Origin of the sequence: Yersinia aldovae 670-83 (assembly GCF_000834395.1) — a bacterium.
Classification (GTDB): domain Bacteria; phylum Pseudomonadota; class Gammaproteobacteria; order Enterobacterales; family Enterobacteriaceae; genus Yersinia; species Yersinia aldovae.
Window position 1 is genome coordinate 1,092,391 of sequence record NZ_CP009781.1, and the last position, 115,343, is coordinate 1,207,733.

The window sequence follows — 115,343 nt, forward strand, 5'->3', positions numbered from 1 at the left end:
GTGGAACTTATTCGGTGAAAGTATCGCAACAGGAATGAAGCGCCTTTATCATTTCAGCTTTGCACTACCGATCAGCAAAGGATGGGTACGAGGCTGATATCTGCATGTAACTTATTTCACATTGCCGATGGCGTCTAAAAGTCGGCAATAGACTTCTTTCTCTCCCCCACATTTTAAAATCAAACAATTAACCAACATTATTTTTATAAATCACCGTCTCACTCACTGAGAATGTCATAATAATAACAAAACAAGCCATCAAAAGTGTAATTTCGTGCGCGTTAATGTTGTAATATTCACTTAATGTTACCATCATAACAACATTACTGACTGACAGATAAACTAAAGGATAGCCATCATGACGATTAATTACGCGAGCTATATTGACCACACCCTACTGGCAATGGACGCCACGGAAGCGCAAATAATCAAGCTGTGTGAAGAAGCAAAGCAAAACCATTTTTACGCCGTATGTGTTAACTCTGGCTATGTTCCGGTTGCCGCTCAACAGTTAGCAGACAGTCAGGTTAAAGTGTGTTCTGTTATTGGTTTCCCTCTGGGCGCGAGCCTGACTGAAGCAAAAGTTTTTGAAGCTCAGGCGGCCATCAACGCAGGCGCGCAAGAAATCGATATGGTGATTAATGTAGGCTGGTTGAAAAGCGGTAAAATCGCCGACGTTAAGGCAGATATTAAGGCAGTACGCGACAATTGCGCCGCTACCCCGCTGAAAGTAATATTAGAAACATGCCTACTCAGCGATGAGCAGATTGTACAAGTGTGTGAAATGTGTCGTGAGCTTGATGTGGCTTTTGTTAAAACATCAACTGGTTTCAGCACTGGCGGCGCGAAAGAAGAACATGTCAAACTGATGCGTGCCACAGTTGGCCCGGTAATGGGCGTTAAAGCCTCAGGTGCGGTACGTGATAGAACCACGGCCGAGACAATGATTAAAGCCGGGGCCACACGAATCGGTACCAGCTCAGGCGTCGCTATCGTTTCAGGCCAACAGGCAACAGCTTCAAGCTACTAACGTCGTGATCGTTTACTGATGATTTTGTAGCCCGGTAACCACCGGGCTTATTTATTGCAATACATTGTATTTTAATAAATTATACGGCATCGTGTTGAAAACAATTTGTCAGGAATCGCTTATGGAAACCCGCCGCGCAGAACGAATCAATAAACTTACTCAGGCTTTGAAGCGTGCCGATAAAATCCACCTGAAAGATGCCGCAAATCTGTTGCGTATCTCTGAAATGACTATCAGACGGGATCTCAGCGCCGAACCCAGTTCGGTTATTTTGTTGGGGGGCTACGTTGTAATGGACCCTAAAAGCAACAATGCCAATAACTATTTTGTTTCCGATCAACAGGCCAAACAGGTTGAAGAAAAGCGGCGTATCGGGCAACTGGCAGCACAACTTATTGCCGAAAATGACACGGTTTTTTTTGATTGTGGTACCACTATCCCCTTGATTATCGAAGAGATAGATGAAGAACTGACATTTACTGCTATTTGTTACTCCCTTAACACTTTTCTGTCTTTACAAGATAAGCCTAACTGCAAAGTTATCTTGTGCGGTGGGGAATTCAAGCCCAATAACTATATCTTTACCCCACTTAGCCAGCACTCTGAATTGGACAACGCCTGTCCGAACATAGCTTTTATCTCAGCAGCGGGCGTCTCCCTGGAATATGGTGCTACCTGTTTTAATTTCGATGAAATATTGCTCAAGCACCGCGCCATTACTCAATCTCAGCATAAGGTTCTGGTCGCTGATCACAGCAAATTTGGCAAAGTCAAACCAGCCAGTATCGGTGTATTGACACTATTTGATACCTTAATCACTGACCGTCAGCCGGATAATGCGTTCACCCATTTCTTTTCGCAACATGGCATAAAAGTAAACTACTGACCCTGCCAGTAGCCGATCAGACTTGGCTGAACGCTACAAAAGTGTGCGTATTTGCAGCGTTCAGTGGACTCCCGACACTACGTTAGGCTTATTGTATTTTATCCCTTCCATACTCTTCACCCTTGATACAAATACTAAAAATCCTAGATGAAGACACTGAAAAGATAAATTTTCGCCCTTATTCCTTCGTGAATTATGGATTATATTTATGCAGCGGTTATCATCAATAAATGACCATAACTAAATTATGGTTAAATATTATTCCTAACATTTAAATTTCAAAATACCATTTCATTGATTAATTAGCACACAGAAAACCCATTATTTAAGCGAAATTAATTTAACATTTAGCATTATCTTAACGGATTCGAGTAAGCAGATGCGGCAACTTTAATTATCATACAAAATGTATGTAGCAAGAATTCATATGATAAATAAACTAGCTCATGTCATAAGTCACGTATTAGAATATAATATCAGGTCATACCACTGCCGGTTATTTATTATTCTTTCCATTAACTCCAATAGCAAAAGATAACCCAAAACCCCCAACAAAACCATTAAAAATCAATTAATTGGCATATATCACCGTTGTTTTGTTTATGATTTTCATCAATAAATTGACGAATAAAAATATTTTCACTAGATCCCATGACTCAGTTAAAATATATTGCCATACCAGAAGTCAGGAGCAACAAATCGTCTGTTTATTTATTCATCAGACATACGGAACTCCTTTTAATTATGTTTGCTATTAGAAATAGATAAAAACATTTACGTAACAAATAGCCATAAATTCGCAACAAGAGATGACAAACGAGTTTATCAAGCATTTGAGAGCAGGATCACGGTAGTTTTCACTACAAATAGCTATCTTGCCGCCAGCAAAAACTAATGCTCGTATTAGAACGACGAAAATATCCGATGCAGAGATTTCACTCTCGAAATATCGGTTAAATTTTGCACTTTAAATTTCAAGTATGAATTTTAAGCGTTAGACAGAAAACTTGGACTTTAGACATAGCAGTATGACTACCGTATTAAAGTAATAACCAGGGCACCATTTTAAAGAATCGTTTTGACTGAATTTTTTACCTGATCGCGCAACTCAATAATGTGTGGCAGGTTTCTAACTTTCGGCTCTTAATTTCAAATTAACGTGTTCACAATGGAGATCTTTATGGACACTACTCAAACTGCGGGCACAGTTGCCTCCACGGGAAAAACCTCAGCAAGTGCATGGCGTAAAAGTGACACCATGTGGATGTTGGGTCTGTACGGTACAGCAATCGGCGCAGGGGTTCTCTTCCTGCCGATCAACGCCGGTATCGGTGGCCTGCTGCCACTGATTGTTATGGCTATCATTGCTTTTCCAATGACCTTTTATGCTCACCGTGGCCTGTGCCGCTTTGTGCTGTCTGGTAAAAATGCCGGTGAAGACATTACCGAAGTGGTTGAAGAACACTTTGGTGTCGGCGCGGGTAAACTGATTACTCTGCTTTACTTCTTCGCAATCTACCCGATTCTATTGGTTTATAGTGTCGCTATTACCAATACCGTTGATAGTTTCATTACTCACCAGATGCATCTGCCATCACCACCACGCGCTATTTTGTCCCTGATCCTGATTGTGGGCTTGATGACCATCGTGCGTTTTGGTGAACATGCTATCGTTAAGGCGATGAGTATCCTGGTCTTCCCGTTTGTTGCGGTACTGATGCTGTTGGCTGTGTACCTGATTCCAAACTGGTCTGGCGCAATCTTCGAACACGTATCACTGGATGGTAACGGTACAGGCAGCGGCTTGTGGATGACACTGTGGCTGGTTATTCCGGTAATGGTGTTCTCATTCAACCACTCCCCTATCATCTCCGCCTTCGCTGTTGCAAAACGTGAAGAATACGGTGTGGATGCTGAGAAAAAATGTTCCCGCATTTTATCTTTCGCTCATATCATGATGGTTGTAACCGTTATGTTCTTCGTTTTCAGTTGCGTACTGAGCTTGTCTCCTGCGGATCTGATGGAAGCGAAAAACCAGAACATCTCTATTCTGTCTTATCTGGCTAACCACTTTAATACCCCGATGATTGCCTACATGGCACCGGTTATTGCCTTTATCGCTATCACCAAATCTTTCCTGGGCCACTACCTGGGTGCGCGTGAAGGCTTCAATGGCATGATGATCAAATCTCTGCGCAGCAAAGGCAAAGAGATCAATCATGATAAACTGAACCGCATTACTGCGCTGTTCATGCTGGTGACCACCTGGATTGTTGCGACAATGAACCCAAGCATTCTGGGGATGATCGAAACATTGGGTGGCCCAATCATCGCGATGCTGTTGTTCCTGATGCCAATGTATGCAATCCACAAAGTCCCTGCGATGCGCAAATACAGCGGGCATGTCAGTAACGTATTCGTCGTAATCATGGGCCTGATTGCCATCTCTGCAATCTTGTTCAGCCTGTTCGGAAAATAATTTTCTGGCTGATGTTATATCCCTAAATAATTCGAGTTGCAGGAAGGCGACAAGCGAGAGACAAATGGGTTGTAACCATGTTGAACCCCGCTTGCACTGATCCACAGAGGTGAGGCCCAAGGATGGGCTGAGTAGTCAACCCACATGCAGCTTGAAGGATGGCGGGTCTAAATCGTTTCAAAAGCCGGTGCGTTCGCTCCGGCTTCCTATCTACGGCAATGTAAGCAATTTTAATAATTAGAACCGTTACGAGGCTAATATATGGTCAGCGTCTTTGACATTTTCAAGATTGGTATTGGTCCTTCCAGCTCTCATACTGTTGGCCCGATGAAGGCCGGTAAGCTGTTTACCGATGATTTAATCGAACAAGGGCATCTTCCTGCCGTCACCCGAATCACTGTGGATGTTTATGGTTCTTTATCCCTCACCGGTAAAGGCCACCATACTGATATTGCTATCATTATGGGCCTGGCGGGGAACCTGCCCGACACCGTTGATATCGACACAATACCTGCGTTTATCCGTGATGTTGAGCTGCGGGAACGTCTGTTACTGGCTAACGGTCAACACGAAGTTGATTTCCCCGCTCAAGGGGGAATGAACTTCCACACCACCAATCTGCCGCTGCACGAAAATGGCATGACCATCAGTGCACACGCTGGTGATGAATGTATTTTCAGCAAAACCTACTACTCCATCGGCGGCGGGTTTATTGTTGATGAAGAGCACTTTGGTCAGCAGGACAACCAGGCGATTGCCGTTCCTTACCCATTCAGCTTTGCACGAGATTTGCAAAAGCACTGTAAAGACACCGGGTTATCTTTATCCGGTTTAGTGATGCAAAATGAACTGGCGCTGCACAGCAAAGCCGAGATTAGCGCACATTTTGCCGCAATCTGGGCGGTTATGCAGGCCGGCATTGAGCGTGGTATTAACACTGAAGGGCTATTACCTGGCCCGATGAAAGTGCCGCGCCGCGCTGCGGCGTTACGTCGTATGCTGGTTAGTACAGATAAAAATAATTCCGATCCAATGATGGTCGTTGACTGGATCAATATGTATGCCCTGGCAGTTAACGAAGAAAATGCGGCCGGAGGGCGGGTTGTGACCGCGCCGACGAACGGCGCATGTGGCATTATTCCGGCGGTTTTATCTTACTACGACAAATTCATTCGTCCGGTAAATGAGAACTCTTACAGCCGCTATTTCCTGGTCGCTGGTGTCATTGGCGCGCTGTATAAGATGAATGCATCTATTTCAGGCGCTGAAGTCGGTTGCCAAGGGGAAGTGGGTGTTGCCTGTTCTATGGCCGCTGCTGGTTTGGCAGAATTGATGGGGGGCAGCCCGGCACAGGTTTGCATCGCAGCAGAAATCGCGATGGAACATAATTTAGGGCTGACTTGCGACCCGGTTGCCGGACAGGTTCAGGTGCCGTGTATCGAACGTAACGCTATTTCTGCGGTACAGGCGGTCAACTCTGCTCGTATGGCACTGCGCCGCACCAGTGAGCCGAGTGTTTGTCTGGATAAAGTCATTGAAACGATGTATGAAACTGGCAAAGACATGAACTCAAAATACCGCGAAACGTCCCGTGGTGGTTTGGCGATCAAGGTCGTTGCCTGTAACTGATTCTCTTTAGTAATCAAATGATAAAAGGGCTACGGTGAAGTAGCCCTTTTAACGTTATTGACAAAGTACCCGCGACGAAGAAAACAGGCAGGCTGTAACGACGCCATAACCCCTTACCTGGGGCTAGAGCCGCGCCATTCCTGGCACGGACGTTTTACTCTTCTGCCTATCCTCACCGTTCAAGATCGAGTCATCGGGGTTTGTCAGCAGCCTTTTGTTTTATTAATCTAGCTAAATAACTGACTGATTTTCATCATCAAAAAATCCCAGATGCGGCTGAAGAACCCACCCTCTTTGACTTCGTTTAATACCACCAAAGGGCGCTGATCAATGGTTTTCCCGTTCAGTTGAAAATCGATAGTCCCGACCACCTGATGCTTCGCCAGCGGCGCACGTAACTCCGCTTGATCCAGCTTATAACTGGCTTTCAGGTTTTTCATCTGCCCTTTCGGGATGGTGATAGCCGCATCTTCAGCCACACCTAAATCAACCTGACCGGTATCACCCAACCAGACTTTTTGTGTGATAAATGGTTTCGTGGTTTTAATCGGCACTACCGTCTCATAGAAACGGAAACCCCAGGTCAGCAGTTTTTCGCTTTCATTGAAACGAATCCGGTCACTCGGCGCACCTAACACCACAGAGATAAGGCGCATCGGCCCATCGGTTGCCGATGCTACCAGATTATGCCCCGCACCAGTGGTAAAGCCGGTTTTCATGCCATCAACGTTGAGATTTGTGCTCCACAACAAGCGGTTACGGTTGATCTGGCGAATTTTGTTAAAGGTAAATTCTTTCTCTTTATGCAGTGCATATTCGTCCGGCACATCACGTATCAGCGCCTGCCCCAACACGGCCATATCGCGCGCAGTGCTGTACTGCCCTGGCGCATCAAGGCCGTGTACCGTCATAAAATGGGTATTCGCCAAACCTAATGCTTTAGCGTAATTATTCATCAAACCAACAAAGCTATCTTGGCTGCCCGCGATATAGTCGGCTAATGCGATGCTGGCATCATTGCCCGACTGAATAACAATACCTTTATTTAAATCAGACAATCGCACCTGATCACCGGGTTTCAAAAACATGAGCGATGAGCCGCGCAGCGCAGGATTACCTGTGGCCCACGCATCCTTACCCACCGTCACTAAATCATCCGGATGCACTTTACCGGCTTTGAGGGCTTGCCCAATAACATAACTTGACATGATTTTCGTCAAACTGGCCGGATCAAGGCGCTGGTCACTATTGCCCTCAGCCAATATTTTTCCGCTGTTGTAATCCATCAGCACATAGGCTTTGGCATCCACCGGAGGGGCTGTCGGGGCGTCAGCCGCGTGTACCGCAGGCAGTGCTAACAGGAGTAAACCCGCACTGAACGTTAAATTTTTAATCCTGAAAGGGAAGGTATATTTCATCATGAGGTCGCCAGAGTATCCTTGCAAATAATCGGAAATGAGTGGTATTCCCACAACTAGCCACTGTCCAATTAGCGAAAAAGTAACGTTTTTTCACTGATACTGAAGTATTAGCTTAGCCATATTTATGTACCTTTTCTAAATTTATCCCATTGGCGCGGCAATTGGGCAATGTTTTACGTTTTGTTTTGTAAAGAGTGGCAATCTGATTAGTTTTAATGGCTAAGCGGCTAAACGTCTTACCATTTAAACATCCTTACATCTAAGTCCCTAAACGTCTAAAAGAGATTAACATATTCCAAAAAGTAATATACACAGAGTATTTGTTCTTTTTAGAGTCTAAGTCAGCGGCGTTATTATCCCACTAAGTCTTCGTTAACCAATTAATGCTGCTAAATAATTGCTGGAGAAAATAATGGCTATTCCCCGTTCGGTGCTGGAACTTATCGGCCACACTCCTTTGTTGGAATTGACCCGCTTTGACACCGGCCCATGCCGGTTGTTTGTTAAGCTGGAGAACCAAAACCCCGGCGGTTCGATTAAAGACCGCGTTGCGCTCTCAATGATTGAACAGGCGGAAAAAGAGGGTTTGCTGCAACCCGGCGGCACCATTATTGAAGCCACCGCCGGGAATACCGGGCTTGGGTTGGCGCTGGTTGCCGCACTAAAAGGCTATAAGCTGATATTGGTGGTGCCGGATAAAATGAGCCAGGAGAAAATTTTCCATCTGCGCGCATTGGGTGCGCAAGTGCTGCTAACCCGCTCTGATGTAGGTAAAGGGCATCCGGCTTATTATCAGGACTATGCTCTGCGGTTGGCGCAGGAGACTCCGGGTTCTTTCTATATTGATCAGTTCAATAACCCGGCTAACCCCGCAGCTCACCGTACCTCAACCGGCCCGGAACTGTGGCAGCAGATGAGCGAACACATCGATGCCATCGTAGTGGGTGTGGGTTCCAGCGGTACGCTGAGTGGCCTGAGTCACTATTTCTCCGAAGTTTCACCGACAACTGAATTTGTACTGGCCGATCCCGCCGGTTCCATTTTGGCGGATTTCGTCGACAGCAACCACATTGGCGATGCCGGTAGCTGGCTGGTCGAAGGGATTGGTGAGGATTTTATCCCACCGCTGAGTAACTTCTCACAAGTCAAAAAGACCTATCGAATTGATGATACTGAGGCTTTCAGCACCGCTCGCACCTTACTGCGGGAAGAAGGTATGCTGGCCGGGTCATCGACCGGCACCTTGCTGGCTGCGGCATTGCGCTATTGCCGTGAGCAAACTGAGCCTAAACGCGTGGTCACTTTTGTTTGTGACAGCGGTAATAAATATCTGTCGAAAATGTTCAATGACTACTGGCTGTTAGAGCAAGGTTTGCTAAGTAAACCGCAACAGGGCGATTTGCGTGATTACATCACCTATAGCCATGAGAATGGCGCGACTATTTCAGTTTCTCCACAGGATACGCTGGCCACCGCTCATGCCCGAATGCGCCTGTATGACATCTCCCAATTGCCGGTACTGGATGGCGAGAGGATCGTTGGATTAATCGATGAATGGGATCTCCTGAACGCAGTGCAAGCCGATGCTTCCCATTTCAAACACCCCGTCAGCCGCGCGATGACACCTCAGGTCAATACATTACAAAAAGAGGCCGATTACTGCTCTCTGCTGGCCACCTTTAATGAGGGGCATGTGGCGGTGGTGCTCGATGGCGAGCGATTCCTCGGCCTGATTACCCGTACTGATGTTTTGAATAGTTGGCGTCAAAAGCTAGCTTAACCTTCTCATATTAAGGATTTTTATCATGGCAAAGTTCGATACCTTAACCGTCCATGCCGGTTATACCCCTGATAGCACCGGTGCAGTGATGCCCGCAATTTACGCGACATCCACTTTCGCACAACCGGCCCCCGGCGAACACACCGGGTATGAATATTCCCGCAGTGGTAACCCGACACGTACCGCGTTGGAAAAAGCAGTTGCAGAATTGGAAGGCGGTATTCGTGGTTATGCCTTTGCTTCCGGATTAGCGGCTTGCTCGACCGTTCTGGAACTGCTGGATCAGGGCAGTCATATCATTGCGGTGGATGATTTATACGGTGGAACCTATCGCCTGCTGGAGAAAGTACGCAGCCGCACTGCCGGTTTGCGGGTGACTTATGTCTCCCCTGCGGATACCGCAGCCTTGGAACAGGCCATTTTGCCTGACACCAAAATGATCTGGGTGGAGACGCCAACTAACCCATTGTTAAAATTGGCGGATCTGACGGCGATTGCTGCGATTGCCAAGAAACATCAATTGATTAGTGTGGCAGACAACACCTTTGCCTCGCCGTATATTCAGCGCCCGCTGGACTTAGGATTTGATATCGTGGTGCATTCAGCCACCAAATACCTTAATGGTCACTCCGATGTGGTCGCCGGTGTCGCGGCAGTAGGCAATAACCCTGAACTGGCGGAACAATTAGGCTTTTTGCACAATGCCATTGGTGGGATTTTAGACCCGTTCAGTAGCTTCCTGACATTGCGTGGTTTGCGCACTCTGGCTTTGCGCATGGCACGACATAACCACAGCGCCCAACGCATTGCTGAGTGGCTTGAACAGCAGCCACAAGTGGAAAATGTGTATTATCCGGGGCTGAAAAGTCACCCACAACATGCGCTGGCAGCCAAACAGATGACGGGTTTCGGCGGCATGATTTCAGTACGCTTGAAAGGGGATGATGAGTTTGCTCGCGCAGTCATTAAACGCTCACATTTGTTTACGCTGGCCGAGAGTTTGGGCGGTGTTGAGAGCTTGATTAGTCAGCCCTACAGCATGACTCATGCATCAATCCCGCTGGAAACCCGCTTAAAACACGGCATTACCCCGCAGTTATTGAGGTTATCCGTCGGGATTGAAGATACCGACGACTTGATTGCTGACTTGGCGCAGGCGTTAAACGGCTAAGGTTTAATCAGGCAAGAAAGCATGCGGGCCGGATCTGCCGCCACCCGCAGCGCCTCGACAGCCTGAGCTGTTAAGCTAAAAGAAGAGGCCAAAGCAATCAGCAAAGTCGCACTCCCAGGCCAGAAATACGTACTTTAGTCATTATCGCCATCCTCAAAATAGGTTTTTATGATTTAATATCAACAGGTTGATTAGGAATCTACTGATGGTATAACCACTTCAGGATAAAATTCCGCTGCAACATCCGGATGAGAGCGCAAGCGCCCTTTGAGGTAGTTCAGCCCAACATCGCGGAACAGCGGATTATCAAGGTCGCTCGCCGCGCCACGGGCCGCAGCCGCCAGTTCTGCCGTTAACGGGTACAATGGCACCACCGCATCTAAACGCGCACCGAGGAAGAATGCGATGGATAAGCGGTCAGTCCCCGCCGGTGGGGTTTCAACCCGATGCACCGTTGCGCGCAAATACCCATTACTGGCCAGCTCCAACAATTCACCAATATTGACCACAAAAGTACCGTCCTGCGGAACGGCATCAATCCACTGCCCCTCTTCCACTTCAACCTGTAAACCACGCTGTTTGTCTTGCAGTAAAAAACTGAGAAAGCCTGAATCTTTGTGCGCGCCAACGCCCTGCCCGCTTTGTGTGGTTTCGCGCCCCGGATAACGAATCAGCTTGATATGTTCATTAGGTTTATCGCCATATAACTCATCAAAGGCGTTTTCATCCAGACTCAGCGCTTGAGCAAAAGCACGCAGTAGGCGTAAAGCCATCGCAGTCATTTCAAGCTGCCATTGCAATAATGCGGGTTTTAATTCAGGCAGTGCCTCAGGCCATTGATTCGGGCCTTGCAACCGCGCCCAAATTGGCGTATCCGCCGTTTGTGGTAATGGATGCCTCTCGGCACCGATATCGAACTGTTCACGCCAATCTGGTTGGCCGCGCGTTAATTCGGAAGCGGCACGGTTGTAACCGCGAAAATGTGGAGAATGGATCATCGCTACCGACTGTTTTTCCTCATCGGGTAGCGCAAAGAACTGCCGTGCTAGCGTTTGTATCTGTTGTAACAGTGTCGAGTCGATACCGTGGCCGGTAAGATAAAAAAAGCCGATATCCCGTGCGGCATCACGTAATGCGAGCAGAAATGCCTGACGTTCAGCATCACTGCCATTGAGTTGGGAAAGGTCTAATCGCGGTAACTGATTAATCGGTGCGGGGTTAGCCGCGAATGGCTTGCTTGATATTTGGTGAGTCATTTTTCACTCCAGAATTTTCAGTTGGTTTTTTTTCTCGCTCAGAACCAATGAAAACTGGACAACCATACAAACGGATAATTAGCATAATCAACTCCTGAGCTATGGGGTGAAAGCAGAGCGACGACAACCCCATTACAGCGTGGGTTGTTAAGCGCGTTATCGAGCAGATACTTAACAATCTATATCCAAACGATATAAATAATTAACACCCAAAGAGCACCCGTCACCAATATCAATCCGTTCTATGTTATTTCTTTCATCATTGACAACCACCGCAAACCAATCATTATCAGTGATAATAAATACAACCATCATCACTCTGTCTTATTTCGTGGCTAATCTGAACCCCTTTCATGTTTGATCTGAAAGTATTAGGTTAATGATTGATGCCCTTTATTCTGTCGGGGAATGTACTATGTTCGGCAAATGCATAACGCAGTTTTACCTTAGTCGTCTGGCTTACCAGGAGGGTCTTAATGGATTTGGCCCTATTTGATTTAGATGAAACGCTGATCAGCGACGATTGCTCGGGTTTATGGATGCGTTGGCTGGTTGATGAAGGGTATGCCCCGATCGAGCTGGCAGAACAAGAACAGCGTTTAATGAAGCAGTATTATCGCGGACAACTGTCAATGTCTTGCTATATGGAGTCGACACTATCGCCTCTGGCGGGGAGAGACACGACAGAAGTCGCGGCGTGGGTTGAGCGCTTTATCGAGCGTGATATTCTGCCGCGAATCTATCCGCAAGCCAGAAAGCAACTGGCCTGGCACCGTAAGCGCGGTGATTATATTGTGATCATTTCAGCCTCAGGCGAGCATCTGGTCACCCCGATTGCCAGGCATTTGGCTGCCAATACTGCGTTATCTATCGGTGTCACCGTAAAAGATAACCGTTATACCGGCCAGATCTATGGCACGCTGACCTACCGGGAAGGCAAAGTTGAGCGACTGAAACAGTGGCTATCCGCCTCGCCTCAGTTAGCCTTTCAGCACACCTACGGTTACAGTGATTCCATCAATGATAAACCTTTACTGGAATACGTTGATCACGCGGTGGTGATCAACCCCGGCACTGAATTAGTGGATTTAGCTATTTTGCATGACTGGGACATCTATCATTGGCAAAAAATAGCTAGCCCTAACTCCTAATAAATAGAGAGGCTTACATGTTGACTGTTTGGGGTCGTAATAATTCGACTAATGTCAAAAAAGTGCTTTGGTGTCTGGAAGAGCTGGAAATGGCTTATCAGCGAATTGATGCTGGCGGTCAATACGGGCAGTTAAATGAACCGCATTATCGCGCCTTAAATCCAAACGGCCTGATCCCCTGTCTGCAAGATGACGATTTTATTTTGTGGGAATCCAACACTATCGTGCGTTATCTGGCGGCACAATATGGCCAAAACACGCTTTATCAGGCAGATATACAGCAACGTGCAGGTGCTGAAAAGTGGATGGATTGGGTGACATCAAGTGTCACAGAGCCATTTAAAACAGTGTTTATTGGCTTGGTACGAACCCCGTCAGAGCAGCAGGATAAAACAAAAATCGCGCAGGGCATTGTGCAGTTAAATCGCTTAATGACCATTGCGGATGAGGCGTTAGCCAGCCAGGCTTATCTTTCCGGCGATAAATTTGGTATTGGCGATATTCCGCCAGGGTGCCTGGCCTATGCCTGGTTTAACCTGCCAATAGAACGCCCACACCTGCCACACTTACAACGCTGGTATCACAATTTGAGCCAAAGAGTGGCATTCCAGAAAGTCATTGATATTGGATTGAGTTAATTAAACAGGGGTGAGCAAACGCAGCTAACCCCTGAAGCTTCAAGTACAAACCCTATTCCCAAGGTCATTGGAGTCACAGGTAGGCAGCAAGTGAGCACATCCCGATGAACTTACTCAAGTAAGTGATTCGGGTAAGTGAGTGCAGCTAACACCCCTGTGACTTCAAGGACGAAGGGGATTAGAAATCGTAGCTGGCACCGACCATATAACGACGCCCATCCAGAACTTTGTCGTTAACGTCGATATCCACACGTTTATCTAACACGTTATATACCCCTCCCATCAAGCGAACTTCTTTCGTCAGTTGATAGTTCGCACCTAAATCGACAAAAGTATAAGACGGTGTACTCGCGCCCATACTGGTGCGACTGAGGTACTCCGAGGTTTTACCGCGATAGTTGGCGCGTATCCAGGTAGCCAGCTCTTCACTTGCCTGCCAGTTTACTGTGCCATTTATCATGTGCTTAGGCATCTGATTCAGTGGCTGGCCGGCAAACTGCCCGCTCTTCTGTTCAGATTCAGTAAAGGTATAGTTGGAGGTCAGTGACCAGTCTTTATTGATTTCCCAGCCAAAGGTCGCCTCGACACCACGGGTAATGGCTTTATCGACATTAGTACGATCACTGATAAATCGGTAAGAGGTGCCATTAATCATACATTGGCCGGAGGCATTACCGGTGGTATCAGTACAACGACGTACTTCAGTAATTTTATCTTTGAAATCAGTATTAAACAGCGTCATTCCGGCATTCAGCCCTTCCTGGTCATCCCAAAGGATACCGATCTCTTCGCTGAGACTTCTTTCTGGTTTCAGGTTGGCATTACCGATAATGATGGCCGGGTCACCTCTTCCCCCACCGGTGATTTGCCCCCAGTTTTCCGTGGCCTGACGCAAATCAGGTGAACGATAACCACCGGATACCCCACCTTTTAACGTCCATTGCTCCGCTAAATGCCAAACACCGTATAGCCGTGGCGTCCAGTGCGTACCGTAGTTTTCATCTTGATCCATACGGATGCCGCCGGTCAGGGCGAAATCGTTAGTCATCTGCCATTCGTCTTCAGCAAATAGCGCCCAACTCCAGCGCGTCAGCTTGGTGAGGTCACTGGCTGAGGCTAACTGATTACCTTGGTCATTCAGCTCTTCATAACGATATTGTCCACCCAAACTGAGGGTATGGTTATCCAGCAGGAAAGAAGTTTGCGTATTGAAAATATTGTCGACACTTTTCATTTCACGCGAGGGATTGCGGGTTTCGTCGCGCTGAACATAACTGGTTGAATTACCAAAATCATAATAACCGTGGTGGGTTATCGCATAATTATTACGATCATATTGCACATCACTGCCAGTACGGTTTGGTGCCACTGAACGCCCGGCTGTTGAATTTCTATCTTGCACATAATGGCCAATATCGAAATCAAATTCGTTTTTATCATCCGGTGTCAGAGTAAAGGTTGCCGCACCATTTCTCAGACGCTGTTCATTATAACCATCGACAATTTTGTCTTCGCTACGATGAGAAAGCAGACCGCTGACTTTTAATCCCAATAAACCATCAATTAATGGACCGGAAGCGTAAGCATTGGTCTGGAATATATCGCCGGAATTTGAATCTTCCTGCAAAGTCGCATCCGCACGCACGGTTCCATGCCACATTTTGCCCACTTTGCGGGTAATAACGTTAATTACGCCGCCCATGGCATCCGAGCCATATAACGAGGACATCGGGCCACGCACCACTTCGATGCGTTCTATGGCGGCAAGCGGTGGCAGCCAGCCCTGTTCAATGCCGGAGCCATCGCTGTTCGGGCGAGTGCCACGGGTATCAATCCGTTTGCCATCCACCAGAATCAAGGTATATTTCGCTGACATACCGCGAATACTGATATCGCTGTGGCTACCACCGCCGGTAACCACTACGCCGGGCACATCTTTTAGCGCGTCAGTAATATCGGTATAGGCTTTATTCTCGATTTGCTCGCGAGTCACCACGGAAATAGAGGCGGCGGAATCTTGAATTCGCTGCTGGAAGCCCGATGCGGTGACAACCATAGTATCGGTTGACGTGGTTTTTTTTGTTTCAGTAATATTGGTGTCAGCGGCATAAGCCTGAGATGAGATAATTGCAGCGATGACCCAAGTCGCTGAGTTTGTTTTCCTAAATACCTGATTAACCTTAACCATTACACGTTCTCCATGAGGTGTAAATTTATTCATAACCCTTTGTGCAGCCGATTTTTGCTTGCAGCAATACCGCCTGTCGGGTAGGTGAAAAATTATTATTTATAAATATTGGCAATAGCTCACTACAGCAGAAATATCGCCTTCGGCGCATCCTGCTTTATTATTATTTTATAAAACCTGCTACTTCTAAAAATATATGCCTTACGTTACATCGCTGATATGACACACAGTAAAATAAGGCATTTAAAAAATTCAGATCGACGGTTCTGTAACCAGCCCATCAATTAAAACTTGAGGTGTCCCTTGTGAGCAGTGCTCAATACGCCCTTTGACACCATAGACTTTGGCCAGACTATGCGGCGTAATCACCTCTTCCGGCAAACCGTTGGCAATCAACGCGCCATTTTGCAACATCAACACATGGTCGCCATGCCGTAGCGCAATATTGATATCGTGAACCACCACCACCGTAATAATGTTGCGTTTGCGGGTTTCCTGACGCACCAAATCCATTACGTGAAACTGATAATTCAGATCCAGCGCACTGAGGGGTTCGTCCAGCAGTAACAGTGACGGCTGGCGGATCAAAGACTGCGCTAACCCTACCAGTTGCTTCTGCCCGCCAGAGAGCTGGTCCAGATAACGCAGCGCCAGATGCGCAATGCCCAATTGTTCCAACAACGCCATTACTTCCGCTTCACTGCTGGCATTACTACGCCCACCCGACGCACGCTGTGCCACAATTATCGACTCCAGCACATGCAGATGTACACCAGCAGGAAGTGATTGTGGCAAATACACCACTTTTTCTGCCCGCTGAGCAAATGGCATCAACATCAGATCACGATCATCCAACCACAATTGCCCTTGCGCGCGGTTTAACCCCGCCAGCGAGCGCAACAATGTTGATTTGCCGCTGCCATTGGGCCCAAGTAGCACCGTGATTTTGCCACGAGGCAGCAACGGCACTTGTAAATTCTGAATCACCGGGTGTTTTGGGTAGCCTGCATTAAAATTTTCAATACGTAAGCCTGGAATCATACATTCCCCCGATGGCGCAAAATAATGCTCAGGAAGAATGGCACTCCCACCAGCGAGGTGACGATCCCGACCGGGATAATGATACCGGGAATCAGGTTTTTTGAGGCAATCGAGGCCATAGATAGCACCAACGCGCCAATCAGCGCACTGGCTGGCAGGTAGAAACGGTGGTCTTCGCCAAAAATCATGCGAGCAATATGAGGTGCGACCAGCCCGATAAAACCAATAGGCCCGACAAATGCAACTGCCAGCGCCGATAACATACTGATGCGCAGTAATGTGCCGAGGCGCAAACGGCGCACATCGATACCAAAACTTATCGCACGATCTTCACCAAGACGCAGCGCGGTCAGCTTCCACGAACTCATCATCGACAAGGGTAACATCAGCGCAAAGATGGCCAACATGATGCCCAGCTTGGTCCAGGATGCTCGCGCCAGACTGCCCATCGTCCAGAACACCAAGCCTTGTAACGTGTCTTCACTGGCGATGAATTGCATCATGGAAACCAGCGCATTAAAGGTAAACACCAAAGCAATACCGAACAGCACCACGCCAGAGGTGGCAACCCGCGTCCAGCGAGTGATACCGTCCAGCATCAATGCGGCAAACAAAGCAAAAATGAACGCATTAACCGAGATAAACCATTGGTCTGGCACCCCCGGAATACCTATCCCTGACACAATCGCCAATGCCGCGCCAAAGGCCGCCGCAGAAGAGACACCAAGTGTAAACGGACTGGCCAATGGATTATTCAAGATGGTCTGCATCTCTGCCCCAGCCAGCCCGAGTGATAAACCAATTACCACGGCCATCAGCGCATAGGGTAAACGAATATCCCAAACGATAACCCGGGTTCCGGCATCTGCGCTGACCGGATCAATTAACGTCTGCCACAGCGACGATAACGTTAAACCGGAAGGCCCCATAGTGAAATCCAGCAGCAAGCAGCCAAAGATTGCCAGAACCAATACCCCTAGAATTAACAGGCGGTGGCGCACGATATTTTTATAACGCCCCATGACACTCGCGTCCATTGGCTGCGGGGTGTTGGTCATAGGTTCAGTGGTTATGCTCATTTCTTTGTTACCTGATACCTGTTCATCGCTTACGACGGCTCATGATTGCGGTTTAAAAATCACTATTTCCCGGCTTCAATCCAATAAGTGCCACTGGGTTCCACCGCAAGGAATTGCGCATACAAATCATCCATCGTTTTCTTGGGGTCAAGAGATGCAAATTGTTCTGGATAGAACCATTTGGCAAAGCTTTGAATAGCTAACAGGTTATATGGCGAATTGTAATAATTATGCCAAATCGCATAGCTACGGCCATCTTTGACCGCACTGAGGGTATTGATCCCTTTACGATTGAGAATTTTTTGCAGTGAGGCTTGCGCCTGTTCTGGTGTAACTTGCGCGCCCAATGCCACTCCGGGAGCCTTGCTGTCAGGCGCTTTGCCGCCGCTGGCAATATAGATATCGGGATTCGCTGCCAGTACCTTTTCCAGATTGACGGTGCCTAACGCCCCCGGCAGTAGGTTTTTAGCAATATTATTGCCACCGGCCTGATCGATAAAATCGCCCATATTGCCTTTTCCAGCGCTACCGCAGCACTCTTCCGATGACCCAGCGCGTAATTCAATAAAGACACTCGGCTGGTTATTTTTCGGGATTTTACTTGTAATATCAGTAACCTGACGAACCTGCTCCTGATAGAACTTGATGTAGTTTTCAGCTTGCTGCTCACGATGCAGCACTTTACCCAGCACGCGCATACTTGGCAGGGTATTTTTTAGTGGCGAGGTACGAAAATCGACGAACACTACCGGGACACCCGCTTTTTCAAGTTGATTGACCAACTCGCTATTTTTACCGGGGCCATGACCTGATAAACCGAAGATGGCAATATCCGGGTTTAGCGTCAAAACCTTTTCCGGGCTAATACTGTCGGCAGTCGTGTTACCAATCAGTGGGATATTATCAATCTGCGGGAACTTAGCTTGATAGATTGCGTAGGTTTGCGTATCCAGCTTGCGAAAATCACCCTGCCAGCCAACAATGCGGTCAAATGGCTTTTTACCTTCGAGTAAGGAAACAGCATAAAATAAACGCCCTTCTCCCAGTAAAATTCGATCAACTTTTGCCGGAATCTCTACTGAACGGCCAGCCATATCAGTGACCGTCACCGCCGAAGCACTAAACCCCGCCATCAAGGTGCTGACGAATAACGCGCTAATACTTAGCCATTTCGCCATTTTCCCTGACACCATTGCCCGTAACTTAATTGTCCGTAACACAAGTTGCACACCAAACCCCTTATCTTTCTATATAAGATGGTGCTAACAATAAAGCAAATGATAATACTTATCAATAAGATTGCTATAAGTGATTGGATGTAAATCTATGTAAAAGCTTATTTTATAATATTATTTAAACAGTAGGGCTAAATCCGCCCCATTCTCAGATCAATAATGAACAAGATTTAGCGAAATTATTCGCGCATGACTGCTCAAAAAAACACCAACCCGATGACGTAAAAAAGGGCGATAGCATTATCGCCCTTCTATCACTATAAGGTTACGTTGGCTACGACATCACTTTAGTCAGGAATCTGTACCGACTTTTTCGGTTCCAGGCCATCTTCACTGTCATCACGCCATTTTGGGAATTCCATATCTTTATATTTGATAACCTTAGTGCCACGAGTCAACTTGAAGCCGAACCAAATGATCAGGAACAATGGAATACCAATATAAGTTGCCGTCACACCATACCAATCAATCCTGTCTTGCAGGAAAGCCTGATAGTTCTGCCCCAAGGTAATGATCAAACACAATACAAAGGCAAAAATCGGCCCCACAGGGAAGAAACCAGACTGATAAGGTAAATCATTCAGATCACGGCCCTGCATCATATAGCCACGGCGGAAGCGGTAATGGCTGATGGCAATCCCCAACCAGGCGATAAAGCCGGTCATACCGGAGGTGTTCAGCAACCACAGATAGACAGTTTGGTTACCGAACATTGAACTGAGGAAACACAAACCCGCCACCACGGTGGTCGCATACAATGCATTACGCGGTACGCCCCCCTTCGACAACTTAGCGAAAATACGTGGCGCTTTACCTTCGGACGCCAAAGTAAACAGCATCCGCGTGGAGGCATACATGCCTGAGTTACCCGCTGACAATACTGCGGTCAGAATAACCGCATTCATCACTGCCGCCGCAGATAACAGACCGGCATTCTGGAACACCAGCGTGAACGGGCTAACACTGATATCCTTAACGTCATTGCGTAACAGACTTGGGTCGGTATACGGAATAATCAGGCTGATAATCAGAATGGCGAAGATATAGAACAGCAGAATACGCCAGAAGACCTTGCGCACCGCGCGCGGAATATTTTTGCCCGGATCTTTTGATTCCCCGGCAGCAATACCAATAAGCTCGGTGCCCTGGAAAGAGAAGCCGACAATCATCGCCACGCCTATCATGGCGGAGAAGCCCCCCGCGAACGGCGCATCACCGATAGTCCAGTTGTGCCAACCTGCGGTTTCACCGCCTTTCATGATACCGCTTATCATCATCACACCCACAATGATAAAGATAATCACCGTAGTCACTTTGATCAGTGAGAACCAATATTCCGCTTCACCAAAACCTTTTACTGAAATGTAGTTCAGCAAGAACATCAGGGCGAGGAATAGCGCGCTCCAGATCCAGCCGGGGGCATCCGGGAACCAGTAATTCATTACCAGTTGTGCGGCGACCAGGTCAACGGCAATGGTTACTGCCCAGTTGTACCAGTAGTTCCAGCCGAGGGCGAAGCCGAAGCCTTCCTCAACATATTTGGAACCGTAGGTTGAAAATGAACCGGATACCGGCATAAAGGCCGCCAGCTCACCGAGGCTGGTCATCAGGAAGTAGACCATCAGGCCAATCAATGCATAGGAGAGCAATGCGCCCCCCGGGCCTGCTTGTGATACCGTCGCACCGGAGGCGACAAACAAACCGGTACCAATAGAGCCACCGATGGCAATCATGGCTAAATGCCGCGACTTAAGCTCACGGCGCAAACGCTGTGCGCCCTGCTGCACTGGGATTTTAGTATTCTGCTGAGTCATTCTTACCCTAATCCACCCTTAAAAAAATAAGGCGGGATTGTAACAAATCCCACCGTCCCGGATAGTAACAATGCGCTGATATAAGATACCTTCATGATCCCGACGTAATTATTAGCAAAAACGCCCTATGATCAGTCAAAGCGCAGGGAGGCTAGAGATTCTTCCCGCCATAGCGCACAACGCGGGTATAAAACACCAAAAACAGGAACATCCTCAAGCCTAATACGCTTTTGCTGACACCGCTTAGACCTCTTCCTGACAATAACTGAGAAAACGCTGCAACGCATTGGAGATGTGCTTTTGTCGGTGATGAATCAGATATAGCGTGCGGGTAAGCGGCGGCATGGGGATTTGCAACTCAATCAATTCACCGCTGGCAAGTTGATCGGCAATGACTCTGCGCGACAAGCAACTGATGCCCATCCCATAGCGCACCGCCCGTTTAATGGCCTCAGAGTTACCCAATTCCATCACCAGTTTGAAATGCGGCAGTTGTGTCAGCAGCAGGTGATCTAACACTTCGCGGGTACCGGAACCACGCTCACGCAGAATCCAGTCCGCATCCGCCAGGTCTGTCAGCGTTAGCGCTTTATGGCACAAAGCACTATCAGGGGCGGCAAACACCACCAATTCATCACGCAGCCAGGCTTGGGTGACTAATTCGGGCATATGGCATGGCCCTTCAATCAAGCCCAGGTCGCCACGAAAATCGGCAACGGCTTCAATTACATCCTGACTGTTGCCGATATTCAGCTCCAGTGGCGTGCCGGGGAAATCACGTCGGTATTTGGCAATCATACCCGGCAGCATGTAATTGCCAATCGTGCTACTGGCCGCAATGCGCAGCGCACCCAAATCCTGTTGAAAAAGTTGTTCTATCTCAATGGTCTGCTCAAGGAGCGCCAGCGCTTTGGGGTACAGCAGCCGCCCATGTTCATTAGTGACCAGGCGCTTACCGACTCTATCAAAGAGTTGCACCCCCAATTGCCCTTCCAAATCTGCCAACGCAGCGCTGACTGCCGATTGTGAAAGCGCAAGCACAACCGAGGCTTGGGTCGTAGAGCCACTTTTCAGTACCTCAGTAAAGACTTCAAGTTGACGCAAGGTTATGTGCATAACGGTCTCTATAGTAAAAAATGGAGGACGCTATCATCACTCTGTTCGTCAGTTAGCGAAGGAATGAGCTGACTTATTAGTAGTGAATACAGTGACTGACGAACGAAATGTATAGCTTTACTGACATAAGACTAACACCTTTGAACAAAATCGGGAGGTTATTGGTATGGGAAATTAAGACGTAATAAGGCATCCATCAGTGAATCCAATTACCACTTATATCGATTAATTATAAATATATAATGAATTTATCTATTAGATTAAATGCCGTTAAACTGGACCTAATCTTTACCGGACACAGGAACACATCACATGGCGACTTATCATACAAAAGAACTGCCCCGCCCACAGCAGTTTACTCTGACCCGCTATATTCCGGGCCTGGCGTTAGCTGGCGTGATAACCGGGTTAGCGCTCAAAGTGGGTGACATGCCGTGGTTTATCGATATGGGGTTGGGAGCACTGACGCTGGCGATCATCTTCGGTATTGTCGTTGGTAACACCCTGTATCCGTGGGTAAAACCAGCCTGTTCCGATGGTGTGGTATTGGCTAAACAGCATTTGTTGCGTTTGGGGATCATTTTGTACGGTTTCCGCCTGACCTTCCAGCAAGTGGCGGATGTGGGAGCCACCGGGATGATTATCGACGTATTGACACTCGGTTCTACCTTTATGCTGGCGTGCTGGCTGGGCAAACGGGTGTTTGGCCTCGACCAGCAAACGGTGATGTTAATCGGTGCTGGTAGCAGTATTTGTGGAGCCGCTGCTATTATGGCCACCGAACCGGTGCTGAAAGCCGATGCCAGCAAAGTGGCCGTCGCCGTCGCAACAGTGGTGATTTTCGGGACATTGGCGATTTTTGTTTATCCGTGGCTGTATCAGCTCAACCTGCATTACCAGTGGTTGCCATTTAGTGAAGAAACCTTCGGTATTTTCGCCGGTTCCACTATTCATGAAGTGGCGCAGGTAGTTGCGGCCGGGCATACCATTGGCCCTGACGCCGAGAATGCCGCCGTTATCACCAAAATGATCAGAGTCATGATGCTGGCACCGTTCTTGCTGTTGCTTTCCGCGTATCTGGGCCGCCGCAGCATGAAAACCAGCGGTCAAAAACATGAGAAAAGTGCCATCACTATTCCGTGGTTTGCGGTGATATTTATTCTGATGGCCGGTTTTAACTCACTAAATCTACTGCCGGCCGCATGGGTCAGCCACCTGATTATGCTGGATACTATTTTGTTAGCAATGGCAATGGCGGCGCTGGGGTTAACCACCCACATCGGTTCTATCCGCCAGGCGGGGGTAAAACCACTGTTACTGGCACTGCTCCTGTTCATCTGGTTGCTGGTTGGCGGAACCGGTATCAACTTATTAGTGCAGCATATCGCTGGTTAAAAGATAACTGCATAAACATATCATTCAAGGGCTGCCTCGGCGGCCCTTTTCTTTTCCCACAGTTTATCCCATTCAATCATGCCGCTATCGGTGCCATAATGGCCGGGATATCAAAGGAGAATGGAATGAAATTTGTCGGTGCACATGTCAGCGCAGCAGGTGGAGTTGATCAGGCTGTGATTCGGGCGCACGAACTTGAGGCCACTGCCTTTGCCCTGTTTACCAAGAATCAACGCCAATGGCGCGCCGCGCCATTGGCGCAAGACGTGATCGAAAAGTTTAAGCAAGCTTGTGAACAATATGGTTATACCTCCGCCCAGATCCTGCCACACGATAGTTATCTGATTAACCTCGGCCATCCGGTTACTGACGCGCTGGAGAAATCCCGCGAAGCCTTTCTTGATGAGATAACCCGTTGCCAGCAACTGGGGCTATCGTTACTGAATTTCCATCCCGGCAGTCATTTACTGCAAATTGATGAAGAGAAGTGTCTGGCACGCATCGCAGAATCGATCAATATCGCGCTGGATGCCAGTGAGGGAGTGACCGCTGTCATTGAAAATACTGCCGGCCAAGGCAGCAACCTCGGTTTTAAGTTTGAACATCTGGCCGCTATCATTGCGGGCGTGGAAGATAAAAGCCGCGTCGGTGTCTGCATTGATACCTGCCATGCTTTCGCCGCTGGTTATGATTTGCGCACTGAAGAGGATTGTGAGCATACCTTCAAGCAGCTCGGTGATATCGTCGGTTTCCAGTATTTGCGTGGTATGCATCTTAATGATGCCAAAAGTGAATTCAACAGCCGTGTCGACCGCCACCACAGTCTCGGTGAAGGGAATATCGGCAAAACCGTGTTCAGTTATATTATGCGCGATCCGCGTTTCGATAATATTCCGCTGATTCTGGAAACAGTCAATCCAGATATCTGGGCCGAAGAGATAGCCTGGCTGAAGTCGCAAGCCGAATAAGCATAAAAAAACCGGCACTTAGAGGCCGGTTTTTCTTATTCACTGCGCTATCTGATTCACTCTTATTACGCGGCTTTAGCCACGACTGCATCAGGACGTTTCAGCATCGCGTACAGGCCACCGGCCAGAACAGTACCGGCAATAATTGCCACCAGATACAACAGCACCGGATGAATTGCCCCTGGGATTAACAGCACAAACAGCCCACCGTGTGGTGCCATCAGTTGCGCGCCAAAGGCCATCGACAGAGCACCGGTTAATGCACCACCGGCGATACAGCACGGCAAGACACGCATTGGGTCACGGGCAGCAAATGGAATCGCCCCTTCAGTAATAAAGCACAAGCCCAGAACCAGCGCCGCTTTGCCCCCTTCCTGCTCGCCTTTGCCGAACTTATGACGCGCCAACAGGGTTGCCAGGCCCATTGCCAGCGGTGGAACCATCCCCGCCGCCATAATAGCCGCCATCGGGGCATAAACTGACGAACTCAACAGCGCCACCCCAAAAGCGTAAGCCGCTTTGTTCACCGGCCCGCCCATATCAGTACACATCATCGCACCGAGGATGGCACCCAGCAGTACCGCATTGGCAGTACCCATTGATTGCAGCCAGTTAGTCAGGCCAGTCATGATTTGCGCCACCGGTGTACCGACCACATAAATCATCACTAAACCGACAATTAAGCTGGCCACCAGCGGGATAATCAGTATCGGCTTGAGTGCTTCCATACTCTGCGGCAAACGCAGCTTGGTGCTGATCGCTTTGGCGACATAACCGGCCAGGAAACCGGCGATAATCCCACCAAGGAAGCCCGCACCGGTACTCACCGCTAACATACCGCCAATCAAACCCGGCGTCAGGCCCGGACGGTCAGCGATGGAGAAGGCGATAAAACCGGCCAACACCGGCACCATTAGGGCGAAGGCAGAACCGCCACCAATTTGCATCAAGGCAGCAGCCAGTGTGCCTTTGACTTCAAATGCTTTAATCCCGAACACAAAAGAAAGCGCAATACACAAACCACCGGCAACCACCATTGGCAACATGTAAGACACACCGGTCAACAGGTGACGATAAGGGCCACTGGTTTCAGTTTTTTTCGTGCCGGTGCTGCTGCCCGTTTTTGGCTGATAAACTTCAGCTTCCACCAGTGCTTTATCCAGCTCTTGTACGGTCTTCTTCAGCGCCAGGCCGGTAGTAGTACGATACATCGGCTTGCCAGCGAATTTGTCCAAATCCACTTCAATATCAGCCGCCACAATCACTAAATCTGCCGCAGCCACTTCTTCTGGCGTGATAGCATTGCCCGCGCCAACGGAACCGCGCGTTTCAACTTTTACCCACCACCCACGTTTTTTCGCTTCACTTTCAATGGCTTCAGCCGCCATAAAGGTATGAGCCACACCTGTCGGACACGCAGTAATCGCCACAATACGTTTCGGGCCGGCCGCCGGTGTTACCGTCGCAGCCGGAACCGCCGCCTGATAAGGTTTAGCCTGTGCTATCGCCTGAGCGAGGAAGCCTTCAGGGTCACGCACCGCTTTTTCCACATCACCGATATAAAGATTCTTACCGTTCAACGCACTGTCGGCAGGGGCGGATTGCCCGGCGACAATCACCAGCTCTGCATCGGCTGCATTCTCAACCCAGCTCAGTCCCGCTTTTGCCGCCGCAGCACCCAGCATCAGTGTCGCGAGGTGGCCTCTGGCCTGCCCGAGCGAACTGTCTATTATTAGTAGCGTTTTCATTTCGCCTCCGGAGATTAATTAAAGGGTTTCAAATCAACTTTCGCCATCATGGCTGCCAATTGCGGGCGATCCGTAATACCGACATTGCTCTGGCTGACGGCCAGAGCAGCAACGGCTGTTGCCAAACGCAGCGTGTGTTCGCTGGACTCACGCATCAACAAACCATAAATCAAGCCACCCACCATTGAGTCACCCGCGCCCACCGTGCTTACCACTTCACAGGCGGGCGGTTTGGCGAGCCAGGCTCCGGAGGCATTGACCCACAGCGCCCCTTCAGCTCCGAGAGAAATCACCACATGGGCAATCCCCTGATCCCGCAAGGCATGTGCCGCTTCCACCACATCACCCAGTTCGGGTAACGGACGACCAGCCCAGATCTCCAATTCACGGCGATTGGGTTTAACCAACCACGGCGAGGCTTTCAAGCCCGCAACCAAGGCTTCACGGCTACTGTCGAAAATGATGCATGGGCATTGGCTACGCAGACGCTTCATCCAGTCGGTGAAATCATCAGGATTGACGCCCGATGGCAAGCTGCCACTGACTGCAACCATATCGAATTGCCCCAACCAGCTTAGGGAATCATTGACGAAACGATCCCAGTCGGGTTTGGTGACGTCAAAGCCGGAGAAGTTAAAGTCGGTGACTTCCCCCTCTTTTTCGGTCAATTTGACGTTAATGCGGGTACGGCCCGGCACCACCTGAAAACGGTTGGCGATACCTAATTCGCTGAAAAGCAGTTGGAAGCCATCTTGATTATCTTTACCAAGGAAACCGCCGACAGTGACATCAATTCCTAAGTCTTTCAGCACTTTAGCAACATTAATGCCTTTGCCCGCAGCGTGCAGACCGGCAGTTTTCACCAGATTCACTTCACCACGTTCAATCTCAGGACAAAACCCCACCAGATCGTAAGCCGGGTTCAGCGTGATAGTTGCGACTCTTCTGCTCATGCTGCCCCCTCGCCCAAACCGGCAGCAATTGCTACACCAATCGCATCCAATGCGGCCTGTGCATCTTCACCGCTGGCGGTAAAGCGCAGGCGATTGCCTTTTTTAACCCCTAAAGCCACAACTTTCATCAGACTACGTCCATTAGCGGGTTTACCGGTGCCGTCCAGATTGGTTACGGTGATTTCACTGGTAAACTGTTTGATTGTATTGACTAAAACCGTCCCTGGGCGCGCATGTAACCCGTGCTCGTTGCGAATCGCAAACTCAGCGCTTAATACTTCATTTTGTTCAACATATTCGCAGGTCAGCAGCGCCAGCAGTGCGGCAGCATCGGCGTTCAGCAAGGCGTCAGCTTTTTTCGCCAGCAGCAAGTCGCTTAGATAGTTAAGCACCAACAAGGGTTGGTCATCAGCCACGGACAGCGTCAGCAGCAGGGCAACTTTCTCACCGTGGTGCTCAAAGGCGTTGGCCGGGCGGCTAACGGTTACCGCGCTGACCAAATTGCCTTCGGTGCTATCGCTCAGCCAGATCCCCTGCCCTAAGTTCAGCGGTTGGCGAGTAATCACATCGCTAACAAAACGGGCATCTACAGCGCCTATTTGTTGTAAGCGACCCGCATTCAGTGCTTGCAGCGTGATCAGATTGTCAGCAGCAACATCCAGGGCGATAAGTGAAGTGTCGAAATGGAACTCAGCGGACTTTTTCTCGCCCATCAGCAAACTGCGTAGCTCTTCAGCTGACGTGGTTTTTGCCAACTGCGCGGCAACCGCGTCGTCACTTAATACGTGTGTCAGTTGGCGCAGTAATGCCAGGTGCTCGTCAGAACGTGCGGCAATACCGATAACGATATAAGCAGTTTGACCTTCGCCCCAGGCTATCCCCTGCGGGAATTGGAAAACCTGAACGCCCGTGTTCAGCACCAAGTCGCGGGTATCAGTGGTACCATGTGGGATGGCGATGCCGTTGCCCAGGTAAGTGGACGTCTGTTGCTCACGCGCCAACATGCCATCGACATAAGCTGCGGCCACACAACCGGCTTGAGTCAAAGCCGCCGCCACTTGGGTGATAGCGTCATTCTTGCTGTCTGCCTGTGCAGCCAGATGGATATCTTGCGTAGATAACTGGAACATATATCTCCTCTCTTGCTGAAGTGAATCGTTTCAGCTCTTATGAGAAAAAGGCGCGTTACCCTTTATCATGTAGTGACGAGATAACGCTGAAACGTTTCAATTAGTGTGTTTCTGACTCAAAACTTATGCAAGTTTTCTGCTTTTATTCTTGATGGATCTTTGAGGTTCCGCACATTTTGATGCTAAACAGGCTTTCGTCAGCCGCCAAAAACGTGATTAGCTGATAGTTGCTGACACATATTTAACAGGAGTCAAACGATGTCTGTCGTGGTCGGGGTTGGAGTCATTATTGTTAATTCGCAAGGTGATATATTACTGGGTAAGCGCTGCGGTCAACATGCGCCTTATTGGTCAATTCCCGGTGGTCATCTGGATGCCGGAGAGTCTTTTGAACACGCAGCCCTACGTGAGGTTTTTGAGGAAACAGGCTTAATGATCAATCAAGTAGAGGTTGTCGGGCTGTGCAATAATATCGCCACCTGGCGCGAAGAAGGCAAACATACGGTATCAGTTTGTATGTTGACCCAACACCCCGGAGGGCAGCCAGAGCTGAAAGAGCCGGATAAATGTCAGCAATGGCTGTGGTGTCATCCGCGTGATTTACCTGAACCCCATTTTGAAGCCAGCCGCCACGCGATTGATTTATGGCTAAATCAGCAGTTCTATCGTCCTTACGACTAAAACCCACGCTATATAAATAACTATATAGCCATTGAATTCAGTCAGTTATTTGTGCTGTCGCACGAAAATTTGTTCATTCCTCACATTTATATTCAGCAAATCTGAACTATTATTGCTAAATACCCCTATCGGGTTAGTCATCAGCAGAGAATCTCCCTACAATAGACCCACTTATTTACGGGTAAGACTTATCGCTACCCGATAGTGATATGTTGGCAGATTATCTGGCCTGTAAAGTGTTAGTACATTGAGTTCGTCTGAACTACCAATAATTATTAGATAAATAACAGTGGGTGCAATTATGAGCAATAAACAGACTGGCTTCGTAAAGCGACGCCGGTGGGGATGGTTATGGGTTCTGCTGATTGGCATCATCATTGGTGCTGCGCTGTTGGCGGGAACGGCCACTGTCTTCCATAAAACCAGTGATACTGCGTTCTGCGTTTCCTGTCACACCATGCAACAACCGCTTGCTGAATACCAGGGCAGCGTCCACTTCCAAAACAGTAAAGGTATCCGCGCTGAATGTGCTGACTGCCATGTTCCTCATGAGCCATTAGATTATCTATGGACCAAAATCCGGGCGGTGAAAGATATCTACGGCGAAATGGCCGGCACTATCAATACACCAGAAAAATATGAAGCGCATAAACTGGCAATGGCCCAATCGGTCTGGAAAACGCTGAAAGAGAACGACTCAGCCACCTGCCGCTCGTGCCACAGCTTTGATGCAATGGATATCACCGCGCAAAGTGCTGAGGCCCGAATTCAGCATCCGGTGGCGATTAAAAAAGGTGAAACCTGTATCGATTGCCATAAAGGTGTCGCTCATATTCTGCCGGACATGAGTGAAGTGACTCAGGCCGGTGCTACTGAATTGGCCACCGCCGCTGCACAAACGCCAGCCACTGCCACCACCTTATATACCATCGCCACTGAGCCTTTCTTTATGAATGCAGGTGACAGCCATAACGCCGGTAATCTGATGCCATCGACCGAAGTGGAAGTGGTGAAACAGCAAGGTGACCAAGTGCTGGTGGATGTGAAAGGCTGGCAGCAAGATGGCGTGGCAGAAGTGTTCTATGCCGCCCAAGGGAAACGTATCCTCAGTGTTTTACTGGGCGAAGAAGCACAAAAAGCGCTGAAAACATTGAATACACAAACCGATGCAGAAACCAATCTGGTCTGGCATCAGGTGGCACTTCAGGTTTGGTTACCGAAGAAACAACTGGTGGATGATCAGCAAAAAATCTGGCGCTATGCCTCAGATATGATGTCCGCCAACTGTACCGGTTGCCACGGTTTGACCGCATTGGATCGCTTTAATGCAAACCAATGGATTGGAGTAATCAAAGGCATGGCACCACGTACCTCGCTAACGCAAGAACAGTTACGTGTGATGACACAATATGTCCAAAAACATGCCAGTGATATGCCGGCCAAGCTGTAAATAAGAGGCGAAAATGACTAAATTCGAACAACAACCGTTACAAATGAGCCGCCGCCGCTTCTTAATGGGAACCAGCGCGCTGGCAGCCCTGCCGTTAGTGGCTGGCTTGTGGCCTAAATCTGCACTGGCGCAAGCCATCAGCCAGGCATTACCGCAGTTTCTGGCATTACGTCAGGCACAGAAAGGTATCCTGACCGGCGCACATTGGGGTGCGTTTGAAGCCATCGTCGAAAATGGCCGCATGATAGGTGTGCAGCCAGTAAAAGATGATCCGTGGCCCAATGATCTGATCACTATGGCTCCCTATCAGGTACATGCGGAGAACCGTATTAAATACCCGATGGTACGAAAAAGCTGGTTGGAAGGCGGCCCCGGCAGCCATACCGAATTACGTGGCCGCGATGAATGGGTGCGTGTCAGTTGGGATAAAGCCACAGAACTGGTGTGTAACGAGATTGTGCGCGTACAGAAAGACCACGGCCCACAAGCGCTGTATGCAGGTTCTTATGGCTGGAAAAGTGTTGGGATGCTGCACAACAGCCGCACCCTGCTGCAACGCTTAATGAATCTGACTGGGGGTTTCCTCGGCTATGCCGGTGACTATTCAACCGGTGCGGCGCAGGTCATTATGACCCACGTTATGGGGTCGATGGAGGTTTACGAACAGCAGACTGCCTGGCCAAATGTGGTCGAAAACAGCGAGCTGGTGATTCTATGGGGTTGTAACCCGATGATCACCTTGAAAAATAGCTGGAATATCCCGGATCACGTCGGTCAAACTGGCTTTGAAGCGCTGAAGAACAAAGGCACCAAAGTCATTAGCATTGACCCGGTTCATAATGACAGTGCTAAATTCACTAATGCTCAATGGATTGCGCCGCGCCCATATACTGACAGCGCAATGCTCATTGGGATTGCCCACACCTTATTGACAGAAAAGCTGCACAATCCGGACTTTATCAAAACCTATACCATTGGCTTCGATAAATTCCAGGCTTATCTGTTAGGGGAAACCGACGGTCAGCCTAAAACGGCAGAATGGGCGGCAGATATCAGCGGTGTCGATGCTGATATTATACGCCAACTGGCGCGCGATATGGCGAAACAGCGCACCATGATCATGGGCGGTTGGGGTATTCAGCGTCAGCATCACGGTGAGCAGCAGCACTGGTTGCTGGTGACGGTTGCCTCTATGCTCGGCCAAATTGGTTTGCCGGGGGGCGGTTTCGGTTTCAGCTATCACTACTCATCAGGCGGTAGCCCAACGGCGAAAGGCGGCATTTTACCGGGGATTTCTGCCGGTAACGCGCCGAAGAACTCACCGACCCCCATTCCGGTGGCGCGCATTGCCGAGTGTCTGGCGAATCCGGGTAAAACCATTGATTTCAATGGCACTAAAGTGACCTATCCGGATGTCAAAATGGTCTATGTGGCGGGCGGGAATACCTTCCACCAGCATCAGGATACCAATAATCTGGTGAAAGCCTGGCAGTATCCTGAAACCATTGTGGTGAATGAGCCTTACTGGACTGCCACCGCTAAACACGCTGATATCGTGTTACCGGCGACCACCAGTTATGAGCGTAACGATCTGGAGATGGGCGGCGATTACTCGCAGCTTTATGTCTTCCCGATGCATCAGTGTGTGCCGCCGCAGCATGAATCTCGCAGTGATTTTGATATTTTTGCCGCGATGGCGACCAGGCTTGGGGTAATCGATGCCTTTACCGATGGCAAAGACGAAACCCAGTGGCTGAAATCGATGTATGACGATATGAAGTCGCAGGCACGTACTGCACGCGTCGCCTTGCCGCCATTCGATATGTTCTGGGAATCGAACAACTATATCCGTTTCCCTATCCCGGAAGCGAACAAGCAGTGGGTGCGTTTCGCTGATTACCGTGAAAATCCGTTACTCAATCCGCTGGGAACCCCTTCAGGTAAGATTGAGATCTATTCGGATACTATCGCCAAAATGGAATACGCGGATTGTCAGGGAATTCCCACCTGGATGCCACCGCATGAATGGTATCGTGGGGTGGAAGCGAAGAAATACCCGCTATCCCTGAATACCGCGCATCCGATCAATCGCCTGCATTCGCAATTGGATAACACGCCACTGCGTGAAAAATATGCGGTAGCGGATCGTGAAGCGATTCTGATTAGCCCACAAGATGCCAGTGCGCGTCAGATTGTGAATGGCGATTTAGTGCGAGCATTTAATGATCGCGGGCAGATTTTGGTGGGTGCGGTAGTGACAGAAGATGTGCGCCCAGGGGTGGTACGTATCAGTGAGGGCGCATGGTTTGATCCTGCCGAACCCTCTGTGCCGGGTTCGATTTGCAAGAACGGCAATATTAACTGCCTGACTTTCGATATTGGTTCGTCCAGTTTGGCGCAGGGTAACTGCGGGCAGATGGCGCAACTTGAAATTGAAAAGTACACCGGGCCGATGCTGAAAAATACCGCCCATGCAGTTCCGACTGGGGCATAGTCTTTAGGTGAATAACTCGGTAGTTTAGTGCTAACAGCGAAGAGAACTGACAGATCGTAAAGACGCCAGCCGCGCCTTCCCTGGCGCGGGCGCTTTATTCTTCTGCCAGTTCTCACCGTTTAAGATCGAGTTTGAGAACTTTGCCATTTAAGGCGCAGTATCCACTTCCAGTTTAATCAAATACACCAGCGCCTTTTCGCGCGTGTCAAAACACATTTCCGGCAATGCTTGCAGGCTGGCACATACCGCCGGGCGGGACGGCGAATGGAAAATACCACAGCGCATATTGTCATCTAAATACAGGCAACGGGTATTGGCGGGCTTGCCGAATGGCATACCGGGGATCGGGCTGGAAATCGAAGGAGCAATACAGCAGGCACCGCAATCTGAGCGACAGTCCATCAGCAAGCTCCTGTAGGCTGGTGGAATAACAGCGAACAATAGCATTCCCCCCTGATGAACTACCAGCACTATCCATGTTCAACAGCTCAATAGCAGACCCAACGCACAGCTTTATTTTTTATAACTCATCATATTTAGTTTATTTTTCAACCTAAAAAACCCATTAGTACGATATTCAATCATAACCGAACGCCGAACCAAGACTAACCACTGACCAAACTATCCACATAAGCATATTCATCTGTTTACAGCATCGCCGCCATCGCGTACCATTAAGCTAGTACAAAAGAACTGTTATCATACTATATATTATCTAAATATTTGGTGTTGCAGGTAGGCAGCCAGTGAACTCATTCCGATGAGCTTATTTACTTTAAGGTCAACAACCAGTAAGTAATTCGGGTGAGTGAATACAGCGCCCTCCCTGTCACTTCAAGTACGAAGAGAATTTGGAGCTATAAATGTCGATGGATATATCCCAACCCATTTCACGGCCTTCCATCCTTGGCGGTGCGATGATAGTCGCCGGAACCGCTGTGGGTGCAGGTATGTTCTCAATCCCAATCGTGACGGCAGGGGTGTGGTTTAGCGGTTCAGTGATATTGCTGATTTATACCTGGGCCTGCATGTTACTTTCCGGCCTGATGATTCTGGAGGCGAACCTCAACTACCCGCGCGGAGCCAGCTTCCACACGATGGTACAGGATTTACTTGGCAAAGTATGGAGTTCCATCAACGGGTTATCCATCACCTTTGTGCTCTACATTCTGACTTATGCTTATATCTCTGCGGGCGGTTCAATCATTTCTCATACGTTGCAAAACGTCGCAGGGATAAGTCAGACCAGCGCAGGTTTCATCTTTGCCATTTTAGTGGCATTTATTGTTTGGTTATCCACCCGTGCGGTCGATCGCTTAAGTACGATATTAATCGGTGGCATGGTGATCACCTTTGTTATGTCCGTCGGTGATATGTTCAGCCATGTCGAAGCGCGGGTGCTATTTAACCAGACCGATGGCAATGCCAACTACCTGCCCTATGCGCTCGCCGCATTGCCTTATCTGTTGACGTCATTTGGCTACCACGGCAATGTACCGGGGTTGGTGAAGTACTATCACAAAGACAGCAAAGCGGTGGTGCGCAGCCTGGTATATGGCACACTGATTGCTTTGGCGATTTATGTGCTGTGGCAGTATGCCATTCAGGGCAATATTGCCCGCGATGCATTCAAACAAGTGATTGCTGATGGCGGAAATATTGGCAGCCTGCTGAAACAGATGGATACCGTCTCTGCCAGCAGAGCCACCAGCCAGCTACTGAATGCTTTCTCTTATATGGCACTGGCCAGTTCATTCCTGGGCGTTTCCCTCGGTTTATTCGATTACATTGCTGATTTCTTTAAATTTTCTGATGACCGTAACGGCCGCACCAAATCCGCGTTAGTGACCTTTGTGCCACCGACCATTGGTGCATTACTGTTCCCCAATGGCTTTTTGTATGCCATTGGCTTTGCCGGTCTGGCTGCCACTATCTGGGCGGTTATTGTGCCCGCACTGATGGCGCGGGCCAGCCGTAAACGCTTCCCGCAAGCGACTTATCGGGCACCCGGTGGGCGCTTTATGATTGGCTTTATTATCTTATTCGGCCTGATCAATGCCGTGGCCCATATTGCAGCATTAATGGGCCTGTTACCGGTGTATGCATAAGGCCGATTTTGTCGTGAAAATCTTACGCTTTTTTGCGCTAACATCTTGCCTGAATCACGCGGCGCGAGTAACTTGTCGCAACTTATCTTTAATCCTGATCGGCAGGTTAATAAATGGCAAGAGCTAACGAAATAAAACGTGGTATGGCAGTCAGCCTCAACGGTAAATTGCTGCTGGTGAAAGACATCGACGTGCAAAGTCCCAGCGCCCGTGGCGCGAGCACCTTGTATAAAATGCGTTTTTCTGATGTGCGTACCGGTTTAAAAGTTGAAGAGCGTTTTAAAGGCGATGAGATCCTCGATACCATCACTCTAACCCGGCGCTCAGTCAACTTCTCTTATATTGATGGCGACGAATACGTCTTTATGGATGATGAAGATTTCACGCCATACAACTTCAAAAAAGAGCAGATCGAAGAAGAACTGCTGTTTATTCCTGAAGGTGGGATGCCGGGGATGCAAGTTCTGACAATGGACGGTCAACTGCTGGCGTTGGAATTGCCGCAGACGGTTGATATGGAAATTGTTGATACCGCACCGAGTATTAAAGGTGCCTCTGCCAGTGCGCGTAACAAACCTGCTGTGATGAGTACAGGCTTATCTATTCAAGTGCCAGAATATATCAGTCCAGGCGAGAAAATCCGCATTCATATTGCGGAACGCCGCTATATGGGGCGTGCAGACTAATACCCTTCATCTTTCAAATTGCCGGTGTGTTGGCTGCTCTCAGTAACCCGAATCACTGACTTGTGTAAGCTCATCGGGATTAATGAGCCTCCTCCTTGAGGCTCACCCTATGGGCTAGCATAAATGCTGTTCAAATCGGTTCCCGACCGATTTGTCTCTCGCTTGCCGCCTTCCTGCATCTTGAAATCTATTGGGTATGGTTTGGATATAAAAAGTTAAGGGCCATTTCTGGCCCTTAATATATTGAAAGATGAGGGGCTATTTAAGTTCTGGGAAAAACGCACGCTTTAACGCCAACTCCACACCGCGAACTTCTGCCAACCCTTTCAAGCGGCCAATCGCCGAATAGCCCGGATTAGTTTTCTTATGCAAATCATCCAACATCTGGTGACCGTGGTCAGGGCGCATCGGAATCGGCCGCATATCACCGGCCGCCTGACGGCGCTGCTCTTCGGTCAAAATCGCTTTGACCACAGAGTACATATCGACATCACCTTGCAAGTGAGCACCTTCGTGGAAGGTTTTCGGGTTCCCTTCACGACAGGTTGAACGCAGATGGGTGAAGTGAATGCGGTCACCAAAGGTTTCGATCATCTTCACCAAATCATTGTCAGCACGCACGCCATAAGAACCGGTACACATGGTGAAACCGTTATGAATACTATCGACCGTTTCTTTCAGCCATTGCATATCTTCAATAGTCGAAACGATGCGCGGCAATCCAAGAATAGGCCGCGGTGGATCATCCGGATGCACCGCCATACGCAAACCAACCTGTTCAGCAACCGGAATGATAGCCCGCAGGAAGTAGGCCATATTCTCACGTAACTGCGCTTTATCGATTCCGTCATATTCCGCCAGGCGCGCACGGAATTGATCCAGCGTATAGCCCTCTTCTGCTCCTGGCAGACCAGCAATAATATTACCGGTTAGCTTGGCAATCTCTGCCTCAGACATAGCATCGAAATAATCTGCCGCCTGCGCTTGTTCTACGGCGGTATAATCATTCACAGCACCTGGGCGTTTTAGAATATGCAGTTCAAAAGTGGCGAAGGCTATTTGATCAAAACGCAGTGCTTTGGAACCATCTGGCAGTTGATACTCCAGATCAGTACGTGTCCAGTCCAGCACCGGCATGAAGTTGTAGCACACAGTGTCAATACCGCAGGCTGCAAGATTACGCAGGGTGTGTTTATATCTTTCAATGTGCTGCTGGTAGTTACCGCTATGAGTTTTAATCTCCTCATGAATCGGCACACTTTCCACAACCGACCATACCAACCCTTTAGCCGCTAATTCAGCCTGACGCTGTTCTATCTCGCTGACCGGCCATACTTCGCCATTCGGAATATGGTGTAATGCAGTCACTACTCCGGTCGCTCCGGCCTGACGAACATCATCCAAGGACACCGGATCATTCGGGCCATACCAACGCCATGTTTGTTCCATTTATCTTTACCTTCTGCGTAAACTGTTCATGTGCCAGAAATGTTGTTATACCGATTTATAAGAGATATCACTCAGCTTCATCCTTACTCTTTACATGCTGTCTGTCAAAAAGCAAAACTTGATTGGTTGATCCAACTCACGAATATAACCAATATTGGACTTACCAATTTTATTTTCTGTCATATCGCTTTACACTGCAAGCCGATATTCATGGCAACGAACAAAAGAAAATGGTCAGTATTGTGTGGCTCGTTTCCGACAAACAGCCACACAAAACTGGTCTAACAACTTTTTATTTGCCACCTTTTATGTCAATCCCCGCCAGCACCCTGAGTATAAGTGGGGTTAATGATTCTGGAGCCAGGTATGAAAACAATTGCTAACAGCGCCCTTCCTTCAACCGTACAGCGCCCCACTTATGACCGAACGGCGCTGAAAAGCCGCATTGTTCATCTCGGTTTCGGCGCATTTCACCGTGCCCATCAAGCACTGCTCACTGACCGCGTACTCAACCAGCAAGGGGGTGACTGGGGTATTTGTGAAGTTAGTCTGTTTGGCGGCGATGTCCTGATTCAAGACCTGCGTCAACAAGACCATCTATACTCGGTGCTGGAAAAAGGCGCTCAGGGAAATCAGGCGATTATTATCGGTTCAGTCACAGAATCGGTCCACGCCCGCCTTGATGGTGTTATGCAAGTATTAGAGAAATTGGCCGAACCACAAGTGGCTATCGTCTCGCTGACCATCACTGAAAAAGGTTATTGCATCGAACCGGGATCAGGCCAGTTAGACCTGCAAAACGAATTTATCCGCGCAGATCTGGCGGTGCCTGATGCGCCAACCTCCGCCCCTGGCGTACTGGTGGAAGCGCTGCGCTTGCGCCGTTTACGTGGCCTGCCTCCTTTCACCGTGCTGTCTTGCGATAACATTCCAGAAAACGGCCATGTGGTGAGAAATGCAGTCCTCGGTCTGGCTACGGCTCGTGATCCGGAACTGGCCAATTGGATTAAAGATAATGTCACTTTCCCAAATACGATGGTCGATCGCATCGTTCCCGCTGCCACACCAGAGACATTGCACGAAATCGCCGGTGCATTGGGCGTAACTGACACTTGTGGTATTGCCTGCGAACCCTTTATTCAGTGGGTAGTTGAAGATAAATTTGTCGCGGGCCGACCAGATTGGCAAGTGGCGGGGGTGCAATTGGTCGATGATGTACTGCCATTTGAAGAAATGAAGCTGCGCATGTTGAACGGCAGCCACTCCTACCTTTCATATCTGGGATATCTGGCTGGCTATCAACATATTAACGACTGCATGGCCGATGAAAACTATCGCCTGACCGCACGCCGCCTGATGATGGATGAACAAGCTCCGACATTGCGCGTTACCGCGATTGACCTAAATGCCTACGCTGACCGGTTAATTGAACGCTACAGCAATCCGGCATTAAAACACCGCACCTGGCAAATTGCGATGGACGGCAGCCAGAAGTTACCACAGCGTATGCTGGATTCTGTGCGTTGGCATTTACAACATGGCGGAAGTTACCGCTGCCTGGCTTTGGGGATCGCCGGCTGGATGCGATATGTCAGTGGTGTGGATGATAACGGCCAGGCCATTGATATCCGTGATCCAATGGTGGATAGTTTTAAAAAATGCGTTGCAGCCAGTGAAGATGGCATCGCCAGAGTACAGAGCTTGCTGTCCCTGAAATCACTGTTTGGTGAATCCTTGCCACAACAACCCGAATTTGTTCAGGCCGTAACAGAAGCTTATCTCAGCCTTCAGCAGTTTGGCGCGAAAGAAAGTGTTAAGCGTTTGGCACAGCAGGATTAATTGAGTGAGCTGACAGAATGAGCCTCAAAAATGAGGCTCATTAATTTCAATCGAGTTCATGAGCGCAGCCAACACCCCTGCAACGTCGAGGCCAAAGGGTTTACCCAACGTCATTGGCGTTGCAGGTAGGCGGCAAGTATACGAATCCCGATGAGCTTACACAGGTAAGTGATTCGGGTGAGCTTGCGCAGCCAACACCCCTGTAACGTCAAGGCCAAAGGGTAAATTACTCTTCGAGTTGATATGGCGCAGACTCAAACAAATAACCATCAAAGTCTGGATGGTCAGCATCAGACAGTTCTAATAACTTCTGTTTTACATTTTCCAAATGCTGCCACATGGCTTGTTTAGCCGCCTTACTGTCACGGCGTTGCACGGCTTGCAAGATTTTTTGATGATCTTCCAGCCATTGCCAGCGGTAACTGAAATCGAGGGTATGGCTATGAGCGCCCTGCCACATAGCGCTATTTTTCCGCGCTTGCCACGCTTCAGCGACCATATTTGCCAGCACACTATTTTGTGTCGCTTGCGCCAACAAGCAGTGGAAAAGCTCATCTGCACTTTCATCCACCGCACCGGCAGCCAAAGCTGCTTTTTCCTGCTCAATGGCCTGACGCATTTTAATGATATCGGCTTTGGTAGCCTGAATGGCTGCAAAAGCAGCAACTTCACTTTCTAATAACTGACGGGCTTGCAGCAACTCAAACGGGCCAAACCCGCTATCCGTTGATGCGCTATTGGCTGAGGCATCGGGGATATTAACCACATAAACACCAGAGCCTTTACGCACTTCCACCAATTTTTCCAGCTCAAGCATAATCAATGCTTCACGGACCACGCTGCGACTCACACTGAAATTCTCAGCAATGTCGCGTTCTGGTGGTAAGCGATCACCCAAGCTGTATTGCCCACTGACAATCGCCACACGCAGTTGATTGCCGACTTCCTGATATAATCTCATTACCTTATTTCCTGCATCAGGCTTGGGTGAATAAAATAAAAATTGGCCTGACCAAAGGGTGTCTGAATGACAATGAGTATATCATGTGGTCAAATAACATTAGGTGATTTGTCACGGTTTATCTCTGCGATAAACCGTGTATAGGTAAATGAAGCATGATATCTCAAAAATTTAGAGGTAGGTGACGGTGAGAATTCCCAAACTGCGCTGTGGATTAAGCCATTCCATACGGGAAGAGGCTAAATTACCCGGCAATTTTGCGGTCAGAGGCATATTGGGTGAAACAGTTTGTCGTTGAGTGACCGTTTCACCATTGCGGTAACAATGGGTAGTAATGGTCTGATTTACTAATGTGCTATCACATGGGCTTTCCACGATAGCGCCAGAAAAGGTGATTGTTCCTGTCACGGACAGGGGACTTTGCGCACTACTTGCAGTAAAGGATAACATTGCTGAAAACGTTATTGCTACGATAAGAAGTACTCGATAACTTTTCATAACCACCTCAACTTTTATAGCTGACATTTTAAATGATAGAGGGTTTCAGAAAAAACAAAGGGAATGACAAAGCGTTATTTGTTGCTCTGTTCGGGCTATAAGCCCTCTGAATACCTCACATAAGTGAATTATAGAGTTTATGCGTGGTTATCTATTAGGCGGCGTTCCTAATACACCTAGGAAATAATCTACATTTGGAGTACTTTTTGTTAAAAATTAGGTTATTTTAACTTAAAGCCTAATTTCATAACAATTGCAGGAAAAGTCCCATGATTATGGGAAGTTAAAATAAAATTTATTTGTGGAGCATAATTATGACGAAAACCAACCTAATTACCGGCTTTCTGGGGTGTGGGAAGACCACAACAATCCGTCATTTATTGGCACAAAAACCGGCACACGAAAAATGGGCTGTTCTGGTTAATGAGTTCGGCGAAATTGGTATCGACGGTGCGCTATTAGCAGACAGCGGGGCGGTGTTAAAGGAAATTCCCGGTGGTTGCATGTGTTGTGTTAACGGGCTGCCGATGCAAGTTGGTTTGAATATGCTGCTGCAACAAGCAAAACCTGATCGCCTATTAATTGAACCAACCGGATTAGGGCACCCAAAACAGATCTTATCGTTACTGACATCAGATGTTTACCAACCGTGGCTCACCCTGCAAGCCACTGTGTGTTTGCTGGATGCGCGACAGTTAAGTGAGCCTCGTTATACAGAAAATGAGAATTTTCGTGACCAACTGGCTGCCGCAGATATTATCGTGGCGAATAAGCAAGATACCTACACCGATTCCGACCGCACTGCATTACTGCAATGGCATCACAATCAGCCTAAGTCATGCCAGCTCTATTACGCAGAACAAGGGAAGATTGATGTCGCGCTATTGGATATGCCGCACAGCAATAATGATGAGCTACCCGATGGTGCGCATCATCACAGTGTCACACGACAAAAAGGATTGGCTGCATTAAGTTTGAAAGGCACAGAGCCTTGGCGTCGAGCTCTTAATCAGGGTCAAGGTTATCTTAGCTGTGGCTGGGTATTTAATGTCGATACTATTTTTGATACCGTCCCCTTACTCGAATGGGTGCGGTTAAATCCAGCCGAGCGAGTAAAAGGGGTTATGCGTATTACGGAAGGAACGTTAGTGATTAACCGACAGGGGGCAGACTTAAAAATAGAAACACGGCAGACACCACCGCTAGATAGCCGAATTGAACTCATCAGTGCGACAGAGATTGATTGGAATACATTGCAGCATAAATTACTGAATATTCGGTTATCTAAATGAGTATAATGTACCGCTTTATTATTTACCCAATTTGTACATTCATAATTTATAGGTTACCGCATGACCCGTCGTAATTTACCGACAATACTACTGCTCAATATGCTTGGAATTGTCCTGTTTTTATCTTGGTATATTCCTGTGAATCACGGATTTTGGTTTAAAATTGACTCGACAATCTTTTTCTATTTTAACCAACATCTGTTGTCCAGCCCCGCATTTCTGCACCTGGTGGCTATCACCAATAATCGTGCTTTTGATGTTATTTCGCTGGTTTGTATGGGGCTGCTTTACTTGTGCTTCTATATAAAGGAAACACCAGTGGGTCGCCGCCGCTTGATAGTTATAGGGTTTGTCATGTTGTTAACTGCGGTGATTCTCAATCAATTGGGCCACATGCTGCCAGTTTCGCATCCCAGTCCTACGTTGGCCTTTGATAACATAAATCGAGTCAGCGAACTTACCGGTATCCCGACAAAAGATGCCTCCAGCGATAGTTTCCCTGGCGACCACGGCATGATGTTGATGATTTTTGCCTGTTTTATGTTGCGCTATTTTTCCTGTGGAGCCTTTGCTATCGCTCTGTTAATCGCCGCTATTTTCTCAATACCACGGGTGATGATTGGCGCGCACTGGTTTACCGATATTGCCGTAGGCTCCCTTTCGGTCGTGTTGGTGGGAATAAGCTGGGTATTACTGACACCTTTAAGCGATAAAATCATTGATGCTATTGACCAGCGTTTGCCTGACCCCACGCACCAATAAGTTCTACGATTCGACGGTGAGGTAAGAAGCCCCCCTTTTGCCCCACCCTATTCCTTTACCGTCACCCTCATTTATCACAACAAAATGATTACAAAATAAGCCATGTGGTTTTAATATAAAATTTTACATTATGTTACATCAGAGTTTCTTATAATAATCGAACTAAAAGCACTCGCCTTTTATTAATCATTACGGTATTATTAGAACGTTTGTGTTCAGATTTAGGCCATTCGCCTCTTGCATGATTAATATTGTGCGTTCTAGCACAGTTATTCAGTTAAGTGATTGTCTAATCGGATCGCAATCAATAATCTCGATTCGTTTGGTTTTTTTTGGTAGCGACATCCGTCGTAAGGACAGCAAGGGAAAACATCAACAATGGTCAAGTCTCAACCTATTATGAGATACATTCTGCGGGTAATCCCTGCGGTTGCAGCAGCGGTAATGTTATCCGCGTGTAGTTCACCACAGACTTCGAACACACATAATACACAAACTGAGATGCGTGCAGTTAATGACAAAGATGGGCTTTTACTGCAAGCCTCTCAGGATGAATTCGAAGCGATGGTGCGCAACGTTGACGTCAAGTCGAAGATTTTAGAACAGTATGCAGGGTGGAAAGGTGTTCGTTACCGTTTAGGCGGTAGCACTAAACGCGGTGTTGATTGTTCCGCATTTGTGCAAAATACTTTCCGCGAACAATTTGGTATGGATTTGCCACGCTCAACATCAGAGCAGCAGGATCTTGGCAAGAAAATCCAGCGTACTAAATTGCGCCCCGGTGACTTAGTGCTGTTCAGAGCTGGTTCGACAGGCCGCCATGTTGGTATCTATTTGGGTAACGATAAATTTGTTCATGCATCGACCAGTGTCGGCGTGACAATTTCGAGCCTAAATGAAGATTATTGGAATAAGCGTTATCGCGATGGCCGCCGAGTGCTAAGCAGCGGTTCACGTAGTTAGTTAAAATATTTATTCCTGTTGTCCGAGATTCCAAACGAAACTATAAAACGCTATCCAGGTAGCGTTTTTTATTATCTTAAATCACCTACCCCACTTTCCATCCAGCTTGTAGGAAATGTCCTTTTTTTCTGAAAATCGAGTAATTCGAGAATTATCTGTGTAGGATCACCAACGCTCAGACAAGAACTTTCTTGTGCTAAAGCGACGTGTGCTAGCGATTCACCTTTATAAAAAGAAGTGACTTGTGTTAATAAGCTGAAAATTTATTTTATTAAGCGTATTTCTAAAATACATTCATAAAAACGATCTCTTGTTTCCACTGTTTTGATGCATATATAAAGCATCTTTAGTTTATATGGGTATACCGTTAGTCCGATGGCCTATTAGTCCTGTCGGCAAACTGGTAGCGCAATGCGGCTAACTTACTTATACTCATAAACACTTTATCGAACATGCTGGGGAGCGGCGGAACATGGGGTCAAACGGCGCGTTCTCTCGCAATATATTATCCAGACGCCACCTTGTAAAAAAAAGCGTCATCCTCGCACTCAGTTTCTTTATTTTTTTTGTTATTATTACTTTGTCATTACTTTATCGCAGCAGTGAACATAAATTAACGAAACAGAGCGATCATATAATATCCTATTCGTCACAGTTCCTTAATGAACTGACAACAACGATGTCTCAGCTTATCCCGTTGAGTGGTAAGACTTGCGAGCAAGCAAGCGCGGCACTGCATTATCGGGCGGCTTTTACCAATGGCGTCAGAGCTTTCTTATTAGTTAGAGATAGTCTTGTTTATTGCTCATCCGCGACGGGTGAAATGCATATGACAGCCAACGAAATATATTCCAGAATTAACTTATCTCAGCCATTAGATTTTAAAATTCAGCAAGGCACCCCGTTAATGCCGAATAAACCGGCTATCGCAGTATGGTTACGCCAAGCGGGTAGAGGTGATACCGGCGTACTGGCAACGCTGGAATTAACATTACATCCTTATTTATTACTTAATTATGCCGAAAGTGAAGTCAATGGGCTGGCAATCGTTATTAATGAGTTAGCTGTCACCACATTTGACGCTAAAGTGATACCCGTCAGTAAGTTACCTAACCGTGCCTCACGCGAGGTTCAACTGCCTGGTTACCCTATCAAGATTCTGATTTACCATAACAGCTTAACTGCAGATGACATCCGGATGACGCTTTTAGGTGGCCTGCTGCTGGCAGGTTTAGTTGGCATTCTGGCTTATTATATTTTAATCGCCAGCCGAAGCGCTGAAGCAGAGATTTTACGTGGCATCAGGCGAGGTGAATTCTTCGTAGAATATCAGCCAGTATTCCGTTCCCATGACCGTTCAATATCAGGGCTGGAAGCACTGATTCGCTGGGAACATCCAATTGAAGGGCGCATTTCTCCGGATCTCTTTATTCCCTATGCGGAATCCCAGTATCTGATACAGCCGCTGACAAAACATTTATTTGAATTAATCATCAGAGATACAAGTTTAATGACAAACCTGCTTCCTGCGGGAACCAAGCTTGGTTTTAATATATCACCCGTCCATCTTGCTGATGATGAGTTCCAAAAAGATGTCTCTCGAATGTTGCAGCAATTAAATACTGATGTTTTTTCTCCAGTATTTGAGATTACTGAACGAGGTATGGTAGAAGAACAAGTGGCAATTAAACAGTTCGACTGGCTACACTCCCAAGGGATACAAATTGCTGTCGATGACTTTGGCACTGGGCACAGCGCGCTAATCTATTTAGAACGCTTTACTCTGGATTATATTAAGATTGATCGTGCGTTTATCAGTACCATCTGTGTCAATACAGTGGCAGCACCAGTATTGGACTCGGTGTTAATGCTGGCGCATAAACTCAATATTGAAACCGTGGCAGAAGGTGTCGAAACTGAGCAGCAACTTGAGTATTTGGCACAACATGGCGTTAACTATCTGCAAGGATATTTACTCAGCAAGCCATTGTCTGTTGAAGATTTAGTCAGATTTTGCAATAAAAAATGAGTAACAAAAACTAATTGGCATAAAGTTTGCGTTAGTCCCCTGCAAACTGGTAATTTTAATTAAACTAAGTATGAGATTACTATTATCTGCATAATGAGCAGGAGATAACCGCCAATATGTTATTACGACTATTTGCTGCCGCGATGCTTTCCGCCCTGAGTTTTGGCCTTCAGGCAGAGACGATTAAAGAAGGTGTCTCTTTTGCCATTTTGGGCGAACCTAAATACTCATCAGATTTCAGCCACTTTGACTATGTTAACCCAGCGGCTCCCAAAGGGGGCGATATTACACTGGCGACCATCGGTACCTTTGATAATTTCAATCGTTATGCACTACGGGGTAACCCGGCGATCCGCAGCGAAAGGCTATATGACTCCCTATTTGGCACCTCAGATGATGAAATTGGCAGTTACTACCCGTTAATTGCAGAATCAGCGCGTTTTGCCCCCGATTTTCACTGGATTGAAGTGGATATTAACCCCCGCGCACGTTTTCATGATGACACGCCAATTACCGCTCAAGATGTCGCCTTCACCTTTAATAAATTTATGACCGAAGGTGTGCCACAATTTCGCATTGTGTATAAGGGCGTTCAGGTGAAAGCTATTTCCCGCCTGACGGTGCGTTTTGAATTCCCCGAACCGAATAAAGATAAAATGTTGGGATTGTTTGGTTTACCGGTGATGCCTGCACATTTTTGGAAAAACCATAAACTGAGTGACCCACTCAGTAAACCCCCTGTGGGGAGCGGCCCTTACCGTATTAGTAAATATAAGATGGGCCAGTTTATTACCTATGAACGGGTGAGAAATTACTGGGCCGCCAACCTGCCGGTTAATCGGGGTCAATATAACTTTGATACCATCCGCTACGACTACTATCTGGATGATAAAGTCGCACTGGAAGCGTTTAAAGCCGGTGCTTTTGATTTTCGCGAGGAAACTTCACCCAAAAGTTGGGCGACACAATATGTCGGCGGAAATTTCGCGAAAAACTATATACTCAAACAGGATATTGTTGATAACTCGGCACAAAATACCCGTTGGCTGGCATTTAATGTCCAACGCCCTATTTTTAGCGATCAACGGGTTCGTCAGGCATTAACTTTAGCTTTCGATTTCGACTGGATGAATAAAGCGTTTTATTTCAACAGTTATCAACGTACCAGCAGCTTCTTCCAAAACACAGACTATGCCGCTAAAGGGTATCCAGACAGTGCTGAACTGGCATGGCTGGCCCCGCTAAAAGACAAAGTACCGGCGCAAGTTTTCACGCAGATTTATCAGCCACCACAAACAGATGGCAGTGGCAACTCACGGGATAACCTATTAAAAGCGCGTGAATTGTTACGTGAAGCAGGCTGGGAAGTCAAAAATCAACAATTGGTGAACAGCAAGACCGGTAAACCTTTTGTCTTTGAGCTGTTGTTACTCAGCGGCAGCAACTTCCAGTATGTGCAACCGTTCAAACATAACTTGCAACGCTTGGGCATTACCATGAATATTCGCGAGGTTGATAGTTCTCAGTTTGTGAACCGCCTGCGCAGCCGGGATTACGATATGATCCCGACAGTTTACAGTGCTTTCCCCTATCCAAGCCCCAATCTGCAAATCCTTTGGAGCTCGGCATATATAGATTCCAGTTATAACGCATCAGGCATAAAAGATCCGGCGATTGACCAACTGATAGCCCAGATTGTCAGCCATCAGGATCAACCGGAGGCGTTGCTCTCTCTTGGCCGTGCGCTTGACCGGGTATTGACCTGGAATCACCTGATGATCCCGATGTGGTATTCCAACCATGCCCGCTTTGCTTATTGGGATAAATTTTCAATGCCAGCAGACCGCCCCACCTATTCGCTAGGATTTGATAGCTGGTGGTTTGATGTCAATAAGGCAGCTCGCCTGCCATCAGAACGTCACTAAGGGGCTGCTGTGGGCGCATATCTATTACGGCGTTTATTACTGGTGATTCCCACCTTGTGGGCGATTATTACGATTAACTTTTTTATTGTGCAAATTGCACCAGGCGGGCCAGTTGACCAAGCTATCGCCAATATCGAACTGGGTCACTCCAGTGGATTTTCCGCCGGCGGCGGTGATAGTGGTTTGGGGGGGGCGAAAGTCGGCCTGAATGCCGCACAAGTGGGTGATAGCAGCTATCGCGGTTCGCGCGGGTTAGACCCGGAGGTCATTGCTGAGATCAAGCAACGTTTTGGTTTTGACAAGCCACTCCATCAGCGCTATTTCGATATGTTATGGCGCTATGTGCGCTTTGATTTTGGTGACAGCCTGTTTCGCGGTGAGTCAGTTATGTCACTGATAAAACATAGCCTGCCGGTCTCTATTTCGCTTGGGCTATGGAGCACGCTGATTATTTATCTGGTTTCCATACCGCTTGGGATAAAAAAAGCGGTGCGCAGTGGTACCGCCTTTGATACCTGGAGCAGCACATTAATCATTATCGGTTATGCCATTCCCTCGTTCTTGTTTGCCATTCTGTTGGTAGTGCTGTTCTCCGGCGGCAGCTATCTTGATCTGTTCCCATTACGCGGGTTGGTGTCCAGCAACTTCGACACTCTGCCGTGGTACGGCAAGATAACCGATTACTTGTGGCACATCACCCTGCCGGTGCTGGCTACGGTCATTGGCGGCTTTGCCACACTGACCATGCTGACCAAAAACTCATTCCTCGATGAGATCCGCAAACAGTATGTGGTCACAGCCCGCGCCAAAGGCTTACCCGAAGAGAAGATCCTTTATCGCCATGTGTTCCGCAATGCCATGTTACTGGTGATAGCAGGCTTCCCTGCCACCTTTATCAGCATGTTCTTTACCGGCTCACTGCTGATTGAAGTGATGTTCTCACTGAATGGTTTAGGGCTGCTGGGCTACGATGCGACCTTGCAGCGCGATTATCCGGTGATGTTTGGCACTCTTTATATTTTCACCTTGATTGGTTTGCTGCTCAATATCATCAGCGATATTACCTATACCCTGGTAGACCCACGGATTGATTTTGAGGGCCGCCAATAATGATAAAATTAAGTGCCATTAATCAGGCCCGCTGGGCGCGTTTTCGCCATAACAAGCGGGGCTACTGGTCACTGTGGATCTTCCTGACGCTATTTGTCATCAGCTTATTTGCCGAGTTTATCGCCAATGACAAACCGCTACTGGTGAGCTATCAGGGTAAGATTTATATGCCCTTCATGAGCAATTACAGCGAATCGACCTTTGGCGGTATTCTCACCACCGCAGCGGATTATCAAGATCCGTATGTGATTGGGCGAATTAACGATAATGGTTGGGCTATCTGGGCACCGATTCGTTTTAGCAATAACACTATCAATTTTGCCACCGATGTCCCCTTCCCTTCGCCGCCGAATCGCACCAATCTGTTAGGTACTGACAGCACCGGCGGGGATGTGCTGGCCAAAGTTATCTATGGATTTCGCATTTCGCTGTTATTCGGCCTGACATTAACGCTGTTTTCCAGTGTGATTGGCATCTGCGCGGGTGCAATTCAAGGTTATTACGGCGGGCGGATTGACCTGTGGGGGCAGCGTTTTATTGAAGTCTGGTCTGGGATGCCAACACTGTTTTTAGTGATTTTACTCTCCAGCATCGTACAGCCGAACTTCTGGTGGTTATTGGCCATCACCGTGCTATTTGGCTGGATGGGGTTGGTCGGCGTGGTGCGGGCGGAGTTTCTGCGCACCCGTAATTATGACTATATCCGCGCGGCAAGGGCGATGGGCGTCGGTGACCGGGTGATTATGACGCGGCATATGTTGCCCAATGCGATGGTAGCAACATTGACTTTCCTGCCATTTATTTTGTGCGGTTCAATAACCACCCTGACCTCACTGGACTTCCTCGGCTTTGGCCTGCCAATGGGTTCACCCTCACTGGGTGGGCTGCTGCTAGAAGGTAAAAATAACCTTCAGGCACCCTGGCTAGGAATAACCGCATTTCTGGTACTCGCGATGCTGTTATCTCTGTTGATTTTTATCGGCGAAGCAGTCCGTGACGCCTTTGACCCAAGTAAGGCGTACTGATATGACGACTTCTCCACTTTTGGATATTCAGAACCTCAGTATTGCATTTCGTCAGGCTGGCGTTGAACGCGAGGTGGTCAGCGAGCTGTCGTTGCAAATCGCAACCGGTGAAACACTGGCATTGGTTGGGGAATCCGGTTCAGGCAAGAGCGTCACGGCGTTGTCGATACTGCGTTTACTCCCCTCACCGCCGGTAATCTATCCAAGCGGTGAAATTTTGTTTGCCGGTCAGTCACTGCTGCACGCCGATGAACCGACGCTGCGTAAAGTGCGCGGCAATCAGATTTCAATGATTTTCCAGGAGCCGATGGTATCGCTAAACCCGCTGCATACTATTGAGAAACAGTTGGCAGAGGTGTTGTTACTGCATCGTGGGATGCGCCAAGAGGCAGCCCGCGCGGAAATTATTCAATGCCTCGACAGAGTTGGTATTCGCAATGCTAAAGGGCGCTTGGGCGACTTCCCCCATCAACTTTCCGGTGGCGAGCGCCAGCGTGTGATGATAGCAATGGCGGTTTTGACGCAACCCAAGCTATTGATTGCCGATGAACCCACCACGGCGCTGGATGTGTCTGTTCAGGCTCAGATTTTGAGTTTGCTGAAAGAGCTAAAGCAAGAGATGGGCATGAGCCTGCTGTTTATCACCCATAACCTCAATATCGTGCGTCGTCTGGCAGATAACGTGGCGGTAATGCGCGAAGGGCGAAAAGTGGAGCAAAATAGCCGTCAGGCGCTGTTTAGCGCACCACAGCACCCCTATACGCGCCAGTTATTAGATGCAGAGCCACAAGGTGATCCGCTGCCCCTCACGCCGGGCCTAAAACCGCTGCTTGAAGTGAAAGGGCTACAGGTTGCGTTTCCCATCAAACGTGGTTTATTGCGACGTACCGTTGATTACCATTATGCGCTAAAAGACTTAAGCTTTACCCTCAATCCAGGTGAAAGCCTCGGGTTGGTCGGTGAATCAGGCTCAGGGAAAAGTACCTCAGGGCTGGCATTACTGCGTTTACTGCCCTCCAAAGGCGAGATTTGGTTTAGCGGACAACCACTGCACAAATTTACCCCCAAGCAGATGCTGCCCTATCGTAGCCGCATTCAGGTGGTGTTCCAGGACCCTTACTCAGCGCTAAACCCACGGCTGAACGTTCAGCAGATTATCGCCGAAGGGTTGGAAGTCCATCAAAAACTGAGTGCCGCACACCGCGAACAACGGGTGATTAAAGCGATGGAAGAAGTGGGATTAGACCCGGTCAGCCGTTATCGCTATCCGACCGAGTTCTCTGGCGGACAGCGCCAGCGTATTGCTATTGCCCGCGCGCTTATTCTGCAACCTCAGTTGCTTATTCTCGATGAACCGACCTCTTCACTGGATAAATCGGTACAGGCGCAAATTCTGGCCTTGCTGAAATCCCTTCAGCAACGTCATCAGCTCAGTTACCTGTTTATCAGCCATGACTTACAAGTGGTGCGCTCGCTCTGTCATCAAGTGATTGTACTAAGACAAGGTGAAGTGGTGGAGCAAGGTGACTGCCAGGCGATATTTGCCGCACCAAAGCAGCAATATACTCAGCAGTTATTACAATTTGCCGACTGATCTGGGTGCGATGCGGATATCCAGGCAGGGAAAAACGCCAGCATGAAATGCCGACGGATTTTCAGTGACGGATCAGAAAGGATAAAGCGCTGTCATGGTTTCGGCAATCGCCACGCCGACATCCTTCAGGCGGCACATGGTCGCACTCTCATCCTTGCAGTGAACAAACAGGCAAGGCTCCCCTTCCCAATCAATAATCGCCGAATCCACTTGAATCTCTTGTAGCGAAAGATTGAGCCGCTGCATGATAATCTGTGCATTATTACCGTCGTGACTGAGTAGTTTCAGCCCCATTAAGTCATTGGTATCATCTATCGCGGCCAACGGAATCGGCTCAACTTTGACGCCGATAAACCCAGATAACCAACGGTAACTTTGCGGCAGACGATGTACCACCGAAAGTTGGATATTATTCACGTGTCTTTCCTAGTCAAAAATAAAAATTCAAAAGTTACAAAAACACCACAAGGCTCACACTCACTAAAGTTATAGTCGCTAAGTTATCATTGTGCTCGGTTCATATCTTATCAAAACACAACATTCATAACATTTTAGAAACTTATATCTAACAAATATTTTCACACGCCCTTTTTGAGCATTTTTCAGCCAAAATGCAGCGACTGAATCTGTAGCTTTGGGATTTAGATCCCATTTTTCGTTATATTTAACCCTTTATCGCGCTCATCTCAACCATTTTTATTGCAAATCCATTACCTAACTCATGTCATTATTTTACATTTGAGGAACAAACACACAAGGAAAGAACGGAGTATTATCACCATAATTAATTGATAAATAACTACATTAGTGATCATTAGTCACAATTTAATTGGCATGAATAATAACGAAAAATCAGGTAATAAAACCGTCTATTTTTTTATATCATTACGCGAAAGTTAACAATATGGTGTCAAATACAACTATGCAATAAATAATAATAAACATGATTACTATATTGATGAAACTCAATATTTGCGCTCTTTTCAGGTGCAATTCGGGCGATATCACCCTCGAAAATAAGGATAAATAAGTATTATGAAGGGATTAATAAGGAGGGAAAAAGGAAGGCAATACTCGGTGCTGAAAGGAAACAAAGAGGGAGGGAGAACCTGTCCCCTTCCCCGCATTGTGCGTTCAGCATCGACCATTCTAAAAAAGTAGCACTTTTACGACGTGGCACCCTTCGCCGGGCGGCTGGCGTAGAGATACAGTAACATCGCGGCAATAATACAAAATGCCATTGAGCTGACCATCGGCCAGGCGCTGCGCGACGGTGCCATCGAGAGTAACGTCCCGACCACCGCGCCAATCCCAAAGCGTAAGGTGCCCGCCAGAGAAGATGCAGTGCCTGCCATGTGCGGGAAATCATCCAAAATCACCGCCATCGCATTGGAGGTTATCATGGCGATACAGCCAACATAAGCCGCCACCCCCAGCACCAATGCCCAGAACCCCATGCCAGTGGCACACACCACCAGTAACCAAATTCCCATGACAAACTGCACGGTCATACCAAAACGGAACATCTTCAGCGCACCAAACCGGCGAACATTACGGGTATTAATCACCGTCATCAGGAACAAGAAGACGATATTCAGCGCAAAATAGTAACCAAAATGCTGTGGTGAAACCCCGTTTAACTCGATATAAACGAATGGGCCAGCGCTGAGGAATGAGAACATACCGGCAAAGGAGAAGCCACTGGCGAGCATATAACTCAATACCCGCTTGTGGCGGAACAACGCGCCAAAATTGCCAATCGTGGTGCGCAAATGAAACTTCTGCCGTTTCTCTTTCGGCAAGGTTTCTTTAATAAACAACGCCACCAATACTGCCCCAACCAGCGCAGCACCCGCCATACTCCAGAAGATAGCGTGCCAACTAAACCACACCAACAACGCACCACCGATAATCGGTGCCAGCAGCGGGGCAATCGTCATCACCAAGACCACAAAAGACATCATGCGAGAAAATTCATCTTTGGTGAACATATCTCGCATCAATGCATTGATCACCACACTCGCAGCAGCAGCCGACAAACCATGCAAGAAACGTAAGTTAATCAATTGTTCGATTGATTGCGCCATTGCACAAGCCATACCCGCAAGAGCAAAAGTCAGCGTCCCCCAGAAGATGACCGGCTTACGCCCGATGCTGTCCGCCATTGGGCCATAAAACATCTGCCCAATGGCAAATCCTAGCACATAGGCGCTCAGTGTCATTTGAACGCTGCCACTCTCTACGCCAAACTCTTGGGCAATGATAGGCATACTCGGCAAATACATATCAATCGCCAGCGGCATCAACATCGATAGCAGGCCAAGAATAAAGATAAAGCCAATGTGGGATGTCCGGTTCTTCTCTTGCACTCACTTCACTCCTTCAATACCTTGCCCTGCAAAGCAGGCTGATAAGATGCCTTAACGCCACAGCAGAAAACCCGTTACAGCAGATGTGGCGCGCCTACGCTGGCAATCTCTTCTTCGGTCAACGGACGGTACTCACCGGGTGCCAAATCATCATCAAGTTTGATCTCGCCGATTCGCTCACGGTGCAGTTCCAATACCCGGTTGCCCACGGCCGCAAACATCCGTTTTACCTGATGATAGCGCCCCTCGCTAAGAGTCAAACGTACCAACTGCGGCTCAATAACCTCAAGCCGAGCCGGTTTGGTCAGAGATTCTTCATTGTGTAACTGCACACCATCAGTAAACTGTTGAGCAGTATCGTCAGCCAGTGGGTGCTCGAGCGTCACCAGATAGGTTTTTTCACAATGATGACGCGGAGAGGTGATCCGGTGCGACCACTGACCATCATCCGTCATCAGTACCAGCCCGGTGGTATCAATATCTAACCGACCGGCAGCGTGGAGTTTGTACGCCACTGGCTCATCCAAAAAATAGAGCACAGTAGGATGGTCCGGGTCTTCCGTTGAGCACACATAACCCTGCGGTTTGTTCAGCATAAAGTAACGTGGGCCAACCGTTTGTTGTAATGGGTTACCATCAAATCTCACGTCTTGCTCTGGTGTCAGCTTAATGGCACCACTTTTGACCACCTCACCATCAATGGTTACACGTTTAGCCCGCAGCTCGCGCGCGACTAACGCCCGGCTGACACCTAGTTGCTGAGATAAAAACTTGTCCAATCGCATTGAATCTACTTTGCCTGTAATAAAATCGTACCGCTGACGGGCACCATAGCCGCAATCACACCTGCCAACGACGGCAAAATGTTAATAGTACGGTGTGAAATGAATGAAGCAGTAAAGTTGTATAGGAGGAAATCATTTGCTGCCTAACCTACCAGACTGATCAGTATAGCGGTGGTTGCCGCATCATCCTAGGAACAGTTAGTTAAAATGCGGTTATTGGGAAACACGCGCTCCTCTTCTCAGTTGAAATTGCAGCATTAAGGCGCTCGCGCCATCGCCCTCAGGCAGGCATAATAATAGAAAGTTTTTAGCCATAAAGAGAGATAAATATCACTCCTCTGGCACAGGAAATTGTTGCAAATGGTGAATGGATTGCAAGTGATCAATCGGTTAAATATCGCGAATGTCTTCATCTGGCAGGCCGCCTGATGGCCTTTACGTTACGTCCTTATCAACAAGAGGCTGTAGAGGCGACCCTCGCCCATTTTCGCCGCCACGCCGAACCCGCTCTGATTGTATTACCTACCGGCGCAGGCAAAAGTCTGGTGATCGCTGAACTGGCAAAATTAGCCCGTGGGCGTGTACTGGTTCTGGCCCACGTCAAAGAATTGGTAGCCCAGAATCATGCCAAATACTGCGCTTACGGCTTAGACGCCGACATCTTCGCCGCCGGGCTGCAACAACGGCAAAGCGCAGGGAAAGTGGTATTTGGCAGCGTGCAGTCCGTGGCACGTAATCTGTCACTGTTTGATAGTGCCTTTTCGCTGTTGATAATCGACGAATGCCACCGTATCAGCGATGACGACGACAGCCAGTATCAGCAAATTATTCAGCATTTACGCACCACCAATCCGCGCTTGCGCTTGCTGGGGCTAACCGCAACACCTTACCGGCTGGGCAAAGGCTGGATTTATCAATTCCACTATCACGGTATAACGCGGGGTGATGAGAAAGCCCTATTCCGTGATTGCATCTATGAATTACCCCTGCGTTATATGATTAAGCACGGCTTTCTGGTGCCACCGGAGCGGCTGGATATGCCCGTCGTGCAATATGATTTTAGCCGGCTGACCAGTAACAGTGACGGTATGTTTCGTGAAGCCGATTTAGACCGCGAACTCAAGCAACAACAACGAATTACCCCACATATTATCAGCCAGGTCATTGAATATGCTGCGAACCGCCGTGGGGTGATGATCTTTGCCGCGACGGTCGAGCACGCGAAAGAAGTGTATGGCTTGTTACCCAAGGGCGAGGCCGCGCTGGTCAGTGCCACAACCCCACCGGCCGAGCGGGATGCGCTGATAAATGCTTTTAAGCAACAACAGCTACGCTATCTGGTGAATGTGGCGGTGCTGACCACCGGTTTTGATGCGCCTCATGTGGACTTAATTGCGATTCTTCGCCCAACAGAGTCCGTCAGTTTGTATCAGCAAATCGTTGGGCGAGGGTTGCGGCTTTATCCAGGCAAAGAAGACTGCCTGATTCTGGATTACGCCGGCAACCCCCACGACCTTTTCACACCGGAGGTTGGCACCAGTAAACCCCACAGCGGCAGCCAGCCGGTACAAGTATTCTGCCCGGATTGCGGCTTCGCCAATATTTTCTGGGGGAAATGCACCGAGTCAGGCGAGATTATTGAACACTATGGTCGCCGCTGCCAGGGCTGGTTTGAGGATGATCAAGGTGCGCGAGCACAGTGTGATTACCGCTTCCGCTTTAAATCTTGTCCGCAGTGCGGCGCAGAGAATGATATTGCAGCCCGCCGCTGTCATCAGTGTCAGGCGGTGCTGGTCGATCCCGATGATATGCTCAAAGCCGCACTGAAATTAAAGGACGCACTGGTACTGCGTTGTGGTGGGATGAACCTGGAAAATGGCAATGATGCCAAAGGTGAGTGGCTGAAAATCACCTATTACGACGAGGATGGCACTAACACCAGTGAGCGTTTTCGGCTAACCACCCCCGCACAGCGCATGGCTTTTGAGCAAATCTTCTTGCGCCCACATCAACGAGCACCGGGTATTACATTGAAATGGTCAACCGCTGCTGATGTTATCGCGCAACAAGTGCTATTGCGTTACCCGGATTTTGTCGTCGCCCGCCGTCGAGGGCAATGGTGGCAAATTAGAGAAAAGATATTTGATTATCAGGGCCGTTTCCGGCGAGCCGATTCCCTTGCCTGAGCCGCATTTAGCCTGATAAATTCGCAGTTTCGTTTGCTGTCTGCCCGATATTTCGCTAGAATGTCGCCCGCTTTGCTCTGGGTTTACCCAATCAAAGCCGAGTATCGAACCTGTTGCTGGGTCGCCTGTAGCAGGGTAAATTTTCTTTAAGAGAAAACAAAATGACCACTATCAATGTAGAAGTACGTAACGACCAGGGTAAGGGTGCGAGCCGCCGCCTGCGTGCAGCAAATAAATTTCCGGCAATCATTTACGGTGGTTCAGAAGCAGCAATCTCTATTGCTCTTGACCATGACACCACCAAGAACCTTGAATTGAAACCGGGCTTTTATGATTCCGTACTGACTCTGGTTGTTGACGGTAAAGAAACCAAAGTTAAAGTACAAGCTGTTCAGCGTCACGCTTTCAAGCCAAAACTGACTCATATCGACTTCGTTCGCGTTTAATCGCGTCGCTTTCGATATTCGGGACGCCGAAATAAAAAACGCCGCATCAGCGGCGTTTTTTATTGGCTATTCAAACGGTTATGGCTTGCCTGAATTGCGCTGTAACTGATCACGCAAATTCGGGGGCGTGCCTCTGATAGTCAGCGTATCAGTCGCTGCATCCCAGAAAATCCGCTCACCCAATAACAACGCATCAAAATTGATACTCAACCCACCGCCACTGCCAGCAAATTTGGTCAATTGACGCAACGTACCGCGATCCGCCGGAAAACGCTCTTCCAATGCATAACCCTGCTCAACTGAGAATTGCTGAAAATCTTTTTCGCCCAACTTTGGCAACTCTTGCGCAAGCTCCTGCAAGGCAATTTCTTCACCGGCCTGCAACTGCTCATTGCAATAGCTATAAACCTGCTGGCGATATGCCTGACGTTCATTTTTGCCAAGTTCAGCATCCGCGCAGTAATCATCAACCGCCTGCAATAAACCACGGTTTTGCGCTTTGGTGTCCAGACCCTCACTTGCGGCCAGAAAATCCATAAAGAAATCAGATACTTTTCGCCCTACCCGCCCTTTAAGGAAAGTCAGGTAACGGGTGGACTCCGGGTTATTTTCCCATTCAGTTAAATCGATACGAGCCACAATATCAGCGCGATTGATATCGAGATAATGGGTGGAACTCAGATCAAGCTGTTCATTCACTCGCATACTGTTGCAACTGCTCAACACCGAGATCAGTAAATACTCTACCGCCAGATAACGGTACTGACAGAACAGCACCACACCGCCTTCGGCAAATGGGTATTTGGCTAACTCATCGCGCAAACGCCCGGTTGCAGCACGGCTAAAGCTGAGGAAATCTTCATCACCCTTACGGCTTCGCTTCAGCGCATCAGCCAGCTCACTTTGCTCATTAAACAACCCATAGGCTTTGCTTTTGGCGCTGTAAACGCGGTGCAACTCGGCCATCATTTCTTCAACGACAGCATTGGCAGGTAACAGAGAATCGCGCAACACCACATCAAGCGTTTGTTCATCACGTTTGATAAGCTGATGTAAGGCTATCTGGTCAATATCCAGACTCATGATAAATACTCCTTTTGGCTAGGGCCGTATTCAATCACTGATGCCTGAGAGCTGCAACCCAAAAGCTATCTCGGCCCTCAATTAATGGCTAATGATTCTTAATGCTATAAAATAGCGGAAAAGCGCGTCTCTATACGGTAAGATATGGGACTTTGTTAGATGTTGAGCACAATTTTTATGCCACAATCATCCCGTTATAGTGACGAACACGTTGAAAAATTGCTGTCTGAATTAGTCAGCGTGTTGGAAAAAAACCGTACCCCAACCGATCTTTCTTTGATGGTGTTGGGAAATATGGTAACAAATCTGATCAATACCAGCATTGCCCCAGCGCAACGCAAAGTATTGGCACGTTCTTTCGCTGAAGCTCTTCAGGCTTCGGTACGTGAAGATAAAGCTCATTAATTTATCGGCCAAGACTGCAATCTCAATATGGTGACAAATCGTCAGCGCTATCGTGAAAAAGTCTCCCAGATGATCAGCTGGGGGCACTGGTTCGCCTTGTTTAATATCCTGTTCAGCCTGGTGCTGGGTAGCCGCTATCTGTTTGTCTCCGATTGGCCTTCGTCGCTCGTTGGCCGTATTTATGCCTTAGTCAACTGGCTCGGGCATTTTAGTTTTATTGTTTTCGCTGCTTATTTACTGGTGATATTCCCACTAACCTTTGTGGTGATGTCGCAACGGCTACTGCGCTTTCTATCTGCCGCGTTTGCTACTGCGGGGCTAACCCTGCTCTTGGTCGATACCGAGGTTTTCACCCGTTTCCATTTGCACCTAAATCCTGTGGTGTGGGAGTTAGTGGTTAACCCGGATCAAACTGAGCTGGCACGCGACTGGCAACTGATGTTTATCGCCGTGCCGGTTATTTTTCTGGCCGAGATGCTTTTTGGCACCTGGGCCTGGCAAAAACTGCGCAGCCTCAACCGACAGCGCTTTGTTAAGCCGTTGGTTGTAGTCTTTATTTCGGCCTTTCTTGCCTCACATCTGATTTATATCTGGGCAGATGCGAATTTCTATCGCCCAATCAGTATGCAGCGCGCAAACTTACCGCTCTCATACCCAATGACCGCACGCAAATTCCTTGAAAAACATGGACTTCTCGATCAACAAGAGTATCAGCGTCGGCTGATCGAACAAGGTAATCCGGATGCTTTGGCGGTTGAATATCCGTTAAGTCCGATAACATTTAGTGATAAAGGCAGCGGTTATAACCTGTTACTCATTGTGGTTGATGGTATCCGAACCAATAGTTTGCCAAAAGACATGCCACAGTTGACTGAATTTAGCCGCTCAAATATCCAGTTTAATCGCCACTACAGCTCGGGTAACCGTCGGGATACTGGTCTGTTTGGCCTATTCTATGGCATTTCACCAACCTATTTAGATGGGATACTCTCCGCCCGAGAGCCATCTGCGTTTATTAATGCGCTGGGCGCACAGGGCTATCAGTTCGGCCTGTTCTCATCCGATGGTTTTGAGTCACCACTCTATCGTCAAGCACTGTTAGCTGACTTCACGCTACCGGCTGCGACAGAGCAAACAGACAGTGAGACCACGGCACAATGGCAACAGTGGCTGGGAAACCTTACCAGCAATGCTCCGTGGTTCTCATACATTAATCTGAGTGGTGCAGCCGAGGCACAAGACCCGGTAAGTGATAAGAAGGTGGCGCTACCTACTGACTTTATTCGTCACTATCAAGCGGGTGCAAAAGATGTGGATCAACAGATTGCCACTATTCTGGAAACGCTGAAACAACGCGGCCAGTTAGATAAAACCGTTGTTATCATCACCGCGGCTCATGGTGTTGAATTTAACGATAGTGGTGATAATAACTGGGGTGCAGGCAGTAATTTTAATCGCCAACAACTCCAGGTGCCTCTGGTCGTTCACTGGCCAGGCACGCCAGCGCAAGCAGTAAATAAGCTGACGAATCATGAAGATATCATGACCACATTGATGCAGCGCTTGTTGCATGTTAAAACTGCGCCAGAAGATTATTCCCAAGGCGAAGACCTGTTTTCCGCGACACGCAACAACAACTGGGTCGCTACCGGTGACAATGGCATGTTGGTTATCACTACGCCAACACAAACAATTGTGTTGGGCAACAACGGTGAGTACCGCACCTACGATGAGCAAGGCCATGAAATTAAAGACGAGAAGCCACAGCTCCCACTGCTGCTACAAGTTCTGACCGATGTAAAACGTTTTATTGCGAACTAGCGTAAAAAAGCGAACCTACCGCGATTAAAAAACCAGCAGTCGTTTGGCTAAGTCTTGCATTTATAACTACAAAATGTAGTATAAATGTCACTGTATCGGCATGTAGCGCAGCTTGGTAGCGCACCGTCATGGGGTGTCGGGGGTCGAAGGTTCAAATCCTTTCATGCCGACCAAAATACCTTAAGAAAACCAATCCGTTAGGGTTGGTTTTTTTATTTGTAAGATCTGACTGGTGTGGCTGTGGTGTGAAACAACCGCTGGCTCACCAAGCAAGAATGGGATGAATAGGCCGGACAATTAAGCCCGGGTTTTTATTATTCCGGCGCTACCGGCCAATCAATATCAGGCGCTGTCGATGTGTCATTCAGTCGCCCCATTGCCGCCTTTCCGGGCCATTGTGTGCCTGTAATCTGACAATCTCACCACCCTGCCCGCGTTGCCCCTTTCTAGCTGCCTTCATAGTGCCATCCTATTTTCAGAATTTTGCTCGCCCTAATTGTTTGGAGTAATCATCCAAATCCAATATTCTTGGTCGGGAATTAATGTGGTAATAACAAGGAAAAGTTATGGATACGTTTGAGCAGGTGAGTGGCTATTATTTCAAAGGAATGGATAATCTATCTAAAGGTGAATTAGCTTTTTGGGTTGTTGTTGATGAAGTAGAGAAGAAATTCAGCGGAATAGATCTCGTTGCTTTTGCTTTTATTCTTGGGGGGTTGAACATAATCCCTGTTCCAGGTAAGCCAAGCACCGCTACACCCGGAACCAGCATATTATCATTGAGCCTTCGCCGCATGATCTCATACCGCCTAGACAGCCGCTGGAGATCACCCACATGGAAGACATTAATTGGTGGTGGCTGGGCAAGAACATCAAGCTTAGGTGGACTCATAGGTAGATGGACTCCTTGGGTAGGTGTAGCCATTACTGCTGGGGATATTAGTATCATCGGATTTAATAGTATTCGCCATTATAACCTCATTGTTGAAGCAAGGGATCGTTTGTAATGAATGCCGATGAAGCTGTACTACAATTCGTCAAAGATGAATTGCGTTGCCGTCAGTTACAGACAGACTCATCACTCAGTACCGGTGAACATCAAACCGTACCTGAAGATATTTATGAGTTAATGGACAAATATTCTGAAAAATTTAATGTCGATTGCAGCAAAATACACTGGAGACGTTATTTCCCCCAGGTAGTATTTCCTTTTTTACCTAACGCTATTCTATCTGAACACTTAAAATCAGACCGCCATAAACCTGAGCCGTTCACAGTTCGTATGCTTATCGAGTCCGCCAAAGCGGGCCGTTGGTTGTACGATTGAAACAGGCCGGCAATTAAGCCCGGTTTTGTATTATTCCGGCGCGACCGGCCAATCAATATCAGGCGCTGTCGATGTGTCTACCTCTTCCAGTAAATCCAGATAATCCAGCCAAGCGTTGTACTGTGCCCTCTCTGTGTCATTCAGTCGCCCCATTGCCGCCTTTCCGGGCCATTGTTTACTGTTCATGTACTCATTAGCTTCGTCAATGCGGCTTTGTTTTTCTGCCGTTGCGAAAGCAATTTGCTCGTCATGTGTCGGCGGTGGGATATCCCCCCACGCAGGCATCCCATCAACAACAACCCTGCACTTACCCAGCGGAAAAACGGTGTACTCATAAAAGAGACTATCAGGGATTTCAGTCACATCTGATAAATCCCAACCAGCCGATACATATCGCTCAAGCTGGTCTGTATCAAAAAATGAATTGTTTTTAGCACTCCACGATTTCATATTAATACCCTATCCCCAAGTAATAAAACGATGCACCCGTTGTCGTATTTGGCGCTGTACTGAAGCTACCCACGAGTACTATCAGCATAAGCATCTGAAGACGGCAATTACCACATCAAATCATCGGGTACTTTAAAATCAGCATATGGATCGTCTTCATCTTGCTCTTCCTGACTAAGTGCACTATTTAATACAATACTGTTCGCATCTCGCTGCGCAATTTTATTAGCTACGCTCGCGGGGATAATGGCGTATTCACTCTCGCCACTGTTATCAGCAACCAAGCGAGCAATGGCGAGACGGCCACTGATCAGTTGAGCTTGAGTCAGCTTATCCACAACTATTTTCTTAATTAAATTATTATCTGTGAAGTTAAAACCGATATTACCTTTTGAAATGTCGATTCTGTTCATTTCAATGAGCTGCTTCACCTGAGCTTTGTATTCTTTAGATAAAGCGGCTTGTTTTTGTTGTTCACTTAGCTGTTTATCACGCTCAAGTTGTGCTTTTTTATTTTCTTCCACCGCCTCTCTTGCCTCACGAGCCTGAACTCGTGATTTTTTAGCCGTTCTTTGGGCTTTAGCCACTTTTTTGCTGGTCACTAATCCAGCTTTTAGCATCTGCTCTTGTAAGGTGAGTTTTGTCATCTTCGTTTCTAAACCAGTTGAATAATTTGTGGGATTATACCTGTAATTTTTAAGGCTGTACCAGATTGCAGGATCTGATCACTGTGTAGCTTAACTAAAATCGGGGTGTACGAATCAACGGGGAGCCTTGGAACGGGGATAGTAATGCTCTCTGCGTCTTTATGGGTCAGTCGGATAACCAGATTCGCCAGTCGGTTTAAAATTCGGTATCATCCGCTCCCACTCTTCATCCGGGTAGCCTGATGTCTAAGATTATCGATACCTTTATTGCCCCGCCGTGCCATGACAAGATCGAGAATCTCTATCAGGACGATCACCTGCTAGTTATCAATAAACCCACTGGGCTACTTAGCCTCTCAGGGAAAAATCCGCAAAATCTGGATTCGGTACACCATCGACTGGTACAGATATTCCCCAGTTGTACCCTGGTCCACCGCCTCGATTTCGGTACTTCCGGGCTGATGGTGATTGCCCGCAATAAGGCTATCAATGCCGCTCTCTGCCAACAGTTCAGCCAACGCACCGTGACTAAAGTGTACAGCGCACTGCTCTGCGGACATCTGGATGACAACGAAGGGGTGATAGATGCAGCTATTGCTAAAGACCCGGTACTGTTCCCGCTGATGTCGATTTGTGCAATCCACGGCAAGCCAGCTCGTTCCTACTATCGGGTCGTTGAGCGCTTTTATCATAAATTGGAAGACGGGACATTACTGCCATTGACGCGGGTACAGCTAACCCCGGAAACCGGGCGCACTCATCAACTCCGTATCCACTGTCAGCAGTTGGGCCACCCTATTTTGGGCTGTGACCTGTATGGTGGCCGTCTGCTGCCTGGTACCGAACAGACTCCGCGACTAATGCTGCACGCCAGTGAGCTGCATTTTGTTCATCCCATTAGCGAAGAGTGGATCAAAGCCCATAATGCCAGCCCGTTCTGAAAAGAATCCTATAAAGCAATACGGGTCAAGTCTGACGTCAAACAGATAACTGTGACTAATGCCGCCGCCTTTGCAACAGTGCTAAATGAACCCATCAGTAACTTTAGCCCTCAGGCATCAGCTTTCCCGAAGGCATGATTATCCTGGTTGATCCAGAAAAAGAGCCGATGCCAGGAAACTTTGTGATTGCCAAACCCACGGACGATAACGAGGCGACATTTAAGAAATTAATCGTTGATGCTGAAATTAAGTATTTGAAACCATTGAATCCGGCATACCGTTTGATTGAATGGTAACTGCAAGATACTCAGCGTCGTAGTTGACGCTCGTGGGTTACAGATAGATTCGCCACACACCTCTATTACTGTGCAATGTGATTGCAGAAAAAATAACTAAATTGCGCTTATAAACAGTCAGATAGCTTTCCATACTGAAATAACCGCCAGTGATTAAACCATAAAATCACCTACGGTTATTTAAATTTCGCTAAAATCCCGTGCTGACCCCCTTACATTCCATTTCTTTTGTTAAAACAACTTAAAACACGGTTGTTTGCCACCCACGATAACTGTATATTAATACAGTACTTACTTATCAGGAAAAAGCCATGCGAGTTGAATTGATTTATGACAAACGGAATGTTGCCGGCCTTGCCAATGCGGGCGAAATGATTAAGGCAGAGTTGACTAAACGCGTGCACCGAGTCTTTCCAAATGCAGAGGTTAAAGTTAAAGCGATGCAAGCCAACGGCATCAATACCGACGCCAATAAACAAGAAAAATCAGTGCTTAATCGTTTAGTTGAAGAGATGTTTGATGAAGCTGATGAATGGCTCGTCAATGTGTTTAACAGTTAGCAGTATGGCATCAGGTTCCGGACAAATACGCCAGGCCAATACCATGAAGAAAATTGTCAGCAGCGTGTGTGATGTCGCCACCATGATGTCGGAGATAACCAACGCGGCGATGAATAAATACGGGGCATACATGAGATCAATAGTACTGTTGCGTAGCTGGATACAATGGTGCAGCAAAATATCGCACTGATGCAAAAGCCAACTACTGCGTCTGCCGCATTACAGGCTCAAGCAACTGATTTAACTGAAACCGTAGGCTAATTCAGGAGCGAATCTATCCGTCAAATCATAGAGTTTTGTGTCAGCGGGAGAAGCCAACTCGCTGAAACACCCCTACTCCAATAATATCCGAGCACCAATCTTGAGCGGGGTAAACTTATCTGATGCTACCCCTGCGTCACTCAGTGCCTGTTTAAGTTGTTGCGGCGGCTCATCCAGAGATTCATCTGCCAGTTCAAATACCCCCCAATGGATCGGCACTGTCATCGGTTGCTGTAATTGCAGGAACAGTTGGACCGACTGTTGCGGATCCATATGCTGGGCATTCATAAACCAGCGCGGAGCGTAAGCGCCAATCGGCAGCGCGGCGTAATTGAATGGCCCTAACCTCTCACCGATAGTAAGCAGTTGCTGACAATAACCGGTGTCTCCGGTGAAATAGAAGTTAATCTCATCACGTTTTACCACCCAACCAGACCACAGACTTTGATTACGATCCCAAGGTGTACGCATACTCCAGTGGCGGGCAGGTACGCAGTGAAACTCAAAATCAGCGGCAACATGCTTATCCCACCAATCCAATTCATAGATATGACTGGCTCCAACCTGTAATAACCAATTTTTTAATCCCAAAGGAGCCAGAAAGACGATATCGGGAAAGCGGCGCAACAATTGGATAATGGTCGTAGCATCCAAATGGTCATAGTGGTTATGTGAAATCACCACCACATCAATATTGGGTAATTGTAAAACATCAGCGGACACCGGTGTTTTACGCGCTGGCCCGTAAAAATTAAGGGGGGAAGCACGCCTGGAAAGCACCGGATCAAATAGCACCGCCTGCCCGTTAATCCGTAATAATAGCGAAGCGTGGCCCAACCACCATAAGGCATCTTGCTCACCACTGAAATCAGCTTCTTGCCACCAATCGGCAATAAACTGCGGGTAACCCTGCTGAGGCGGTTTTGGTAATGACTGACGTTTTCTCTCCTCGCGCCAGCGTTTCAAATCTTGCGGATGATGAACAACAGGTTCGATATTCTGAAATCCAAACTCGGTATGGTGTGGCTTACTGACATCATAATAGGGGTTTTTCTTCACTATTTTGTATCCTTTATGGCCCTGCCAACATTATTTATGGGTGATGCCCACAGCCACTCACTCTGTATAGTGGTGGTTCACATTATGAATGACTCTCTCGCTACCCATGATGAAATTTCAAACTGCCGATATTAGCCGTTACTTGCCCATCACCCGTACTGACCTCACTCAGTGCGGTTTCTATTGTATTAAACAAATTGTATCAATCAACAATTGCCTTAAAGCATGATAGCCCTGACGGCCCAACCAACATTTCCCACAATGTAAATTATTTGTCAGCCAGAAGATTTCCGCATGTATTATTTAATTATCCGATTACTATAAGCTCACGCTTCCTATTTTATTTTTTTGAACATGGATAAACGATTGCTGAAACATCTCCCTGCCCCGCTGCTGGCCGCCGCGTTGCTCACGATCCCCTTGCACAGCCATGCCAATACTGAACTTCTGACCTCACAAGTTGTTGATCAATATGCTGAACATATTTTCTATAACAGTGGTGCTATGGGGATGGCGCTGGTTGTTATTGATAATAATCAAGTGGTCAATCGTAGTTTTGGTGAAACCAAGCCCGGTAACAATCTTCGCCCACGACCAGATTCTCTGATCCGCATTGCCTCGATTACCAAGCTGATGACCAGTGAGGTCATGGTAAAGTTGGCCGACGATGGCACAGTTAAATTAACTGACCCGCTAATGAAATACGCGCCGAAGGGTGCCAGAGTACCGTCTTATAATGCTAAGCAGCCGATTACTCTGCTAAATCTGGCCAGCCACACCAGTGGGTTGCCGCGCGAGCAACCCGGTGGCCCACAAAAAAGACCGGTATTTACCTGGCCGACCACGGATAACCGGTGGCAATGGCTTAAGCAGGCGAATGTCACCGTTCCACCAGGGGTTAGAGCCGCTTATTCAAATCTGGCTTACGACTTACTGGCGGATGCGTTGTCACGGGCATCCGGCAAGTCATATTCCAGCCTGCTGCGTGATAAAATCACCGCGCCGCTGGGAATGAAAAATACCACCCTCACCCCAACTGCGGAGCAATGTAACCGCCTGATGATCGGTGTTGGCAGCAGCCGTTGTGAAAACACACTCGCCGCGGCGGGGAGTGGCGGGATTTACTCGACACCTGAGGATATGCAACGTTGGATGCAGCAATTCTTATCTTCCGATAACCGCGCACGTAAAAACTCGGCCAAACGTGAACAAACGATGTACTTTCAGCGGCGTGATTTGACCTCGCTGAAAGGGATGGATGTTGCCGGTCAGGCCGATGCGCTGGGGCTGGGCTGGGTTTATATGGCCCCCGCGGCTGAATTACCGGGCATTATGCAAAAAACCGGCGGTGGTGGCGGCTTTATTACCTATATGGCAATGATTCCGGAGAAGAATATTGGTGTTTTTGTGGTGGTAACCCGCACACAATTGACTAAGTTCACCAACATGAGTGACGGCGTGAACAAATTAGTGGCTGAATTAGCAAAGAATGATTGATATCGCAGGACGGCAGTGTAAAAACTGCCACTGTGGTAGCTTGAGCGCAGAAATGCAAAAACCCGTTATCTTATTCAGATAACGGGTTTTTTAATTGGTGCCGGCACCAAGAGTCGAACTCGGGACCTACTGATTACAAGTCAGTTGCTCTACCAACTGAGCTATGCCGGCGTAATTCTTTGGAAAGTCACTTCATTTCCTTGGCGCGCAATATAGTATAACTCAGAACAAACAATCAAGCGGTATCAACAAATTATTTGCATTTCGCTTCATAAAACAACAGATTGTCGAATAATTAAGCGTCGGAATGCACAAAAACAGACTGCCGTTACCAATCGATACCCTTTTGCGCCTTAATTCCGCTATCAAAGGCATGTTTAACAGGCCGCAGCTCACTAACAGTATCGGCAAGATCAATAATATCGCGATGACACGCCCGCCCGGTAATAACCACACTTTGACTCTTCGGCCGGTTTTTTAGTGCGACAATCACTTCATCTAACGCTAAATAGCCGTAAGCGACCATATAAGTCAGCTCATCCAACACGACAAGCTCGTAAGATGGGTCCGATAACATCCGGCAACCCTGTTCCCACACCCGTTTTGCCGCCAAGGTATCCGCCGCTTTATCTTGTGTATCCCAGGTAAAACCGGTCGCCATAATATGAAACGCTACCCCGTGGCGTTCCAACAGGTTGCGCTCACCGCTTTCCCATGTTCCTTTAATAAACTGTATTACACCTACCCGCATCCCATGCCCTACGGCTCGGGTTGCTGTGCCAAAAGCTGCCGTAGTTTTCCCTTTGCCATTACCGGTAAATATCATAATGATGCCACCGGTTTGGGTCGCATCTGCAACGCGTGTTTTTACGTGATCTTTAATGCGTTGCTGTCGCTGTTGATACCGTTTTTCGTGCACAGTGAAACCCTCATAAAAAAACTACTGCTGACAGCCAGCACATGTTTTCATCTGAATCTGGTCAAAAAATGAGTTACCTTTGTCATCCACTAAAATAAAAGCGGGAAAATTTACCACTTCCATTTTCCACACTGCCTCCATTCCTAACTCTGGATACTCGATACATTCCAGACTTTTGATGTACTCCTGCGCCAAAATAGCTGCTGAGCCGCCAATACTGCCCAAATAGAATCCACCATGTTTGTGACACGCTTTCGTAACCTGTTGGCTGCGATTGCCTTTTGCCAACATAATTAAGCTGCCACCCTGGGATTGGAAGAGGTCCACATAAGAGTCCATATGCCCACCCGTTGTTGGCCCCATTGAACCTGACACAAATTCGTCTGGTGTCTTTGCTGGCCCAGCATAATAAACAGGGTGATCTTTCATGTATTGCGGTAATGCCTCCCCCCGCTCTAAACACTCTTTTAATTTGGCATGAACAATATCCCGCGCCACAATCAGCGGGCCACTAAGTGATACGCGCGTGGACACTGGATGGCGAGAAAGCTGTCGGCGGATTTCATCCATCGGCTGGTTAAGGTCAATATTAATCACCTTACCTTCATTATTCACTCGCAGATGTTGGGGGATATATTGCTCAGGATGGCGTTCTAATTTTTCAAGCCAGATACCTGCTTTATTAATTTTGGCTTTAATATTGCGGTCAGATGAACATGAAATAGCCATACCTATCGGGCAAGAACCCCCGTGGCGTGGTAAACGAATAACCCGAACATCGTGAGCGAAATATTTCCCACCAAACTGAGCACCTAAACCAAACTCACGAGAAGCCTGTAGTAACGCGTTTTCGAGTGCTATATCACGAAATGCCTGACCGTATTCGTTACCCTCAGTTGGCAGATTGTCATAATATTTAGTTGAAGCCAGTTTAGCTGTCTTCAGTGTTAATTCTGCGGAGGTTCCGCCAATGACAAACGCAATGTGATAAGGAGGACACGCTGCCGTTCCTAACCCTCTCATTTTCTCGATTAAAAAGGCTTTGAGCTTTTTGGGTTCCAAAACCGCTTTTGTCTCCTGATACAGTGCAGCTTTATTTGCTGAACCACCGCCTTTATTCACAAACAGGAAGCAATATTGCATTCCGGGGGTTGCAAAAATATCTATTTGGCCGGGAAGATTGGTGCCGGTATTCACTTCGGTATACATATCTAGTGCTGCATTTTGTGAATAGCGCAAATTATCGTGACGGAAGGTGTTATAGATGCCACGAGATAAGGCTTGTGCATCATCGCTATCGGTCCAAACGCGTTGACCTTTTTTCGCCACAACAGTGGATGTGCCGGTATCCTGACAATTAGGCAAGATGCCTCTAGCTGAAATCTCGGCATTACGTAATAGCTGAAGTGCGACATATTTATCATTTTCGCTGGCCTGTGGATCATGCAAAATAGCGGCGACTTGCTGTTGATGCGCTGGGCGCAGGAAAAATGAAGCATCATGAAAAGCTTGCTGTGACACCAATGTCAGCGCTTCAGGGGCAACTTTTAGTACTTCTTTACCTTCAATTTCAATCGTAGAAACATACTTATCCGTTAATAGATAATACTCAGTTTCATCTTCTGAAAGCGGAAATAGCTCTTGGTAAAAAAAGTCATTTTTATACATTATACTCACTCGATTAGTGAAATGATAAATAGCAAGCAGGACTCACCCATCAATTAAGTTGAAAATGGTCTATAGCATATCTTTCAGTATGCCAGATGAGTTACCATATCATTATTGATGGGAGGAAATAAAAAGCAACTGTTCTCTCTGCAACATATAATGCTTATTGGTTAATAAGCCTCTGACAATATAGCCTAAAACAAAATAAGCTCTATTATTAATAATAAAATTACAAGTAATCGCTTCAGCAGTCAGTTAACCCATGTCCTTTTTAGTTCTTCTTCTTTCGACTTTTCATGAACCCAACGACTAAACTTTTGCAAACTCCTTAATCCTCTTTTACCGTCCTTATATGTCAGAACAAAATGGTTTCCAGTGCTCATCGGCAAATCACAAGGAATGACCATATCACCATTTTCCAAATCCTTGTGGATAGCAAAGCGTGGTAATAACGCGACACCAAGGTTGGAACGCACAGCCGAAATCAGCATTGATAAAAGATCAAAACGTGGCCCCATCCGCACCTTTGGATTATTAACACCTGATAACGCAAACCAATCGTACCAGGAATCCAGGCGGGTTGTTTGATGAAGCAAAGTAAATTCATCCATCAATTGTTCCGCGCGCATCACGTCTTTATCATCACGCCACAACATGCGGCTGCAAACAGGAACCAGTTCTTCTTCAAATAGATGCTCGTTCTCTGCCCAAGGACTACTAAAGTCCTCGCGCATAATCGCTGCATCATATTTTAGGTTCAAAAAGTCAGCCGGCGTGGTAAGTGCAATTAAATTGAGCACAATTTCCGGGTGGTTTTCATGAAAGTTACTGAGATTGGGAATAAGCCAGTGTGTACTAAACGTAGGTGTCACCGCCAGTTCCAGAACTTGTTGTGTTGACTGATAAGACATAATACTTTGCGTATCTTTTTCCAGTTGCTCAAGGGTATCTCTAACCAAACCAAGGTAATAACGGCCTGCGTCATTAAGGAAGATCCGCTTACGAACATGATGGAATAATGACACATTAAGAAGATCTTCCAGTGCCGTAATCTGACGAAAAACAGCACTTTGTGTTAACGCTAACTTCTCCGCCGCTCTGGTATAGCTTTCATATTGTGCGACCGCTTCAAATGTCACTAATAAGTCTGTTTTTGGAATTTTGCACCGCATTGTCACTCACCCATTATTTCATAAAAGCATTGATTAGATAGCCTGCTATAGCGGGATGTTTATATTAGAAAGTAATGACGGCTTAAATTTGTTTTTTAACATACAGATTTTTATTTATATAGACATAGCTCGCAGCCATTTTTGTGATATACCTCATAATTATCAATAACAAATGTAATATTAAAGGTTAGAATTAGAATAATGAATAAAAACGTAATTAATGACAATGCAAAAAAATAAAATAAAATAACAAATTTCAAACTAAAATTGAACATTATATATACTGAAGAGTTCATTCCGTAAAATGATTAAATAATGGGAGCGAGGTCAAGTATCTAATTATTTTATTGATGGATAATCATGAACCGCCTGAGTCACGCGTTATTTATATAATAATTCCCTGGTAATTAACGTTAAAACCATATGCCATATCAGCTATAAAGGTTGTTCTCATGAGTATAGGAAAAGTGTTGTTAGTGGGCGCAGGTCCAGGAGATGCATCATTAATCACGGTAAAAGGCTTACTTGCCATTCGTGAAGCCCAAGTTCTCGTTCATGACCGCCTGGTTAATCTTGAGCTAATTTTTCAAGCGCCACCAAATTGCCAGATTATTAACGTCGGAAAAACCTCAAACCACCATCCCGTGCCGCAGGAACAGATAAATCAGATCTTGATAGACCATGCCTTAGCCGGCAAAAATGTGGTGCGCCTTAAAGGTGGTGATCCTTACGTATTTGGCCGTGGCGGTGAAGAGGCTGAAAGCCTTTCACGCTATCAAATCCCTTTTGAAGTGGTTCCCGGTATCAGTTCTTCTATTGGCGGGTTGGCCTATGCAGGTATTCCCGTAACCCATCGCAACTATGCTTCCAGCTTTCATGTGATCACCGGACATATGTGCCAAGGAAACGAACCACAAAACTGGGATGTACTGGCCCAGTTGGAAGGCACACTGATAGTTCTGATGGGCATGACACGGCAAGAAGAGATCTGCCAGTTGTTGATCAAAGGAGGAAAATCACCTGATACGCCAGCCGCTGCGGTGATGTATGCCAGCCGTCAGCAACAAGAAATGGCCAAAGGAACACTCAGTACACTAAAAGATGAAATCGCACGAAAAAAACTGCACGCTCCGGCACTGCTGGTCATTGGCAGTGTCGTTAATCTCAGTGATATTCTGGCTTTTACCTCTCACCCAATCGATATCAATCACGAACCACTGTTGCAGGCAATATAATGTGTTGTCAGCGGAAAGTTTGTTATAAGGATGCCTCTCATGGCTGAAGCATGGTGCCCGGCCTCCTGTGGCGAATTGCTCCAAGGGTGGATTTTAGGTGGAGAAAAACTGATCTCCTGCCCGATTAACTGGTACAGCAAAGTTTTAGTGATAGAAGGAAAACCCGGTAAATGTGAGCGGCCCCGAATGCGCCACATGGTGAAGCAAATATTAGTTCATTTTGGCGAGTCACCGTTGCTGGCAGAGCATATCTGCATCAAGTTTGAATCAACCATTCCGGTGGCAAAAGGATTAGCCAGTAGTACCGCGGATATTGCCGCAACAGCTGTCGCCACGGCCCGATTATTAGGGCATTCGCTGAGCGATAAAACACTGGCCAAGCTTTGCGTGGTGCTTGAACCCACCGACAGCACCATATTTAAACACCTCACCCTGTTTGATCACCAAACGGCACAAACTCAGATCCCATTTCCCTGGTTACCTGATATCGACATTGTGCTGCTTGAAAGCCCTAAGCCATTGTTGACAGAAGAATTCCATAAACGATATCGCCACTTATCACTGCTGAACCAAGCCCCCACGTTGGCAAAAGCGATGCAACAGTTTAGATTGGCGAATGAAAGACGTTGCTGCTATAGACTTGGAGAAGCAACGACCTTAAGTGCTATCGCCAGTGAGTCAGACCTGCCTAAACCACAATTTCATCAATTGTTAGATATCGTCGAAGATTGTGGAATTTATGGATTGAATGTGGCCCATAGTGGTAGTGTTATTGGGTTGCTGTTTAACCGACGTCAACATGATCTGGATTATCTGCTTCACGTTTTGCACCGAAAAAAGTTATTTAAATACTATCCGCAGATGCATTTACTCAAAATGATCGCGGGCGGAGTACGTTAATAAATACGTGGTCACCCACATAATTAAGAGTGAGTGTTACGCACATTTATTTTAAAAATACGCAAAACCTCACAAAAATAAAACTCAGTTCATGCCTTACATTAAAAAATGCAAAAAATACCTAAAAAAAAACGAATATCATATTTGTTATTATTTTATTTAAAATATGATTTTCATCACATTGATGAAAGATAACAAAACACACCAAGATCACACTTTTACTTTAAACATTTAAATCACCTTAAGTAATATCTATTATTACTTATTGACAAAAACAAATAAACCATAATCAACATGCTGATTTTATTGCAAATAAAATATTGTAAATAAATAATTTCTCTTTATTTTTTATTTTTTTCAAGATGTTCTGACAATAAATCAATTGTATTTGACTTATAGGAGAAGCACATTAAAAACCAATGAAACCCCAATAAATCACCTTAGAATTACATAAGCATATATACATGAATTTTTATTGTTGAATAACTTAACTTCCCGTGGAAATGCCAACGCCAGGCTTACCTTTCCACCCATAAAAATATATGGAACGTAATCTACATAGAGGACAAAACATGCAAAACCCAACAATTGTTATTGGCGTCATTGGTGCTGATTGCCATGCTGTTGGTAATAAGGTGCTCGACCGGGTATTTACCATGCATAACTTCAACGTAATTAATCTCGGTGTCATGGTGAGTCAAGATGAATACATTGACGCAGCCATTGAAACCGGTGCTCAGGCCATTGTCGTCTCCTCTATTTATGGGCACGGCGAGGTAGATTGTATCGGGATGCGGGAGAACTGTATTGAACGCGGAATAGGTGAAATTTTGCTCTATGTCGGCGGAAACCTGGTTATCGGTAAACATGATTTTTCAGAAATCGAAGCCAAATTCAAAGGAATGGGCTTCAACCGTGTTTTCGCACCCGACACTGATCTGGAATTAGTCTGTTCCCTGATGAAACGCGACATTAGCCATGTTATGCAGGCAGAGGAAACTACTGAGGGTATGCAATGATCAGCGTTTCTATCGATATCGGCTCCACCTGGACCAAAGGGGCGGTATTCGAGGTAACAGATGACTCTCATATTGAAGTGAGAAACTGTGCATTATCCCCAACGACGCCACACCATTTAGCTGAAGGGTTCTTCTCAGTATTGAATAAGATCTTGAATGTTGCTGATGCACGGCCAATGTTGGCCTCGGGTGAAATCAAGATTGATTACTCTTCTTCCGCTAAAGGAGGGCTGGCCGTTGCCGCGATAGGATTGGTACCCAATATTACACTTGAGTCCGCGAAGGTCACTGCACACTCAGCCGGAGCCAAAGTATCACAGCATTTCGCCTATAACCTGAATAAGTCTGACGTACGCGCTTTAGAAGCATCACCACCCGATATCCTGCTTTTTACCGGTGGTACTGATGGTGGTGACTGCGGTCATGGATTATTGAACGCTAAACTATTGGCTCAATCAAATCTTGAGTGCGCCATTATTTATGCCGGAAACCGTGACCTGCAAGATGATGTGCAAGAGATCCTCGGAGATAAAGATTTAACCATCGTCGATAACGTGTTGCCAAACCTTGATAACCCCAGCCCTTATGGTGCACGTAAAGCCATTTGTGACATTTTCCTGCATAAAATTGTCAAGGGAAAAGGTTTGGATGTCATCGTCGATCAAACCGGCGAAGAGCCATTACCCACCCCCTATTCAGTCTTTGAGCTGGTACAGCAAATTCGCCAACACATACCCGATTGGGAAACCTTCATGTTGATCGATATGGGTGGAGCAACTACTGATGTTTACTCCTCTTATAACAATCACTTACAGCCTGACACCATCATGCATGGCATCCCTGAGCCGCTGATTAAACGCACCGTTGAAGGTGATTTAGGGATGCGAGTCTCAGCACTCAACGCGGGCGAGACTGGCACGATGATGATTGATCACTATTTTGCTCATCAACAAACCAAGATTGATGCTTTTCATCACTATCTAACACACATCACCGCGCATCCGGGCTATTTACCTCAAACCGATGAGGAAAGCGTATTCGATCAATTACTTGCCGGAATCTGTGTCGGGTATGCCTCAGAACGCCATGCTGGCACCAAAACACAGGTCTGCACTTGTGCTGGCAACATTGATCTACAGATTGGGCGCGATTTAACCCTGGTGAAGAAAGTCATTGGCACCGGCGGATGGCTCTCCCGAGCAGACTCATTCGATATCCATAACTGGCTGAAATACCGCAATTTAGATGACAAAAATAGGCAAGTTCTGCTCCCCAGCCAATTTGAATATTACAAAGATACGCAAGGTTTACTTCCCCTGCTCGCTAATGTCGCCCGTCGCTTTCCTAAAGCTGCCGCTCAGACTGGCATTCGAATTTTGAACAAGTGAAAATTGGAGTCATGATGGAACTTCGAAATAAAAAGATTTCTTTAGACGATTTCATGTCTGAACGCTTTCATGTGTTAAAAACCTGGCATACCGGCAAGGAGGTTGAGAATTTTGAAGAGGGTGTGAAGTATCAGCAAACCATTCCTGAGTCAAAAAACTTTGCCAGAGCCTTATTTGAAGCTGACCGTAAAGGCATCACGCTGAGCCAACCGCGTGCAGGGGTGGCGCTCATTGAAGAACATATTGAGCTACTGAAAACACTACAAAAAGATTGCGACCTGTTGCCAACCACCATTGACGCTTATACCCGCCTTAATCGCTATGAAGAAGCGGCTGTGGGCATCCAAAAATCCATTGAAGCGGGCACGTCTAAACTCAACGGATTACCGGTGGTTAATCATGGTGTTAGTTCATGTCGTCGCATCACAGAATCCTTATCTAAGCCACTGCAAATTCGTCATGGCACTCCTGATGCCCGCCTGTTGGCCGAAATTGCGATGGCCAGCGGATTTACCAGCTACGAAGGTGGTGGCATCTCTTATAACATCCCTTATGCCAAGCGCGTGACGCTGGAAAAATCCATTCGTGACTGGCAATACTGCGATCGTTTGATTGGCGTTTATGAAGAACACGGTATTCGTATCAATCGCGAACCATTTGGCCCGCTGACCGGCACCTTGATCCCGCCATTTGTTTCCCATGCGGTTGCCATCATTGAGGGCTTACTGGCACTGGAACAAGGGGTGAAATCCATCACCGTCGGTTACGGCCAGGTGGGTAATATTGTGCAAGATATTGCTGCGATTCAGTCATTACGCGAACTGGCACATGAGTATTTCCGTGCCAATGGCTACGACAATTACGAACTCAGCACGGTATTCCATCAATGGATGGGCGGGTTCCCGGAAGACGAATCCCGTGCTTTTGCGGTTATCTCTTGGGGATCAGCGGTCGCTGGGATGGCGGGTGCCACCAAAGTGATAACCAAAAGTCCCCATGAAGCCTACGGCATCCCCACCGCTGAAGCGAATGGTCAAGGGCTGCGGGCATCAAACCAAATGCTGAACATGGTGCGCGACCAAAAATTCCCTCCTTGTGTAGAGGTTGACCGCGAAGTTGCGCTGATTAAACGTGAAGTGCGCGCCGTTATGGATAAAGTACTGGAATTGGGCCAAGGCGATATTGCGCTAGGGACGGTACGGGCCTTTGAAGCCGGCGTGCTTGATGTGCCTTTTGCTCCCGCGACCTGCAACTCCGGCAAGATGATGCCAATCCGTGATAACCACGGCGCAATCCGCGTGTTCGATCCAGGTTCCGTTCCCCTACCTAAAGATGTGCTGGCACTGCACCATGATTTTGTCGCTGAACGCGCTAAAGAAGAGGGCCGAACGCCTTCATTCCAAATGATCATTGACGATATTAACGCCGTATCCCACAGCAAATTAATAGGAAGACCATAATGAAAATTAAACACGCACTGTTCACCGCAGGTAACTCCTCTTTCTACTTCGATGACCAGCAGGCCATTAAAAATGGCGCAAAACTGGATGGATTTATCTATCAAGGCAAACCTGTAACAGAGGGGTTTAGTGCAATTCGTCAGGCAGGAGAATGCGTCAACGTCCAGTTAGTGTTAGAAAATGGCGCAGTGGCGGTGGGTGACTGTGCCGCCGTGCAATACTCCGGTGCCGGTGGACGTGACCCCTTATTTATTGCCGCTAATTTCGTTCCTTTCCTCGAGAAATATATTAAGCCACTGCTGGAAGGGCGCGATATCAGCGAGTTTCGCCTCAATGCACGCTTCTTTGATGAAGTAACAATTGATGGCAAGCCACTGCACACCGCCATTCGTTATGGTCTTTCTCAAGCCTTACTGGATGCAACCGCATTAGCAACTGGCCGTTTGAAAGCAGAAGTGGTGTGTGATGAATGGCATCTGCCGTTGGTTGCCAAACCGATTCCTTTGTTTGGTCAAAGTGGTGACGATCGTTATATCGCCGTCGATAAAATGATCCTTAAAGGTGTGGATGTGCTGCCGCATGGCCTTATCAATAATGTTGATGAAAAACTGGGCCGCAATGGCGAAAAGTTGCGTGAGTATGTCAGTTGGCTAGCTAAACGCGTTAGCGATTTACGCGTTGATCCGAGATACAAACCGGATTTACATATCGATGTTTACGGCACTATTGGCCTAATTTTCGACATGGACCCGATGCTGTGCGCAGAGTACATCGCCAGTTTGCAAGAGCAGGCAGGTGAACTGAATTTATATATCGAAGGGCCGGTTGATGCGGGCAATAAACCAGACCAAATCCGCTTGTTAACCGAAATCACCCGCAATCTGGAGAAGCTGGGATCTTCGGTAAAAATCGTGGCCGATGAGTGGTGTAACACCTACCAAGACATCATCGATTTTACTGATGCAGGTAGCTGCCATATGGTGCAGATCAAAACGCCGGATCTGGGCAGTATTCACAACATCGTTGATGCCGTTCTGTACTGCAATAAAAAAGGTATGGAAGCGTATCAAGGCGGTACTTGTAACGAAACTGATATCAGCGCTCGTACTTGCGTACATGTGGCTATCGCCTCGCGGCCAATGCGGATGTTGATCAAGCCTGGAATGGGGTTTGATGAAGGGATGAATATTGTGTTTAACGAGATGACGCGCACCATCGCACAACTAAATGCAAAGGCCAACTGATATGTCTAGAACGTTTAAAATCCTGTCGCCAACGGCCATCCTGGGGTACGGGTTTCCAGAAGAAAGCTTTATGAGGGCGATGGAGGAGTCACCTGATTTAATTGCCGTGGATGCCGGTTCTTCCGACCCCGGCCCTCACTATCTCGGTTCGGGCAAGCCATTTACTGATCGGGCCGGAGTCAAACGAGATTTGCGTTACATGATAACCGCAGGTGTGAAACAGGGCATTCCAGTGGTCATCGGCACGGCAGGAGGTTCAGGGGCCGCGCCGCATTTGGAATGGTGTCGCCAGATCATTTTAGAGATTGCCAAAGAGGAATCGCTTAACTTTACGATGGCGGTGATTCCTGCTGACGTAAGTAAAGATGTGGTTCACGCAGCCCTAGATGCAGGAAAAATTCAGTCACTGGATTTTGTCCCTGAACTAACTCATGAAGCCATTGATGCAACAACATATATTGTTGCACAGATGGGGATTGAGCCTTTTCAGGAGGCATTACGCGCTGGCGCGCAAGTGGTACTAGGCGGCCGCGCTTATGACCCCGCATGTTTTGCCGCGCTCCCTATCATGATGGGGTTCGATGAAGGTCTGGCGTTACATTGCGGCAAGATTCTGGAGTGCGCAGCCATTGCAGCAACACCAGGATCAGGTTCTGACTGTGCAATGGGTATTCTGGATGAAACCGGTTTTACATTAAAAACCTTTAATCAGAAACGCCAGTTCACTGCAACCTCTGCCGCTGCACATACCTTGTATGAGAAATCAGATCCTTACTTCTTGCCCGGCCCCGGTGGAGCACTGAATCTGAAAGCGTGCAGCTTTAAAGATGTGGGCAATGGTCACGTTCGTGTTAGCGGTTCGGTACATGAGCATACGCCCTACACCGTGAAGCTGGAAGGGGCTCGTCCGGTGGGCTACCGCACACTGAGTATTGCCGGTACGCGTGACTCAATTATGATTGCTGATATCGATAACATCTTGCTGGAAGTGCGCAAAAGTGTGGAAAAAAACCTGAGCATCGAGCCAGACTCAGTACAGCTCAATTTTCATCTGTATGGCAAAAATGGCGTGATGGGGAAAATGGAGCCAGAGCCAGATACCACATCTTATGAATTGGGTATTTTGCTTGATGTTGTGGCCCCTTCTCAAGCGACAGCCGACAGTATTTGCTCACTGGCTCGCTCTACCCTGCTTCATTATGGTTATGCTGGCCGCATTGCAACCGCAGGCAATTTAGCCTTCCCATTCTCACCATCAGACATTAGAGCCGGTCTGGTTTATGAATTCTCCATTTATAATTTAATGGAATATACACCAGAGATTGCCTTTAAGTTCCGCCTGGAGAATGTAACCGCAGAGGGAGTGATGGCATGAAAATATCCATTCTCGACTTGGCTCATGTTGTGAGATCAAAAAATGCTGGGCCATATGAATTAGTGTTAGATATTCTATTTAAAGATAAAGAGATATATTCATCCATTAAACAATCAGGTCAATTTAAAAAGGAACTGATAGCAAAACTTTATAAAATTGATCCCGAACGCGTTCATCGCATTGTTTGGTTTGATCCGGCGAACGCCGTCAAAGTGGTGATGCCGCGCGGCCTGGTATCGGGTGCGGTAGGCGACACTGATGTCTATGGTGCTCAACAACATGCGCCATTATTGAAGATCGAATTCAACATTTAGTTTTCATTCGTTATCGCCGTAGAACATAGATCCTCAAATCATCCGGTGCATTGTGCTGCGTTCGAGCTTCACCCTGCACCTGTTTCAATAAACAGATGAAACACAACATCAGTCTTATTATTAAATAAATTTAGAAAGACGATACCACCCTACTTATAAATGGAATCATTATGAAATCAAAAAATTTGACCACAATGATCATCTTGGGTTTGATAATAGGTATTATTGTCGGGTTTTTAATAAACTCCTTTAGTAACCCTGAATTTGCAAAATCTTACGCATCTGAAATATCTATTTTTACTGATATTTTCCTACGGTTGATCAAAATGATCATTGCCCCGTTGATCATCTCAACATTGGTGGTTGGAATTGCCAAAATGGGTGATGCCAAAACATTAGGGCGCGTCTTCTCCAAAACGCTGTTCCTGTTCATTTGCGCAGCATTCATTTCCATTCTACTCGGTCTCGTGGTGGTTAACCTCCTAAGACCAGGTGATGGCATTAACTTCGTAGCCGCAACCGCCAGCGCTGTGGACGGTGTTGCACCGGTTCCATTCTCCGCGAAGGCCTTTATCTCACATGCCATTCCAACCAGTATTGTTGATGCAATGGCACGCAATGAAATCCTGCAAATTGTTGTATTCTCCGTCTTCATGGGGGTTAGCCTTTCAGCTATTGGTGAGAAGGCAAAACCTATTGTTTCGGTATTGGAATCACTGGCTCACCTGATGATGAAACTCACAGGTTATGTCATGCTATTTGCGCCGTTGACCGTGTTTGCCGCCATATCCGCGATGATTTCTGAACGTGGTTTAAGCGTATTAGTCAGTGCCGGTATCTTTATGGGCGAGTTCTATCTTACTCTTGCCCTATTGTGGGTTATTTTGATTGGTTGCTCTGCTTTGCTAATTGGCCGTTGTATTTTCCGGTTAGTCAGAAGTATCAGCGAACCTGCGCTACTTGCCTTTACGACTTCAAGCTCTGAAGCCGCCTTCCCCGGCACGTTAGAAAAACTGGAAAAGTTCGGCGTTTCTAACAAAATTGCCAGTTTTGTTCTCCCTATCGGTTACTCATTCAACCTAGTAGGCTCGATGGCATATTGCTCATTTGCAGTCATATTTATTGCTCAGGCATGTAATATTCATCTGAGCACGGGCGAGCAAATCACCATGTTGTTAATTTTGATGCTGACCTCTAAAGGCATGGCAGGTGTGCCGCGCGCGTCGTTAGTAGTTATCGCAGCCACTCTCAGCCAATTTAATATCCCGGAAGCGGGTTTGATTCTATTAATGGGTGTTGATCCCTTCCTCGATATGGGCCGTTCCGCCACTAACGTGATGAGTAATGCGGTGGGCGCGGCTCTGGTTGGGCGTTGGGAGGGTGAACATTATGGTGAAGGCTGCCGCGGTGTGGCAAAAATTCACACCGAAACGACTCTTGATCAAGAGACTGTAGCCGTTCAAGAAAGTTTTACTCTTGAAGCATCAGCTAAGTAATAGCGCAACCGTATTGGTGTCTTATCAGGAGAACTCAAGGTTTGAGCTTAAGTCAGCTTAGACCTTGCGTTTGGTCATTCAAAATTCCCCTAACGCAGAGATATCCGTTTAATAATTCAAAAAAAAGCAATGAGTCACATAAAACTTCGCGTTAAAAACATTCAGCCCATCGTATAAAACTTGATGTTACTGTTACATTGGAAAACACCGTTTTTCTGGCACAGAACTGATCTCACACAGGGTAAAATAGGCGCATACCTTGGATAGAAAGGTATTGCGGGTCACGTTCTCTCGCAAGTAATATGCCCGATATGACGTGCCCAGCTCGACAGGCGCGCAAAGTTCACCGACGACGTGATGCGTCAGTAAAAACTCAAACTCAGGAGGAATGTTGAATTTTCTTTTCAAAACACCATCGTGGCGCAAGCAAACTCGTGTCGCAAAATAGTTGCCATAGATCATGTCGTAGTCGGTATTTGACTCAAGGGTAATAGCAAAGCACCCTTTTTCGCTCGCGTGCATACAGTAGCAATCAAGCATATCTACCGTGTTCTCTACCGCCTGACGATAAACATTGGGCACCGCGTCCCTACCCGGTTTCAGCGCAAACATGCCTTGAGTACAGAAATTTTGGATCAATCGAGCCGTATTATCAAAAATGTCGATTTCTCTTTTTCTTGTCTGTCTCGCGCTACCAGAGGCTGAAGCGAAAAACTCACCTTCATAAAAATACCTTGCCTGCCCAAGATGAGTTATCAGTTGTTCAGCAAGATTGTGCCGCTGGTCAGTGAAGTTAGATAACTCAAATGCTTTGCTCTTCTCAGCGACCGTCGATGCAAGACAGGCGCACAAATCATTTAAAATTAACGTCGCACTAGCGTTGATCTTGCTGACAATTTGTGCGAAAACCTCGCGAGGTAACATGGCCGAACTTAGGCAACCCTCTACTGCCTTGCCAAGCTCTTCGAGTTGTTTGAGATACTTCTCGGCCTTAAATTCCTTAGGTAATTCTCCACTATACTTGAGCAAGTCAAGGCCGAGAGTAAAGAGTTCAAACCTTTCGCTATACCTATCTTCGAGCCGTGCGTCTAGCGTCTCATCTGAAGCGCCTACCATCGAATCAGTCCGATCTAAATCGATCACTACCCCCTCAGCCGTGGCTTTCGCAAAGCTGGCTATCGGATTTCCCAGCAACAAAGGATCAATCGGGAAGTGATCTGAAAACTGGCTGGCAAGCAGTGTTGAATAGTGTATCGGCTCGCTTTGTGTGATAAGCACACTTTGGTAGTAAAAACATACACAGGCTTTTCCCGTGCTAAAAAAATCTTCGCCAAAAAGTATTTCTGCGTGAAAGTCCTTATGAAAAGCCGCATGAGTATTATGCTTAAGGGCAATCATCGCACCTAGCTTTATATCCGGCGTACTGTCACCAAAAATATCTTGATGTAAATCCTTCAGCCGTTGGAACTTGGTTTCTCCGCTCATCAGATTGATAAAGAAATCGATGAAATAATCCAAAAAACTCAGTTGGGGAGTGTAATCTTGTCTGCTGGTTACAAACGTCACAACGTCACTATTGGATGCCATCACTCGCGAAAACATATTTTCTCCAAACAGCTCGGGGGAACTTTATTTGATAAATAAATAGCCGATGTTGTCGACATGGAAATAGTTTTGCGCTTGTAATAAAAACTCGCTGCCGCTGATATTGTTTAAAGAGAACGAGTGCTCGGTATAAACCTTATGCCCTTCGTTCCTCGGTTCGCTGGCCGCGTAACTCAGATTGAGAACCAATTCGTTAAATACATGCTTATGCAGCAAAATCTCAAAGTTTCTTGAGGGGGGGAAAGCAAAGCTATAGGCGATATTTTCACCGTTATAAAGAGTAAGCGTTCGATTGGTCGCATCCGAACTTTTTGCTGGCCCCATTTTTAAAAACACACTTACCGGTTCATTTGCCTGTTTTAGCTGCTGATATTGATCTAACAACGCGACAGTGTGGTGTACGCTCTGTTTTAGATGCTCAGGGAGTGTGGGTTCGGTGCACAGCAGTCCCTGCTGTAAGGCTTGGTATGATAGATAAATATCATCCGCCGCAATAATCGCGTTTTCCATGTATTTTATCGCCTCTATAGGCGAATTTTGCGTTTTACAAAAGCGCTCAAACGCGGAAAAATCAAAAGTGTTGTCGCTCGCGCGCATAAAATCGAAGTTTTTTAGTATTACGCAAATGTTTTTAGCCGATTGCTGAGTCTTCTGGCTATCACATTCAACAGTGGCCTGCTGTAGGCAGGCAGTTTCGTTTACTAATTGAGACATAATACCCGAGTAAATCGTCCCAAAAATATCACCGGTAGCCTGTCGTGTCCTGCGGGTATAGTCCAACAGTTGCTCAATTCTGTCGGGCTGTTCTGGGCACTCATTATCTGGCGAGCTGATTTCAGGTTCATTACTTTCAACGTCATCGTTCGCGCTGCCTATATCATCAGCAATCAATTTAAGCCGGTAATTCTCACAAGCTGATTTAACGTCAGCAGATAAATTTAATGCGTCATACTTCTGTAAAAATGTATCGAGTAAATTAAATTTAAAATTAAAGAGTGCTGTTTCCAAGTTAATTAATTTTCTGTCGTCATAGCGGCGTTGTGCAATTTTAGATAGCTGTTCCAACCGATCTAATTCTGGCAATACTTCAGAGAATATATGATCGCAAAAATGTGAGATTGCGTATCCTTCACCGATATACTCTACGTTAGGAAGGTATTGTTCTACACGGGTTCCCGGCGCTAATAAAGGCAATGAAAGCTGCTTTAACATGAGGTCTTTATAATAAACCGTCACCTCTCCCGTATCATCAACACAGGTGTGAAAATCTTTTTGGTATTTTGCACTCACCCAGTTGACCAATTCATTTAGCGCAACCAGCTTATCTTGAGGGCTATTATCTTCACCATAAATCGAATTATGTAGACGTGTAAGTTTATGTACGCTGGTTTCAACGCCCACCAGAGAACGGAAAAAATCACAGAATACCTGCCAGTTAGTTAATGAAATTCGATATTCTGTGCTGCTTTTAGTGTCAGAAATATGAAAACTCGATATGCTGACACTTGATATTGATATATCTGAACTCATCACCCACTCCTATTATGCTAATCCATTTGGCGTGATTTGAGCGTAAGTGAAGTTCAGTCGGGTTGATGTCAGGTCATCGCCTGATATGGCGGAATAACCGCAGCGAGAGCCGCTGATTTATTTATCAGTCTCGGCGTCATAGTCAATCTCTAACACCAGGCGTAGCAACGCAGCCACGGGTTCAAACTGCGATTCAGGGATCATTTCACCACACTTCACATCGTGAAATAGCTGACGTGCCAAAGCAATGTTTTCGACCACCGGAATCGACTCACGTAGCGCCAGGCTTACGATGTGTTCTGCTCTGGCATCCGTGCCCTTCTCTAAAATCGTGGGTACCGGCATCTCAACCGGATCGTAACCAAGACAAACAGCGATATGGGTTGGGTTACGCACAACCACGGCAGATTGCCTCACATTCTGCGCCAGGCTCCCACTTTGCATTTCACGCTGTAGCTCTCGCCGACGTTTTTTGGTCTGCGGATCACCTTCCATGTCTTTATGCTCCTGCTTCACATCCTCCTTGCTCATACGTTGTTGCTTTAGGGTGTTATGGCTTTGGAAAGCATAATCAAACACGCCGAGTACCACATAAAACGTCAGCAACGCATACCACATCCAGCGTACAAAGGTCGAAAATACCGGAATAGCGCAGGCCGGATCGCAGTAAGGCAGCGCTTGAAACGTCGGAGCGTAATAGCGAAATAAGTAGACGAAAATGAGGCACAGTAAAATAACTTTCAGGCAGGACTTAATCAGCTCAATCAGGCTGCGCAACGAAAAAATCTGCTTTAGGTTACTTACCGGGCTAATCCGCTCTGCTTTGAAGCCCAGCGCTTTGCTTGCCACCATAAAGCCAACCTGAGCCAATACGCTGGCGATGGTGGCCGCCGCCAGCATCCCGCCAAACAGGGCAAACATAAGCCCTCCGGCGCTGAACAGCGCCCGCGTCATGACCCCCACGGCGTAACTAAAAGGTTTATTAATCAGCCCCGCAGCAAGTAACATCAGCCCTGCGACCCGCTGAATCATGGCATTGGCAAAAAAGTGGAAAAAAGCTAACACCGTAACTAATTGAATCCCGGACGTGATCTCCATACTTTTGATCACCTGCCCTTCCTGGCGGCTATCACGCTTTTTTTTCTCGGTGGGTTGCTCAGTTTTCTCACTCATGGCTGGCTAACCATCGGCTAACATGCCGATACAACGCTTCACTTTCAAGCTGATAGTGATGAAAGGCATAGGGCAGCGACAACAACAGTAGAAAGAGGGCCAGCGCACTTTTAATCGGCATCGATAAAAAAAATACGTTCAATTGCTGGGCGGAACGGTTCAGCAACCCCAACGCTAAATCTGCCAAAACCATACTCAGCACCGCGGGCAGGGAAAAACTCAGGCACAGGCGATACAGCATCTGCCATTCAGTGAGCAGGAAATTAAAAAAAGTGGAATTGAACTGCAACACGTTACCAGGTGGGAAATAATGATACGAATCATACAGCGCAGAAAGCAGCAGATTGAAACCACCGGTCATAAAGAACAGTGCGCACAAAAACTGACTAAACAGCAGACCAAGAATTGACGTTTGCACCGACATCGCCGGATTGAACACGGTACCCATTGTTGCCCCGCGCAACGTATCAATGAGAAAACCCGCCATGTCCACGGCCCAAAAAGGGATAGCAGCGCAAAAACCCAATAGCAACCCAATGAGCATTTCGCCGGGAATAAGGCTTAGCCACCCCCACCCCGGATGAATTTCCACCTGAGCGTGGATAAGAGGTAACATCGGTAGCATTACCGCCAGCAATACCCCGTTGCGAATCAGTGGCGATCCCAAATTACCGCTCTGTAGCAGCGGAAAAAGCAGCGTAAGTCCCAGTGGTCTCATCATCGCAACAGCCACCGTCACCAGCCCATCGCTTACCAGATTTGTCATCCGTGGGTGCCTATTTGCAGCAGAACTTGCCGCGTATAGGCTAACAATAACCCTCCCAGCCAATGGTAAGTCACCATCAGCATCAGCGCGACGGCCAGTAGCTTAATCATAAACTGCAAGGTTTGATCCTGAATCTGGGTCAGCGCCTGAAATAGACTGACCGCAATCCCCACCACCGAGGCCACCAGCACGACAGGCAAAGAGGTCATCAGAACCAACCACATCAGCTCGGTGACTAAATGTACAAGGTTGGCATCATTCATACAAAGCTCTGTACCAGTTGGGAGAGGATCAGATCCCATCCACCCGCCAGCAGAAAAATTAGCAGCTTGAAAGGTAATGAGATGGTCATGGGCGACACCATCATCATGCCCATCGCCAGCAGAATGTTCGAAACCAGCAGGTCGATGGCAAGAAAAGGCAGGTAGATAAGCAGGCCAATACGAAATGCCTGGGTCAGTTGGCTGACGGTAAACGCGGGTAATAGAATTAGCAGTGAATCGGGTTTGACTCGCCGACGGGCATCTTCCGGCCACGTTTTTGCGATCAAATTGCGAAAGTAGCGCGCTTCTTTCTCATCTGAGTTTTTTTGCAGAAATTGACGATATGGGCCTAGCGCATGGCCATCCCAGCCGCTCATCCACACCGGCGTACTGGCATCAGCCACCGGGTGCCATTGAGCTTTCACCGCCAATACCGTTGGTGCCATGATGAACATGGAGAGCACCAGCGCCAAGCCATACAGCGCCATGTTCGGCGGCACCTGTTGAATTCCCAGCGCATTGCGCAAAATAGAAAATACGACCGCCAGCTTGAGGAATGAGGTTCCCATCACCACAGCGAGCGGCAGTAACGAGAGGACAAACAGCAGCGCGATAAGCTGCCAGGGAGAGTCAGGTAAAGACATGGTATTTCCTAATAAGGCGGTGATGAACCAGTTATAGCCACCGCCCCACCCCGCGACTATCAGGTGTTTACCGTATCCCCCTGCGTTTGCGCGACCTCTGTGGGGCTGAGATACCAGCGATTGATCCGCACCAGAAAGCTGTCGCCACAGCCGACGAGCTCCCCGGCCCCCAGGACCCGCCCATTCAGCCTCAGTTTCACTTCAGCACCAAACTGGGTAGCGACAGGCAACAGATCACCCACACTCAGCGCACGCAGCGCACCTAAAGAGATATCCACCTGCCCGACTTCCACCAACAGTATTTGCGGCAGGTCATCGATACTCACCGCGAGAGGTGGCGGATTATCCACATCATCCCGTTCTTCCATTAGCAAGCTTTCAACGTCCTGTACCAGTTCACTTATTTGCATATTATTCTCCTGCGCAAAGCTCACCCGCGCCGCAACCCCCGCCGACAGCAACAAAATACATTCACCGGCGCGGAGGTGGCCAAAGGGTTGCATCCGCACGCCGTCACCCATGTTAAGACCTCTTAGCTCGGAGAGCGAAAGAGAGCACCATCCCGCATAGCAGGCAAAAGCAATAGGAGGCAAAACATGTACCGACCGTACTGTGGTTTTGACCAACGGTATGAGAGAGAGAAAATAGGCCGGCGGCCAGCCAAACAGCAGGGCACGAAAACGGTGCTGCTCTATCTGCCAGCTAAAAGTCAGCGCCAGTTGCTGCGGTAAACTGCTACAGTCGCGTGGATAACCGCTTGGGTTCGCCATCACCGCATCGCTGGCAGCCAGCAGCGGTGAAAGCCCCCATTCAGCAACGCCAGCTAATAGCTGCGGGTCAATCGCGTTGGAATCCGAAGAGCCAATCATCGTTTCGCACCACGTTTGCCAATCGCCCTGCGGTAACCAGATGTCGCACGCCGTGCCCCCCAATGTCACCGCGAACGCTACCCCTGGTTGGGCAACCGTCCACTGTTGCGCCACAATATGCAGCGCACCTAAGCTAACGCCTTCTACTGGCAGATACTTAGCCAGCTCCCCTTCACTCGGTGTCATCGTTGACATACTTTATCTCCAGCGTCACCTGATGACCTGCCGCGAGAAGCCCGGCGTTCAGCCAGGCAGAAAAGTGCTTTAAGGTGTTACACGACGCATATTGCGGCACCAAAACGTTGAGATAGGTTTTCCCCTCCAGCACCTCTATCTCGCAGACCAGCCCCGCCGCAGGCCCCCCCAACACTTGATAACGGCTCGTTTGCCGTCGCAACAGCGCAGATTTGTTACCAGAATGGCCTGGCGCAGCGGTAATCTGCCCCATTAGCTGCGTAAACCGGGTTTTACCTGGCTGACGCTGCACTTCTTCATCGCTGTTGTCAGGCTGGGTATGCCACAGGCAGCCCTCGATTCTAATAATATTCATTGTTTAGCAGCCCTCTGATTTTTTCCTTTTTTTTCATAATGATAATAAGTTCCTGGTGCAGCACATCAAGCCGCTGTTGTAACTGTTTCTGCGTATCCGACAGCGTGCATTGTTGCAGCGCCATGCTGTGAACCTCATGAAATAGGCTGCCCATCTTTTGCTTTTGTTCCAACAACTCATTCGCCGGTAAGGTTCCAGACCACGTTAGTAACTGGTTCTGCAACTGAGCTAATTCAGTACGCCGTACCTGACATTGATTCTGCATCACTTCCGTTTGCATATGCTGGCGTGTGAGTTCAGCCATCTGCCGCCGCAATCGATCCTCCCGGCGCTCTTTGATCTTGAGTAAACAGTGCAGCATCAGCTGCCCGTCAGATAACGTAGCTGTGGCAGCAGTTCGTCGATATTGCATGGTTCATTACCCTGTTGTTGCAAGAAATGGCAAATGGCGGGATAGCTATCCACCGCGTGATCGGCCTGCGAATCCTCTCCGCGTTTAAACTCCCCCACCCGCACCAATAGCTCGACGTCACGGTATACCGAGAGTTGGCTACGTAGTGCGTTAGCCAGCGCCCGGTGTTCGGCGCTGGTGACCATCGGCATAATGCGGCTTAGGCTCGCCAGAACATCAATTGCGGGGAAATGGGCGGATTCGGCCAACCGACGCGAGAGAACGATGTGGCCGTCTAGCAGCGATCTGACCTCATCAGCTAGCGGCTCGTTCATGTCATCTCCCTCCACCAGCACGGTATAAAATGCGGTGATACTGCCGCGTTCCCCTTTGCCTGCCCGCTCCAGCAAGCGTGGCAATGCGGCAAAAACGCAAGGGGGGTAACTGCCTGGCACCGCCACTTCACCACTGGCAAGCGCAATCTCCCGAGCGGCGCGGGCATAGCGCGTGAGGGAATCCGCAAACAGCAAGACGCGTTTGCCTTGGTCGCGGAACGCTTCGGCAATCGTGGTGGCAACAAACAGCGCTCGCATTCGCTCAAGCGCAGGCCGGTCAGCCGTTGAAACCACTATCACACAGCGGCGGCGCACCTCTTCGCCCAACGTTTGCTCAATAAATTCACGGACCTCACGACCTCGCTCACCGATAAGTACCAGCACATTTATCTCACTATCGGGGCTGCGACACAGCATCGACAACAGGGTGCTTTTCCCCACGCCCGCCGCCGCAAAAATACCGATACGCTGCCCTTCACCACACGTTAATAAGCTGTCGATAGCGCGAATGCCCGTCAGCATGGGCCTTTCAATTAACTGTCGCGTCAACGGCGACGGCGGAGGGGCATCGTAGTCACGCCACGGCCCTTGCAGTTCGGGGCCACGATCTAAAGCCTGCCCCATGCCGTCAATCACACGCCCTAGCAGATCTTGTCCCACCGGAACACGGTGCCGCCGTGCCAGCGGCTGAATCTGCTGCCCGCAATACAACCCGGCGGTGCTGATAAACGGCGAAAGGAGCGCGTGAGTACCGTCGATCCCCACGACTTCAGCTAATGCCCCTTGTGGCAGTAAACAGCAAACCTCCCCCATAAAAACGCCGGGAAGATAGGCCGTTAGCAGGGTCGCACCGATGTGCAGCAAGCGTCCGGTTTTGGTATATCCATTGGGTGGTTCATCGAGCGGAGTGAGGCTCCTTTCTAATGCACTCAATAACGAGTCGGTTTTACGCTTCATCAAGGGCTAACTCCTCAGCACTAAGATCAATGCTGTGTACCACCTGTACCGCGCAGTTATCCCCCAGTTCTTGCCATGAGAGCACCGAGAGACTAAACAGACTCGATTCAATAATTTTACGCAGAAAACGGCGCGTATCGACCGAGGTCACGATACGCAAATCACCATGCTCACTCAGCGCCGCGTTGATTAAGCCCAATATGCGCGTGCTCTGTGGGAGACTGAGCGCAGCATAAGTGCCCATCGAGGTCTGACGAATCGACTCTCGAATCAGGTTTTCAATCCCCTCACCGATACGCAGCGCACGCAGTGGCTCCCCCTGCGGTATTAATCGATGCAAGATATGACGGCGTAGCGCTATGCGAACGTATTCGGTTAACATCAGTACATCTTTTTCGCGTGGTGCCCATTCGATTAAAGTGCCGAAAATCATACGCAAATCGCGGATCGATACCCCTTCCGCCACCAGACGCTGCAAGGTTTCGGTGATTTTGCTGATCGGTAATTGGCGCTGTAGCTCTTTGACCAATTCGGAATAGCGCTTTTCCATCGCATCCATCAGATAACGCGCTTCCTGCACGCCGATAAATTCAGCCATGTGACGGAGTAATACCCGCCGTAGCAGCGCAGTAATGCGTTGATTGCCCTCCACGACCACTAACCCCATTCCTTGTGCCTTTTTGCCCGCATCCTCTGACAGCCAGGTGATACTCCCCATGCCATCCGGCAGAGGTTGTACGCGGCCCTCTATCTGGTCATCAGACTTGAGGAGCAAACAAGGTTGATCCATCGGTATTGGCAGAGAAAATACCGGTTCTTGATAAATCAACACGCTCATCCCTTGCACTGCGCACTTACCATCGATCACAAGGTTTACCTCAGGCAAAGGCACGCCGTACTGCTCAAATAGCGCCCAGCGAACGGCATCAATATCTCTTGCCAGCGTGTTGGTATTGAGTTCAGGCATCAGTTGCAGCGTTAACGGGCGTGCACCGGGTTGCATGGCATCATCGGTCATCTCATCCGCTCTCGCCGTCTCTCCCTGTGGCTGGCGTGTACGACGCCAAATAAACAGAAATGGCAGCGCCGAAAGCACCGCCATCACGAAGAAATCGAGGAAAGGAAATCCCGGTATTACGGCGAATAAAATCAATACGATGGCGGTAAGCATCAGCGCCTGCGGTTGTCTGCCAAGCTGGGTGGTTAATTCGCTGGCAAGATTTTGCTTTTTCTCACCGGGCACTCGGGTCACGATGATACCCGCGCTGAGCGAAATCAGGAGCGAAGGGATCTGGCCACACAGTCCGTCACCGATCGAAAGAACACTGTAGGTCTGTACCGCATCCCCCAGCGACATACCGTATTGCACCACCGCGATAATGATGCCGCCGATAAGGTTAACCAGAACCACGATGATCCCAGCGATAGCATCACCTTTTACAAACTTCATTGCTCCGTCCATCGCGCCCAGGAAACGGCTCTCTTGCTGAACATATTGACGCAATTCTCGCGCCTGATTAGCGTCGATGACGCCAGCACGCAAGTCACCATCAATGCTCATCTGTTTGCCAGGCATTCCGTCCAGTGAAAAGCGGGCGCTAACCTCTGCCACGCGCTCAGTGCCTTTGGTAATCACGATAAATTGCACGATGGTGATAATGGTGAAAATGACCACCCCCACCGTTAAATTTCCCCCCACCACAAAATGACCGAAGGCATCAACAATATCCCCCGCATCATGTTGCAGCAGTACCAAACGCGAGGTACTGATGGTTAATGAAAGACGATACAGTGTGGTAATCAACAGCAGCGACGGGAAAACGGACAGATCCAGTGGGTCGTTGATATAGATGGCAATCAGCAGCAAAATCACCGAAAAGGTGATGTTAATGGTGATCAGAATATCCACCATGAACGTTGGCAGCGGCAGGATCATCATCACGATCGCGATGAGCAGCACCACGGCCAGGATGATATCTTGTCGCCCTGAACAGGCAGCCAGCCCCTGCTGAACTCTTTTCATGCTGATCATTGGGGTTTGCATAGCGACTCCAGAAAAGCCTGTTGACGGCGATGTAGCAGTAGCCATAGCTCGGCGGCGCTGTCTGCGGCAGGAGAACAACTCATTACCAGGCCACGACGGAGTTGGAAAAATCGTTGAGGGATACCCGCAAAGCGGGCAGGCTGCCAGCGATGTAGCGCAAGCAGCAACAGATTGCTGTCATAAGAGTCCAGCGGCAGACATTGGCTAATATGCATACGCCCTCTGCGATAATTGAGATAGGTTTCATACGTGGCTGTCTGCCAATACATATCCGTGCTCACACGGCAGGAGGGCATCTGCGCTAATTGCATAAACAACTGGATATTGCGCTCTGTGACCAGACTTAACGTCATTTATACCTCCACCTCAACATGGACACAGAGTTCCAGATGCAGAGCAGGTGCGGAATCAGGTGATAGCCTGATCCCCCTTCATCCCACGTAACACGGTGATGACTTGTTCACGTTGTTCTTCATCGTTAAAACAGTGTTCTGGCATCAACAAAAACAGTGCATCCAACTGCTGCAATAGCCGATTAAGCAGGCTGCGAGAAGTCACCAACGGCGTCAACCGCGACATCATCCATTCCTCGAAAACCCAGCTTTCGTTGGTTATATCAATCAGTAAGGGGAGTAGTGACTCCGCAGGCAACTGGCAAATAGCTTCTTCCCGCCGACACTCTTTTTCCAGCCCCAAAAACAGCAGTAGGCGGCGCAGGCGCACCAGTACTGCGGCTAACCGCTGTTGCTGCCCCCCAGCAACGCAGGCAGAAAGCTCAAAAGCCATCAGGCGTAACAACACTCTGACCCGCTGTCGTCGGTCCGGCCATGCCACAATGCGCTGGAACCATTCGGCCAACGAGATAGCCTCTTCATCCATCGCCTGCTGAAACAAGCGGTTAATCTGTGTTAAAACGCCCTTATCTATATGACCAAGCTCTAATATGCCGAATAACGCCACTTCCCAGCCCTCTTGTGCCATTAGCTCGGCGAGCTGCTGGTTCAGCGTTTTTCTTTTTTTGCGCTCGACGCCATCAGCCGTTAGCAAGGAGGCAACACTTAGGATCTGCTGACCGATATTTTGGCTTAATCCCTGCTGCATCAGTTGCGGTGATATTCCGCCTTCCTGTTGCTGCATTCGTTGCACCATTTTCAACAACGCCTGCTGCCTCAGCTCTTGACGTTCGGTCACATCCGCTTGCTGATAGTCGCGTAGCCGCCCCCCCAGCGCCATGCCCATATCTTCCAGCGTTTCGGTGAGTGCGCTGCCCGAGGCTTCTTGCAGCTCCTGCAACGCCATATCCATCGGTGAAGCCGTGTTTTCAACGTGTACATTAAGCGGGTGAAGCGCCGTTTCACTGTTTATCGCGTGTGTGGTATCCACTATTCTCATCAAGATCTCCGGTTTCAGGGGGCACGGTGCGCAGCCAGGTGAGTAACTGCTGAAAATGGTTACTCAGTGAGAATGCGACAGAGAGTTGAGGCGAGGCTAAAACCGCGCGATCGCGCGTAAAGTCAGCTTCAGGAACCAGGGTAAATCGCGCACCAAACTCAGCGAGCATGGCTTCCTGCATTGAAGGATGAATATGCAGCGTTAACGCTCCTTCACAGGCCATCTGCTCGGCCTGCCGGGCTAATCGCCCACACAACGTCTTCTCGATAGGTTGCTGGTCGAACCATGCGCTGAGTACCTGCTCAAGGCTGCGCTGAATGCGTGCTGATACCGCCCTGACCACCTGCTTTTCTCGCGCTTCGTCCTGCAACAGTGCGGTCACATGGGTTTGGAGCCACTGTGCTTCGCAGCGGCTGAGTGTTTCCTGCCGAATACGATCCTGCTCCTGCCGCATCTGTGTCTGCATCTGGCGCTGTGTCTTATGGGCCTCGCGGATGATTCCCTCCGCTTTTCGTCGCGCCGCATTGATGATGGCAGCGGCCTCTTTCTCCGCGCTGTTCAACACCTTAGCCTGCCGATACTGCGCTTCAAGCAGCATCGCAGGAATAATGCGCGTGGCCGGTGGCTGCCAGTCAAACTCGGTTAACGGTATTCGGCATCGGGACATAGCGCTTGCTCCAGTAAATTCATCGCCAGCATGGGCACTTGCGGCCACAGCGCCCGTTCGCACGGTGGCAACATAATCAGCACCGCATACAAAACCGGATCATCTTGCGCTGCACGATACAGCACTGCGGTACCGATTTTTATCGCGTTAGTGATGAGGTCTATCGGTGAAAACAGCGCCCGACATTTGCCGCAGCTTAGGCCAAACAGCAGCCAAATTAGACCATCATCAAGCCAACCCAGGATGGCCTGCCGATAGTCAGGTAAAAGTAGATAATCGCTGCATCCCAGTTTGAGCAGTCCAATAGCCAGTGCGAATGCGGTCATTTTGGGTGCCAGCCGTACCATTCGCTGTTGCCGCGTGTTGAGCCGCGTCGGTAGCCGTGGCGTTCCTCGCCGCGCCCGCAACGCCTGATTCAGGTAGCTGTCTAACTGCGGTTGCTGACCATATTGCCAGCCGGGTTTAGGCATGAAGCCCAGCGCGGCTAACCAGCTCCGATGGGCATAACGCCCAGGTAGCCAGAGATAACGATGCAGTTGTAACACCGCCTCTTGCGGTAAGTTTGGTACTAGCGCCGTTTGCGCCACGTCATCAGTGCCAGCACGATGAACGCCAAAATCGCCACCATTAATATCGGTATCAAAAGCCAGCGATGTAAGGTTAGCCACTGTATCGCCCTCAACTGGGGTGCCTGGTCAACATTCACCACGCTCGACATTCTGAATTCCGCCGGCTGCATCAGAATACTGATTTGATCTTGCTGCACTCCGGGGATCGATTTCTCAACCAGATTTTTTATCTGTACGCGTAATGCCACCAGGTTGACCTGCGCCCAGAACTTAATAAATACCGCCACCGATGTCTGTCCCGTCGCGCCCTCTTCATCGGGACCAGACGAGGCAATAGTGACATCCACATGCACCACACCGTCCATTTGACTGAGCATGTTTTCGATGCGTTGCTCTTTTAGAAACAAAATCTTTTGCTGCTCTTCCGCCGGAGACACAACCAACTGATTGGGCGGAAACATGGTGTCTGCGGAGATATAGCTGCGGCGTGGAAATCCGTTTAATCTCAGCAGCTCAACCGCATTGATGAACTGCGCTTTTTCAACTCGCAGCGTGACGCCACCTGCTACAAGTTGCTTATCAGCGTCAATATTGTGCTGCATCAGGATTGCCAACATTTGGTTGGCATCCTCCTCAGGCAGCGCACTGTAAAGATCCACACGGCACCCTGTGAGCAACAGGGCCAGTGCGGATATCAGCACACAGCGCGCCCATTTCATGTCATGTTCGCCAGTTTGTTAACCGATTGGGATACCGCACCGGCAATCTTAGCCCCCAGATCCACGCCTACCGTGGTGCTGAGGATATTGGCTTGCTGCACTAACATTTGCGGCGGCGATAATGCTCCGACGTCGCCCTGTGGCGTGCCTGCATATAACAATTTGTTGAATGCCGTCACTTTCTCGCTGCTTGCGACGCTTAACGCGGGTGCGTTGAGTGTTTTGGCGCTGGCGGCTAAGTCTGTGGCTGCACTGCTGTTAATCATACTCATGGGCTGACTCCCCGGTGATCAGGTGAAATAGTTTCTCAGTGATTCGGCCTCAGGCAGATTGACGTCGGCCAATGTCTGGCGCGCCCGCTCTGGCTCATCCAGCCCGGCAAGCAGCACCGCCAAACAAACCGCCTGCATATCCTTGTCGGCCACCAGTTGAGGTAAGGCTGGCAACATAGCGCGTACTTGCCGTTGCAGGCCGTGATTGATGCCCGCGAAGGCGACTTCAACCAGTAATTGACGCTCACTCGTGGTTAACAAGATCATATTTTGGCAATGATCCCACTGAGCATGTCTTTGATAGTTTTAATCATCGCGCTCTCGTAGTTAATAAAGGTGGAATATTGCTGCACGGCGAATTGTGCTTTGAGCATGGCTTCAGGGTTAGTGAGATCCTCGCCATTCATTTTGTCTTCTACTGCTTGCCCTGCCTGATGTGCCAAACGCGATAGCGTATCGACCAGTTGCTCAACGTTCATAATGACCTCCGGTAAGCGAACCTTAACAACCAAACGCGACGGTTCGCTCAGTGAATTATGGTCGTCTGCGTTAAGTTACCTATCAGGTGTAAACCTGAATCATCTGGTGGCACCGTTGACGTCCTCATTGGGAAACAGGCGTGCCAGCAGGCGAAAGAAGGGAACACTGACCTGTAGCCCAGTCATAGGACGGCCTACCGCGCCATAGCGCATAAATGCCAGCGCACTGTAGCTCGCAATGCTTATCTGACGAAAAATAGGCAAGTTTAGCCCCAGAGAGGTGCACCAAAATGGCTGGCCGACGACGACCGCGGTAAGCAACACGCGCGCGCCTAACGAGACTGACGAACCCAGATCCTGACTTTTCTGTTGTTCAAAAAAGCATCGAGCAATGAAATAGACCGCGTTGGCAATGCTGTCATGCTCCATCGGCAAACCGTGGCGCTGGTGGTGAATTAGACAAGCTATATCCGCAATGGCTATTGCCAGCCCAATCCCTGCCAGTATGAGTAACGGCGCAGCGCCCCCGCTGACCACCGTCAGCACGATACCGGCACTACAGCACAAAAGCTGTCCACCGAGCACCACCGCTTGCCAGCTAAACAGAGCGGCAGGAAAGGTGCTAATAATCCGTCTGGCCAGACTCGCCAACATCTTTTTCTGGCCAGCGTCACAGTTAGCGGCCGCAGCCTCAACGGGTTGTGCATATTGCGGTTCAGGGAGTACGGGAACCGGCAGTTTATCTCCCTCGCCATGCCACATTTGCCGTACATCTGTGTCATCAACAATACCCTGTCGGCTGCGCGTGATATCTAGCATTAGATGTGACTCTGAAACCTCTGTGGTTGAGCTATATGGCGCTGATAACAGTTGATGATCCCAGTGATCCACTCCTGAATTTTCTCGTCACTGACCTTGCTTTCGTCTTCTTCAGTCTGTACAGCGGTGGTAACGACCGTTTTCTGCCGGCGTTCAACCCGTGCCGTGTGCATATCTAACATTGCCCCGACAACGGTCAGCGACGCTGTTGCCCCAGCCGAGATATCGCCCAGGATTTCGGCGGTGCTGCCCGATAAATGCGCGGCGGGCAAAAGCTGGGGGAAAAGTGCTGCCGAGAGCGCCACACCGGCTCGGATTACAAACGAAGTGCCGTCGGCTATATTCTCAGAATGCTGCGAGGAGCAACCGCAGTGCTCCATCAGCTCTTTGACGGCCAAAACAATACAGTCGTTGTTAGTGACCAGTGGCTGACGATCGTTACGCACCTGAATCATATTATACAAAGCGCAACCGGCGTCTCCGGCGGCAATGATCATTGCCGCCCCCGCAACGACGGCAATAGGTATTCCCGCGCCCCCAGAAAGCACTGCGGCCGCCACCGCCAGGCCAAAAGAGATTGCCGACATACTGAAACGCACCAAATGCTGAATGAAATAAAAAGTGTGCGCCCTGCGCTCTAGCCGGCGACTTTCGCTGATCGGATTCTCTGTTGATGTTATCTGGCTGCCCGGAGCCATCAGCGTAGGTGCGAGAACCTGGGTGCCAACGGTTTCAGGGGCATAACGAGGGCCATCAACATAGGGGGATTGCGGGCATCCCGGACTAATATTGGGCATTATCGGCCTCCAAAATGAAGCAATACACGCTAAGTCAGCAATTGGCTCAACATCAACTCAACATTAGCGCGTACACTGCTGTAAAGAGGGTCGTCATAGCTCATGGTCAGCGCCGTTTGCAATGCTTCTCTCGCTAACGACCGCTCTCCCAGCGCGTTTAGGCACACACCCATCTGATAGACAGGTTCTGGGTGGCAGGCGTCAAGCATCAGCGCATAACCATAGTAATTCATCGCCATTGCATACTCTTTTTGCATCATCAACGCGCCTGCCAGTGCCACATGAGCACGCCAGCTCCACGGTTGTGACATCACCAACCAGCCGAAATCAATCAGAGCACGGTCATAGCGCCCCTCTTGCCAGGCGGCATATCCTTGGGCATAAACCGTCTCAGGATCGAGCGCCATTGCTTCTTTAACGACGGCGCTTTGGTAGCAATGTTGCTCATGCTCATTTGATGTTGTTTTCATAGGGTGTCTCCTAAAATACCGTGCTCGATTGCCGGGGCGATAGACCACTATCAGAGCCATTTTCGTCGATTGAGTAGCCTGGCGAACGGTATTTCTAGCCAGTTATCGCCATCAATAAGTACCGCCATCGCGCCCAGGCGGTGTAACAACCGCACCAGTCGCCGGCGCTGGGCGGCCACATGCGGATCAAAAACCTCGGTGATGACCAACATTCTGACGCTGTTGAGCCAGGGAGTACGGTGGAATAAACGGCACAATATCCCCCACAGCCGAATCAGCGATGACAGTTGTGGTACGCTCTCTGGCGCACGGTTAAAACTGCACAGAATGAGGTTATTTGCGTCAAGCCGATAAACTAGCCGGTAGGGATAAAGCTCGACCTGCTGCCCTATCAGCCCCCCACAGCCTGCTAAAAACGCAGGTTGTGGATGCAGCCCCTCATAACGTAGTTGACGCGTTATCTCATCCATTAATCCCCCTACGGCATTAGTGCGAAATCGCGCGCAATACTTGGCTGAATACCTCAACGAGGCTGCGCCCCATATCCATCATTTGTTGCATGATCTCTCGCGCCTTCATCAGGGTGTCATCAAGGGTTTTCGCATACGATTGTGCCCCTTTATTTTGTAGATCAGCGATGGCTTTTTCAGCGTCGGCCTCGCGGGTTTTACTCGCTGAAACCCAATTCGCAATCCCATTCGCCGCCTGTCCAGCCGCATTCCCCACTGACATCCCTGCCTCACCAAAAGGCGCACCGGCAAGGGTGAAAACACCGGCAAACAACCCGCCTATCGCCGCCGACTTGGCCGCCTCATAGCTATCATCAATGGCTTTAAAACTTTGTTTGAGCGTATTTATCTCTAGCCCCCAGCCCAGCTCCTGCTTCTTCTGGTTATAGAACTGCATGGTATCGCGCAACTGTTTGGCGAGCATGAGCAGCTTGCTCCAGATTTCATCAAACATGGCGAAAAATGAGTCTGGATTTATCGACGCGCTACCGCCGCCATGAATTGCATCGCTGCCGCCAATCTGCACCGGCGGGCGGCCCTCGCTGGCGAACGATTTGAGGCTCGCTTGTGCGTTGCTCAACGGCCATTTATCCACAATTACGGTGTTTACTCCCATCGGCAATTCACCGTTCACATCTTCAGTACCCATAGGTTGGCATCGCGCCAGTCCTGTGATATTAAGCTCACTCATACATTCTCCTTAGGCTCTGGACCCGGCAATACTCTCCAGCGCCGTACCACTGTTATTGATGATGTCTAAACCGCGGTTGATCGCATCTGCGGCGTTTTGGTAGGACTCATTAAGCTGTTTTTGCTGTGTTTTCTTGTGGTCTTCAGTCCAGTTCTGCGTAAAATCAATCAAACCTTGCTGAACAATCAGTTTTTCAATGATTTTTTGCAGTTCAGCGGTTCTATTGGCAATGATTGCCGCTGAAATTTTCTCCGCACCGCTGGCTGTGGCACGCGTCACCTGTAGCGCTTTGCTGGTACCGTCTCGGATCACCGTGGTAATGATGCTTCTGCGTAACTTCTGCAAAATGGCATCACGCAGTTTTTCAGCAACGATCTCCTCCCCTTTTTTGAGCAGCCCTTTAGCTGCATCCTCAATGGCTGCGGTCACCAGTTTCGCCACACCTTCACGGGTGAAGCTCTTGCCGATGCTACGGACTAAATTCGCTTCAGATTCAAGCTCATGCGCTGCGGCTTCGATCGCCATATCACCAACCTCGACCATCTCCCGCTCGACCGCCATACCAAAATCCTTGCCCAATACACGGCTCACTTCTTGCCCTGCTTTTTCAGCTAACACTTTTAGTTCGTCTTCCGCGCCTTTGGCAACGGCTTCTACCAACTGTTTACCTATGCCGGACTCTAATACTTCCTCGGTGGCCTTCGTCACGGCACGCGCAGCACTGATACCACGGCCAATCTGCATAACATCCAACGCAAGTGCCACGCCTTCACAGACGTTTTGCGCTACACCAGCATCTTTGATAATTCCGTTACAGGTTTCTTTATCCGCTCCCAATAACAGTGCGGTTTCGGCCCCCGCTTTTACCATTCCAGCCATTCCGGCAGAAAAATAAGCCGCACCATCGGCTACCGCCAATGGGTCGGCGGTAAGAATACCTTCAGCCATTTTCAGTACGCCGACGATGGCCTCAACACCACCAATAATCCAGTCAAACAACGCATTCGTTATCCCTGCTTTGCGTGCCTGATCGGACTGTTCAATCGCCGTATTGATCTGCTTTTGATACTCCGCTACCTGCTTATTACGCAGCTCCGCTTGCACCTCTGTTGCCCGTTCCAACTGTTTACAGATTGAGCTACCGTTATTGGCGGAAACATTGAGCACCAACTGCGTCATCATCATCGATAACATCATTGGGTCCATTTCCATCACGTCACGTATTGTCGGTTTGCGCACGCCAGTTGGCCCTGCGCTGAGTAACTGTTGCAATGCGGTTTCGGCCTGCATTAGAGTGACATGAGGCACCGCCTCCTGACGCTGGCGGTCATCGTCGAAAATACTTTTTACATCGCCACTGATACGGTAGCCAAGTGCGCCACTCGCCACACTTGCGGTCTGGGGCTTAAGGGTTATGCCGTGAAGCTCGGTGTTAGCGCGGGGAACGCCGTCCATCAGTATCCGACTCATCTTTTTCTCCTGTTTTAGCCAAACCCACCAGTGCGCGTTGACGGATATTTGCCTGTTCCATCACCTCTTTTTCACACGCTTCACCGCACACAAACAACGCGGCACGAAAGGCTTTGGCTGCCAAAGGCCGATTGCCGCAGGCGAGGTAACATTCACCGGCGGCACAGGGCACTTGTGCTGCTGAAATCCGAATTTGCGCTGCACGCCCGTAGGCATAGATAGCATCGACCCAGGCGCTATCCGCCTGACAGCACGCGCCGAGTTCAAACCAATAATCAAACGACCAGGCATCGTAAAGGGTGAGCACCTTGAATAATCGCGCTGCTGCACCATATTCACCAACACCCGCTAGCTGTTTGGCATAGCGAAATAGCACATCCAGCTCAGCACTCACCTCTTTATCCAGCAACATGCGCAGCGCGCCGCCTTGCTGGAAAAACTGCACTATGGCCTGCGTTTCTTTGGCGTTCATTGGCATACTCATCAGTACATTTTCTGTGCGATCATGCTCAATAAATCGCCCCATTTACTGAGTAATCCCGTCATCTGCGTGATAACTGCATTGATCTCCTGGGTCATTTTCTGAATGCTTAATTGGCCTTGAGTCATTAAATCCGTGTCGCGATTCGCGCTGTTGTCGAGCGCGGCCTTGATAGCCTGGAGAGAGCCTTTGTCTAACCCCTCAGATCCTCCATGTTTGCTGATATAGTCATCGATGGTCATACCGTCGACCAAAATACCGTTGTCGCGCATGTATTTGACGACATCATCCGGTACTTTCTCTTTAGTTTTATCGTCACCTTTAGCTGCCTCAGCAATCACCTCATCCATGCGGTTTGACATATTTTGCGTATTACGCGCACGCTCAGTACTGCTCTTGATCGCGCCATAAAGATCGTTAGCTATTTTTTGTAATACCAACTCAAGATCCTCAAGTACCGAATAACCGAATGCGAAAATATTATCTTGATCGTTATTATGTCCAAAGTAGTCGTTATCCTCACTAACCCGAGGTGTCGTGTGATAATTAGCTACACCCGACGTTTCACGTCTGGCAGTCTTATTGACTGCGCCATAATCATACCCGTCCTGTTTTTCAGTGCTATAATTCCCCACATCAGGAATTTCGGAATCGGATATATTATTAATAGGGATATGTACGCTAATAATATTATCCTCAGTTAGTTCGCTGAATTTGAAACTGCGTGATTTATTCTCGATTTCAATTTTTTCAGTGCCACGCTTAACGTTTTCATATCCTGCCGGGCATGGTGATCCATCCCGTCTATCCCCTCCGGGAAGAGCTGATTAAGCTGATTAAGTTTCCTTTTTGCCTGCGGGTCAGTTGGCGCATTGGCCACTAATGCTGCGATTGACTGCTTTAGCTCGGTAAATTGTGAAAAGTATTTTTGTAGACGCGAATATTCTCGCTCTATTCTTCTTTTCTCCGCTTCGAAAGTTGTTTTCATAGCGCTACCTCATCGTAATCGTCATGTTGACTCATGGGATTTAACGTTATTTCCCTGACCGGACTTATAACTGGATAGTTATCATTAAAAATTATTCAGTGATATTTATTCGGTGATTATGATATCGAAAGTAAATCACGTTGATAATATCTTCGGCCTGAATGACCGCTTCCAACAATAAGGTGAACTGCTGATATTGCTCTCGGCTAGCTGGCCCCTGCATCGCAACTATCAGCCGATGGTATACAGCGGCTAATGCCATTAAGCGTTCTTTGGTTTGTTCATCTGAATCGCGTAGGCTATCTTCTAAATCAGTTAGCGTTGGCATGATATTCTCCACTCAAAAATTAAAGGGATAGTTAATCAATGACCCTTGGTATTTGAGCGCCACCGCATGGTCGTTTAGGGCGACCACCTCGCTGCCATCAGGGAGCTGGCTGCCTATTCTTAACCGCTCCCTGTCTTCCAATACCAGGTAGATCCCCTGCCGACCATGCACTATCGCGGCAATAGGCGATGGAAATCGTTGGCTGCCCTCGCTTGAGGCTGAAACATTCTGGTAGCTCAGTGCGATACCGGGATACTGTTCGCGGATGTGGTCAAACAGCTGATTAAAGATTTGCTGCTGCGGCGCATTAAGCACGCCACTCATCACAAACGCCTGACCTACCGGCGTGACACTAACGCTTCCTGCCAATCTATTTTGTATTAATGCATCAATAATGGCCTTACCCTGAGCCTCGTGGGGATTGTTAATTTGCCAATGTGTTAACCCCGGCAGTTCAGCCAGCAACGGTTGAATTGCCGCCCAGCGTTTTCCCATCGTGATATCAGCCCTGATCCGTACCTCCCCTGGTGCGAAGCTGGTCACCTGCGCATCGGCATACCCAGCCTGGGTGAGCACATCACGCACGTCTCTGATTAATTGGTCGGTGCATACCACATTGTCGCGGTACAATACCCCCCATGACTCGAGTTTTAAGCGTGCCGTTTGCAGCGATGCGCTGTTTTGACAGTAACCTGATAGTTGCAGCGTGCCATCCTGACCCCAACTGACCTTGGTTTGCGTCAGCCCTGTTTGTCGCAGCAGCACGTTAACCCGTGTCGCGATACTCTGCGGTGGTACGGCAGTATTGCTTATCCAAAACACCACGCCAGAAACCCCCACCAGCAGCACCAATACCAGCGCCATCAGCCACAAAAAAACGGGCGAGCCGGAACGCAGTTGATAGGTTGATAAATTAGCGTTTTGGTTGCCGAAAGCCATTGCCAGCCCGAAAGTCTGCAATATCCCTTCTGCGGGTAAAGGTGATCCGCGTTTGTGTCGGCGGCCATTCACCCGCACGATGGCATTTCCTGCATCAATAAACAGTTGCCCATTCATCGCCGACAGTATGACTTTGCCTTCATTATCAAGCGGTATACAAAGATCGCAGCCTCGTTCCCCCACCGAGAGCTGGCCATCAGACAGCCACACCTCACGCCCATGAAGAACGCCGCCGAGGAGCCGAATTTTCCACTCGCTATCCATGATTATTTTCGCTGTTAGCGACCGTGGCCTTAATTAAGAACAAGCGAATGACGCTATTGGTTTGATTAATATCACTGCGGAACAGATGGCCAATAATGGGGATATCCCCCAGCAGTGGGATCTTATTTTGCACCTGCACCTGTTTATCTTGTTTAAATCCGCCCAACAGCAGGCTTTGCCCCGCTTGTAGCGTGGCCTGCGAAGCTATTTCGGAGTTTTGTACCTGTGGTAGTGGCTCGCTTTGACTGATCGGCGCATTTTGCTGGCCGTCTTGAATATTGAGACTCAGCATGATGTTTTGCTTACCTTTATCCTCCAGCAAACGGGGGGTTACCCGCAGCAACGAGCCGGTGGTGATCGATTCCAATTTAGCCACTTTGTCGCCCTCAAGCTTGGTGTAAAAAGTGATATTTTTATCCAATACCGCCTGAATGTTATTCAGCGTAACCACCGACGGCTGCGATAAAATGTATGCATGAGAGTTTTTCTCCAGTGCGACCAGACGCGCCATAAAACTGGGTGTATTACTGATAACAGTGGAAAAGCCGCCTCCGGTATTACTATCGGGACCATTAAAAGAGAGCGTACCGCCGCCCATAGAAACCGCGGCACTCCAGTCAATGCCAAGTTGACTGATATCCCCAGCATCGACATCGATAATCGTCACTGAGATTTCAATCATCTGTGGGCGTTGATCGAGTTCACTGATGAGCTTGCGGTAGCCCGCCATATTGACCGAGCGGTCACGCACGATGACCGCATTTTGGCGTGGATCAGCCGAAAACATCGGTAGCCCCTGTGTCGCGGGGGAACTGGTGTTGGTGGTGGGGGCGCTACCACGGTTCATATCACGCAGCACACTGACGATTCCTGGTACCACGACCGTCTGGTCTCGGTACTGGTAGCGATCATCAACAGCGGTGGCATATTTAAGGGGATAGACGGTTAAACTCACCGCATCGTCTTGTCGCTTGGTTATTTCACCGTCCAACATTGAGGCTAGTTGCGTGATGCGTGACAGGCAGGCGGGAACACCACTGATATCTAGCGCGTTGACACTGGGAATGCTGCGCACCTCGCAGCTATTACGCGCCGGTACGTCACGTTTTTGCAAATAGCGAATGAAAGAGCTGGCAGGCAGCGCGTTTAGCGTAATGACACGGTGTGTCACTTGTGACGACGGGTAAATAAACAGCGTGTTACCATCCAGATAAGTCGCCAGATTATATTGTGTTGAAATTCTATTTAAAATATCGACCGGTGGCGCACTTGCGATTACCCCACTAAATACATCAGTGATCGAGGGATCAATAATGACCTGCGTATCGTAGTTTTCCGCAAGATTTTGTAAAACCGCCGATAGCGGTATTTTTCGCGCCCGTAACGAAAAATCGTTTCCTTTCCAGGTTAATGTTTGGCTATGTGCCATGATACTGAAAAACATCGCTGGGAGAATTATTGCTTTATTTAACTTCATCATTCCCTCGCCTATCATAACGTTGATAACAAGAGAGTCTGCTCGCTAAATATCTCGTTAAAGCTAAATGTTTCTCAATTTCTGCGGCCATTATTTCAGCAGTCATATTTTTGTCATAATAACAACATAGCCCCCCCCCTTCCGATGACAACTGCAATGAGTAATCATGGATGTCTGGGCAGCCTGCCAGCAGTAACGTGATATATCTCACAGCTTCCTGAGGGAAGTTTTCGAGAGTGTCAATAAAAATAGCCAGAACGAAAGAATGCGTACATAAATATCCACGCGCCGCCCGGCCCTCAGTTTTCATCAATACCGTTCCATCTGCGCTTGAAATATGTACGTCACCCAATAGAGGGATTTTTTTTAATTTATTAAGCATCGATACGACCTCCTAAATAGCAAAGTCATACTCAGTGGAAAACCCTTAGGCGTACATCAGTAAAAGACCTGATTACCATTTACCACAGGCTTGTCATTATATCCCCTTACAAATTAATTAAATAATTCCCTAAGTATTTATTACTATTTTTATACTTAGCTAATTTTATTTAATTCATCATACAGACTGCGGCATTTCATTTAGGGGCTTTTTCTAAGGATAAAAATAATGAAAACACAGCATTCCTTAGTGGGTAAACTAACGCTTTTTATCTCAATTGGCCTGCTAACCATTTGGCTTATCACTATATTCTCTACCACTTATGTTTCATTAAACCAAAACCGCCAGCGCTTGCTCGAAGATTTATCGCATATCTCGAATCTAAGAGTGGGATTGAGCAATCATCGATTTGAGGGTGCTGAACGTGATGCTCAGGCACTGGCACACAGCTATGGTCTTTATCACTACGTTCCGGTAGACGCTGCATTGGCCGCAAAGAGCGAAAGCCGCTATTTCCCTATTGATTCAAGCATATGTACTCCGCAAGATAAACAAGCTCAAGACCTAAGCTTTATCCAGGTTTATGGCACCGCAGGTCAAACCTACTACCTCGATAGCTTTATTCTCGATCGGCGCTTTGGCCTCTCCCTGCTACCACCGCGCGAACACTCGGCTGACTATTTCACCCGCCGCCAGACCGAACTGGGGCAGCTTCCGTTGCGGGCAACCCATGACAATCTGTTTTGGGGAAAACCAGAGTACATTGCGGGTACTGGCTGGAGCATCTCGATCGCAGCGGCTGGCCCTCATGAAGTGCTTACTGGGCTAACGGTAAAATTAAACGATTTACTCTCTTATGGTAACCCCGTTTCAGATAGCGACATCAGCCTTTGGCTAGATCAACACAATCAGATCCTGCCCTTCTCCCACCTGCCAGCACATGAAGCCAAAGACCTTCAGACGTTGTTGTTCAAGACCACGCTACGCGATGGATGGCAGCAAATTCCCGGTTACCTTGTGCTGCGCAGCCAACTGAAAGGCCCCGGCTGGCAGCAGGTGATTTTGTACCCGACTCGCGGCGTGATAAAACGGATGCTGGGCATTGTGGCAAGCCAGTTACCTTTTGCACTCACCACGCTGTTGCTGCTGGCAATTATGCTGTTCTGGCTACTGCATCGTTATCTGGCGCGTCCGCTGTGGGATTTTGTCGATATCATCGCCAAAACAGGGCCAAACTCACTATCTGCACGATTGCCTGAAAACCGTCAGGATGAATTAGGTAGTATTGCCCACGCTTATAATTTACTGCTCGATACCCTACGTACCCAGTACGACAACTTGGAAAACACCGTTGCTGAACGCACGCGAGAACTCACCCTTGCCAAACAGCAGGCTGAACAGGCCAACAAGCGCAAAAGCAGCCATCTGACCACCATTAGCCATGAATTACGCACACCACTTAGCGGCGTTCTGGGCGCGCTGGAACTGTTACAGATGACACCGATGAGTGATAAACAGTCTCGGCTGGCAAATACCGCCAGCCAATGTACGCTCTCCTTACTTGGCATTATCAATAACTTACTCGACTTTTCACGGATCGAATCGGGGCAACTCTCATTGCACGTTGAGGAAACGCCCCTGTTGCCGTTGCTGGATCAAGCAATGCATACCATTCAAGGGCCGGGGCAAACTAAAGGCCTGGCGCTAAAAACATTTGTGGGCCACAAAGTACCACTGCACCTTGAGGTCGACGGTATGCGTTTGCGGCAAATACTGGTAAACCTGTTGGGAAATGCGCTTAAATTCACTGAGAATGGCGGTATTTGTCTCACTGTTAAGCGCTGTAATGATCGGCTGATTTTTGCCGTCAGCGACAGCGGGCACGGCATCTCGCTCGCCGATCAAAAAGCAGTTTTTGAACCCTTCTTCCAAAGCCAGGGACATATTCAGGGCACCGGGCTGGGGCTGACTATTGCCTCTAATTTGGCGAAAATGATGGGCGGCTGGCTGGAGCTACATAGCTCTTCCGGCCTGGGTACCTGTATCTCATTTCTTCTTCCTTTGGGGCCTCATCGTGAACCGACACCATTGAGTGGGGAGGTTGCCGCACCGTTGGCTCTGCATCGCCAATTATCAGCGTGGGGAATTTGTTGTGAGATAGCACAGCAGGAAAACGCATTTTCAGCTGAAGACCTGTGCTTCCTGCCAGGAAAACTACGTGAAACGGCGGTTCATGCCCTCTCCGGTGAAATAGATAATAAGGCCGAACTTCTGCCAGTTCAGCCCTGGCGGTTACGCATTCTGTTGGTGGATGACGCCGCCATCAACCGGGACATTATTGGCATGATGCTGGCGTCTCTTGAACAGGATGTCACCGTCGCCGCCAACGCGAAAGAAGCGTTAATTCAAGGCCAACAGCAGCGCTTTGATTTGGTGCTGATGGACATTCGAATGCCGACGATGGACGGGATGGAGTGTGCTCAACGGTGGCGAAATGATGTAAATAACCAAGATCCCGCCTGCATGATTATGGCGCTGTCTGCCAACACCGCACCGGAGGAGATTGCCCGCTGCAAACGAGCAGGAATGCAGCACTACCTAACCAAACCGGTCACGCTGGCACAGTTAGCCGATGGGATCAGCATCGCTGCGGAATATCAACTTCAGCGCGATATTCCGCTGCAAGAGCAAGACTGCCTGCTTGGTCGTGCGTTGCTGCTGATTGATGACGTCGGAATGCGGCAAAAGATCCACCGTGCCCTGCATACGCTGCTAGGAGAACTTGAACAACATCTGAACAATAAGGAGCAAACCTCCGCGCTGCTGCACACCTTAAAAGGCTGCCTTGGCCAGGCGGGGCTTAGCCCGCTAGTGTGCAGCGTGATTGATATGGAAAACCGAGTACAACACGGGCTGCCATTAGCGGTGGAAGAGATCACCGAGCTACGCCATGCGTTAGATTTGTCTTTGGGTGCTTAGGCCGGCCTTCGCAACGGCCGCTTTTTATTAAGAGGAAGTTAACATGCACGATCATAAAATTCTGTTGGTCGACGATCACGAGCTGATCATCAACGGCATTATCAGCCTGCTCTCTCCTTACCCGCGCTTTCGTATTATCGCGCATATTGATGATGGCCTTGAGGTCTACAATGCCTGTCGCATTCATCAACCCGACATTGTGGTGCTTGATCTCGGGTTGCCCGGTATTAACGGATTAGACCTTATTCCACAACTGCGCTGTCGCTGGCCGCAAATGGCCATTTTGGCTTACACCGCGCATATGGAGGAGTTTATGGCTATACGAACACTGGCGGCAGGCGCGATGGGATATGTATTGAAAAATAGCAGTCGCCAGGTGCTGTTAGCTGCACTGCAAACTGTCGCGGTGAATAAGCGTTATGTCGATCCGGCGCTCAACCGCGAAGCGATTAATCTGGCGCTGAGTGTTAATAATGAAAGTGCAGAAATACTCACGCCGCGCGAACGCCAGATCCTGAGGCTCATCGCCGATGGCTATACCAACCGGCTGATTGGTGAACGGCTATGTATCAGCGTGAAAACCGTAGAAACCCATCGGCTAAATATCATGAGAAAACTGAACGTACATAAAGTCACCGAGTTGCTCAACTGCTCGCGTCGGTTAGGTTTGACAGATTAAGGCGTTATGCCGTCAGCCTTATTGCTGGGAGGGAGCGTATCCATTTTTCACCCGATAGTTCCCTATTGGGCATTTTCATAGCATGAGTTCTTTATCAATGTGCAGTTGGAGAACATCATGAGTATGACTATTATCGACCACGGGCCAAGCATCACCGAAACACAATTGCATTCCATGTTAACCGGCGATTTAAAAGGTGCAACTAAGCTCGAAGGCTGGGACGCATTCAAAAACTTCTTTATCAAATTGCTGAATAATTTGCCTGGCATGAGTTTGGTGGATAAAGAAGATCAATTGCGTGAGATTTACGACAAGATTTACGGTGCGGGCAAAACCGCACAATCCGTCGACGATCCTGGTTCCATAGAAACAACCTGGAATGCCCTCGAAAATCTGTTCCAATTGATGGATGAGGATAAATCGCGCCAGATGACGCTAGCCATCAATTACGCATCTAGTCACAACGAGAGCAGCCATTCAAGTCACATGCAGAATGCGGACTTAATCAAATTAACCCTCACCATTGATGGGCACCAAATCCCCGACATTGCGTGCTCAAATACCCCACTCAATACAGGCATCCTCGCCAGTATTGTATCGACTTACATGATTAACCACGTTGATAGCGAGGGGAAAACTCATGCGGGAACATTCCAATTGAACCCCGAGGTTCTTGAGGCCAACGGCAATAGAGTTGCTTTTGATTCTGTCGCCAAATTAGCCAATCAACAAAGCATAAGCGTTGTCAAAGACCTTAACTTGTGCCATGAGTTCTTGCACACCAACATGTATGACAATACCGAGTTCGACAAGCAACTCGAACAGGTATATCAATGTCAGCAGCTTGTTGCCAATCTGCAAGCACTAAGGTCGCCGCCAGATACGCCAGTAACCGCAAATGATAAATGCATTGATAATGCGCTTGATAAGCTAAACCAACGGAGAGATAAGCAACAAAGCCTCTTCGAGAAGATAAATCATACTTTTGTCAACGCAGTGGTGGAAAAATGGAGTGAAAAGCTAGAGCAGGTAGCACAGCAGCCACTGAACAAAACAGAAATCAATACTGAGATGAGCTACCTGGAAGCGGCCCTCCCCGGAACCCAAACATTATTTAGTGAAACTGACCGTAAACGCATTGCAGACGTTCGCCCACAATTGCGGCTGGCTCACATGATGGCCGATTTGCAAGCACGAATTAAAGATTCTTCAGAATTTCCGGTGGAACTTTTTCTCAGTATCAGAGACATAATGGTGCAGGAGGACAACGGGCCGTTGTCAGTAGCACTAGACAACTGTTGGGAACAGATCAAACAGCAGCACCTATTCTCAACGGATAGTTACCGTGTTACCGCCGATGCGCAGCAGCCCACCAACAAAGTCATCAGGCAGCGTGAAACCATGGAGCAAATTGAACCTTTGTCTAAAGCGGGACAATTTCCAGGATAGAATCAATGCATTAGCTAAAAAAGGTGATGAGTTAATAGATATCGGCGAAAAATGCAAGTTGGTAAAAGACGACATTGTCAAAGCGGTCTATCACCCTCAAATGGCCGCAGCATTGGCTGAACTAGAAGCTCGCGCTAGCCAGTTGTCGGAGGGCACAGCGAAAGAACATGTGATGGCCGCTCTCAAGACGGCCAAAGCTGATTTGGAAGTGTCGAAGAAGCAAGATACGGTGTTTACTCAAGCGCGAGAACTGCTGGCAAATATAAGGAAACCGGATGCATGGGAAGATGCGCTAACCCAGCTGAGTAATGGCCCCAGCGAGCTTATAAAATTGCCGGCAAGCCCCCGAGCCGAGGCTGTTACAACTCATTTTAAAGAGGATCTAGGTACTGCACTCAACCTGTTGCAATCTCGGATAGCAGACTGTCCTGAGGATAATCAAGAGGCCCGATTGTATCGGAAGCAAATGGAAAAAGATTACACCACATTGAGAGACACTATTCGCACGCTAAAGTTAGATAAAAATGATGCCTTAGAAGTGCAGTTAAGCAAGATCAAACATGACAATGGATTTAAAGACTCTTCCATTTTCAGTAAATTCAAATAATTAATCAGTAGAGTGACGATATAACGCTAAAATGCCATAAGCAAAAACCCCAGTCTTTTTACAAAGACTGGGGTTTTAATTTGGCGGAAGGATAGAGATTCGAACTCTAGGACCTGTTACAGTCGACGGTTTTCAAGACCGTTGCCTTAAACCACTCGGCCATCCTTCCAATGAGCGGCATTATCATCTATAGCGTGATGATATGTCTAGTGTTTCATTCAGAAAAAATAGAAATTCGATTCGTTTGGTTAAACTTCATGCCAAAATTGGTCAAAAAAAAGCAGTGAGGTCAAAAATACAGCGCGTTTTGGCTGTATTGGCGTTGCTTTGTTTGTCCTGTGGAGTACTCATTTACGTGCAGATATGCGGCTGTAACATTGCCAGGCAAACAATATCTTGATGACAGACACAAAAAAACGCGGCCAAATGACCGCGTTTTTCTCAGTACCTACCCTAAAATCAGGATTAGAACTGGTAAACTAAACCAACCGCTACGATATCATCAGTGCTGATACCCGCGTTTTTGGTAAAGTTGTTTTCATCCAACAGGTTGATTTTGTAGTCAACATAGGTGGACATGTTTTTGTTGAAGAAGTAAGTCGCGCCAACATCAACATATTTCATCAGATCCTGATCACCATAGCCGTTACCAAGGTCTTTACCCTTAGATTGCAGGTAAGCCACTGATGGACGCAGGCCGAAATCAAACTGATACTGGGCCACTAACTCGATATTTTGGGCTTTGTTAGCATAACCGTAAGCGCTGCTCGCGTTACTAGAATCACCGAAGCGAGTCATGTTGTAAGTCTGGGTATAGTTAGCCGCCAAATAAACATTGTTGGCATCGTATTTCAGGCCGCCAGTATAAGCATCAGCACGCTCACCATGACCAAATGCCAGATTGTTCTGTGCATCAGTACGTTTTGAACTAGCCATTGCCGCCGAAGCAGTTACACCCCAACCCAGATCATAGGACAAGGACATACCGTACCCATCACCATTTTCTGTCAATACGCTGCGGCCATTAGTTTCGCCATCACCGTCATTTTTGCCCTGATATTGCAGCGCAAAGTTCAGGCCATCTACCAGACCGAAGAAGTTGGTGTTACGGTAAGTCGCAATACCGTTACCCCGTTGTGACAGGAAGTTATCCGCACCATAAGTATCGCCACCAAACTCTGGCAATACGTCAGTCCATGAGGTTACGTCGTACAGCACACCGTAGTTACGGCCATAATCAAAAGAACCGTAATCAGCAAATTTCACACCAGCAAAGCCGACACGCGTAAAGTTATTGTTGTCCTGGCTTTCCGTTTTATTCAGATTTGCCTGATATTCCCACTGGCCATAACCGGTCAGTTGGTCATTGATTTGTGTCTCACCTTTCAGACCAAAACGGATGTAAGACTGGTCACCATCTTTGCTCTTATCATCAGAGAGATAATGCAGGCCATCAATTTTTCCGTACAGATCCAGTTTATTACCGTCTTTGTTGTAAATTTCTGCCGCGCCTGCGCTACCTGCGACTAATAAAGCCGGAACAAGCAGGGAAAGAACTCGAAGTTTCATCGTTATTATCCTCTATTATTAGATCTAACTATGCCACTGCCCTTTCGAGCAAATAATCCCAATGGGGTTATTCTATTGTGGTAATAAGATTCGGATTAATCTATACAGAAAATGCTACCAAGTTAAGGATAATGTTTCATATTAACCAACAATCATTTCTAAATGTAAATAACAGCGAACTTTCACATTTTTTGAAAACTGTTAAAATATAGCACCTATAATCAAGAATAAATATAATACACATAAAATACAGTAAGTTATTAAAATTAACTCACAGCACAAATTGACAAGAACAACATCACACCAAAAAACTATAATAAATCCGCTATCATCATTATTTTTACTATTTACCTCATTGTGGCTTACGCGGCCAGATATCTCGTTAGTTTAACGGCCGGTCTTTGACCGGCTTTTTATTTCATGTAATCTTCAGAGTAAATTATATTTACAGAGATCGCATATTCACAAATTAGAATTACAGTCCGACAGTATAGTTTCATTATTTTATTTAAGCACAAATAGCCTAAACCTACAGAAAAACACGCAACTTAAACGTGATGTATTCACTCTACGAGATATCAAATATTCTTCTCACTAATATGCGCTATTTCTCCTCGTGAGTAAGCGACCCAGAATCAGTAATATTCATTTCAGAAATCACACCCTCAGCACGTATCACGATGGCCATCCTGTAGATGGTTTTTTATTCAGCGATAGCCTTGCAACAGAATCCTCTGCATAAAATCGCTAACTATTGTGCTAATCCAGATAAATCCCTTCGACCCTGATTTCGCTTTGTGGTAGAAACGTTTGTCTATAATTCGCTTGCTCATCTCAATCACAGATTCTAATACCTCATGACCACCAAAACACGCCAACAAGTATTACAGCCCGCAGTTGCACAACAAGTCTCGACTCGACTGGCCTTCTTTATTGCCGGATTAGGTATGGCTGCCTGGGCTCCTCTGGTACCTTTTGCCAAGGACCGTATCGGCCTTAATGATGCATCGCTAGGATTACTGCTATTGTGTATTGGTATCGGATCAATGTTAGCCATGCCGCTGACCGGATTGCTAACAGCAAAATGGGGCTGTCGTGCGGTTATTTTACTGGCAGGGGCGGTATTATGCCTCGACTTACCCCTGTTGGTATTAATGAATACACCGATTACGATGGCGTTTGCCCTGTTAGTATTTGGTGCCGCTATGGGCATAATAGATGTAGCGATGAATATTCAAGCGGTGATTGTCGAGAAAGCCAGTGGCCGGGCAATGATGTCGGGCTTCCACGGTTTGTTCAGTGTCGGTGGAATTGCCGGCGCTGGTGGCGTCAGCGCACTACTGTGGTTGGGTTTAAGCCCCTTGACAGCCATTATTGCCACTGTTGCGCTAATGATAATCCTATTACTAACCGCCAATAAAAATCTGTTACAGGGTAGCGGAGCCCCCCACGATGGGCCACTGTTTGTATTACCCCGTGGCTGGGTGATGTTTATTGGTTTTCTCTGCTTTGTGATGTTCTTAGCGGAAGGTTCAATGCTTGATTGGAGCGCCGTCTTCCTGACGACTCTACGTGATATGAATTCATCTCAGGCAGGTATGGGCTACGCGGTATTTGCCATAGCCATGACACTCGGGCGTTTAAATGGTGATCGGATTGTCAACGGCTTGGGCCGTTACAAGGTATTATTAGGTGGGAGTCTGTGTGCTGCCGTCGGCATCATTTTTGCGATAAGTATCGATAGCTCAATCGCTGCGCTTATTGGCTTTATGTTAGTCGGGCTTGGTGCATCGAATGTCGTGCCTATCTTGTTTACTGCCGCCGGTAACCAAACCGTAATGCCAGCCAATCTGGCCGTTGCATCAATTACCACTATCGGTTACGCCGGTATTTTAGCAGGCCCAGCGGTAATTGGTTTTATCG

Annotated in this window: 107 protein-coding genes, 3 tRNA genes and 3 pseudogenes (2 of these 113 only partly in view); 51 read left to right on the forward strand and 62 right to left on the reverse strand. The window is 48.1% G+C overall.

Annotation, left to right across the window (positions count from 1 at the left end):
• The 5 genes from ybjG to AT01_RS05095 form a co-directional block, all read left to right on the forward strand.
• Positions 1-97, forward strand: partial view of an undecaprenyl-diphosphate phosphatase gene (gene ybjG / locus AT01_RS05075; RefSeq protein ID WP_042546329.1) — the end only. 509 nt of this gene lie to the left of the window's left edge; the window shows 97 of its 606 coding nt (coding positions 510-606); its start codon lies beyond the left edge, outside the window; it ends in the stop codon at positions 95-97.
• Between the two features lie 261 nt (positions 98-358).
• Positions 359-1,030, forward strand: a complete 672-nt coding sequence (deoC, locus tag AT01_RS05080) for a deoxyribose-phosphate aldolase (RefSeq protein ID WP_004700633.1) — start codon at positions 359-361, stop codon at positions 1,028-1,030.
• 121 nt (positions 1,031-1,151) lie between these two features.
• Positions 1,152-1,916, forward strand: a complete 765-nt coding sequence (gene deoR / locus AT01_RS05085) for a DNA-binding transcriptional repressor DeoR (protein WP_042546330.1) — start codon at positions 1,152-1,154, stop codon at positions 1,914-1,916.
• Between the two features lie 1,180 nt (positions 1,917-3,096).
• Positions 3,097-4,395, forward strand: coding sequence for an HAAAP family serine/threonine permease (locus AT01_RS05090; RefSeq protein ID WP_042546331.1), 1,299 nt, complete (start codon positions 3,097-3,099; stop codon positions 4,393-4,395).
• Between the two features lie 261 nt (positions 4,396-4,656).
• Positions 4,657-6,024, forward strand: a complete 1,368-nt coding sequence (locus AT01_RS05095; RefSeq protein ID WP_042546332.1) for an L-serine ammonia-lyase — start codon at positions 4,657-4,659, stop codon at positions 6,022-6,024.
• Between the two features lie 227 nt (positions 6,025-6,251).
• Here AT01_RS05095 and AT01_RS05100 read toward each other — a convergent pair whose 3' ends face one another.
• On the reverse strand, positions 6,252-7,445 hold the full coding sequence (locus AT01_RS05100) for a serine hydrolase (protein WP_004700621.1): 1,194 nt from the start codon (positions 7,443-7,445) through the stop codon (positions 6,252-6,254).
• A gap of 412 nt (positions 7,446-7,857) precedes the next feature.
• On the opposite strand from AT01_RS05100, the gene AT01_RS05105 reads away from it, so the two are divergent.
• Positions 7,858-9,225: a pyridoxal-phosphate dependent enzyme gene (locus AT01_RS05105; RefSeq protein ID WP_042546333.1), complete on the forward strand. Its 1,368-nt coding sequence runs from the start codon at positions 7,858-7,860 to the stop codon at positions 9,223-9,225.
• A gap of 25 nt (positions 9,226-9,250) precedes the next feature.
• A complete protein-coding gene (locus AT01_RS05110) occupies positions 9,251-10,396 on the forward strand; it encodes a trans-sulfuration enzyme family protein (protein WP_042546334.1) in 1,146 nt (381 codons plus the stop codon).
• Between the two features lie 29 nt (positions 10,397-10,425).
• On the opposite strand, the pseudogene AT01_RS22560 reads toward AT01_RS05110, so the two are convergent.
• The 3 genes and pseudogenes from AT01_RS22560 to AT01_RS22440 all read right to left on the reverse strand — a co-directional run.
• A pseudogene (locus tag AT01_RS22560) lies at positions 10,426-10,538 on the reverse strand (MetQ/NlpA family ABC transporter substrate-binding protein); the annotation flags it as partial.
• 49 nt (positions 10,539-10,587) lie between these two features.
• On the reverse strand, positions 10,588-11,652 hold the full coding sequence (locus tag AT01_RS05115; protein WP_042546335.1) for an isopenicillin N synthase family dioxygenase: 1,065 nt from the start codon (positions 11,650-11,652) through the stop codon (positions 10,588-10,590).
• The gene (locus AT01_RS22440) at positions 11,615-11,737 is read right to left on the reverse strand and encodes a hypothetical protein (RefSeq protein ID WP_261006253.1); all 123 of its coding nucleotides are present in this window, start codon (positions 11,735-11,737) and stop codon (positions 11,615-11,617) included. Before AT01_RS22440 ends, AT01_RS05115 begins: the two co-directional genes overlap by 38 nt.
• Before the next feature lie 391 nt (positions 11,738-12,128).
• On the opposite strand from AT01_RS22440, the gene AT01_RS05120 reads away from it, so the two are divergent.
• Together AT01_RS05120 and AT01_RS05125 are read left to right on the forward strand one after the other, a co-directional pair.
• On the forward strand, positions 12,129-12,803 hold the full coding sequence (locus tag AT01_RS05120) for an HAD family hydrolase (RefSeq protein WP_042546336.1): 675 nt from the start codon (positions 12,129-12,131) through the stop codon (positions 12,801-12,803).
• A 17-nt stretch (positions 12,804-12,820) separates the two neighbouring features.
• A complete protein-coding gene (locus AT01_RS05125) occupies positions 12,821-13,441 on the forward strand; it encodes a glutathione S-transferase (RefSeq protein WP_042546337.1) in 621 nt (206 codons plus the stop codon).
• Positions 13,442-13,619: 178 nt separating this feature from the next.
• Here the strand turns inward: AT01_RS05125 and AT01_RS05130 are convergent, their stop codons facing one another.
• From AT01_RS05130 to yieE, 6 genes are all read right to left on the reverse strand, one after another.
• Positions 13,620-15,629, reverse strand: coding sequence for a ligand-gated channel protein (locus tag AT01_RS05130; RefSeq protein ID WP_042546338.1), 2,010 nt, complete (start codon positions 15,627-15,629; stop codon positions 13,620-13,622).
• 252 nt (positions 15,630-15,881) lie between these two features.
• Positions 15,882-16,670, reverse strand: a complete 789-nt coding sequence (locus tag AT01_RS05135) for an ABC transporter ATP-binding protein (protein ID WP_042546339.1) — start codon at positions 16,668-16,670, stop codon at positions 15,882-15,884.
• Positions 16,667-17,749, reverse strand: a complete 1,083-nt coding sequence (locus AT01_RS05140) for a FecCD family ABC transporter permease (protein ID WP_042546340.1) — start codon at positions 17,747-17,749, stop codon at positions 16,667-16,669. The genes AT01_RS05135 and AT01_RS05140 overlap by 4 nt, the downstream gene beginning before the upstream one ends.
• Positions 17,750-17,811: 62 nt before the next feature.
• Entirely contained in the window at positions 17,812-18,942 is a 1,131-nt protein-coding gene (locus AT01_RS05145; RefSeq protein ID WP_052489993.1) for an ABC transporter substrate-binding protein, read from the reverse strand.
• Positions 18,943-19,271: 329 nt separating this feature from the next.
• Positions 19,272-20,798, reverse strand: a complete 1,527-nt coding sequence (locus AT01_RS05150) for an amino acid permease (protein ID WP_042546341.1) — start codon at positions 20,796-20,798, stop codon at positions 19,272-19,274.
• A 243-nt stretch (positions 20,799-21,041) separates the two neighbouring features.
• Positions 21,042-21,914, reverse strand: a complete 873-nt coding sequence (yieE, locus tag AT01_RS05155; RefSeq protein ID WP_042546342.1) for a DNA-binding transcriptional regulator YeiE — start codon at positions 21,912-21,914, stop codon at positions 21,042-21,044.
• Between the two features lie 312 nt (positions 21,915-22,226).
• On the opposite strand from yieE, the gene AT01_RS05160 reads away from it, so the two are divergent.
• Complete coding sequence (locus AT01_RS05160) at positions 22,227-23,309, forward strand: YeiH family protein (RefSeq protein ID WP_042546343.1); 1,083 nt, start codon at positions 22,227-22,229, stop codon at positions 23,307-23,309.
• A 125-nt stretch (positions 23,310-23,434) separates the two neighbouring features.
• Positions 23,435-24,277 (forward strand): deoxyribonuclease IV, encoded by an 843-nt coding sequence (gene nfo, locus AT01_RS05165; protein ID WP_042546344.1) that lies wholly within the window; start codon positions 23,435-23,437, stop codon positions 24,275-24,277.
• Positions 24,278-24,342: 65 nt separating this feature from the next.
• Here nfo and fruA read toward each other — a convergent pair whose 3' ends face one another.
• Genes fruA through fruB form a run of 3 tightly spaced genes read right to left on the reverse strand, consistent with a single transcriptional unit; the run spans position 24,343 to position 28,108 of the window.
• Positions 24,343-26,025: a PTS fructose transporter subunit IIBC gene (gene fruA, locus AT01_RS05170; RefSeq protein WP_042546345.1), complete on the reverse strand. Its 1,683-nt coding sequence runs from the start codon at positions 26,023-26,025 to the stop codon at positions 24,343-24,345.
• Positions 26,026-26,039: 14 nt separating this feature from the next.
• On the reverse strand, positions 26,040-26,978 hold the full coding sequence (fruK, locus tag AT01_RS05175) for a 1-phosphofructokinase (RefSeq protein WP_042546346.1): 939 nt from the start codon (positions 26,976-26,978) through the stop codon (positions 26,040-26,042).
• The gene (fruB, locus tag AT01_RS05180; protein WP_042546347.1) at positions 26,975-28,108 is read right to left on the reverse strand and encodes a fused PTS fructose transporter subunit IIA/HPr protein; all 1,134 of its coding nucleotides are present in this window, start codon (positions 28,106-28,108) and stop codon (positions 26,975-26,977) included. Before fruB ends, fruK begins: the two co-directional genes overlap by 4 nt.
• A gap of 258 nt (positions 28,109-28,366) precedes the next feature.
• Here fruB and AT01_RS05185 point away from each other — a divergent pair, with 258 nt between their 5' ends.
• The 3 genes from AT01_RS05185 to torA all read left to right on the forward strand — a co-directional run bounded on the left by AT01_RS05185 (position 28,367) and on the right by torA (position 32,733).
• Entirely contained in the window at positions 28,367-28,789 is a 423-nt protein-coding gene (locus tag AT01_RS05185) for a nucleotide triphosphate diphosphatase NUDT15 (protein WP_042546348.1), read from the forward strand.
• Positions 28,790-29,090: 301 nt separating this feature from the next.
• The gene (locus AT01_RS05190) at positions 29,091-30,239 is read left to right on the forward strand and encodes a NapC/NirT family cytochrome c (RefSeq protein WP_042546349.1); all 1,149 of its coding nucleotides are present in this window, start codon (positions 29,091-29,093) and stop codon (positions 30,237-30,239) included.
• A gap of 13 nt (positions 30,240-30,252) precedes the next feature.
• Complete coding sequence (gene torA / locus AT01_RS05195; RefSeq protein ID WP_042546350.1) at positions 30,253-32,733, forward strand: trimethylamine-N-oxide reductase TorA; 2,481 nt, start codon at positions 30,253-30,255, stop codon at positions 32,731-32,733.
• Between the two features lie 147 nt (positions 32,734-32,880).
• Here the strand turns inward: torA and AT01_RS05200 are convergent, their stop codons facing one another.
• Positions 32,881-33,135, reverse strand: coding sequence for a YkgJ family cysteine cluster protein (locus tag AT01_RS05200; RefSeq protein ID WP_042546351.1), 255 nt, complete (start codon positions 33,133-33,135; stop codon positions 32,881-32,883).
• A 461-nt stretch (positions 33,136-33,596) separates the two neighbouring features.
• On the opposite strand from AT01_RS05200, the gene mtr reads away from it, so the two are divergent.
• Together mtr and yeiP are read left to right on the forward strand one after the other, a co-directional pair.
• Positions 33,597-34,841: a tryptophan permease gene (gene mtr / locus AT01_RS05205; RefSeq protein ID WP_042546352.1), complete on the forward strand. Its 1,245-nt coding sequence runs from the start codon at positions 33,597-33,599 to the stop codon at positions 34,839-34,841.
• Between the two features lie 113 nt (positions 34,842-34,954).
• Positions 34,955-35,527 (forward strand): elongation factor P-like protein YeiP, encoded by a 573-nt coding sequence (gene yeiP / locus AT01_RS05210; RefSeq protein WP_004700569.1) that lies wholly within the window; start codon positions 34,955-34,957, stop codon positions 35,525-35,527.
• 258 nt (positions 35,528-35,785) lie between these two features.
• On the opposite strand, the gene uxuA is transcribed toward yeiP, so the two are convergent.
• On the reverse strand, positions 35,786-36,976 hold the full coding sequence (gene uxuA / locus AT01_RS05215) for a mannonate dehydratase (protein ID WP_042546353.1): 1,191 nt from the start codon (positions 36,974-36,976) through the stop codon (positions 35,786-35,788).
• Positions 36,977-37,342: 366 nt separating this feature from the next.
• On the opposite strand from uxuA, the gene AT01_RS05220 reads away from it, so the two are divergent.
• Positions 37,343-38,815 (forward strand): mannitol dehydrogenase family protein, encoded by a 1,473-nt coding sequence (locus AT01_RS05220; protein WP_042548503.1) that lies wholly within the window; start codon positions 37,343-37,345, stop codon positions 38,813-38,815.
• A gap of 226 nt (positions 38,816-39,041) precedes the next feature.
• On the opposite strand, the gene AT01_RS05225 is transcribed toward AT01_RS05220, so the two are convergent.
• Together AT01_RS05225 and AT01_RS21950 are read right to left on the reverse strand one after the other, a co-directional pair.
• Positions 39,042-39,776 (reverse strand): FCD domain-containing protein, encoded by a 735-nt coding sequence (locus AT01_RS05225; protein WP_042546354.1) that lies wholly within the window; start codon positions 39,774-39,776, stop codon positions 39,042-39,044.
• Between the two features lie 171 nt (positions 39,777-39,947).
• Positions 39,948-40,274 carry a hypothetical protein gene (locus AT01_RS21950; RefSeq protein ID WP_042546355.1) on the reverse strand — a complete coding sequence of 109 codons (327 nt, stop codon included), beginning with the start codon at positions 40,272-40,274 and terminating at the stop codon, positions 39,948-39,950.
• A gap of 314 nt (positions 40,275-40,588) precedes the next feature.
• Here AT01_RS21950 and AT01_RS05235 point away from each other — a divergent pair, with 314 nt between their 5' ends.
• From AT01_RS05235 to yejF, 8 genes are all read left to right on the forward strand, one after another.
• The gene (locus AT01_RS05235; RefSeq protein ID WP_042546356.1) at positions 40,589-41,566 is read left to right on the forward strand and encodes a CobW family GTP-binding protein; all 978 of its coding nucleotides are present in this window, start codon (positions 40,589-40,591) and stop codon (positions 41,564-41,566) included.
• Between the two features lie 60 nt (positions 41,567-41,626).
• On the forward strand, positions 41,627-42,328 hold the full coding sequence (locus AT01_RS05240; RefSeq protein ID WP_042546357.1) for a phosphatase PAP2 family protein: 702 nt from the start codon (positions 41,627-41,629) through the stop codon (positions 42,326-42,328).
• A gap of 378 nt (positions 42,329-42,706) precedes the next feature.
• Positions 42,707-43,291 carry a bifunctional murein DD-endopeptidase/murein LD-carboxypeptidase gene (mepS, locus tag AT01_RS05245; protein WP_042546358.1) on the forward strand — a complete coding sequence of 195 codons (585 nt, stop codon included), beginning with the start codon at positions 42,707-42,709 and terminating at the stop codon, positions 43,289-43,291.
• 472 nt (positions 43,292-43,763) lie between these two features.
• On the forward strand, positions 43,764-45,320 hold the full coding sequence (locus AT01_RS05250; RefSeq protein ID WP_042546359.1) for a cyclic di-GMP phosphodiesterase: 1,557 nt from the start codon (positions 43,764-43,766) through the stop codon (positions 45,318-45,320).
• Positions 45,321-45,436: 116 nt separating this feature from the next.
• Entirely contained in the window at positions 45,437-47,245 is a 1,809-nt protein-coding gene (locus AT01_RS05255) for an extracellular solute-binding protein (RefSeq protein WP_042546360.1), read from the forward strand.
• 9 nt (positions 47,246-47,254) lie between these two features.
• Positions 47,255-48,355, forward strand: a complete 1,101-nt coding sequence (locus AT01_RS05260) for a microcin C ABC transporter permease YejB (protein WP_042546361.1) — start codon at positions 47,255-47,257, stop codon at positions 48,353-48,355.
• Positions 48,355-49,380, forward strand: coding sequence for an ABC transporter permease (locus AT01_RS05265; protein WP_042546362.1), 1,026 nt, complete (start codon positions 48,355-48,357; stop codon positions 49,378-49,380). The genes AT01_RS05260 and AT01_RS05265 overlap by 1 nt, the downstream gene beginning before the upstream one ends.
• Before the next feature lies 1 nt (position 49,381).
• A complete protein-coding gene (gene yejF / locus AT01_RS05270) occupies positions 49,382-50,974 on the forward strand; it encodes a microcin C ABC transporter ATP-binding protein YejF (RefSeq protein ID WP_042546363.1) in 1,593 nt (530 codons plus the stop codon).
• Positions 50,975-51,046: 72 nt separating this feature from the next.
• Here the strand turns inward: yejF and AT01_RS05275 are convergent, their stop codons facing one another.
• The 3 genes from AT01_RS05275 to rsuA form a co-directional block, all read right to left on the reverse strand.
• Entirely contained in the window at positions 51,047-51,391 is a 345-nt protein-coding gene (locus AT01_RS05275; RefSeq protein WP_004700546.1) for a YejG family protein, read from the reverse strand.
• 749 nt (positions 51,392-52,140) lie between these two features.
• Positions 52,141-53,283 (reverse strand): Bcr/CflA family multidrug efflux MFS transporter, encoded by a 1,143-nt coding sequence (locus AT01_RS05280; protein ID WP_231583170.1) that lies wholly within the window; start codon positions 53,281-53,283, stop codon positions 52,141-52,143.
• A 134-nt stretch (positions 53,284-53,417) separates the two neighbouring features.
• Positions 53,418-54,128 (reverse strand): 16S rRNA pseudouridine(516) synthase RsuA, encoded by a 711-nt coding sequence (gene rsuA / locus AT01_RS05285; RefSeq protein ID WP_004700543.1) that lies wholly within the window; start codon positions 54,126-54,128, stop codon positions 53,418-53,420.
• Positions 54,129-54,556: 428 nt separating this feature from the next.
• On the opposite strand from rsuA, the gene AT01_RS05290 reads away from it, so the two are divergent.
• On the forward strand, positions 54,557-56,314 hold the full coding sequence (locus AT01_RS05290; RefSeq protein ID WP_042546364.1) for a DEAD/DEAH box helicase: 1,758 nt from the start codon (positions 54,557-54,559) through the stop codon (positions 56,312-56,314).
• Positions 56,315-56,475: 161 nt separating this feature from the next.
• A complete protein-coding gene (gene rplY, locus AT01_RS05295; protein ID WP_004700538.1) occupies positions 56,476-56,760 on the forward strand; it encodes a 50S ribosomal protein L25 in 285 nt (94 codons plus the stop codon).
• Between the two features lie 78 nt (positions 56,761-56,838).
• On the opposite strand, the gene yejK is transcribed toward rplY, so the two are convergent.
• The gene (yejK, locus tag AT01_RS05300) at positions 56,839-57,843 is read right to left on the reverse strand and encodes a nucleoid-associated protein YejK (protein WP_042546365.1); all 1,005 of its coding nucleotides are present in this window, start codon (positions 57,841-57,843) and stop codon (positions 56,839-56,841) included.
• A gap of 177 nt (positions 57,844-58,020) precedes the next feature.
• Between yejK and AT01_RS05305 the strand changes: the two genes are divergently transcribed.
• From AT01_RS05305 to AT01_RS05325, 5 genes are all read left to right on the forward strand, one after another.
• Entirely contained in the window at positions 58,021-58,248 is a 228-nt protein-coding gene (locus AT01_RS05305) for a YejL family protein (RefSeq protein WP_004700534.1), read from the forward strand.
• A gap of 27 nt (positions 58,249-58,275) precedes the next feature.
• A complete protein-coding gene (gene yejM / locus AT01_RS05310; RefSeq protein ID WP_042546366.1) occupies positions 58,276-60,069 on the forward strand; it encodes an LPS biosynthesis-modulating metalloenzyme YejM in 1,794 nt (597 codons plus the stop codon).
• Positions 60,070-60,165: 96 nt separating this feature from the next.
• Positions 60,166-60,242 (forward strand) — tRNA-Pro (locus AT01_RS05315).
• A 393-nt stretch (positions 60,243-60,635) separates the two neighbouring features.
• On the forward strand, positions 60,636-61,076 hold the full coding sequence (locus AT01_RS05320; protein WP_042546367.1) for an STM2901 family protein: 441 nt from the start codon (positions 60,636-60,638) through the stop codon (positions 61,074-61,076).
• Positions 61,076-61,396 (forward strand): DUF1493 family protein, encoded by a 321-nt coding sequence (locus AT01_RS05325; protein ID WP_042546368.1) that lies wholly within the window; start codon positions 61,076-61,078, stop codon positions 61,394-61,396. Before AT01_RS05320 ends, AT01_RS05325 begins: the two co-directional genes overlap by 1 nt.
• A gap of 30 nt (positions 61,397-61,426) precedes the next feature.
• Here AT01_RS05325 and AT01_RS05330 read toward each other — a convergent pair whose 3' ends face one another.
• On the reverse strand, positions 61,427-61,852 hold the full coding sequence (locus AT01_RS05330) for a tail fiber assembly protein (protein WP_042546369.1): 426 nt from the start codon (positions 61,850-61,852) through the stop codon (positions 61,427-61,429).
• A 101-nt stretch (positions 61,853-61,953) separates the two neighbouring features.
• Positions 61,954-62,493, reverse strand: coding sequence for a DUF2058 domain-containing protein (locus AT01_RS05335; RefSeq protein WP_042546370.1), 540 nt, complete (start codon positions 62,491-62,493; stop codon positions 61,954-61,956).
• 242 nt (positions 62,494-62,735) lie between these two features.
• On the opposite strand from AT01_RS05335, the gene AT01_RS05340 reads away from it, so the two are divergent.
• The 4 genes and pseudogenes from AT01_RS05340 to AT01_RS20585 form a co-directional block, all read left to right on the forward strand.
• Positions 62,736-63,434, forward strand: coding sequence for an RluA family pseudouridine synthase (locus AT01_RS05340; RefSeq protein WP_042546371.1), 699 nt, complete (start codon positions 62,736-62,738; stop codon positions 63,432-63,434).
• 107 nt (positions 63,435-63,541) lie between these two features.
• Positions 63,542-63,830 (forward strand): annotated as a pseudogene (locus tag AT01_RS05345) (LexA family protein); the annotation flags it as partial.
• 211 nt (positions 63,831-64,041) lie between these two features.
• Positions 64,042-64,290: a DinI-like family protein gene (locus AT01_RS05350; RefSeq protein WP_004700520.1), complete on the forward strand. Its 249-nt coding sequence runs from the start codon at positions 64,042-64,044 to the stop codon at positions 64,288-64,290.
• Positions 64,283-64,551: pseudogene (locus tag AT01_RS20585) on the forward strand (methyl-accepting chemotaxis protein); the annotation flags it as partial. The gene AT01_RS05350 and the pseudogene AT01_RS20585, both read left to right, overlap by 8 nt.
• A 72-nt stretch (positions 64,552-64,623) precedes the next feature.
• Here AT01_RS20585 and AT01_RS05355 read toward each other — a convergent pair.
• Entirely contained in the window at positions 64,624-65,613 is a 990-nt protein-coding gene (locus tag AT01_RS05355) for an MBL fold metallo-hydrolase (protein WP_042546372.1), read from the reverse strand.
• A 351-nt stretch (positions 65,614-65,964) separates the two neighbouring features.
• Between AT01_RS05355 and ampH the strand changes: the two genes are divergently transcribed.
• Complete coding sequence (gene ampH / locus AT01_RS05360; RefSeq protein ID WP_042546373.1) at positions 65,965-67,107, forward strand: D-alanyl-D-alanine-carboxypeptidase/endopeptidase AmpH; 1,143 nt, start codon at positions 65,965-65,967, stop codon at positions 67,105-67,107.
• A 95-nt stretch (positions 67,108-67,202) separates the two neighbouring features.
• Here the strand turns inward: ampH and AT01_RS05365 are convergent.
• From AT01_RS05365 to AT01_RS05380, 4 genes are all read right to left on the reverse strand, one after another.
• Positions 67,203-67,278 (reverse strand) — tRNA-Thr (locus tag AT01_RS05365).
• A gap of 157 nt (positions 67,279-67,435) precedes the next feature.
• Positions 67,436-68,026 (reverse strand): cob(I)yrinic acid a,c-diamide adenosyltransferase, encoded by a 591-nt coding sequence (gene cobO / locus AT01_RS05370; protein ID WP_042546374.1) that lies wholly within the window; start codon positions 68,024-68,026, stop codon positions 67,436-67,438.
• Positions 68,027-68,047: 21 nt separating this feature from the next.
• Positions 68,048-69,694 (reverse strand): fumarate hydratase, encoded by a 1,647-nt coding sequence (locus tag AT01_RS05375; RefSeq protein ID WP_042546375.1) that lies wholly within the window; start codon positions 69,692-69,694, stop codon positions 68,048-68,050.
• A 251-nt stretch (positions 69,695-69,945) separates the two neighbouring features.
• On the reverse strand, positions 69,946-70,866 hold the full coding sequence (locus tag AT01_RS05380; protein ID WP_042546376.1) for a LysR substrate-binding domain-containing protein: 921 nt from the start codon (positions 70,864-70,866) through the stop codon (positions 69,946-69,948).
• A 452-nt stretch (positions 70,867-71,318) separates the two neighbouring features.
• Between AT01_RS05380 and cobA the strand changes: the two genes are divergently transcribed.
• From cobA to AT01_RS05430, 9 genes are all read left to right on the forward strand, one after another.
• Positions 71,319-72,101 (forward strand): uroporphyrinogen-III C-methyltransferase, encoded by a 783-nt coding sequence (gene cobA, locus AT01_RS05390; RefSeq protein WP_004700506.1) that lies wholly within the window; start codon positions 71,319-71,321, stop codon positions 72,099-72,101.
• A gap of 39 nt (positions 72,102-72,140) precedes the next feature.
• On the forward strand, positions 72,141-73,001 hold the full coding sequence (locus tag AT01_RS05395; protein WP_004700504.1) for a GHMP family kinase ATP-binding protein: 861 nt from the start codon (positions 72,141-72,143) through the stop codon (positions 72,999-73,001).
• A gap of 572 nt (positions 73,002-73,573) precedes the next feature.
• Positions 73,574-74,020, forward strand: coding sequence for a methylaspartate mutase subunit S (gene glmS, locus AT01_RS05400; RefSeq protein WP_042546378.1), 447 nt, complete (start codon positions 73,574-73,576; stop codon positions 74,018-74,020).
• On the forward strand, positions 74,017-75,408 hold the full coding sequence (glmL, locus tag AT01_RS05405; RefSeq protein WP_042546379.1) for a methylaspartate mutase accessory protein GlmL: 1,392 nt from the start codon (positions 74,017-74,019) through the stop codon (positions 75,406-75,408). The genes glmS and glmL overlap by 4 nt, the downstream gene beginning before the upstream one ends.
• Before the next feature lie 14 nt (positions 75,409-75,422).
• The gene (locus AT01_RS05410; protein ID WP_042546380.1) at positions 75,423-76,868 is read left to right on the forward strand and encodes a methylaspartate mutase subunit E; all 1,446 of its coding nucleotides are present in this window, start codon (positions 75,423-75,425) and stop codon (positions 76,866-76,868) included.
• On the forward strand, positions 76,868-78,112 hold the full coding sequence (locus AT01_RS05415; RefSeq protein ID WP_042546381.1) for a methylaspartate ammonia-lyase: 1,245 nt from the start codon (positions 76,868-76,870) through the stop codon (positions 78,110-78,112). The genes AT01_RS05410 and AT01_RS05415 overlap by 1 nt, the downstream gene beginning before the upstream one ends.
• A gap of 1 nt (position 78,113) precedes the next feature.
• Entirely contained in the window at positions 78,114-79,487 is a 1,374-nt protein-coding gene (locus AT01_RS05420) for an acyclic terpene utilization AtuA family protein (RefSeq protein ID WP_042546382.1), read from the forward strand.
• Positions 79,484-79,801, forward strand: coding sequence for a DUF4387 domain-containing protein (locus AT01_RS05425; protein WP_042546383.1), 318 nt, complete (start codon positions 79,484-79,486; stop codon positions 79,799-79,801). The genes AT01_RS05420 and AT01_RS05425 overlap by 4 nt, the downstream gene beginning before the upstream one ends.
• A gap of 170 nt (positions 79,802-79,971) precedes the next feature.
• Positions 79,972-81,297: a dicarboxylate/amino acid:cation symporter gene (locus AT01_RS05430; RefSeq protein WP_042546384.1), complete on the forward strand. Its 1,326-nt coding sequence runs from the start codon at positions 79,972-79,974 to the stop codon at positions 81,295-81,297.
• 192 nt (positions 81,298-81,489) lie between these two features.
• On the opposite strand, the gene AT01_RS05435 is transcribed toward AT01_RS05430, so the two are convergent.
• From AT01_RS05435 to AT01_RS05590, 32 genes are all read right to left on the reverse strand, one after another.
• A complete protein-coding gene (locus AT01_RS05435; protein ID WP_042546385.1) occupies positions 81,490-82,899 on the reverse strand; it encodes a hypothetical protein in 1,410 nt (469 codons plus the stop codon).
• 27 nt (positions 82,900-82,926) lie between these two features.
• Complete coding sequence (locus AT01_RS05440) at positions 82,927-84,432, reverse strand: hypothetical protein (RefSeq protein WP_042546386.1); 1,506 nt, start codon at positions 84,430-84,432, stop codon at positions 82,927-82,929.
• Positions 84,433-84,549: 117 nt separating this feature from the next.
• Positions 84,550-85,605, reverse strand: coding sequence for an EscU/YscU/HrcU family type III secretion system export apparatus switch protein (locus AT01_RS05445; protein WP_042546387.1), 1,056 nt, complete (start codon positions 85,603-85,605; stop codon positions 84,550-84,552).
• Positions 85,598-86,371 carry an EscT/YscT/HrcT family type III secretion system export apparatus protein gene (locus tag AT01_RS05450; protein WP_042546388.1) on the reverse strand — a complete coding sequence of 258 codons (774 nt, stop codon included), beginning with the start codon at positions 86,369-86,371 and terminating at the stop codon, positions 85,598-85,600. Before AT01_RS05450 ends, AT01_RS05445 begins: the two co-directional genes overlap by 8 nt.
• Positions 86,368-86,634 carry an EscS/YscS/HrcS family type III secretion system export apparatus protein gene (locus tag AT01_RS05455; RefSeq protein WP_042546389.1) on the reverse strand — a complete coding sequence of 89 codons (267 nt, stop codon included), beginning with the start codon at positions 86,632-86,634 and terminating at the stop codon, positions 86,368-86,370. The genes AT01_RS05450 and AT01_RS05455 overlap by 4 nt, the downstream gene beginning before the upstream one ends.
• Positions 86,631-87,278, reverse strand: coding sequence for a type III secretion system export apparatus subunit SctR (gene sctR / locus AT01_RS05460; RefSeq protein ID WP_004700475.1), 648 nt, complete (start codon positions 87,276-87,278; stop codon positions 86,631-86,633). The genes AT01_RS05455 and sctR overlap by 4 nt, the downstream gene beginning before the upstream one ends.
• 59 nt (positions 87,279-87,337) lie before the next feature.
• On the reverse strand, positions 87,338-88,342 hold the full coding sequence (locus tag AT01_RS05465) for a YscQ/HrcQ family type III secretion apparatus protein (protein ID WP_042546390.1): 1,005 nt from the start codon (positions 88,340-88,342) through the stop codon (positions 87,338-87,340).
• On the reverse strand, positions 88,320-88,697 hold the full coding sequence (locus AT01_RS05470) for a Secretion system apparatus protein ssaP (protein ID WP_042546391.1): 378 nt from the start codon (positions 88,695-88,697) through the stop codon (positions 88,320-88,322). The genes AT01_RS05465 and AT01_RS05470 overlap by 23 nt, the downstream gene beginning before the upstream one ends.
• A complete protein-coding gene (locus AT01_RS05475) occupies positions 88,684-89,001 on the reverse strand; it encodes a hypothetical protein (protein WP_231585786.1) in 318 nt (105 codons plus the stop codon). The genes AT01_RS05470 and AT01_RS05475 overlap by 14 nt, the downstream gene beginning before the upstream one ends.
• 56 nt (positions 89,002-89,057) lie before the next feature.
• Positions 89,058-90,380, reverse strand: a complete 1,323-nt coding sequence (locus AT01_RS05480; RefSeq protein WP_042546393.1) for an EscN/YscN/HrcN family type III secretion system ATPase — start codon at positions 90,378-90,380, stop codon at positions 89,058-89,060.
• Positions 90,370-92,424 (reverse strand): EscV/YscV/HrcV family type III secretion system export apparatus protein, encoded by a 2,055-nt coding sequence (locus tag AT01_RS05485; protein ID WP_042546394.1) that lies wholly within the window; start codon positions 92,422-92,424, stop codon positions 90,370-90,372. Before AT01_RS05485 ends, AT01_RS05480 begins: the two co-directional genes overlap by 11 nt.
• Positions 92,409-92,777, reverse strand: coding sequence for a type III secretion system protein SsaM (locus tag AT01_RS05490; protein WP_042546395.1), 369 nt, complete (start codon positions 92,775-92,777; stop codon positions 92,409-92,411). Before AT01_RS05490 ends, AT01_RS05485 begins: the two co-directional genes overlap by 16 nt.
• Before the next feature lie 55 nt (positions 92,778-92,832).
• Positions 92,833-93,816: a TyeA family type III secretion system gatekeeper subunit gene (locus tag AT01_RS05495; RefSeq protein WP_042546396.1), complete on the reverse strand. Its 984-nt coding sequence runs from the start codon at positions 93,814-93,816 to the stop codon at positions 92,833-92,835.
• Positions 93,779-94,483 (reverse strand): type III secretion system stator protein SctL, encoded by a 705-nt coding sequence (gene sctL / locus AT01_RS05500; RefSeq protein ID WP_042546397.1) that lies wholly within the window; start codon positions 94,481-94,483, stop codon positions 93,779-93,781. The genes AT01_RS05495 and sctL overlap by 38 nt, the downstream gene beginning before the upstream one ends.
• Positions 94,459-95,151, reverse strand: coding sequence for a type III secretion system domain-containing protein (locus AT01_RS05505; RefSeq protein WP_235427231.1), 693 nt, complete (start codon positions 95,149-95,151; stop codon positions 94,459-94,461). Before AT01_RS05505 ends, sctL begins: the two co-directional genes overlap by 25 nt.
• A complete protein-coding gene (ssaJ, locus tag AT01_RS05510) occupies positions 95,052-95,771 on the reverse strand; it encodes an EscJ/YscJ/HrcJ family type III secretion inner membrane ring protein SsaJ (RefSeq protein WP_042546398.1) in 720 nt (239 codons plus the stop codon). Before ssaJ ends, AT01_RS05505 begins: the two co-directional genes overlap by 100 nt.
• Positions 95,768-96,043 (reverse strand): type III secretion system inner rod subunit SctI, encoded by a 276-nt coding sequence (gene sctI / locus AT01_RS05515; protein WP_042546399.1) that lies wholly within the window; start codon positions 96,041-96,043, stop codon positions 95,768-95,770. Before sctI ends, ssaJ begins: the two co-directional genes overlap by 4 nt.
• 18 nt (positions 96,044-96,061) lie before the next feature.
• On the reverse strand, positions 96,062-96,310 hold the full coding sequence (locus tag AT01_RS05520; RefSeq protein WP_042546400.1) for an EscG/YscG/SsaH family type III secretion system needle protein co-chaperone: 249 nt from the start codon (positions 96,308-96,310) through the stop codon (positions 96,062-96,064).
• Positions 96,307-96,522 carry a type III secretion system needle filament subunit SctF gene (sctF, locus tag AT01_RS05525; protein WP_004700450.1) on the reverse strand — a complete coding sequence of 72 codons (216 nt, stop codon included), beginning with the start codon at positions 96,520-96,522 and terminating at the stop codon, positions 96,307-96,309. The genes AT01_RS05520 and sctF overlap by 4 nt, the downstream gene beginning before the upstream one ends.
• Positions 96,523-96,621: 99 nt before the next feature.
• Positions 96,622-97,341, reverse strand: a complete 720-nt coding sequence (locus AT01_RS05530; protein WP_042546401.1) for a pathogenicity island 2 effector protein SseG — start codon at positions 97,339-97,341, stop codon at positions 96,622-96,624.
• Entirely contained in the window at positions 97,341-98,138 is a 798-nt protein-coding gene (locus tag AT01_RS05535; protein ID WP_042546402.1) for a hypothetical protein, read from the reverse strand. Before AT01_RS05535 ends, AT01_RS05530 begins: the two co-directional genes overlap by 1 nt.
• A gap of 29 nt (positions 98,139-98,167) precedes the next feature.
• Positions 98,168-98,608, reverse strand: coding sequence for a SycD/LcrH family type III secretion system chaperone (locus AT01_RS05540; RefSeq protein ID WP_042546403.1), 441 nt, complete (start codon positions 98,606-98,608; stop codon positions 98,168-98,170).
• A gap of 50 nt (positions 98,609-98,658) precedes the next feature.
• Positions 98,659-99,078, reverse strand: coding sequence for a type III secretion system effector protein SseE (gene sseE / locus AT01_RS05545; protein ID WP_004700445.1), 420 nt, complete (start codon positions 99,076-99,078; stop codon positions 98,659-98,661).
• Positions 99,079-99,094: 16 nt separating this feature from the next.
• Complete coding sequence (gene sseD / locus AT01_RS05550; RefSeq protein ID WP_235427232.1) at positions 99,095-99,808, reverse strand: type III secretion system translocon protein SseD; 714 nt, start codon at positions 99,806-99,808, stop codon at positions 99,095-99,097.
• A 9-nt stretch (positions 99,809-99,817) separates the two neighbouring features.
• Positions 99,818-101,278, reverse strand: coding sequence for a type III secretion system translocon subunit SctE (gene sctE, locus AT01_RS05555; RefSeq protein WP_235427237.1), 1,461 nt, complete (start codon positions 101,276-101,278; stop codon positions 99,818-99,820).
• Entirely contained in the window at positions 101,241-101,762 is a 522-nt protein-coding gene (sscA, locus tag AT01_RS05560; protein ID WP_235427242.1) for a CesD/SycD/LcrH family type III secretion system chaperone SscA, read from the reverse strand. Before sscA ends, sctE begins: the two co-directional genes overlap by 38 nt.
• The gene (gene sseB / locus AT01_RS05565) at positions 101,762-102,394 is read right to left on the reverse strand and encodes a type III secretion system translocon protein SseB (protein ID WP_042546405.1); all 633 of its coding nucleotides are present in this window, start codon (positions 102,392-102,394) and stop codon (positions 101,762-101,764) included. The genes sscA and sseB overlap by 1 nt, the downstream gene beginning before the upstream one ends.
• A gap of 65 nt (positions 102,395-102,459) precedes the next feature.
• Entirely contained in the window at positions 102,460-102,747 is a 288-nt protein-coding gene (locus tag AT01_RS05570) for a hypothetical protein (RefSeq protein WP_042546406.1), read from the reverse strand.
• A gap of 91 nt (positions 102,748-102,838) precedes the next feature.
• Entirely contained in the window at positions 102,839-103,075 is a 237-nt protein-coding gene (locus AT01_RS05575; RefSeq protein ID WP_042546407.1) for an EscE/YscE/SsaE family type III secretion system needle protein co-chaperone, read from the reverse strand.
• 12 nt (positions 103,076-103,087) lie between these two features.
• Positions 103,088-104,278 (reverse strand): type III secretion system inner membrane ring subunit SctD, encoded by a 1,191-nt coding sequence (gene sctD, locus AT01_RS05580; protein WP_042546408.1) that lies wholly within the window; start codon positions 104,276-104,278, stop codon positions 103,088-103,090.
• Positions 104,271-105,755 (reverse strand): EscC/YscC/HrcC family type III secretion system outer membrane ring protein, encoded by a 1,485-nt coding sequence (locus AT01_RS05585; protein ID WP_042548507.1) that lies wholly within the window; start codon positions 105,753-105,755, stop codon positions 104,271-104,273. The genes sctD and AT01_RS05585 overlap by 8 nt, the downstream gene beginning before the upstream one ends.
• Positions 105,742-106,137, reverse strand: a complete 396-nt coding sequence (locus AT01_RS05590) for a pathogenicity island protein (RefSeq protein ID WP_042546409.1) — start codon at positions 106,135-106,137, stop codon at positions 105,742-105,744. The genes AT01_RS05585 and AT01_RS05590 overlap by 14 nt, the downstream gene beginning before the upstream one ends.
• A gap of 228 nt (positions 106,138-106,365) precedes the next feature.
• Here AT01_RS05590 and AT01_RS05595 point away from each other — a divergent pair, with 228 nt between their 5' ends.
• The 4 genes from AT01_RS05595 (at position 106,366) to AT01_RS05610 (ending at position 111,851) form a co-directional block, all read left to right on the forward strand.
• The gene (locus tag AT01_RS05595) at positions 106,366-109,116 is read left to right on the forward strand and encodes a two component system sensor kinase (protein WP_042546410.1); all 2,751 of its coding nucleotides are present in this window, start codon (positions 106,366-106,368) and stop codon (positions 109,114-109,116) included.
• A gap of 43 nt (positions 109,117-109,159) precedes the next feature.
• Positions 109,160-109,795 (forward strand): two component system response regulator, encoded by a 636-nt coding sequence (locus tag AT01_RS05600; RefSeq protein ID WP_042546411.1) that lies wholly within the window; start codon positions 109,160-109,162, stop codon positions 109,793-109,795.
• Positions 109,796-109,912: 117 nt separating this feature from the next.
• On the forward strand, positions 109,913-111,244 hold the full coding sequence (locus AT01_RS05605; RefSeq protein ID WP_042546412.1) for a hypothetical protein: 1,332 nt from the start codon (positions 109,913-109,915) through the stop codon (positions 111,242-111,244).
• Positions 111,207-111,851, forward strand: a complete 645-nt coding sequence (locus AT01_RS05610) for a hypothetical protein (protein ID WP_042546413.1) — start codon at positions 111,207-111,209, stop codon at positions 111,849-111,851. The genes AT01_RS05605 and AT01_RS05610 overlap by 38 nt, the downstream gene beginning before the upstream one ends.
• Positions 111,852-111,932: 81 nt before the next feature.
• Here the strand turns inward: AT01_RS05610 and AT01_RS05615 are convergent.
• Together AT01_RS05615 and AT01_RS05620 are read right to left on the reverse strand one after the other, a co-directional pair.
• Positions 111,933-112,020: transfer RNA gene (locus tag AT01_RS05615), tRNA-Ser, on the reverse strand.
• 296 nt (positions 112,021-112,316) lie between these two features.
• Complete coding sequence (locus AT01_RS05620; RefSeq protein ID WP_042546414.1) at positions 112,317-113,420, reverse strand: porin OmpC; 1,104 nt, start codon at positions 113,418-113,420, stop codon at positions 112,317-112,319.
• Between the two features lie 857 nt (positions 113,421-114,277).
• Here AT01_RS05620 and AT01_RS05625 point away from each other — a divergent pair.
• Positions 114,278-115,343, forward strand: the 5' portion of a protein-coding gene (locus AT01_RS05625) for an MFS transporter (RefSeq protein ID WP_042546415.1). The gene runs 89 nt beyond the window's last position; the window shows 1,066 of its 1,155 coding nt (coding positions 1-1,066); the start codon lies at positions 114,278-114,280; its stop codon lies beyond the right edge, outside the window.

What these genes read in the sequence shown, in the direction of transcription:
- deoC (WP_004700633.1), top strand. Translation starts at nt 359, where the DNA reads ATGACGATTAATTACGCGAGCTATATTGACCACACCCTACTGGCAATG.
- deoR (WP_042546330.1), top strand. Translation starts at nt 1,152, where the DNA reads ATGGAAACCCGCCGCGCAGAACGAATCAATAAACTTACTCAGGCTTTG.
- AT01_RS05090 (WP_042546331.1), top strand. Translation starts at nt 3,097, where the DNA reads ATGGACACTACTCAAACTGCGGGCACAGTTGCCTCCACGGGAAAAACC.
- AT01_RS05095 (WP_042546332.1), top strand. Translation starts at nt 4,657, where the DNA reads ATGGTCAGCGTCTTTGACATTTTCAAGATTGGTATTGGTCCTTCCAGC.
- AT01_RS05100 (WP_004700621.1), bottom strand. Translation starts at nt 7,445, where the DNA reads ATGATGAAATATACCTTCCCTTTCAGGATTAAAAATTTAACGTTCAGT.
- AT01_RS05105 (WP_042546333.1), top strand. Translation starts at nt 7,858, where the DNA reads ATGGCTATTCCCCGTTCGGTGCTGGAACTTATCGGCCACACTCCTTTG.
- AT01_RS05110 (WP_042546334.1), top strand. Translation starts at nt 9,251, where the DNA reads ATGGCAAAGTTCGATACCTTAACCGTCCATGCCGGTTATACCCCTGAT.
- AT01_RS05115 (WP_042546335.1), bottom strand. Translation starts at nt 11,652, where the DNA reads ATGACTCACCAAATATCAAGCAAGCCATTCGCGGCTAACCCCGCACCG.
- AT01_RS22440 (WP_261006253.1), bottom strand. Translation starts at nt 11,737, where the DNA reads ATGCTAATTATCCGTTTGTATGGTTGTCCAGTTTTCATTGGTTCTGAG.
- AT01_RS05120 (WP_042546336.1), top strand. Translation starts at nt 12,129, where the DNA reads ATGGATTTGGCCCTATTTGATTTAGATGAAACGCTGATCAGCGACGAT.
- AT01_RS05125 (WP_042546337.1), top strand. Translation starts at nt 12,821, where the DNA reads ATGTTGACTGTTTGGGGTCGTAATAATTCGACTAATGTCAAAAAAGTG.
- AT01_RS05130 (WP_042546338.1), bottom strand. Translation starts at nt 15,629, where the DNA reads ATGGTTAAGGTTAATCAGGTATTTAGGAAAACAAACTCAGCGACTTGG.
- AT01_RS05135 (WP_042546339.1), bottom strand. Translation starts at nt 16,670, where the DNA reads ATGATTCCAGGCTTACGTATTGAAAATTTTAATGCAGGCTACCCAAAA.
- AT01_RS05140 (WP_042546340.1), bottom strand. Translation starts at nt 17,749, where the DNA reads ATGAGCATAACCACTGAACCTATGACCAACACCCCGCAGCCAATGGAC.
- AT01_RS05145 (WP_052489993.1), bottom strand. Translation starts at nt 18,942, where the DNA reads ATGGTGTCAGGGAAAATGGCGAAATGGCTAAGTATTAGCGCGTTATTC.
- AT01_RS05150 (WP_042546341.1), bottom strand. Translation starts at nt 20,798, where the DNA reads ATGACTCAGCAGAATACTAAAATCCCAGTGCAGCAGGGCGCACAGCGT.
- yieE (WP_042546342.1), bottom strand. Translation starts at nt 21,914, where the DNA reads ATGCACATAACCTTGCGTCAACTTGAAGTCTTTACTGAGGTACTGAAA.
- AT01_RS05160 (WP_042546343.1), top strand. Translation starts at nt 22,227, where the DNA reads ATGGCGACTTATCATACAAAAGAACTGCCCCGCCCACAGCAGTTTACT.
- nfo (WP_042546344.1), top strand. Translation starts at nt 23,435, where the DNA reads ATGAAATTTGTCGGTGCACATGTCAGCGCAGCAGGTGGAGTTGATCAG.
- fruA (WP_042546345.1), bottom strand. Translation starts at nt 26,025, where the DNA reads ATGAAAACGCTACTAATAATAGACAGTTCGCTCGGGCAGGCCAGAGGC.
- fruK (WP_042546346.1), bottom strand. Translation starts at nt 26,978, where the DNA reads ATGAGCAGAAGAGTCGCAACTATCACGCTGAACCCGGCTTACGATCTG.
- fruB (WP_042546347.1), bottom strand. Translation starts at nt 28,108, where the DNA reads ATGTTCCAGTTATCTACGCAAGATATCCATCTGGCTGCACAGGCAGAC.
- AT01_RS05185 (WP_042546348.1), top strand. Translation starts at nt 28,367, where the DNA reads ATGTCTGTCGTGGTCGGGGTTGGAGTCATTATTGTTAATTCGCAAGGT.
- AT01_RS05190 (WP_042546349.1), top strand. Translation starts at nt 29,091, where the DNA reads ATGAGCAATAAACAGACTGGCTTCGTAAAGCGACGCCGGTGGGGATGG.
- torA (WP_042546350.1), top strand. Translation starts at nt 30,253, where the DNA reads ATGACTAAATTCGAACAACAACCGTTACAAATGAGCCGCCGCCGCTTC.
- AT01_RS05200 (WP_042546351.1), bottom strand. Translation starts at nt 33,135, where the DNA reads ATGGACTGTCGCTCAGATTGCGGTGCCTGCTGTATTGCTCCTTCGATT.
- mtr (WP_042546352.1), top strand. Translation starts at nt 33,597, where the DNA reads ATGTCGATGGATATATCCCAACCCATTTCACGGCCTTCCATCCTTGGC.
- yeiP (WP_004700569.1), top strand. Translation starts at nt 34,955, where the DNA reads ATGGCAAGAGCTAACGAAATAAAACGTGGTATGGCAGTCAGCCTCAAC.
- uxuA (WP_042546353.1), bottom strand. Translation starts at nt 36,976, where the DNA reads ATGGAACAAACATGGCGTTGGTATGGCCCGAATGATCCGGTGTCCTTG.
- AT01_RS05220 (WP_042548503.1), top strand. Translation starts at nt 37,343, where the DNA reads ATGAAAACAATTGCTAACAGCGCCCTTCCTTCAACCGTACAGCGCCCC.
- AT01_RS05225 (WP_042546354.1), bottom strand. Translation starts at nt 39,776, where the DNA reads ATGAGATTATATCAGGAAGTCGGCAATCAACTGCGTGTGGCGATTGTC.
- AT01_RS21950 (WP_042546355.1), bottom strand. Translation starts at nt 40,274, where the DNA reads ATGAAAAGTTATCGAGTACTTCTTATCGTAGCAATAACGTTTTCAGCA.
- AT01_RS05235 (WP_042546356.1), top strand. Translation starts at nt 40,589, where the DNA reads ATGACGAAAACCAACCTAATTACCGGCTTTCTGGGGTGTGGGAAGACC.
- AT01_RS05240 (WP_042546357.1), top strand. Translation starts at nt 41,627, where the DNA reads ATGACCCGTCGTAATTTACCGACAATACTACTGCTCAATATGCTTGGA.
- mepS (WP_042546358.1), top strand. Translation starts at nt 42,707, where the DNA reads ATGGTCAAGTCTCAACCTATTATGAGATACATTCTGCGGGTAATCCCT.
- AT01_RS05250 (WP_042546359.1), top strand. Translation starts at nt 43,764, where the DNA reads ATGGGGTCAAACGGCGCGTTCTCTCGCAATATATTATCCAGACGCCAC.
- AT01_RS05255 (WP_042546360.1), top strand. Translation starts at nt 45,437, where the DNA reads ATGTTATTACGACTATTTGCTGCCGCGATGCTTTCCGCCCTGAGTTTT.
- AT01_RS05265 (WP_042546362.1), top strand. Translation starts at nt 48,355, where the DNA reads ATGATAAAATTAAGTGCCATTAATCAGGCCCGCTGGGCGCGTTTTCGC.
- yejF (WP_042546363.1), top strand. Translation starts at nt 49,382, where the DNA reads ATGACGACTTCTCCACTTTTGGATATTCAGAACCTCAGTATTGCATTT.
- AT01_RS05280 (WP_231583170.1), bottom strand. Translation starts at nt 53,283, where the DNA reads ATGTTGATGCCGCTGGCGATTGATATGTATTTGCCGAGTATGCCTATC.
- rsuA (WP_004700543.1), bottom strand. Translation starts at nt 54,128, where the DNA reads ATGCGATTGGACAAGTTTTTATCTCAGCAACTAGGTGTCAGCCGGGCG.
- AT01_RS05290 (WP_042546364.1), top strand. Translation starts at nt 54,557, where the DNA reads ATGGCCTTTACGTTACGTCCTTATCAACAAGAGGCTGTAGAGGCGACC.
- rplY (WP_004700538.1), top strand. Translation starts at nt 56,476, where the DNA reads ATGACCACTATCAATGTAGAAGTACGTAACGACCAGGGTAAGGGTGCG.
- yejK (WP_042546365.1), bottom strand. Translation starts at nt 57,843, where the DNA reads ATGAGTCTGGATATTGACCAGATAGCCTTACATCAGCTTATCAAACGT.
- AT01_RS05305 (WP_004700534.1), top strand. Translation starts at nt 58,021, where the DNA reads ATGCCACAATCATCCCGTTATAGTGACGAACACGTTGAAAAATTGCTG.
- yejM (WP_042546366.1), top strand. Translation starts at nt 58,276, where the DNA reads ATGGTGACAAATCGTCAGCGCTATCGTGAAAAAGTCTCCCAGATGATC.
- AT01_RS05320 (WP_042546367.1), top strand. Translation starts at nt 60,636, where the DNA reads ATGGATACGTTTGAGCAGGTGAGTGGCTATTATTTCAAAGGAATGGAT.
- AT01_RS05325 (WP_042546368.1), top strand. Translation starts at nt 61,076, where the DNA reads ATGAATGCCGATGAAGCTGTACTACAATTCGTCAAAGATGAATTGCGT.
- AT01_RS05335 (WP_042546370.1), bottom strand. Translation starts at nt 62,493, where the DNA reads ATGACAAAACTCACCTTACAAGAGCAGATGCTAAAAGCTGGATTAGTG.
- AT01_RS05340 (WP_042546371.1), top strand. Translation starts at nt 62,736, where the DNA reads ATGTCTAAGATTATCGATACCTTTATTGCCCCGCCGTGCCATGACAAG.
- AT01_RS05350 (WP_004700520.1), top strand. Translation starts at nt 64,042, where the DNA reads ATGCGAGTTGAATTGATTTATGACAAACGGAATGTTGCCGGCCTTGCC.
- ampH (WP_042546373.1), top strand. Translation starts at nt 65,965, where the DNA reads ATGGATAAACGATTGCTGAAACATCTCCCTGCCCCGCTGCTGGCCGCC.
- AT01_RS05375 (WP_042546375.1), bottom strand. Translation starts at nt 69,694, where the DNA reads ATGTATAAAAATGACTTTTTTTACCAAGAGCTATTTCCGCTTTCAGAA.
- AT01_RS05380 (WP_042546376.1), bottom strand. Translation starts at nt 70,866, where the DNA reads ATGCGGTGCAAAATTCCAAAAACAGACTTATTAGTGACATTTGAAGCG.
- cobA (WP_004700506.1), top strand. Translation starts at nt 71,319, where the DNA reads ATGAGTATAGGAAAAGTGTTGTTAGTGGGCGCAGGTCCAGGAGATGCA.
- AT01_RS05395 (WP_004700504.1), top strand. Translation starts at nt 72,141, where the DNA reads ATGGCTGAAGCATGGTGCCCGGCCTCCTGTGGCGAATTGCTCCAAGGG.
- glmS (WP_042546378.1), top strand. Translation starts at nt 73,574, where the DNA reads ATGCAAAACCCAACAATTGTTATTGGCGTCATTGGTGCTGATTGCCAT.
- glmL (WP_042546379.1), top strand. Translation starts at nt 74,017, where the DNA reads ATGATCAGCGTTTCTATCGATATCGGCTCCACCTGGACCAAAGGGGCG.
- AT01_RS05410 (WP_042546380.1), top strand. Translation starts at nt 75,423, where the DNA reads ATGGAACTTCGAAATAAAAAGATTTCTTTAGACGATTTCATGTCTGAA.
- AT01_RS05415 (WP_042546381.1), top strand. Translation starts at nt 76,868, where the DNA reads ATGAAAATTAAACACGCACTGTTCACCGCAGGTAACTCCTCTTTCTAC.
- AT01_RS05420 (WP_042546382.1), top strand. Translation starts at nt 78,114, where the DNA reads ATGTCTAGAACGTTTAAAATCCTGTCGCCAACGGCCATCCTGGGGTAC.
- AT01_RS05425 (WP_042546383.1), top strand. Translation starts at nt 79,484, where the DNA reads ATGAAAATATCCATTCTCGACTTGGCTCATGTTGTGAGATCAAAAAAT.
- AT01_RS05430 (WP_042546384.1), top strand. Translation starts at nt 79,972, where the DNA reads ATGAAATCAAAAAATTTGACCACAATGATCATCTTGGGTTTGATAATA.
- AT01_RS05435 (WP_042546385.1), bottom strand. Translation starts at nt 82,899, where the DNA reads ATGTTTTCGCGAGTGATGGCATCCAATAGTGACGTTGTGACGTTTGTA.
- AT01_RS05440 (WP_042546386.1), bottom strand. Translation starts at nt 84,432, where the DNA reads ATGAGTTCAGATATATCAATATCAAGTGTCAGCATATCGAGTTTTCAT.
- AT01_RS05445 (WP_042546387.1), bottom strand. Translation starts at nt 85,605, where the DNA reads ATGAGTGAGAAAACTGAGCAACCCACCGAGAAAAAAAAGCGTGATAGC.
- AT01_RS05450 (WP_042546388.1), bottom strand. Translation starts at nt 86,371, where the DNA reads ATGACAAATCTGGTAAGCGATGGGCTGGTGACGGTGGCTGTTGCGATG.
- AT01_RS05455 (WP_042546389.1), bottom strand. Translation starts at nt 86,634, where the DNA reads ATGAATGATGCCAACCTTGTACATTTAGTCACCGAGCTGATGTGGTTG.
- sctR (WP_004700475.1), bottom strand. Translation starts at nt 87,278, where the DNA reads ATGTCTTTACCTGACTCTCCCTGGCAGCTTATCGCGCTGCTGTTTGTC.
- AT01_RS05465 (WP_042546390.1), bottom strand. Translation starts at nt 88,342, where the DNA reads ATGTCAACGATGACACCGAGTGAAGGGGAGCTGGCTAAGTATCTGCCA.
- AT01_RS05470 (WP_042546391.1), bottom strand. Translation starts at nt 88,697, where the DNA reads ATGAATATTATTAGAATCGAGGGCTGCCTGTGGCATACCCAGCCTGAC.
- AT01_RS05475 (WP_231585786.1), bottom strand. Translation starts at nt 89,001, where the DNA reads ATGGCTGAACTCACACGCCAGCATATGCAAACGGAAGTGATGCAGAAT.
- AT01_RS05480 (WP_042546393.1), bottom strand. Translation starts at nt 90,380, where the DNA reads ATGAAGCGTAAAACCGACTCGTTATTGAGTGCATTAGAAAGGAGCCTC.
- AT01_RS05485 (WP_042546394.1), bottom strand. Translation starts at nt 92,424, where the DNA reads ATGCAAACCCCAATGATCAGCATGAAAAGAGTTCAGCAGGGGCTGGCT.
- AT01_RS05490 (WP_042546395.1), bottom strand. Translation starts at nt 92,777, where the DNA reads ATGACGTTAAGTCTGGTCACAGAGCGCAATATCCAGTTGTTTATGCAA.
- AT01_RS05495 (WP_042546396.1), bottom strand. Translation starts at nt 93,816, where the DNA reads ATGAGAATAGTGGATACCACACACGCGATAAACAGTGAAACGGCGCTT.
- sctL (WP_042546397.1), bottom strand. Translation starts at nt 94,483, where the DNA reads ATGTCCCGATGCCGAATACCGTTAACCGAGTTTGACTGGCAGCCACCG.
- ssaJ (WP_042546398.1), bottom strand. Translation starts at nt 95,771, where the DNA reads ATGAAATGGGCGCGCTGTGTGCTGATATCCGCACTGGCCCTGTTGCTC.
- sctI (WP_042546399.1), bottom strand. Translation starts at nt 96,043, where the DNA reads ATGAGTATGATTAACAGCAGTGCAGCCACAGACTTAGCCGCCAGCGCC.
- AT01_RS05520 (WP_042546400.1), bottom strand. Translation starts at nt 96,310, where the DNA reads ATGATCTTGTTAACCACGAGTGAGCGTCAATTACTGGTTGAAGTCGCC.
- sctF (WP_004700450.1), bottom strand. Translation starts at nt 96,522, where the DNA reads ATGAACGTTGAGCAACTGGTCGATACGCTATCGCGTTTGGCACATCAG.
- AT01_RS05530 (WP_042546401.1), bottom strand. Translation starts at nt 97,341, where the DNA reads ATGCTAGATATCACGCGCAGCCGACAGGGTATTGTTGATGACACAGAT.
- AT01_RS05535 (WP_042546402.1), bottom strand. Translation starts at nt 98,138, where the DNA reads ATGCCCAATATTAGTCCGGGATGCCCGCAATCCCCCTATGTTGATGGC.
- AT01_RS05540 (WP_042546403.1), bottom strand. Translation starts at nt 98,608, where the DNA reads ATGAAAACAACATCAAATGAGCATGAGCAACATTGCTACCAAAGCGCC.
- sseE (WP_004700445.1), bottom strand. Translation starts at nt 99,078, where the DNA reads ATGGATGAGATAACGCGTCAACTACGTTATGAGGGGCTGCATCCACAA.
- sseD (WP_235427232.1), bottom strand. Translation starts at nt 99,808, where the DNA reads ATGAGTGAGCTTAATATCACAGGACTGGCGCGATGCCAACCTATGGGT.
- sctE (WP_235427237.1), bottom strand. Translation starts at nt 101,278, where the DNA reads ATGAGTCGGATACTGATGGACGGCGTTCCCCGCGCTAACACCGAGCTT.
- sscA (WP_235427242.1), bottom strand. Translation starts at nt 101,762, where the DNA reads ATGAGTATGCCAATGAACGCCAAAGAAACGCAGGCCATAGTGCAGTTT.
- AT01_RS05570 (WP_042546406.1), bottom strand. Translation starts at nt 102,747, where the DNA reads ATGAAAACAACTTTCGAAGCGGAGAAAAGAAGAATAGAGCGAGAATAT.
- AT01_RS05575 (WP_042546407.1), bottom strand. Translation starts at nt 103,075, where the DNA reads ATGCCAACGCTAACTGATTTAGAAGATAGCCTACGCGATTCAGATGAA.
- sctD (WP_042546408.1), bottom strand. Translation starts at nt 104,278, where the DNA reads ATGGATAGCGAGTGGAAAATTCGGCTCCTCGGCGGCGTTCTTCATGGG.
- AT01_RS05585 (WP_042548507.1), bottom strand. Translation starts at nt 105,755, where the DNA reads ATGAAGTTAAATAAAGCAATAATTCTCCCAGCGATGTTTTTCAGTATC.
- AT01_RS05590 (WP_042546409.1), bottom strand. Translation starts at nt 106,137, where the DNA reads ATGCTTAATAAATTAAAAAAAATCCCTCTATTGGGTGACGTACATATT.
- AT01_RS05595 (WP_042546410.1), top strand. Translation starts at nt 106,366, where the DNA reads ATGAAAACACAGCATTCCTTAGTGGGTAAACTAACGCTTTTTATCTCA.
- AT01_RS05600 (WP_042546411.1), top strand. Translation starts at nt 109,160, where the DNA reads ATGCACGATCATAAAATTCTGTTGGTCGACGATCACGAGCTGATCATC.
- AT01_RS05605 (WP_042546412.1), top strand. Translation starts at nt 109,913, where the DNA reads ATGAGTATGACTATTATCGACCACGGGCCAAGCATCACCGAAACACAA.
- AT01_RS05620 (WP_042546414.1), bottom strand. Translation starts at nt 113,420, where the DNA reads ATGAAACTTCGAGTTCTTTCCCTGCTTGTTCCGGCTTTATTAGTCGCA.